Annotated in this window: 97 protein-coding genes and 3 pseudogenes (1 of these 100 running past the window's edge); 41 read left to right on the plus strand and 59 right to left on the minus strand. The window is 43.1% G+C overall.

The window, feature by feature from the left end; translation table 11 throughout:
* Positions 1-195: 195 nt before the first annotated feature.
* Positions 196-1,623, plus strand: coding sequence for a glycosyltransferase family 2 protein (locus ABWT76_RS25830; protein WP_054464873.1), 1,428 nt, complete (start codon positions 196-198; stop codon positions 1,621-1,623).
* 11 nt (positions 1,624-1,634) lie between these two features.
* Here ABWT76_RS25830 and ABWT76_RS25835 read toward each other — a convergent pair.
* From ABWT76_RS25835 to ABWT76_RS25865, 7 genes and pseudogenes are all read right to left on the minus strand, one after another.
* Positions 1,635-2,951, minus strand: a pseudogene (locus ABWT76_RS25835) (RNA-guided endonuclease InsQ/TnpB family protein).
* 244 nt (positions 2,952-3,195) lie between these two features.
* Positions 3,196-5,241, minus strand: coding sequence for an elongation factor G (locus ABWT76_RS25840; protein ID WP_354635179.1), 2,046 nt, complete (start codon positions 5,239-5,241; stop codon positions 3,196-3,198).
* A gap of 768 nt (positions 5,242-6,009) precedes the next feature.
* Complete coding sequence (locus ABWT76_RS25845) at positions 6,010-6,435, minus strand: hypothetical protein (RefSeq protein ID WP_054464875.1); 426 nt, start codon at positions 6,433-6,435, stop codon at positions 6,010-6,012.
* Positions 6,436-6,447: 12 nt separating this feature from the next.
* Positions 6,448-8,145, minus strand: a complete 1,698-nt coding sequence (locus ABWT76_RS25850) for a dynamin family protein (RefSeq protein ID WP_054464876.1) — start codon at positions 8,143-8,145, stop codon at positions 6,448-6,450.
* Between the two features lie 317 nt (positions 8,146-8,462).
* Complete coding sequence (locus ABWT76_RS25855) at positions 8,463-8,720, minus strand: hypothetical protein (protein WP_054464877.1); 258 nt, start codon at positions 8,718-8,720, stop codon at positions 8,463-8,465.
* A gap of 60 nt (positions 8,721-8,780) precedes the next feature.
* On the minus strand, positions 8,781-9,581 hold the full coding sequence (locus ABWT76_RS25860; RefSeq protein ID WP_054464878.1) for an Rpn family recombination-promoting nuclease/putative transposase: 801 nt from the start codon (positions 9,579-9,581) through the stop codon (positions 8,781-8,783).
* A gap of 267 nt (positions 9,582-9,848) precedes the next feature.
* The gene (locus ABWT76_RS25865; RefSeq protein ID WP_054464879.1) at positions 9,849-10,073 is read right to left on the minus strand and encodes a DUF433 domain-containing protein; all 225 of its coding nucleotides are present in this window, start codon (positions 10,071-10,073) and stop codon (positions 9,849-9,851) included.
* 95 nt (positions 10,074-10,168) lie between these two features.
* On the opposite strand from ABWT76_RS25865, the gene ABWT76_RS25870 reads away from it, so the two are divergent.
* On the plus strand, positions 10,169-10,345 hold the full coding sequence (locus ABWT76_RS25870) for a hypothetical protein (RefSeq protein ID WP_156331526.1): 177 nt from the start codon (positions 10,169-10,171) through the stop codon (positions 10,343-10,345).
* A 1,680-nt stretch (positions 10,346-12,025) separates the two neighbouring features.
* On the opposite strand, the gene ABWT76_RS25875 is transcribed toward ABWT76_RS25870, so the two are convergent.
* Together ABWT76_RS25875 and sufR are read right to left on the minus strand one after the other, a co-directional pair.
* Positions 12,026-12,283, minus strand: a complete 258-nt coding sequence (locus ABWT76_RS25875; RefSeq protein WP_054464880.1) for a hypothetical protein — start codon at positions 12,281-12,283, stop codon at positions 12,026-12,028.
* A 129-nt stretch (positions 12,284-12,412) separates the two neighbouring features.
* Positions 12,413-13,072 (minus strand): iron-sulfur cluster biosynthesis transcriptional regulator SufR, encoded by a 660-nt coding sequence (gene sufR / locus ABWT76_RS25880; protein ID WP_354635180.1) that lies wholly within the window; start codon positions 13,070-13,072, stop codon positions 12,413-12,415.
* Positions 13,073-13,271: 199 nt separating this feature from the next.
* Here sufR and ABWT76_RS25885 point away from each other — a divergent pair, with 199 nt between their 5' ends.
* The 4 genes from ABWT76_RS25885 to sufD all read left to right on the plus strand — a co-directional run bounded on the left by ABWT76_RS25885 (position 13,272) and on the right by sufD (position 17,494).
* Positions 13,272-13,634 carry a ferredoxin-thioredoxin reductase catalytic domain-containing protein gene (locus ABWT76_RS25885; protein ID WP_354636441.1) on the plus strand — a complete coding sequence of 121 codons (363 nt, stop codon included), beginning with the start codon at positions 13,272-13,274 and terminating at the stop codon, positions 13,632-13,634.
* A 138-nt stretch (positions 13,635-13,772) separates the two neighbouring features.
* Complete coding sequence (sufB, locus tag ABWT76_RS25890; protein ID WP_054464882.1) at positions 13,773-15,212, plus strand: Fe-S cluster assembly protein SufB; 1,440 nt, start codon at positions 13,773-13,775, stop codon at positions 15,210-15,212.
* A gap of 141 nt (positions 15,213-15,353) precedes the next feature.
* On the plus strand, positions 15,354-16,142 hold the full coding sequence (gene sufC / locus ABWT76_RS25895; protein ID WP_054464908.1) for a Fe-S cluster assembly ATPase SufC: 789 nt from the start codon (positions 15,354-15,356) through the stop codon (positions 16,140-16,142).
* A complete protein-coding gene (sufD, locus tag ABWT76_RS25900) occupies positions 16,142-17,494 on the plus strand; it encodes a Fe-S cluster assembly protein SufD (protein WP_354635181.1) in 1,353 nt (450 codons plus the stop codon). The genes sufC and sufD overlap by 1 nt, the downstream gene beginning before the upstream one ends.
* On the opposite strand, the gene ABWT76_RS25905 is transcribed toward sufD, so the two are convergent.
* Complete coding sequence (locus ABWT76_RS25905) at positions 17,491-17,640, minus strand: hypothetical protein (RefSeq protein WP_354635182.1); 150 nt, start codon at positions 17,638-17,640, stop codon at positions 17,491-17,493. The two genes, sufD and ABWT76_RS25905, sit on opposite strands and share 4 nt — an antisense overlap.
* Before the next feature lie 190 nt (positions 17,641-17,830).
* On the opposite strand from ABWT76_RS25905, the gene ABWT76_RS25910 reads away from it, so the two are divergent.
* Both ABWT76_RS25910 and ABWT76_RS25915 read left to right on the plus strand, forming a co-directional pair.
* Complete coding sequence (locus tag ABWT76_RS25910; protein ID WP_354635183.1) at positions 17,831-19,102, plus strand: SufS family cysteine desulfurase; 1,272 nt, start codon at positions 17,831-17,833, stop codon at positions 19,100-19,102.
* 160 nt (positions 19,103-19,262) lie between these two features.
* A complete protein-coding gene (locus ABWT76_RS25915; RefSeq protein WP_190877185.1) occupies positions 19,263-19,487 on the plus strand; it encodes a hypothetical protein in 225 nt (74 codons plus the stop codon).
* A 233-nt stretch (positions 19,488-19,720) separates the two neighbouring features.
* On the opposite strand, the gene ABWT76_RS25920 is transcribed toward ABWT76_RS25915, so the two are convergent.
* Positions 19,721-20,122 (minus strand): PIN domain-containing protein, encoded by a 402-nt coding sequence (locus tag ABWT76_RS25920; protein ID WP_190877187.1) that lies wholly within the window; start codon positions 20,120-20,122, stop codon positions 19,721-19,723.
* Positions 20,119-20,352, minus strand: coding sequence for an antitoxin (locus tag ABWT76_RS25925; protein WP_054464885.1), 234 nt, complete (start codon positions 20,350-20,352; stop codon positions 20,119-20,121). Before ABWT76_RS25925 ends, ABWT76_RS25920 begins: the two co-directional genes overlap by 4 nt.
* A gap of 394 nt (positions 20,353-20,746) precedes the next feature.
* Between ABWT76_RS25925 and ABWT76_RS25930 the strand changes: the two genes are divergently transcribed.
* Positions 20,747-24,229, plus strand: a complete 3,483-nt coding sequence (locus ABWT76_RS25930; RefSeq protein WP_354635184.1) for a DNA methyltransferase — start codon at positions 20,747-20,749, stop codon at positions 24,227-24,229.
* A gap of 191 nt (positions 24,230-24,420) precedes the next feature.
* A complete protein-coding gene (locus ABWT76_RS25935; RefSeq protein ID WP_190877191.1) occupies positions 24,421-25,077 on the plus strand; it encodes a hypothetical protein in 657 nt (218 codons plus the stop codon).
* Between the two features lie 10 nt (positions 25,078-25,087).
* On the opposite strand, the gene ABWT76_RS25940 is transcribed toward ABWT76_RS25935, so the two are convergent.
* Positions 25,088-26,041: a lysylphosphatidylglycerol synthase domain-containing protein gene (locus ABWT76_RS25940; RefSeq protein WP_242049688.1), complete on the minus strand. Its 954-nt coding sequence runs from the start codon at positions 26,039-26,041 to the stop codon at positions 25,088-25,090.
* 213 nt (positions 26,042-26,254) lie between these two features.
* On the opposite strand from ABWT76_RS25940, the gene ABWT76_RS25945 reads away from it, so the two are divergent.
* The 3 genes from ABWT76_RS25945 (at position 26,255) to ABWT76_RS25955 (ending at position 28,616) form a co-directional block, all read left to right on the plus strand.
* The gene (locus ABWT76_RS25945; protein ID WP_354636442.1) at positions 26,255-26,920 is read left to right on the plus strand and encodes a bifunctional 4-hydroxy-2-oxoglutarate aldolase/2-dehydro-3-deoxy-phosphogluconate aldolase; all 666 of its coding nucleotides are present in this window, start codon (positions 26,255-26,257) and stop codon (positions 26,918-26,920) included.
* A 58-nt stretch (positions 26,921-26,978) separates the two neighbouring features.
* Positions 26,979-27,518: a L,D-transpeptidase gene (locus tag ABWT76_RS25950; RefSeq protein WP_354635185.1), complete on the plus strand. Its 540-nt coding sequence runs from the start codon at positions 26,979-26,981 to the stop codon at positions 27,516-27,518.
* A gap of 123 nt (positions 27,519-27,641) precedes the next feature.
* Complete coding sequence (locus ABWT76_RS25955) at positions 27,642-28,616, plus strand: UPF0104 family protein (protein WP_354635186.1); 975 nt, start codon at positions 27,642-27,644, stop codon at positions 28,614-28,616.
* 23 nt (positions 28,617-28,639) lie between these two features.
* Here ABWT76_RS25955 and ABWT76_RS25960 read toward each other — a convergent pair whose 3' ends face one another.
* From ABWT76_RS25960 to ABWT76_RS25975, 4 genes are all read right to left on the minus strand, one after another.
* On the minus strand, positions 28,640-29,140 hold the full coding sequence (locus ABWT76_RS25960; RefSeq protein WP_054470323.1) for a family 10 glycosylhydrolase: 501 nt from the start codon (positions 29,138-29,140) through the stop codon (positions 28,640-28,642).
* A gap of 358 nt (positions 29,141-29,498) precedes the next feature.
* A complete protein-coding gene (locus ABWT76_RS25965; RefSeq protein WP_054470322.1) occupies positions 29,499-31,346 on the minus strand; it encodes an AAA family ATPase in 1,848 nt (615 codons plus the stop codon).
* An 83-nt stretch (positions 31,347-31,429) separates the two neighbouring features.
* The gene (locus ABWT76_RS25970) at positions 31,430-33,331 is read right to left on the minus strand and encodes an ArsA family ATPase (RefSeq protein ID WP_190880898.1); all 1,902 of its coding nucleotides are present in this window, start codon (positions 33,329-33,331) and stop codon (positions 31,430-31,432) included.
* A 12-nt stretch (positions 33,332-33,343) separates the two neighbouring features.
* Entirely contained in the window at positions 33,344-34,027 is a 684-nt protein-coding gene (locus ABWT76_RS25975; protein WP_354635187.1) for a GvpL/GvpF family gas vesicle protein, read from the minus strand.
* 132 nt (positions 34,028-34,159) lie between these two features.
* Between ABWT76_RS25975 and ABWT76_RS25980 the strand changes: the two genes are divergently transcribed.
* Positions 34,160-34,480 carry a gas vesicle protein gene (locus ABWT76_RS25980; RefSeq protein WP_354635188.1) on the plus strand — a complete coding sequence of 107 codons (321 nt, stop codon included), beginning with the start codon at positions 34,160-34,162 and terminating at the stop codon, positions 34,478-34,480.
* A gap of 167 nt (positions 34,481-34,647) precedes the next feature.
* On the opposite strand, the gene ABWT76_RS25985 is transcribed toward ABWT76_RS25980, so the two are convergent.
* The 7 genes from ABWT76_RS25985 to gvpA all read right to left on the minus strand — a co-directional run bounded on the left by ABWT76_RS25985 (position 34,648) and on the right by gvpA (position 39,069).
* Positions 34,648-34,908 (minus strand): gas vesicle protein GvpG, encoded by a 261-nt coding sequence (locus tag ABWT76_RS25985; protein WP_054470461.1) that lies wholly within the window; start codon positions 34,906-34,908, stop codon positions 34,648-34,650.
* A 14-nt stretch (positions 34,909-34,922) separates the two neighbouring features.
* Positions 34,923-35,657, minus strand: a complete 735-nt coding sequence (locus tag ABWT76_RS25990) for a GvpL/GvpF family gas vesicle protein (RefSeq protein ID WP_054470463.1) — start codon at positions 35,655-35,657, stop codon at positions 34,923-34,925.
* Positions 35,658-35,672: 15 nt separating this feature from the next.
* The gene (locus ABWT76_RS25995) at positions 35,673-36,146 is read right to left on the minus strand and encodes a gas vesicle protein K (protein ID WP_054470466.1); all 474 of its coding nucleotides are present in this window, start codon (positions 36,144-36,146) and stop codon (positions 35,673-35,675) included.
* A 109-nt stretch (positions 36,147-36,255) separates the two neighbouring features.
* On the minus strand, positions 36,256-36,687 hold the full coding sequence (locus ABWT76_RS26000; RefSeq protein ID WP_054470505.1) for a gas vesicle protein: 432 nt from the start codon (positions 36,685-36,687) through the stop codon (positions 36,256-36,258).
* A gap of 8 nt (positions 36,688-36,695) precedes the next feature.
* Positions 36,696-37,841 (minus strand): gas vesicle protein GvpN, encoded by a 1,146-nt coding sequence (gvpN, locus tag ABWT76_RS26005; protein WP_354635189.1) that lies wholly within the window; start codon positions 37,839-37,841, stop codon positions 36,696-36,698.
* 397 nt (positions 37,842-38,238) lie between these two features.
* Positions 38,239-38,625, minus strand: coding sequence for a gas vesicle protein GvpC (gene gvpC, locus ABWT76_RS26010; protein WP_054470494.1), 387 nt, complete (start codon positions 38,623-38,625; stop codon positions 38,239-38,241).
* Between the two features lie 228 nt (positions 38,626-38,853).
* Entirely contained in the window at positions 38,854-39,069 is a 216-nt protein-coding gene (gvpA, locus tag ABWT76_RS26015) for a gas vesicle structural protein GvpA (RefSeq protein WP_054470142.1), read from the minus strand.
* A gap of 153 nt (positions 39,070-39,222) precedes the next feature.
* Between gvpA and ABWT76_RS26020 the strand changes: the two genes are divergently transcribed.
* From ABWT76_RS26020 to ABWT76_RS26030, 3 genes are all read left to right on the plus strand, one after another.
* Positions 39,223-39,846 (plus strand): bifunctional 4-hydroxy-2-oxoglutarate aldolase/2-dehydro-3-deoxy-phosphogluconate aldolase, encoded by a 624-nt coding sequence (locus tag ABWT76_RS26020; protein WP_354635190.1) that lies wholly within the window; start codon positions 39,223-39,225, stop codon positions 39,844-39,846.
* A 58-nt stretch (positions 39,847-39,904) separates the two neighbouring features.
* Positions 39,905-40,444, plus strand: coding sequence for a L,D-transpeptidase (locus ABWT76_RS26025; RefSeq protein ID WP_354635185.1), 540 nt, complete (start codon positions 39,905-39,907; stop codon positions 40,442-40,444).
* Between the two features lie 291 nt (positions 40,445-40,735).
* Positions 40,736-40,924 (plus strand): hypothetical protein, encoded by a 189-nt coding sequence (locus tag ABWT76_RS26030; RefSeq protein ID WP_354635191.1) that lies wholly within the window; start codon positions 40,736-40,738, stop codon positions 40,922-40,924.
* Positions 40,925-41,046: 122 nt separating this feature from the next.
* Here ABWT76_RS26030 and ABWT76_RS26035 read toward each other — a convergent pair whose 3' ends face one another.
* The 3 genes from ABWT76_RS26035 to trmB all read right to left on the minus strand — a co-directional run bounded on the left by ABWT76_RS26035 (position 41,047) and on the right by trmB (position 45,231).
* Positions 41,047-43,029: a family 10 glycosylhydrolase gene (locus ABWT76_RS26035; RefSeq protein ID WP_082349167.1), complete on the minus strand. Its 1,983-nt coding sequence runs from the start codon at positions 43,027-43,029 to the stop codon at positions 41,047-41,049.
* Positions 43,030-43,401: 372 nt separating this feature from the next.
* Positions 43,402-43,851 carry a response regulator gene (locus ABWT76_RS26040; protein ID WP_354635192.1) on the minus strand — a complete coding sequence of 150 codons (450 nt, stop codon included), beginning with the start codon at positions 43,849-43,851 and terminating at the stop codon, positions 43,402-43,404.
* Between the two features lie 744 nt (positions 43,852-44,595).
* Positions 44,596-45,231, minus strand: a complete 636-nt coding sequence (gene trmB / locus ABWT76_RS26045; RefSeq protein ID WP_054470045.1) for a tRNA (guanosine(46)-N7)-methyltransferase TrmB — start codon at positions 45,229-45,231, stop codon at positions 44,596-44,598.
* Positions 45,232-45,401: 170 nt separating this feature from the next.
* Between trmB and ABWT76_RS26050 the strand changes: the two genes are divergently transcribed.
* The gene (locus ABWT76_RS26050) at positions 45,402-45,557 is read left to right on the plus strand and encodes a hypothetical protein (RefSeq protein WP_156332104.1); all 156 of its coding nucleotides are present in this window, start codon (positions 45,402-45,404) and stop codon (positions 45,555-45,557) included.
* Between the two features lie 700 nt (positions 45,558-46,257).
* Positions 46,258-46,608 (plus strand): transposase, encoded by a 351-nt coding sequence (locus tag ABWT76_RS26055; RefSeq protein WP_054470043.1) that lies wholly within the window; start codon positions 46,258-46,260, stop codon positions 46,606-46,608.
* A gap of 387 nt (positions 46,609-46,995) precedes the next feature.
* Here ABWT76_RS26055 and leuS read toward each other — a convergent pair whose 3' ends face one another.
* Positions 46,996-49,554 carry a leucine--tRNA ligase gene (leuS, locus tag ABWT76_RS26060; RefSeq protein WP_354635193.1) on the minus strand — a complete coding sequence of 853 codons (2,559 nt, stop codon included), beginning with the start codon at positions 49,552-49,554 and terminating at the stop codon, positions 46,996-46,998.
* 310 nt (positions 49,555-49,864) lie between these two features.
* Here leuS and ABWT76_RS26065 point away from each other — a divergent pair, with 310 nt between their 5' ends.
* The 3 genes from ABWT76_RS26065 (at position 49,865) to ABWT76_RS26075 (ending at position 51,633) form a co-directional block, all read left to right on the plus strand.
* Positions 49,865-50,026 carry a hypothetical protein gene (locus tag ABWT76_RS26065; protein ID WP_354635194.1) on the plus strand — a complete coding sequence of 54 codons (162 nt, stop codon included), beginning with the start codon at positions 49,865-49,867 and terminating at the stop codon, positions 50,024-50,026.
* Between the two features lie 119 nt (positions 50,027-50,145).
* Positions 50,146-50,412, plus strand: a complete 267-nt coding sequence (locus ABWT76_RS26070; protein ID WP_354635195.1) for a hypothetical protein — start codon at positions 50,146-50,148, stop codon at positions 50,410-50,412.
* Positions 50,413-50,415: 3 nt separating this feature from the next.
* On the plus strand, positions 50,416-51,633 hold the full coding sequence (locus tag ABWT76_RS26075) for a pentapeptide repeat-containing protein (RefSeq protein WP_354635196.1): 1,218 nt from the start codon (positions 50,416-50,418) through the stop codon (positions 51,631-51,633).
* A 103-nt stretch (positions 51,634-51,736) separates the two neighbouring features.
* Here the strand turns inward: ABWT76_RS26075 and ABWT76_RS26080 are convergent, their stop codons facing one another.
* Complete coding sequence (locus ABWT76_RS26080; protein ID WP_156332102.1) at positions 51,737-51,889, minus strand: hypothetical protein; 153 nt, start codon at positions 51,887-51,889, stop codon at positions 51,737-51,739.
* A gap of 409 nt (positions 51,890-52,298) precedes the next feature.
* On the opposite strand from ABWT76_RS26080, the gene ABWT76_RS26085 reads away from it, so the two are divergent.
* Positions 52,299-52,721, plus strand: coding sequence for a gamma-glutamylcyclotransferase (locus ABWT76_RS26085; protein ID WP_054470040.1), 423 nt, complete (start codon positions 52,299-52,301; stop codon positions 52,719-52,721).
* A 59-nt stretch (positions 52,722-52,780) separates the two neighbouring features.
* Here the strand turns inward: ABWT76_RS26085 and ABWT76_RS26090 are convergent, their stop codons facing one another.
* From ABWT76_RS26090 to ABWT76_RS26105, 4 genes are all read right to left on the minus strand, one after another.
* Entirely contained in the window at positions 52,781-53,377 is a 597-nt protein-coding gene (locus ABWT76_RS26090) for an anti-sigma factor (RefSeq protein WP_054470039.1), read from the minus strand.
* Between the two features lie 248 nt (positions 53,378-53,625).
* Entirely contained in the window at positions 53,626-54,282 is a 657-nt protein-coding gene (locus ABWT76_RS26095; protein WP_054470038.1) for a sigma-70 family RNA polymerase sigma factor, read from the minus strand.
* Positions 54,283-55,176: 894 nt separating this feature from the next.
* Positions 55,177-55,656, minus strand: a complete 480-nt coding sequence (locus tag ABWT76_RS26100) for a molybdenum cofactor biosynthesis protein MoaE (protein ID WP_054470037.1) — start codon at positions 55,654-55,656, stop codon at positions 55,177-55,179.
* A gap of 8 nt (positions 55,657-55,664) precedes the next feature.
* Complete coding sequence (locus ABWT76_RS26105) at positions 55,665-56,657, minus strand: aspartate carbamoyltransferase catalytic subunit (RefSeq protein WP_054470036.1); 993 nt, start codon at positions 56,655-56,657, stop codon at positions 55,665-55,667.
* Between ABWT76_RS26105 and ABWT76_RS26110 the strand changes: the two genes are divergently transcribed.
* Complete coding sequence (locus ABWT76_RS26110; RefSeq protein ID WP_054470035.1) at positions 56,656-57,384, plus strand: hypothetical protein; 729 nt, start codon at positions 56,656-56,658, stop codon at positions 57,382-57,384. The genes ABWT76_RS26105 and ABWT76_RS26110 overlap by 2 nt on opposite strands.
* An 818-nt stretch (positions 57,385-58,202) precedes the next feature.
* Complete coding sequence (locus ABWT76_RS26115) at positions 58,203-60,677, plus strand: ATP-dependent Clp protease ATP-binding subunit (protein ID WP_354635197.1); 2,475 nt, start codon at positions 58,203-58,205, stop codon at positions 60,675-60,677.
* A gap of 364 nt (positions 60,678-61,041) precedes the next feature.
* Here ABWT76_RS26115 and ABWT76_RS26120 read toward each other — a convergent pair whose 3' ends face one another.
* A complete protein-coding gene (locus ABWT76_RS26120) occupies positions 61,042-61,653 on the minus strand; it encodes a CPP1-like family protein (RefSeq protein WP_054470051.1) in 612 nt (203 codons plus the stop codon).
* Between the two features lie 331 nt (positions 61,654-61,984).
* Here ABWT76_RS26120 and ABWT76_RS26125 point away from each other — a divergent pair, with 331 nt between their 5' ends.
* From ABWT76_RS26125 to ABWT76_RS26135, 3 genes are all read left to right on the plus strand, one after another.
* Positions 61,985-62,266 (plus strand): hypothetical protein, encoded by a 282-nt coding sequence (locus ABWT76_RS26125; RefSeq protein ID WP_156332106.1) that lies wholly within the window; start codon positions 61,985-61,987, stop codon positions 62,264-62,266.
* A gap of 657 nt (positions 62,267-62,923) precedes the next feature.
* Positions 62,924-65,140: an iron uptake porin gene (locus tag ABWT76_RS26130; RefSeq protein ID WP_190880748.1), complete on the plus strand. Its 2,217-nt coding sequence runs from the start codon at positions 62,924-62,926 to the stop codon at positions 65,138-65,140.
* A gap of 1,102 nt (positions 65,141-66,242) precedes the next feature.
* Positions 66,243-68,147, plus strand: coding sequence for a hypothetical protein (locus ABWT76_RS26135; RefSeq protein ID WP_354635198.1), 1,905 nt, complete (start codon positions 66,243-66,245; stop codon positions 68,145-68,147).
* Positions 68,148-68,388: 241 nt separating this feature from the next.
* On the opposite strand, the gene pgeF is transcribed toward ABWT76_RS26135, so the two are convergent.
* A complete protein-coding gene (gene pgeF / locus ABWT76_RS26140) occupies positions 68,389-69,264 on the minus strand; it encodes a peptidoglycan editing factor PgeF (protein WP_054470053.1) in 876 nt (291 codons plus the stop codon).
* A 349-nt stretch (positions 69,265-69,613) separates the two neighbouring features.
* On the opposite strand from pgeF, the gene ABWT76_RS26145 reads away from it, so the two are divergent.
* The gene (locus tag ABWT76_RS26145; RefSeq protein ID WP_054470054.1) at positions 69,614-70,513 is read left to right on the plus strand and encodes a biotin--[acetyl-CoA-carboxylase] ligase; all 900 of its coding nucleotides are present in this window, start codon (positions 69,614-69,616) and stop codon (positions 70,511-70,513) included.
* Positions 70,514-70,791: 278 nt separating this feature from the next.
* Positions 70,792-72,561 carry a peptidoglycan DD-metalloendopeptidase family protein gene (locus ABWT76_RS26150; RefSeq protein WP_231636965.1) on the plus strand — a complete coding sequence of 590 codons (1,770 nt, stop codon included), beginning with the start codon at positions 70,792-70,794 and terminating at the stop codon, positions 72,559-72,561.
* Between the two features lie 404 nt (positions 72,562-72,965).
* Here the strand turns inward: ABWT76_RS26150 and ABWT76_RS26155 are convergent, their stop codons facing one another.
* Positions 72,966-73,424: a DNA-binding protein gene (locus tag ABWT76_RS26155; RefSeq protein ID WP_054470056.1), complete on the minus strand. Its 459-nt coding sequence runs from the start codon at positions 73,422-73,424 to the stop codon at positions 72,966-72,968.
* 743 nt (positions 73,425-74,167) lie between these two features.
* Between ABWT76_RS26155 and ABWT76_RS26160 the strand changes: the two genes are divergently transcribed.
* Both ABWT76_RS26160 and ABWT76_RS26165 read left to right on the plus strand, forming a co-directional pair.
* On the plus strand, positions 74,168-75,226 hold the full coding sequence (locus tag ABWT76_RS26160) for a calcium-binding protein (RefSeq protein WP_354635199.1): 1,059 nt from the start codon (positions 74,168-74,170) through the stop codon (positions 75,224-75,226).
* A gap of 154 nt (positions 75,227-75,380) precedes the next feature.
* Positions 75,381-77,645 (plus strand): glycosyltransferase 61 family protein, encoded by a 2,265-nt coding sequence (locus tag ABWT76_RS26165; RefSeq protein ID WP_054470058.1) that lies wholly within the window; start codon positions 75,381-75,383, stop codon positions 77,643-77,645.
* Positions 77,646-77,802: 157 nt separating this feature from the next.
* Here the strand turns inward: ABWT76_RS26165 and ABWT76_RS26170 are convergent, their stop codons facing one another.
* Positions 77,803-78,417, minus strand: coding sequence for a Uma2 family endonuclease (locus ABWT76_RS26170; RefSeq protein WP_354635201.1), 615 nt, complete (start codon positions 78,415-78,417; stop codon positions 77,803-77,805).
* Between the two features lie 70 nt (positions 78,418-78,487).
* Between ABWT76_RS26170 and ABWT76_RS26175 the strand changes: the two genes are divergently transcribed.
* Positions 78,488-78,634, plus strand: coding sequence for a hypothetical protein (locus ABWT76_RS26175; RefSeq protein WP_190883178.1), 147 nt, complete (start codon positions 78,488-78,490; stop codon positions 78,632-78,634).
* A 73-nt stretch (positions 78,635-78,707) separates the two neighbouring features.
* Here ABWT76_RS26175 and ABWT76_RS26180 read toward each other — a convergent pair.
* A pseudogene (locus ABWT76_RS26180) lies at positions 78,708-79,282 on the minus strand (Uma2 family endonuclease).
* A gap of 146 nt (positions 79,283-79,428) precedes the next feature.
* Positions 79,429-80,043 carry a Uma2 family endonuclease gene (locus ABWT76_RS26185; RefSeq protein WP_354635202.1) on the minus strand — a complete coding sequence of 205 codons (615 nt, stop codon included), beginning with the start codon at positions 80,041-80,043 and terminating at the stop codon, positions 79,429-79,431.
* 81 nt (positions 80,044-80,124) lie between these two features.
* On the opposite strand from ABWT76_RS26185, the gene ABWT76_RS26190 reads away from it, so the two are divergent.
* Positions 80,125-80,271, plus strand: coding sequence for a hypothetical protein (locus ABWT76_RS26190; protein ID WP_354635203.1), 147 nt, complete (start codon positions 80,125-80,127; stop codon positions 80,269-80,271).
* A gap of 73 nt (positions 80,272-80,344) precedes the next feature.
* On the opposite strand, the pseudogene ABWT76_RS26195 reads toward ABWT76_RS26190, so the two are convergent.
* Together ABWT76_RS26195 and ABWT76_RS26200 are read right to left on the minus strand one after the other, a co-directional pair.
* Positions 80,345-80,919 (minus strand): annotated as a pseudogene (locus ABWT76_RS26195) (Uma2 family endonuclease).
* Between the two features lie 146 nt (positions 80,920-81,065).
* The gene (locus tag ABWT76_RS26200) at positions 81,066-81,680 is read right to left on the minus strand and encodes a Uma2 family endonuclease (protein ID WP_354635204.1); all 615 of its coding nucleotides are present in this window, start codon (positions 81,678-81,680) and stop codon (positions 81,066-81,068) included.
* Between the two features lie 70 nt (positions 81,681-81,750).
* On the opposite strand from ABWT76_RS26200, the gene ABWT76_RS26205 reads away from it, so the two are divergent.
* The 4 genes from ABWT76_RS26205 (at position 81,751) to ABWT76_RS26220 (ending at position 87,534) form a co-directional block, all read left to right on the plus strand.
* Complete coding sequence (locus tag ABWT76_RS26205) at positions 81,751-81,897, plus strand: hypothetical protein (protein WP_190879430.1); 147 nt, start codon at positions 81,751-81,753, stop codon at positions 81,895-81,897.
* A gap of 119 nt (positions 81,898-82,016) precedes the next feature.
* Entirely contained in the window at positions 82,017-84,431 is a 2,415-nt protein-coding gene (locus ABWT76_RS26210; protein ID WP_354635205.1) for a tetratricopeptide repeat protein, read from the plus strand.
* Between the two features lie 20 nt (positions 84,432-84,451).
* Entirely contained in the window at positions 84,452-86,329 is a 1,878-nt protein-coding gene (locus tag ABWT76_RS26215; protein WP_354635206.1) for a glycoside hydrolase family 99-like domain-containing protein, read from the plus strand.
* A 95-nt stretch (positions 86,330-86,424) separates the two neighbouring features.
* Complete coding sequence (locus tag ABWT76_RS26220) at positions 86,425-87,534, plus strand: Stf0 family sulfotransferase (protein WP_354635207.1); 1,110 nt, start codon at positions 86,425-86,427, stop codon at positions 87,532-87,534.
* Between the two features lie 6 nt (positions 87,535-87,540).
* On the opposite strand, the gene ABWT76_RS26225 is transcribed toward ABWT76_RS26220, so the two are convergent.
* From ABWT76_RS26225 to ABWT76_RS26300, 16 genes are all read right to left on the minus strand, one after another.
* Entirely contained in the window at positions 87,541-89,127 is a 1,587-nt protein-coding gene (locus tag ABWT76_RS26225) for a methyltransferase domain-containing protein (RefSeq protein ID WP_354635208.1), read from the minus strand.
* Positions 89,128-89,280: 153 nt separating this feature from the next.
* Positions 89,281-91,452, minus strand: coding sequence for a chromosome partitioning protein ParA (locus ABWT76_RS26230; RefSeq protein ID WP_354635209.1), 2,172 nt, complete (start codon positions 91,450-91,452; stop codon positions 89,281-89,283).
* Positions 91,453-91,687: 235 nt separating this feature from the next.
* Positions 91,688-92,020, minus strand: a complete 333-nt coding sequence (locus ABWT76_RS26235; protein ID WP_054467257.1) for a type II toxin-antitoxin system PemK/MazF family toxin — start codon at positions 92,018-92,020, stop codon at positions 91,688-91,690.
* A complete protein-coding gene (locus tag ABWT76_RS26240; protein ID WP_054467259.1) occupies positions 91,998-92,201 on the minus strand; it encodes a hypothetical protein in 204 nt (67 codons plus the stop codon). Before ABWT76_RS26240 ends, ABWT76_RS26235 begins: the two co-directional genes overlap by 23 nt.
* Before the next feature lie 31 nt (positions 92,202-92,232).
* The gene (locus ABWT76_RS26245) at positions 92,233-93,207 is read right to left on the minus strand and encodes a glycosyltransferase family 2 protein (protein WP_375341514.1); all 975 of its coding nucleotides are present in this window, start codon (positions 93,205-93,207) and stop codon (positions 92,233-92,235) included.
* A 204-nt stretch (positions 93,208-93,411) separates the two neighbouring features.
* On the minus strand, positions 93,412-94,389 hold the full coding sequence (locus ABWT76_RS26250) for a hypothetical protein (RefSeq protein WP_354635211.1): 978 nt from the start codon (positions 94,387-94,389) through the stop codon (positions 93,412-93,414).
* Between the two features lie 166 nt (positions 94,390-94,555).
* Positions 94,556-96,256 carry a hypothetical protein gene (locus ABWT76_RS26255; protein ID WP_354635212.1) on the minus strand — a complete coding sequence of 567 codons (1,701 nt, stop codon included), beginning with the start codon at positions 96,254-96,256 and terminating at the stop codon, positions 94,556-94,558.
* Between the two features lie 25 nt (positions 96,257-96,281).
* Entirely contained in the window at positions 96,282-97,247 is a 966-nt protein-coding gene (locus ABWT76_RS26260; RefSeq protein ID WP_354635213.1) for a sulfotransferase, read from the minus strand.
* A complete protein-coding gene (locus ABWT76_RS26265; RefSeq protein WP_354635214.1) occupies positions 97,247-99,556 on the minus strand; it encodes a sulfatase-like hydrolase/transferase in 2,310 nt (769 codons plus the stop codon). The genes ABWT76_RS26260 and ABWT76_RS26265 overlap by 1 nt, the downstream gene beginning before the upstream one ends.
* 10 nt (positions 99,557-99,566) lie before the next feature.
* Entirely contained in the window at positions 99,567-100,364 is a 798-nt protein-coding gene (locus tag ABWT76_RS26270) for a glycosyltransferase family 92 protein (RefSeq protein WP_190879407.1), read from the minus strand.
* 226 nt (positions 100,365-100,590) lie between these two features.
* Entirely contained in the window at positions 100,591-101,406 is an 816-nt protein-coding gene (locus tag ABWT76_RS26275; RefSeq protein ID WP_054467272.1) for a class I SAM-dependent methyltransferase, read from the minus strand.
* Positions 101,342-101,581, minus strand: a complete 240-nt coding sequence (locus ABWT76_RS26280) for a hypothetical protein (protein WP_190879405.1) — start codon at positions 101,579-101,581, stop codon at positions 101,342-101,344. The genes ABWT76_RS26275 and ABWT76_RS26280 overlap by 65 nt, the downstream gene beginning before the upstream one ends.
* The gene (locus tag ABWT76_RS26285; protein WP_190879403.1) at positions 101,547-101,708 is read right to left on the minus strand and encodes a hypothetical protein; all 162 of its coding nucleotides are present in this window, start codon (positions 101,706-101,708) and stop codon (positions 101,547-101,549) included. Before ABWT76_RS26285 ends, ABWT76_RS26280 begins: the two co-directional genes overlap by 35 nt.
* 196 nt (positions 101,709-101,904) lie before the next feature.
* Positions 101,905-102,249, minus strand: a complete 345-nt coding sequence (locus tag ABWT76_RS26290) for a hypothetical protein (protein WP_054467276.1) — start codon at positions 102,247-102,249, stop codon at positions 101,905-101,907.
* Positions 102,250-102,509: 260 nt separating this feature from the next.
* A complete protein-coding gene (locus tag ABWT76_RS26295) occupies positions 102,510-104,141 on the minus strand; it encodes an FAD-binding oxidoreductase (RefSeq protein ID WP_190879436.1) in 1,632 nt (543 codons plus the stop codon).
* An 88-nt stretch (positions 104,142-104,229) separates the two neighbouring features.
* Entirely contained in the window at positions 104,230-105,414 is a 1,185-nt protein-coding gene (locus tag ABWT76_RS26300; protein ID WP_082348921.1) for an ATP-binding protein, read from the minus strand.
* Between the two features lie 1,218 nt (positions 105,415-106,632).
* On the opposite strand from ABWT76_RS26300, the gene ABWT76_RS26305 reads away from it, so the two are divergent.
* The 3 genes from ABWT76_RS26305 to ABWT76_RS26315 all read left to right on the plus strand — a co-directional run bounded on the left by ABWT76_RS26305 (position 106,633) and on the right by ABWT76_RS26315 (position 113,943).
* Positions 106,633-108,264, plus strand: coding sequence for an Hsp70 family protein (locus ABWT76_RS26305; RefSeq protein WP_054467283.1), 1,632 nt, complete (start codon positions 106,633-106,635; stop codon positions 108,262-108,264).
* A 751-nt stretch (positions 108,265-109,015) separates the two neighbouring features.
* A complete protein-coding gene (locus ABWT76_RS26310; RefSeq protein ID WP_054467284.1) occupies positions 109,016-112,807 on the plus strand; it encodes a response regulator in 3,792 nt (1,263 codons plus the stop codon).
* A 35-nt stretch (positions 112,808-112,842) separates the two neighbouring features.
* On the plus strand, positions 112,843-113,943 hold the full coding sequence (locus ABWT76_RS26315; RefSeq protein ID WP_054467285.1) for a response regulator: 1,101 nt from the start codon (positions 112,843-112,845) through the stop codon (positions 113,941-113,943).
* A 164-nt stretch (positions 113,944-114,107) separates the two neighbouring features.
* Here the strand turns inward: ABWT76_RS26315 and ABWT76_RS26320 are convergent, their stop codons facing one another.
* Complete coding sequence (locus ABWT76_RS26320) at positions 114,108-115,130, minus strand: PstS family phosphate ABC transporter substrate-binding protein (RefSeq protein WP_054467287.1); 1,023 nt, start codon at positions 115,128-115,130, stop codon at positions 114,108-114,110.
* A 34-nt stretch (positions 115,131-115,164) separates the two neighbouring features.
* Positions 115,165-115,343 carry the 3' end of a CDP-archaeol synthase gene (locus tag ABWT76_RS26325; RefSeq protein WP_054467289.1) on the minus strand. Its footprint extends 376 nt past the window's final position, so 179 of the gene's 555 nt are visible here — the last part of the coding sequence; the start codon falls outside the window, past its right edge; it ends in the stop codon at positions 115,165-115,167.

A 115,343-nucleotide genomic window follows, 5' to 3' on the forward strand; every position in this document is an offset into this window, starting at 1 on the left:
GGTTCAGTCCTGAACAAGACCCTAGGGGATCTGGGCAACAACCCTCAATTTTTCCACAAAACTGGCAGTTAATAAAGATATGGTATTTTTAGCTACAATAACTCATTTAGAGTTTTTATGGAAGCGAGAGGTGATAAAATTTATCTCTCATTGCCATCAAACACGATCGTTATTAGTATTTAACTGTGATTACCTATGCCAGCAAATTCCTGGCCAGAAAACCATTCTTACAGAAATTTTCCGCCCCTTAGAGCGATTTTGTATAATCTGTCCGATCCAGAGGCAGGAGAAATCGATCCGGCGATCGCCTATTCTTATTCAGGATATGAGGGTCGTCGGGCTAAAGCGGCCATCCTTTTGATCGTTGCCTGGACTGGCACCATCGCCCTCCATTTAGTTTCCTGGGGGTTCTGGTTGGTGGTGGGCTTTACTGGACTGCTTTGCTTTCAGGCATTGCGGATTTTGCTGGCACGTCCCCATCAGACTCCTGAACCTTTAGCCCAGGCGGATCAAGCCCACTGGCCGTCAGTGTCCCTGCTGGTGGCAGCGAAAAATGAGGAGGCGGTGATTGCCCGACTGGTGAAAATGCTTTGCCATCAAGATTATCCCACGGAAAAATATGAAGTGTGGGTGATTGATGATTGCAGTAGCGATCGCACCCCGGAAATCTTGCAAACCCTCAGCCAAGAATATGCCAACCTGAAGGTACTCCGCCGGTCGGCCAATGCTAAGGGAGGCAAATCCGGCGCCTTGAATGAAGTTTTGTTAAAAGCCCAGGGGGATTTCTTAGGGGTATTTGATGCGGATGCCCAGGTGCCCCCGGATATGTTGCGGCGGCTGTTGCCTATGTTTAACGAAGCACGAGTGGGCGCGGTGCAAATGCAAAAGGTGATTGCCAATGCGCCATTGAATTTCTGGACGCGGGGACAAGAAGCGGAAATGGCTTTAGACCTGTATTTCCAACAGCAACGGATTGCAGTCAACGGCATTGGGGAACTGCGGGGCAATGGTCAATTTGTGCGCCGCAGTGCTTTAGAAAGTTGTGGGGGCTGGAACGAGTTGACCATTACCGATGACCTGGATCTGACCATGCGCTTACATTTGGATGGTTGGAATATTGAGGCGATCGCCTTTCCTGCGGTGCTTGAAGAAGGAGTCACCAGTCTGAAAGCCCTGTGGCATCAGCGCAACCGTTGGGGAGAAGGGGGCTATCAACGCTATCTGGATTACTGGCGGCTGATTTTCAGCAACCGAATGGATATGCTCAAAACTTGGGATATGTTTGGGTTTTGGATTATGCAGTATTTCTTGCCCAATGCGGCAGTCCCAGATTTACTCATGGCGATTTATCTCAAACATTTGCCGGTAATGAGTCCCCTGACCACTTTGGCCATTTCCCTCTCTTTGGTGGGAATGTTTACAGGTCTGCGTCGGGGCAATCCACAGCAAGAAACCCGGTTTCGGACGTTCTTCGGCACCCTGGTCAAAACCTTACGCGGCACATTATATATGTTGCACTGGTTTGTGATAGTTGCCAGTGTGGGCATCCGAATTTCCGTGCGTCCCAAACGCTTGAAATGGGTGAAAACCGTTCATCAAGGTACTGGGGAATTGCAGTTTTGACACTCCCCGGCCTAAAGGCACGGGGATTCTTGCTTCACCGAGCAACCTTGCTTAAGCACCGTTTCCAGGTTTAAGTAGAAGGTCATCTCTCCACAAGCGTTGATTTCCGTATGCCCTACGGTATTTGAAATATATCCCATCAATTTTAATGCCTTCATCAGAATGTTAATTGCGGCATTTTCATCCCTGTCCAGTACAGCACCACATTTACAAATGTGAGTTCTTACTGACAGGGATTTTTTTACTTTATTACCGCAATTAGAACATTCCTGCGATGTGTATTGTGGCGCAACGAGAACCGCAACCTTGCCAAACTTAACGGCAAAATACTTCAACCATTCCCGAAACAAATACCATCCAGCATCATTAATTGACTTGGCTAGGCGATGATTCTTTACCATGTTCCGCACCTTTAAGTCTTCAAACGCCACGAAATCGTGTTTATTTCATCACGCACCTTGCTAATTTCACCGCAAAGTCTTTACGCTGACGAGATACTTTCAGGTGTTTTCTCCCCAAACGGTTAATAGCTTTGGTTCTATTTTTAGAGCCTTTAACCTTTTTGGCAACTCGACGCTGCAAGCGTTTTAGTGCTTTCTCCGATTTTCTGAGATGTCTGGGATTATCCACCTTTTCACCATTAGACATCTCCAAAAATCAGATATAAAGCTTTGGTATGGCTTTGTGACGGGCAATTATTGGAGATGTCTATTGCTGTCGGTGTAAAAATGATTTAATTCCACGTCAATGCCAATACATTTGCCAGTTGGCTTAACTTCTTCCTTGGCTAAATCACTAGAGATACAAAACTGGCAATAAAAGCCATCGGCACGCTTAACCAGCCTAATCTTCTGAATTTGCTCTAATTGATAAAAGTGCAAATCGCGAGTTCCGATTAGTTTAAGCGTGCCGATTTTATTCTTGTCGGTAAAAGTTATCTTCTTCCTGTCTTCAGAAAGCGCCCACCCAGACTTTTTATACTCTACTGAACGTTGGTTCTTCTTGAACTTAGGAAATCCTTTCTTGCCAGGAATCTTTTTCTTGCAGTTATCGAATAATTTGGCTATACCACTCCAGCAACGTATGCGCTTCGCGCAGGGTTCCCCAACGGCAGAAGCTTGTCTAGCTGTCGAGTTGAGTTGATTTGCAAATGGGAATTCCTTGGCTAACCTAGCAGTGTATTTGTTGAGATCGTAGCCGTTGACACTTTTGTTATCCATCCAATATCTCAGACATTTATTTCTGATGAATTGGGATGTGCGAATAGCCTCGTCTATTGCCGCGTATTGTTCGGGTTTTCCCAAGCATTTAAACTCAAAAACTAACATGGTTTATCGACCTACTTAACCATATATTTATGGTAGCTCTCGACCCATAAATATGGGCTTGTATGTAATAAATTATTAATATTCTGCGCGATGACAAGAAAGCCGTCCTAGAAGGACGGGGTTTTAAACCCAAATTTCTGATAAGGGACAGACCAAAAAGAAACGCCAGAAACCCCAGAAACCCCAGAAACCGGGTTTCTTGAAGAAACCCGGTTTCTCATTGAGGGATACTCAAAAGCGATCGCTAACCCTTGCCATTATAACTGCTTTGGGTAGCCAGAACTCGTTCGGCTAATTTATCCGGGACTTCTTGGAGGCGATCGAACTTCCAGTTAAAGAAGCCGACACCCATTGTGAGCGATCGCAACTCCACAATCAAATCCTGCATTTCCGATTGGGGCAAATACGCCGAAACCTTATCCCAGCCCTTCCAATCACTCATGGGTTCATAGCCGAGGATTTGGCCACGACGCCCACTAATAATCTGCATCATATTGGAAGTAAAATCACTGGGAGCACAAATCTCCACCGAGGCAATGGGTTCCAGCAACGTAGGACTGCATTTGGCCATCCCTTCCTGCATCGCTGCCCGGGCTGCCAACTTAAACGACTGTTCAGAACTATCCACCGAGTGATAAGACCCATCGGTTAAAGTCACCGCCACATCCACCACGGGGAAGCCCAACGGCCCTTTCACCAAAGACTCGCGCACCCCAATTTCCACCCCAGGGATATACTGCTTCGGCACCACACCGCCCACAATCTTCTCGCTAAATTCAAAGCCTTGCCCACGCTCTCGCGGCTGAATACTCAGATACACATCCCCAAACATCCCATGACCGCCACTTTGGTGCTTATAGCGTCCATGTACTTTCTCTGCTGCTTTGCGAATCGTTTCCTTATAAGGAACCTGGGGCACATGAGTGGTCATCGGCAAATTATACTTCCGCTGTAGGCGATCGAGCGCCACTTTCAGATGAACTTCCCCCTGACCCCAGAGAACAATCTCGTGGGTATCCGCATTTTGTTCCCAAGTTAAAGATGGGTCTTCTTCCAGGAGTTTACTCATCGCCGCACTGATTTTTACCTCATCACTGCGTTTTTCCGTCGTCACCGCCAAAGCAAACACTGGCGGAATCATTGGTGCTTTGGGTAAATCTACTTTTAACTTGGCATTACTCGCCGTCAAAATATCCCCGGTAGCAATTCCTTCCATCCGAGCCAACGCCACCAAATCCCCGGCTGAAGCGGTCTGCAAGCTTTGGGTTTGTTGACCCATCATCTGATACATCCCACCAACGCGCACGCCATTTAAGCTCGTGCCATCAGTGAGTTCCCCTTGCCAAACCCGCACCAGAGAGAGTTTACCGCCTTGAGGGGTGTAATAGGTTTTCACCACTTGTGCCACCGTCTCCTGGGCATTGGGCTTCAATCCTCGGCGTTCGGCGGTTAAGCTGGGTTCTGGGGCTTCCCGAACCAGGGCATCTAAAAGCGGTCGTACCCCATAGTCTTGCTCCGCAATGCCCATAAACACCGGCACAATCAAATCCGCCCCTAATTCCATTTTCAGGTCTTTAACAATTTCCTCTTGGGACGGTTCGATTTCCTCTAAGAGTTCTTCGAGGAGATGGTCGTCAAAATTGGCCAACTCTTCGAGCATTTCCTGACGAGCGGCGTGTTCTTCGTCTTTCAGGTCTTCCGGCATGGATACGGGATCCGCCGCCGCCCCGGCATGGTAATGATAGGCTTGCTCGCTTACCAAGTCGATAAAGCCAATTAGATCATCACCTTTGCGAATGGGATATTGATGCGGCACTAAAGGACGGCTGGAAACAGTTTTCAGGGCATGGAGTACATCCATGAAACTGTTTTTTGACCGATCCATTTTGTTGATAAAAACAATGTGGGGAATTTCCCAGTCATCTAAAAATTTAAAAATCGGTGAGAGGGTGAGAACGCGGCTGACTTCCGCTTCGCAAACCACGATCGCGGCTCCGGCACCCATCAGCGCATTGTAAGTTTCTTGGGCAAATTCTACTGAACCTGGACAGTCAAGAAAGTTGAAGCGAATGTCTTGATAAACTGTGCTGGCGGCGCATACTTCCACACTCATTTGACGGGCGCGAGCTTCAGCGGAACTGTCCCCAACGGTATTGCCATCTTTGATGCTCCCTTTGCGGCTAATGGCGTTGGTGACATACAGGACACTTTCCAAAAATGAAGTTTTACCACTTAAGTAAGGGCCAACAATTGCCACATTCCGCACGCCCGATGCAACTTTATCAGTCATAGCTTGCTTCTTCTCCTTCAAAACTTAAGAAAAATTGAAATTTCAGCCATTTAGGTAAAAATGAGGTTAAAATAGCCAACTGTCTAGCAGTAACGTAGATTTAAGTTAGTATTTTTTAGCTCAATTGGCTAAAATGAAATCTAGCATTATCTATTGTTCAACTAATTACGTTTAATCACATTATAAGGTCAAAAGTCAGGAAAAACTATTAATTTTTATTAAATAAAATGGAAAAATCTTAATAATAGTTGAGACTCTCTCCCGGTAGAGAATCTCTAAAATTTTTCCTGAACTTTTTTAGTAAATTTCCCTATAATTTACTAAAAAGGTTTTTTTGTTTTTTTTGCCCTAGATCGCTACAGAAATCGGCACATAAATAATCGCCATAGAAGATTGGCGATCGCCTCAAAATATTGCATCTCCTGCCGGTATATATGCCCCGGAGATCGATCCCCGGCTTGCCGTCCATACTTCCATGATTGATAAAATTCAGATATTGTTGCCCAAAGATATTTTCAACTAAACCCTAATGCAAAATTATAGAGCATATTCATCGCAGACTAAATCTTATTTATACATCTTATTTAGGCCATAAAAATACATGGTAATGGTTGGGAAATTACCAAAACACATTTTAACGATATTCGGCCTTTGATGCCTATTCCATTCACCGAGTATGGTGATAATTTGGCAATAGGCACATGGGATAGGGAAGAGGTGGTGGCGGCGTTGGGGAATAAGTGAGGAAATGAAGTCGAAATAAATATACTATGGCTTCCAATTATCGATATAACCCCGAATAGCGGCTAACTCTCTCCGATAATCATTAAGTTTGCTACTGTGAGAATCAAGACTTTCAATAATTAGCTTATTTTTAGCTTCTTTCTGCTGAAGTTCGTTCCACAAGTTATTCAACTTCACTTGAAATAGGCTCTTAAAATCATTAATTTTATCTAACCCGCAAATGAATTGGGAAAAATCTTGTTCTAGAGAACTATAAATAATTTGCTTCATCTGCTCTCTATGCTGGTTTATTTGACTATTAAATTGACTGAAGATTTTGTGAAAATCCATTTGATGTCCCATGTAGTAAAAGTCCACCCACTCACCATCACCAATACAGCCTTCCTGAATATAGTCGTATTCTTTAATGGGAATTTCAATTCCTGTTAATTGAAAATCATCTATTCCCATATCATATTTGTCTTATAACTTTAATTCTATTTTAGAGCCTATGTATATGAAAAAAAATTGTGATAATTCTTCAATTCTTATCGGCCAAAAAGCCAATAATTTTTTCCTAACGTTTTTCGCTTCTAAATTAAGCTGCTTTTGCAAAAAACTAATTTGGTTTTTATAAACAGAATTGCAACGACTATAAATCAGCGGTTCAGCTTCTTGTGCAATCTCTACCATTTTTGCTCTAGATGAGCTTGCTTCCTCAAATCCATACAATGAATTTCGTGTTCGTGGGGCAATATAAGAACTATACCAATCTGGGCTATAATATGATGTGTACCAACGACCACCTTTCTCTCTTTCCATTTCTTCAATTTCTGACTCTATACTTGATTTTGCTGAATCACAGAAACTATCTATCTGCTGATTAAGCGCATCAAATAAAGCCTCTTTATGGCTTTGTAAAATATCCCGAAGCTGTTTATATTGATTAGAAATAAATTCTATCTTTTCCATCCATTCAGTTATTTTGGCTTTCTGGGACTGGATATAGTTTTTTCTTATATTAGACTGGTTGATCAGGATTTTTTGAGTATCTTCTACCTTGATGTCTAGAATTAATAAAACTTTAACAAGAAGATTATAGCCAGAATTCTGAAGAATACTTTTAATCGCCGTTTCTTCAAGATTAGAAATACCACTATCTATTAAAGCTGATGGCGCAATCTCTGACAATGGCGGTGTGTAAGAGCCACCGGAGGCATCAACTCTACTGTAAGTCTGACCAATAATTTTTCTAAATTCTTTATGATGACTTTCAGTCGCTATCCCTTTTAAAATGAGTTTAGCCAGCAGTCCTTGTTTAGCACTAGCAGGATAAATAATTGGTTCAGAAAAGCGAAAATCATTCATCAATGTTTGTTTCAAGTCCATGATCACATCCTCGATTTTACGAGAATGCTCCTCTTTCATATCTACCTTATTCAGAATAAAGAAAACCTTATGCCAGCTTTTTAATAAGAAATCTTGACGGTTTTTTCCTATTTCCCTGAACAATTCAGCTACTTCATTCGTCTTGTAATTGTTGTAATCTAAGATAAACAAAATTACATCACTGTTGTGTAATGCTTCCAGAGAAGCTTGCTTGAGTGGAGTTGTGTCAAATTTTGAAGACTTCCACTCGTTAGAACCAGGCGTGTCAACTAAAGTAAAACCAGCCAGAAAGGGAATGGTACTAGCAACTTCGATAGGATGTTCTAGTTCAAAGCGAAGAGTGTGATAGGGGTTGTTTTTTTGTCGAATCTCGCGGGTATATTCTAAAAACTTATGTCGAATTTTCTGGGCATCCCCTTGTGCAATGACAATTGGTTGCTGTTGCCCCTGCCGATACTCCAAAAGTCGAGGAACTTGTCCGACTGGAATGTGTCGGATATCGGTACGGCAGACAGTACAAGATTCTGTGTCAGTTGCCAGTATATCCTCGCCAATAACAGCATTTAGAAAGGTACTTTTACCTACACGCTGAACCGAAATTGCTGCTGCTTGATACTTTTGAGCCTGTAAATCAGCTAAAGTTTGACTGATATCTGTCTCAACTTTCCTTAACTCACTGGCGGCATCGCCTTCGAGCCACCGACTTGCTCTAATCTCTCGCAAATACTGCAAAAGTTTTGTCGCCTTAGTGTAAAGGTCAGTATGTGTTTTAGCAAAGTCTTGAGAAGGCATACGGCGATTTTCTGGGTTAGAACTAAATCGTTAGTTGAATTTTAACACAAATTTGTCAAGTAAGCTGCCTCGAAACAAGATAAATACTAATTGAGGAATCAGTTTTTCTCCAGCCCCCTAATACCTGCCATCGCATTGTCGGAGGTTTGGACTAAGGGCCTGTGGGTGGCGGTTGTGAAACCATTTCTGCCTCGCAAACTTGCAGAAACTCCAAGTCCAGTAAATCCGAGTTTTACTCTAAAATATCTACTTCTTCACCCCTAGTAAAATTCAGCAGTTATTGAATCATATTTCGATTTATACCTCGATTAATTTTGTTAAGCTTCCGCTATATTTGCTTCTACTTCAGCTACAGACACATCTAAAAATGTAGCAATTTCTTCTGTAGCTAATCCCCGATTAAACATTCTGAGAATTGCAGCTTTTTCTCGCTGTTTAGCTTTTTGTAACTCAGCCTGTGCTTCAGCTTGTACCTCAGCCTGAATCTCTTGGTAAACTCTGGTTTTATTTAAGTCACTCAGGTTAAACATGGCGGCAATTTCCTCTCTGGATTTTTGGGGTAACTTGTAAACCATGACATTTTCTAGATATGTGTAGGTTGAGTTGATAAACCCAACCTACAATTTATCACTCGATTAATTTTGTTCAGATTCCGCGATAGTCGCTTCTACTTCAGCTACAGACAAATCTAAAAATGTAGCAATTTCTTCTGTAGCTAATCCCCGATTAAACATTCTGAGGATTGCAGCTTTTTCTCGCTGTTTAGCTTCAGCTTGTACCTCAGCCTGAATCTCTTGGTAAACTCTGGTTTTCTTTAAGTCACTCAGGTTAAACATAGCGGCAATTTCCTCTCTGGATTTTTGGGGTAACTTGTAAAAAACGATGGTTTCTAGTAATTCGATAAACCTCTCGCTGACCGCGATATTTGGTATTTCTGTGCGAACTTGTTCAGCTAAATTTATAGCTAAATCTGCGGCTGTATCTTCTGGTTCAACGATCAGTTTAAGTAATTTTATCGGTAGGGGTGCGGTTGCTGTCGTACTCAGTTCATCGATGTAAATACGGGTGATGTTAGGAAGTGCCAGGATTGACTGAAAGTGGATGTTATTTTCTCTTTCAGTTTGGCGATTTGGGTATATTATTACCAATTGCCAAGGATGCTGCGGTTGGTATTGTCTGAGATAAATAAATAGTTCGGCAAATAAACGATAGTACAAGTTTGGATCTGGTTGAAATTGCACCTCCACAATGTAGAATGGTAGTTGAGAATCTGGGATAATTGGCAGAAATAAACCATCTAGACGAAAGGCTAATTGTTTCACTTCTTGCGAAGTAAATTGGTATTGATTGGTAGCCTCGTCTGGTATGCCCAGGAGAGCGAAGAAAACAAAGGGAAATTGTTGGAATATATTGTAAAATAGGCTATCGGTTTTCATGGATTAGATTAAATTTTTCATAATGTTATGTCCGGTTGATTAATTTTTGTCTGCTACTCCCTCGCCCGCTTGCAGAAACGCTAAATCCAGCAATTCCGAGTTTGGCTGTAAAATCTCTGGTTGCTCACCGCTAGAACAATTCAGCAGTTATTGAAGTTGAAATTTTGCTGGAGCAATTTACTTTGTGGCTGACTCTTCTACAGAGGTGGTTTCCTAAATCTATGTCCATCTGGTTCTACCACTACAAATGCACCAGTAAGTTCTTAATTAAGCTGACACTAGGTGAATGTCCTCAGCCGCCACAAGTGCGATCGCATATCTTAGGCAAGCACGAATATCCTCAGTTTGCCAGTCAGGGTAGTAATCCTGAATAATCGCCTCAAAGGAAAGTCCTTCATTAAGCAATTCCAAAACACTTTGCACGGTAATGCGCGTACCAGAGATGCAAGGTTTGCCAAAGTGAATGTGAGGAGCCACTGAGATTCTGTCCATATCGCCACAAAAATCTAGAGTCTGTTTCCTCTATTCTAGGTTACGCAGGCGGAAAAGCTGGGGCTAAAGTTGCGGTTGGTGACGTAGGAAAAAATATGGCGCGGAAACTGAAAGCACGTTTAGCTGATTCGATCGCAGCCGCTAATGTGACAGAGCTTCAGGCAGGTCGCCCCCATCCTTTAAAGGGCGATCGCGCCATTCGATCCGATGAAGCGGAATCGCGCCGGACAATTTGCTCTGGATCTGGTGCATCCACAGCGTTTAGTATTTGAACTAGCCCATGAACCAATTCCTCATCTAGAGGATGGTGGCATCGACTGAAGTGCAAGGAAATCGTAGCGATCGCCCCTATTTATACCTCTTTCTATTCCGCTTCTTGGAAGCCAAAAAAACAGCACAAAAAAACAGCACCCAGCCTTTACTAGCTGAGTGACTGCCTCTTTTTAATGGATATAATCTGGAGTTGCTTTTGCCGCTTTGGGCTAATTTGCAGGGCTCCCTTTTTCCTAGAGGAGGAAGTATCAGACTTCAAGTTGGGCACTGTTTTTGGTTGACGAGACAGATGAAAAGTTAAACAGCGTGTTTTACCTCTTTTCTATTACAAACATGGACATCGCGCTGTGCTATCTGCCAGGGAAGCTCATCAATTAGCTTCAATATTTAATCTAGCACTTTTTTGATAAATTACCAGCAATTGCAAGTAAACTTTACACTCTAATGAGTGAACACTTTAATTTATCAGTTATTAGTTAAGGCAAAGGGGTGTGGGGCCGCCATCGGTGTGGGGCTGCCATCGGTGTAGGGTGTAGGGTGTAGGGTGTGGGGTGTTGGGAGCGGAGGGGCAGAGGAGCGGAGGGGCAGAGGAGCGGAGGGGCAGAGGGGAGAGTGAATAGTGAATAGTGAATAGTGAATAGTGATAATTCTTTTCACTTTTAACTTTTCACTTTTAACTTTTAACTTTTCACTTTCCCCAACCAACAACCAACAACCAACAATCAACAAACAACAAAACCCAGCATCCTTAGATGTCCTCACTTCCTTTTCCGTCGGAGCTACAGCGGATATACAGATACCTACCAGTTTTCTCTGCATAATTTCCGCGTTACCAATCTAGGAAGCATCAGACCAGATGCTGGGTTCTGTTTTCGGTGGACGAGACAGATTTGTAGTGAAACAGCGTGGTTTACCTCTCAACTAACATGGACATCGCGCTGAAGTATCTGTCAGGGAAGCTTACTTCATAGCTTCAATTTATAATGTAGCACCTTTTTTTTGAATGGCAAGAAATTGCAACTAAACTTTACATTTTGCCGAAATTATCTTTTGAGGGACTAATTAATTTCCGCAACCTTGAATCCATGAAAAAATCCCAAACAAAAACAGCACCCAGCCTTTACTCACTCAGTGACTTCCTACCATTTTTTGAGCATATCTGGAGTCGAATCTTGAGCATTCTCAAGCACGGTGCTCCCAGTTCACAAAAATAGGAAGTTTGAGACTTCAAGTTGGGTGCTGTTTGGACTTGACGAGACAGACGATAGTTTAAACAGCGTCGTTTTACCTCTTTGACGAAACTACTTGTAACTTGGCGCTGATGTATCTGCCAGGGAAGCTAAACTTGCTTCAATTTTTACTTTAAGCACTTTGGGATAAAATTACAAGCATTTGACACCAAAGTTAACTGTTTTGGTAGTATTGACTCCTATCATTATTAAGTTAAGTAAATAATTAAGTAAATCTTAAATATTTAATCCGTTTAACTGGGAGGATTTCTGGGGCGAATCAGCAATAATTCCTACTGATATAAATCAGTCGATCGCTGGGGAATTGTGCGATCGCCCCCAAAAAAACTGGCAAAAATTCGCCCGATCGCCCTTGGTCAAAAGAGAGCGATCGCGAATTCAAAGCATAAATACTAAATCCGATCGGGATTAACGGGTAAATTCAGCCCGTTACCACTTCAAAAACGCCGCCTCAACCCCTTGTTCCCGGCGAATCTTACCATCCTGTTCAAACCAAGCAATCACCTGCTGGGGGGTCAAATCCTCCATCGCCACCCCAGTATCTTGGGCAATATGTTTCAACAGCTTTAAAGAAGAAATCGTCAACCGGGTTAAAAACTTCTCATGGGATGCCAGCAAAGCCCCATCCACCGCGCTAGACTCTTCCGGGGTTAAAAATTGTGGGCTAGATTGTGATTCAGGTATCATAGTAATATTTCGTAATATTTCATATTTACAACATAAAATATAACCGTTTAAGCGGTTAATTATTCTAAAAATTATGCTTGATTATGCTTAAAAGATTCCCGCCCTTGGGATGCGGGGAAAATCCCATTCTTAATCCAACTCACGAGGCTTAACTAAATAGCCACAGCGATGCTCACCATTAATCATCCAAAAAGTCCGTTCTACCACACAGTCTGGCAAAACACTAGCAAACATTTCTAATTCATGATCGCAAACCCTAGGGAAAGACTCCGCTACATTAGAAATCGCGCAATTATGTTCCGTAATCAGAAAGCGATCGCCCTTGCTGGTCCCATTCTGTTCCACCGGATGCCACTCCGCCATATAGCCCTCGATTTTACGCAGTTCTACCAAAGCCGCCACCCGCTTTTCTAGGGTGCCCCCCCCCAGGCGATCGCGATAATCAATCGCTTTGCGTTCCCACTGCTTCTGCAAAATCAAGCTCACCTGTTCGGGACCCACAGTTTCCGCCAGAGCATCCAGCAGGGAAACCGCAAACTCATCATAACGATGGGGAAAGCGATCGCGCCCTTTCTCGGTCAACTGGTAAAGATACTGCGGGCGCCCCATTCGCTCCTGAATCAACTCATGGGAAATCAAGTGATTCGCCTCTAAATCCTTCAGATGGCGTCGAATCGCTTGGGGACTAATATTTAACTGCTCTGCCAACTCTTGCGCCGTTGCTTGACCCTGCTTTCTTAAAAATTGCAGGATATCATCTTTGGTGGATTGCTGCTGACTGGGTGTCATCCTCTTACCTGTTCTCGCTGACCAAAATGTGCAATAAAAAAAATCTCGCGGGAACTTTGACAACAGTAATGTTGCTAAAGTACCCTAAAATAAAAGTTAAGCAACAAGGCTGTTGTTTAATCTCATTATATATATACAGATGAACCACCGTGGACAACAACGTCCGCCAACCAAAAAAGCTCTTTATACCAGTCAGCGAATGAACCAAAGTACACAAAATTTACCAGCTACAGACAAAAACCTAGAAGCCATGCGGCAATTTGCCGAACAATACGCCAAACGCACCGGCACCTACTTCTGTGCCGATCTCGGCGTCACCGCTGTAGTCATCGAAGGCTTGGCCAAACACAAAGAAGACCTAGGGTCGCCCCTATGTCCTTGTCGCCATTACGAAGACAAAGCAGCGGAAGCGAAAGCCGCTTACTGGAACTGCCCTTGCGTCCCCATGAGGGAACGGAAAGAATGTCACTGTATGTTGTTTTTAACTCCCGACAATGATTTTGCCGGGGATCGACAACAAATTACCTTTGAGCAAATTCGGGCCACCACCAATCCAGCTTAAAATCACCTTAGATCAATCATCATGGTTTGATGATTTCATCATCATCAGCCCTTGGTCATCATAAATACCCAATTAAGCAGTAATCTTAAGCTGGTAAAGCCGATCTACCACCTTCTAGACAAAGAGAACACACACACAATGAGCGCCTCAGTAAAAACCCTAGTCAACCAACCCTACAAATATGGGTTCGTGACGAACATCGAATCTGACACTTTGCCACCGGGACTCAGCGAAGACGTAGTTCGCCTGATCTCCGCCAAAAAAAATGAGCCGGAGTTCATGCTGGAATTTCGCCTCAAAGCTTACCGGAAATGGCTGACCATGCAGGAACCAGCCTGGGCTCATGTCAACTATCCGCCCATCAACTATCAAGACATTATTTACTACTCTGCCCCCAAACAGAAAAAAGAAAAGCTCAACAGCTTAGATGACGTAGATCCAGCTTTACTAGAAACCTTTGAAAAACTGGGCATCCCCCTTTCCGAGCAAAAACGCCTCAGCAATGTGGCCGTCGATGCCGTATTTGACAGTGTTTCCATTGCCACCACCTTTCGGGAAAAACTGGCCAAAGAAGGGGTGATCTTCTGCTCAATTTCTGAAGCAGTCCACGAATACCCCGAACTGATCGAAAAATATCTCGGTAGCGTCGTCCCCGTAAGCGATAACTTCTACGCCGCCCTCAACTCCGCCGTATTCAGCGACGGGTCTTTTGTGTACATTCCCAAAGGGGTCAAATGCCCGATGGAATTGTCCACCTACTTCAGAATTAATAATGGTGATTCGGGGCAGTTTGAGCGCACCTTAATTATTGCCGATGAAGGCAGCCAAGTTTCCTACTTAGAAGGTTGCACCGCCCCCATGTTCGACACCAACCAACTCCACGCTGCCGTAGTGGAATTGGTCGCCCTGGACAATGCAGACATTAAATATTCCACCGTGCAAAACTGGTATGCCGGAGATGAAAACGGCAAAGGCGGAATTTACAATTTCGTCACCAAACGCGGACTTTGCCAAGGGGTAAATTCTAAGATTTCTTGGACTCAAGTCGAAACAGGTTCGGCAATTACTTGGAAATATCCCAGTTGCGTGCTCGTGGGCGATAATTCCGTGGGCGAATTTTACTCCGTAGCCCTGACCAATAACTGTCAGCAAGCGGACACCGGCACCAAAATGGTACATATCGGCAAAAACACTCGCAGCACCATTATTTCTAAAGGTATTTCGGCGGGTAAATCCAAAAATAGCTATCGCGGTTTGGTGAAAATTGGACCGGGGGCAGAAGGAGCACGAAATTATTCTCAGTGTGATTCTATGCTGATTGGGGATAATGCTCAAGCGAATACTTTCCCCTATATTCAAGTGCAAAATCCGGGGGCAAAAGTAGAACATGAAGCTTCTACTTCTAAGATTGGGGAAGACCAACTTTTCTACTTAGCCCAGCGGGGTATTTCCGCTGAGGATGCTGTCAGCATGATGATTAGCGGTTTCTGCAAAGATGTGTTTAATCAATTGCCGATGGAATTTGCCGTAGAAGCCGATCGCCTCTTAAGTCTGAAGTTAGAAGGATCGGTGGGTTAAGCTGGCTTAGACCGAGAAACCGGGTTTCTTCCCTTGCTTTCTGGGGAAATCTTTTTCTCAAAGAAACCCGGTTTCTGGTTAATTGTGCGGGTTCATCAAAGAACCAAAAAATATGTTCCAGGAAATCAAATCAAACAAATTATGATTATTGAAAATAGTGAAGTAATTCTGTCAATTAGAAATCTGACCGCTAATGTGGATGGGCAGAAAATTCTCAAAGGAGTCAATCTAGAAATTAAAGCCGGTGAAATCCACGCCATTATGGGTAAAAATGGCTCTGGTAAAAGTACCTTATCCAAGGTATTAGCCGGACATCCCGCTTATGAAGTCACCGGCGGTGAGGTGATTTTTCAAGGAAAAAATTTACTGGAATTAGACCCAGAAGAACGGGCTTGTTCTGGGCTATTTTTAGCTTTTCAATATCCCGTAGAAATTCCTGGAGTCAGTAATCTGGACTTTTTGAAAGCTTCTTGTAATGCCCGTCGGAAATATCAAGGATTGGCAGAATTAGATGCATTTGATTTTGAAGATGTGATTGCGGAAAAGCTGGAAGTTGTGCAAATGAATCCCGCTTTCCTCAAACGGAGCGTGAATCAAGGGTTTTCTGGTGGGGAGAAAAAGCGCAATGAAATTGTGCAAATGGCTATCTTAGAACCTAGTCTGGCAATTTTAGATGAAACCGATTCGGGTTTAGATATTGATGCTTTGAAAATTGTCGCTAATGGGGTAAATCAACTGGCTAATGCTGAGAACGCAATGTTAGTAATTACCCACTATCAGCGCTTATTAGATTATATTGTGCCGGATTATGTTCATGTGATGGAAGCAGGACGAATTATTACCAGTGGCGGTAAGGAATTAGCCCTGGAATTAGAAAGTCGCGGCTATGACTGGATCGGTGAAGAATTGACCGCTAAGGTAGGGGTGTAATGACTATGCAAATTGCGACTAAATCAGAAATTTCGGCGATCGCTCGCTTGCTTTCGGAAGCAATCAATGGCGCAACCCCAACCGATGCTTGGTTACAGCAATTGCGGGATAATGCAGCGGCTGTGGTGCGGGAGTTGGGAATGCCGACGACACGAGATGAGAATTGGCGGTTTACCAACCTGGCACCCTTGGCAGCAGTGCCGTTTCAAAGGGCGGCGGCTTTTGAGTTGCCCCTGGGAACCCTTGGCAATTTAATTGACAATATTAAGATATTGTCTAAAGTCGATCGGCGATTGGTGTTTGTCAATGGCCGCTATTCCCAAGAATTAAGTGCGGTTGCGGGTTTACCTCAAGGATTATTTATCGGCAATTTGGCACAATTACCGGCTGAGTTGCGCGATCGCCTACCGGAATATTTAGCCAACCAGGAAGGGACACAGGAAGTTTTCACCGCCCTGAACACTGCGGGATTAAATGATGCGGCTGTAATTTGGCTGGGTAAAAATGTGGCCGTAGAAACGCCCATTCATCTGCTATTTATTTCGGTGACAAGGGAAACTCCGGCTTTAATTCAACCCCGGACTTTGGTGGTTGCGGAACCGGGCAGTGCTGCCACCGTAATTGAAGAATATATAGTAGCCGATCGCGAATGGTGTGCCACGGCGGAAACTCAGCCCTATTTTACCAATACGGTCACGGAAATTTATCTGGGGCAAAATGCGGAAGTGAACCATACCCGCATCCAACGAGAAGCAGCGAATAGTTTCCATATTGGCAAGAGTGCGATCGCCCAAGCCAAAGATAGCCGCTATTCCTGCATTGAAGTCAACACCGGCAGTAAAATTTCTCGGCATAACCTAGAAATTTATCAAAAAGGCGAAGGCACCCAAACCACCCTCAACGGTTTAACCGTCATTGGTGGGGAACAACTAGCGGATACTCACAGCAACGTAGTCCTGAACCATCCTCATGGGATGGTTGCCCAACTACAAAAATGTATCGTAGAAGATCGCGCCCATAGCGTGTTTAACGGTCGGGTCTTTGTTGCCAAAGCTGCCCAACTGACTGATGCCAGCCAACTGAATCGGAACTTAATCCTATCGCGCAAAGGTCGGGTAGACACCAAACCGCAACTAGAAATTATTGCCGATGATGTCAAATGCACCCACGGCGCTACGGTCAGCCAGTTAGAAGCCGAAGAAATGTTCTATTTGCAAAGTCGCGGCTTAGATCCAGTCACCAGTCGCAACTTATTAATTGACGGTTTTGCCGGGGAAATCTTGGAAAAATTGCCCGTACCTTCTCTGGCAAACCGGCTATCTCGTTGTCTTGCCTGTCTAACCAGTCATTAATTGCCATTAGAGGCGAACCATGACCGCAGAAACCGGGTTTCTTTAAGAAACCCGGTTTCTTGGAAAAATCGACAACATTTAATCTCGAATGTTTCGCTATTAGGGTGGGCAATGCCCACCCTACTGTTAATTAAAGCGGTTTTCATATTAATCAACCACAAATATCCGTAAGATTGTCATAGTTATGAAGTCCAAAAAAAACCTGTCATTCCCGCGCAGGCGGGAATCCAGAAAACCTCTGTAATTCGGACAATAACCGCTATATTTGGTCTATTCTATAGAAAACCGCGCTCCGAAGCCCTGGTAATTAATTTTATTTCCTCTCCCCCAAATACCATGATTGCTATTCAAGAAAAAAGCCTAGCCGAAGAATTTCAAAAATTGCGTAGTGACTTCCCTATTTTGCTAGAAGAAGTTAACGGCAAACCCTTAGTTTATCTGGATAATGCCGCTACGTCCCAAAAGCCCGTTCAGGTGCTCAAAGCTTTGGAAGAATATTATTACCATAGTAATGCCAATGTTCACCGAGGCGTTCATACTTTAAGTTCGCGGGCAACGGATGCTTATGAAGGGGCTAGAGAAAAAGTGGCTAAATTTATTAATGCCGCTTCTTCTCAAGAAATTGTCTATACCCGTAATGCCAGTGAAGCGATTAATTTAGTGGCCTACAGTTGGGGATTAGGGACTTTACAGCCCGGAGATGAAATTATCCTCACGGTGATGGAACACCACAGTAATTTAGTGCCTTGGCAAATTATTGCCCAACGGACCGGGGCGGTGTTGAAATTTGTGGAACTCACGGAAACCCAAGAGTTCAATATGGAACAGTTTAAAACCCTGCTTTCCGAGAAAACTAAGTTAGTCGGGGTGGTTCATGTTTCTAATACTTTGGGTTGTATTAATCCGGTGAAAGAAATTGCCGCTTTAGCCCATGAATATGGGGCAAAAGTATTAGTAGATGGTTGCCAAAGTACGCCGCACATGGCGATTGATGTGCAGGATATTGATTGCGATTGGTTTGTGGCTTCTGGCCATAAGATGTGTGCGGCGACGGGGATTGGTTTTCTCTATGGTAAGTTAGCGGTTTTGCGGGCAATGCCACCATTTTTGGGCGGTGGGGAGATGATTGCCGATGTGTATTTAGACCATTCTACTTATGCGGATTTACCCCATAAGTTTGAGGCAGGAACTCCAGCGATCGCTGAGGCAGTTTCTCTGGGGGCAGCAGTGGATTATCTAAGTGCGATCGGTATGGATAAAATTGCCGATTATGAGCATGAATTGACCGCTTATTTGTTTGAGCAATTAAACCAAATTCCCGACCTTAAATTATATGGCCCACAACCAAAAGCAGACGGGTCTGGTCGTGCTAGTTTAGCCTCTTTTACCTGTGGGGCAGTTCATCCCCATGATTTATCTACTATTTTAGATCAAGCGGGGGTGGCGATTCGCGCCGGACACCATTGCACTCAACCTTTACACCGAGTAATTCATGCTCAGTCTACCGCACGGGCTAGTTTATATTTTTATAATACTCGTGCAGAAATTGATGTGTTTATTGCGGCTTTGAAAGAGGCGATCGAATTTTTTGGCAGTATTTTTGGTTAAAAGATACCCCCAACCCCCTGAAAAAGGGGGGCTTTTTTTATTGATATTATCTTTTCTCGGTGATTCTCTGTGTCTCTGTGGTTTATGGATTGTTTTTTTACCACAAAGACACAAAGATCCACAAAGGAATTATTCTTATTTCAGAAGCAGAACAATAAAAATGAAAATAATGGTAGGGACACGGCATTGCCTTGTCCTTTCACCCCAAGAAACAGAAACAGAAATTATGAGCGATCGCTCTCAAAAAATCAGCGATCGCGAATTGTGGCTATGGCAAAACCCGTCAGCCTTAAATTCAGTATTACGCGGAATTGAACAAGCGGCTGCTGGTGAAGTTCACGACTTGGGTTCTTTTGCAGAATATGCTGATTTGGAGATAGAATAATCGTGAATTTTCAGACGTAAATTTTGCGGTTTCTCAACTTTCAGAAGTGTTTTTCTGTGTTTCTGTGGTTTATTCATTATTTTTTTTTACCACAGAGACACAAAGATCCACAAAGAAATTATTCTTATTTTAGAAGCAGAACAATAAAAATGAAAATAATTGTAGGGACACGGCAATGCCGTGTCCTTTTCCCCCAAGAAACAGAAACAGAAACAGAAATTATGAGCGATCGATTATTCTGCCCAATTTTCTAAGCGCAAATTAGGAATCCGTGAAAATTCCTTAACATTATTCGTTACTAAAATTAGGTCTAGACTAATCGCATGGGCAGCAATCAGCATATCCATAGCGCCAATAACTAAGCCTTTTCGTTCAAGTTCCGCCCTGACATCTCCATAAATATTGGATGCTTTTTCATCAAATTTTACAATTTCCAAGGTAATGAGAAATTGATTAAGTGCTATTCGATTTTTATCGCTTTGTTGACTTTTCGCGATTCCATATTCTAATTCTGCCAGCGTAATCGATGAAATTCCTACATCAGAGGGATTTAATCTCTGAAATTTCTCCAGTACCTTAGCGGGTTTCTGTTTAATAATGTATATACAAATATTCGTATCTAATAAAAACTTCACTCAAAAATATCCTCTCTGGTTTCCAGCTTCGGTTGTTCTCTAGTTTCCATGAAATCTTCAGAAAATAGACTTAAACTGTCAAATAACGGCTGCCAAGGATTATTCTTGGGAATCACCACTAATGCGGTGCCAACTTTTTTAATATAAACTTCATCCCCTTCGAGATGAAATTCATCGGGCAATATGAGACTCTGGGTATTGCCATTTTGGACAATTTTAGCAAGATTCATCGTTGCCTCCTTGTTAAATATATAATCAGTTTAGCAGATTTATCATAAAAAGAAATCTCGCAATTGCACCAAGGTGGGATGATTCAGCTTGGCTAAAATCCTCCCTTTGCGGATAAATCGCTTTAACCAACGACAGAAATTATGGCCGATCGCTCTCAAAAAATCTGCGATCGCGAATTGTGGCTATGGCAAAACCTGTCAGCCTTAAATTCAGTATGAAGAGGAGTGGAGAAATTGCCTTGGTCAAGTCATTTCGGAATTGGCTTCGGCAACAAATCTAAAGATTGGCTGATAAATCTGATGCTGATGATTTGAGCGATCGCTATATGGTAAACTATAGAGTTATGATCCGAAATAGCAGATCACCCCAGCAAAAGATAACTGACCGATTAATATGAACGAAGCAGATAAACAACGAGTCCAAGCTTTTTTAAATAAGTGGCAAGGGTCAGAAGGGAACGAACGCGCCAATTATCAAAGTTTTTTTGGTGATTTATGTGTTGCCTTGGGTGTGGCAGGGCCACCCCCCAAGGGCAGCGTTTCTGGCGATCCTTATTGTTTTGATAAAGATATTAAGTTTTATAGCGAGAAAGGAGAATCAACCCGGTTTGCTGACTTCTATAAACAAGGTCATTTTTTAATTGAGGCAAAACAGGGCAGCAAAGAATCAACCAAAGGCCACGGCAAGCGGGGCACGAAAGCTTATCAAGATGCGATGCAAAAGGCATTTTATCAGGCTAAGTCTTATGCGAATAATCGGATGCTGGGAGAGTTGCCCCCATTTTTGATTACTTGCGATATTGGTTCTCACTTTGAAATTTGGCAAGGGTTCAGTGGAGAATATGGCAGTTATGGGGCAAGACAACAGGTAAATTTGGCTGACCTGATCCAGCCAGAAGTTTTTGACCGTTTTGTGAAAATTTTTACCGACCCCCAAGAGTTGAACCCAGAGAAATATCGGGCAAGGGTGACGCGGGAAGTGGCGGCAGAATTGGCCAAATTATCGAGATGGTTAGAGGAACAAGGACACGAACCCCAAGAAACGGCAAATTTCCTGATGCGCTGTATTTTTACTATGTTTGCGGAGGACGTGAAATTGCTGCCTGGGGAAGTGTTTACTAAGGCATTGCGCGATCGCTGGATTTCTAGTCCCAAACATTTTAAACCGGAAATTGAATCCCTCTGGCAAACCATGAATATTGGGGGCAAGTTTGGGTTTGAGAAGATTTTGCGGTTTAACGGGAGCTTTTTTCAGGATGCCACGGCGTTTGCGTTGCCCAAAGACCAGCTTGAGGTGTTGTATGCAGCAGCAGCAAAAGATTGGAGTCAGGTAGAACCAGCGATTTTTGGCACGTTGTTAGAGCGGGCTTTGGAGAAAAAAGAGCGCAGCCGTTTAGGTGCCCATTATACCCCCCGATCCTATGTAGAGCGGTTGGTGCGTCCGGTGGTGATGGAACCGTTGCGCCAAGAATGGGATGAAATTGAGTTAGAGGTGAAGCGGCTACTGGAACCAGAACCGGGGAAAGAAGAACCGACTAAAAATCAGCGGAATAAAGCAGAAAAAGAGATTCGGGGATTTTTGGCTAAGTTACGCACGATTAAAATTCTCGATCCGGCTTGTGGAACGGGTAATTTTTTATATGTCACTTTTGATTTAATGAAATCTCTAGAAGATGAGGTTTTTCAGCGTCTAGAAGATGTGACAAATCAAAGTCGCGATCAGTTAATGTTGGATATTCAACAAGTGCAGATTAATCCATCACAGTTTTTGGGCATTGAGATTAATCCCAGGGCAGCAGCGATCGCTGAATTAGTAATTTGGATTGGTTATTTACAGTGGCAGTTCCGACAACGGAAAGATACGGGATTTTTGGAGCCAGTTTTACAAGCATTTGGGAATATTGAATGCCGGGATGCGGTGTTGGCTTATGACGGCAAAAAGGAAGATATTGACCCGAAAACCGGAAAGGTGAGAACGCGCTGGGGTGGCAAGATGATGACGCATCCCGTGACCGGGGAAGAAGTGCCCGATCCCACGGATCAAATTCCCATTTATCGTTATATTAATCCTCGTCCTGCCGAATGGCCAGAGGCGGATTATGTGGTGTCAAATCCGCCTTTTGTGGGCGATAAAAGAATGAAAAATACTTTGGGCGATGACTATGTTAAGTCGTTGAGGCAAGCTCATCACACCGTCCCAGGAACCTGTGATTTAGTCATGTTTTGGTGGAATCAAGCAGGTGAGCTATTAAGTAAGAGCAAAATCAAAGCATTTGGATTGATTACCACAAATACAATTACCCAAGTATTTAACAGAAAAATCATAGAGAAGTATCTTGAAAAAATATCACTTAGTTTTGCCATTCCCGATCATCCGTGGGTTGACGGTTCAGATGTTGCCGCTGTTAGAATAGCAATGACTGTGGCGGTGCCCGGACAATCTAAAGGAGTGCTATGCCAGGTTGTCAGTGAATATGAAACGGAAGAAGGCTACAGCGTTCCGGTACTGAGTACGCTAAAAGGAATTATCCGCTCTAACTTAAGCATTGGTGCAGATATATTGGGAACACATCCTCTTTTATCTAACTTAGAGATGGGATACAAAGGAGTAACTGTTTTAGGTGAAGGCTTCTTTTTATCCGAGAAAGAATTTACCGAACTATTGCAAAAAGAAAACAAGGCCATACAAGTTATCAAAATTCTCTATAAAGGGAAAGATATTACTAACTATCCTAGAAATCTCAGAGTTATCGATCTTTACGACTTGTCAGAGGAACAAGTTCGATCGAGTTATCCAAATATTTACCAATGGATTAAAGAGCGCGTATTTGCAGTGAGAGCAGTTCAAAAGAGAAAATCTTATAGAGATTATTGGTGGATTTTTGCTGAACCCAGACCACAAATGCGTGTTGCTCTTAAAGGAATTGATAGATATATTGCCACCGTAGAGACAGCTAAACATAGAGTTTTTGTATTCTTAAGAACATCAGAAGTATTGCCCGATGTTAAACTCGTGCTTTTTGCATCTAATGACGCTTATCTCTTAGGAGTGTTATCGAGCAAAGTTCATATTACTTGGGCATTGCCGACTGGTGGGACTTTAGAAGACCGCCCTGTTTACTCAAAAACTCGTTGCTTCGATCCCTTCCCCTTCCCAGACCCAACTCCAGAACAAAAACAGAAAATCCGAGAATTGGGCGAAAGACTCGACGCACACCGCAAACAAGTCCAAGCCAACCATCCCGACATTACTATTACAGGAATGTACAACTTGCTGGAAAAACTTCGCGCTGGGGAACCCTTCACCGACCAAGACCGGGAATATAACAGTAAAGCCCTAGTTTCTACCCTGAAACAAATTCACGACGACCTCGATCGCGCCGTCTTTGCGGCTTACGGTTGGGATGATTTAATTCCCCTCTGGGAACAAAGCCAAAACCACAACCCCAAAGAAGAACTGGAAAACCAAATCCTCGATCGCCTGGTTGCCCTCAACGCGGAACGGGCAGAAGAAGAACGCAACGGCTTGATCCGTTGGCTGCGTCCCGAATACCAAGCCCCCGAAGCACAAGCCCACCAAACCACCCTGGAAGGAGTCACCCCGGAAGCCGAAACCGTGGTGGAACCCGTGGAACAACAAAAATGGCCGACCAAACCCAAAGAACAACTCGCCGCCATTCGCGATCTTTTGCGTACCAATTCCCACGAATGGACCGTTAACCAAATTGCCGCCCAATTCACCGGACGCAATACTCAGAAAAAACTCGATGCCATTACCGAAAACCTGGAACGTTTAGAATGGTTTGGCATGATTATTTCCCACACCAAAAACGGCATCACTTCCTGGCAATATACCGAATTACCACAAGCTGGTTAAGCCACCATAATTTCTCAAGTGCCGCGATCGCTTCTCCGGTTAAACTTAACCCGGTGGCGATGCCTATCCTCGGTTGTGGTATCAGTTAGCGCAATGCAGGAATTTTTAGATTTAAGTAAGTCCATTGGAGAAATTGCTCTGATTAAATCATTTCGAGATGGGATTCGGAAGCCAATTTAGAAGTAGCTTATGTGCTGGTCGATCGCGCTTGGGAAAAAGAACACGGCATCAAACGTCAGGTTAATATAGATGAATCATTAGTGATTGAATCCTTCCAGGGTTACAGAGACAGATCCATACTTTTTTTTACCACTTCAGACACAGAGATCCACAGAGTAATTATTCCTTCAAACCACCTTAAAGTGCATGAAAAAGGGTGGCTTTTAAGCGATATTATCTCCTCTCTGTGGTTCTCTGTGACTCTGTGGTTTATTGATGGTTTTTTTACCACTTCAGACACAGAGATCCACAGAGTAATTATTCCTTCAAACCACCTTAAAGTGCATGAAAAAGGGTGGCTTTTAAGCGATATTATCTCCTCTCTGTGGTTCTCTGTGACTCTGTGGTTTATTGATTGTTTTTTTACCACTTCAGACACAGAGATACATAGAATAATTATTCCTAAAAGAAAAAGCGGAAGCATTAAATTCTGTATCTTCCATAAGCTTGGTTATACCTTATTAAGATGTTATTTCCGCCCCACGCGGGTGTACTTCCTGCGGGAATCCAAATCTAGCTACCCGTGCAGGATGTGTGGAATGAACCCTCACCCCCAACCGACGCCTGCCCCCTCGCGGGGGGCGGCCCAAAAGGGGAGAGGGGAGCTAAAGAGTTCACAAATCATTTAAGATAGCTATATTAATCAAATTTTTGGGAAAATTTGTTGAAGATTAAGAGCGCGATCGCCACAATTAAGGGAACAAAATAGTAAATCCCTCGATAAGCTAAAAGTGCGCCCAGCAAGTCAGCAGAGGCGATCGATGGAGACAGCGAAAGTAACAAGACTGTTTCAACGACACCTAATCCTCCCGGAACATTACTAATAATCCCGGAAATTTGAGCTAACAGGTAAATACCAAAAAACCCCGGATAGGACAATAAAGTGGGTTTTGGCAGTAGCAAATAAAGCACTCCTGCTGCGAGTCCCCAATCAATCGAGGTGACAACAATTTGGGTTAGAGAAATTTGCCAGGAAAGATGAGGAATCGTCCATTTGCCAATCCGAATTGATTGCCGATGACTTAATAGGTTCCAGAAGAAATAAATCAAGACGATCGCCAAAAAAATTGCCCCGATGGGATGGACTGATTCAAAGGGCAAATGCAGCAAAGATGGAACCGCCAGGGGTTCAAGCAGAAATAAAACACCGCCTACGGCAAACAGTCCAATCCAGAAACTGAGATTACAAAAGGCAATAATCTTAGCAATTTCTGTGGCGGAAAGTCCCCAACGAGAATAAAAGTGATAACGAATGGCGCTGCCACTTAAGAGTGCGAAGCCAATGCTATTACTGACGGCATAACTAATGAACCCTGCCAAAATCGTCTTCTGGGGTGGCAGTGAACAGCGAATGTAGCGCATCGCCAGTAAGTCATATCCTGCCAAGATAATATAGTTAATCATCATTAGGGCGATCGCCAGGATTAAATATTGATCGGGAATTCTATTGAGACTTTGGATCACCTCACTGGGAGGATACTTTTTCAACTCCTGGCTGATTGTCCAAATCGCCAAGCCAAACAGCACAAATCCCACTATGGCAGAAATAACTTGAGAAACGGGGAATGGTGTCGAGGTACGAGTTTTCATCATCCAGGTTTAAACAGCACTTACGCCGAGGATCTATTTATTCTATTTTGTCGGGGCAATTCCTCAAGGCGATGCTTGCCCCGATTTGACTTCGGGAATCTATCTATTATATGATGATGACAATTTTGCCGGGACTTTGTTGGGGCAATTCGTCAAGGCGATGGTTGCCCCAGAGAACCTACGGATATCAAAGAGAAAAGAGAAATGATCCAGGCAATGATCTCGGAGAATTGGTTAAATAAATTGCGGCAACATCGAGCGATCGCCGTGATTCGGGCAGCAACTCTAGAACTCGGTCGGCATCAGGCGCAGGCTGTAGCCGAAGGCGGTTTGCGGATCATTGAAATTACCTGGAATACCGACGGCGCCGCTGAGTTAATTCAGCAATTACGCGGGGAATTGCCCCACTGTATGATTGGCACTGGCACCATTTTAGACCAAACCGCCCTATTTGAGGCGATCGCCGCCGGGGCAGAATTTGCCTTTTCTCCCCATATCAATGTCCCTTTAATTCAAGCCGCTGTTGCTGCCGGAATTCCCATCATTCCTGGCGCCCTCACCCCCACAGAAATTGTCACCGCGTGGCAAGCGGGGGCTACCTGTGTGAAAATCTTTCCCTGTCAAGCGGTGGGTTATGCCGCCTACATCAAAGGATTACAAGGCCCCTTGGGACAAATTCCCATGATTCCCACGGGCGGCGTCACCATTGACAATGCCCGGGAATTTATCCAAGCCGGGGCGATCGCCGTTGGGTTAGCGGGGGACTTATTTCCTTCATCTTTAATTGCCGCCAAAGATTGGTCGGCGATCGGCCAACGTAGTCAAACCTTAGTCGCCAGTCTTCGGTCTGTGAGCAATTCATCATCAAATGAGATTCGCTAAACTGGAAACAATAGAACTTTAAGTTCAGACAATTCTATTATCGAGCGGGTATCTTAAGATGAAACGCACAATTTTTGCTAAAAATTATAAAAATTCTAATAATTTGCCTCAGAATTTATGGGGGCGAGCGGCAATTTTACTAGCCGCTGCACTGCTGGGCATATCTGCTTGGACAGGCGGGGCTATTGCTGAGAGCGAATATCACAACACCATTGCCAGAAACATTCTCAATTTACAACAATCCCAAAAACGCTGGATTGAAATTGATTTAACCACCCAAAGATTAATCGCTTGGGAAGGAGCAAACCCTGTCTACGCGGTGATTATTTCTACGGGAAAAGATGGCACTCCCACGCCCACAGGCACCTTTGCCATTCAATCCAAACATGAAACCGCCCGAATGCAAGGAGAAGGTTACGATGTTCCTGATGTGCCATTCACCATGTATTACTATGGCGGTTATGCCATTCATGGGGCTTATTGGCATAATAACTTTGGCACCCCCGTCAGTCATGGTTGCACCAATGTAGCGGTCAATCATGCGGAATGGTTATTCAATTGGGCTGATATTGGTACACCTGTAGTTGTTCATTATTAATCGCCCCGGAAAATATTTCACCTGACCTAAAAAAACTAGGACACAGAGAGAGTAAATCTCTGGGTTTTTCCGGGAATTATTTTATCAATATGTTTGATTTTTATAAGATTATTAATATCGCCAATGCTCGGAAAAATTAAGATTTTCTCAAAATATGTTCGTTGGTTGATTTTCGGAGCCGGATTATTTTTTTTAATAATTACTTTTAAGCAACACGCTTTAGAAGTGGGTTCTCTGAAAATTACAGCCCTAGGTTGGGTTGATTTAGGATTATCTTTAATCGTCACATTATTGGCACATATTTGGTCAGGGTGGGTCTGGACTTGGATTTTGCGGGAATTTAATCAACCTGTCCCCGTGTTTTGGGCATTGCGAATCTATTTAACCACCAATATGGCCAAGTATATTCCGGGAAATGTCTGGCATTTTTATGGCCGCATTTTGACAATTAATCAAATCGGAGTTCCCGGAAATGTGGCCACCGTCAGCGTCTTATTAGAACCGCTGTTAATGGCTGCCGCCGCTTTAATCATGGCCTTACTGGGGAGTTTTGCCCCTTTACAAAATACCTCCGCCCACGGATTAGAAATTGGTGCCTATAAATTTTCTCAGACAGTGATACAAATTGGCAAAATATTGGGGTTAACTGGGGTACTTCTAGGCGTTCATCCGGTGATTTTAAATCCTTTGGTGAAATTTCTGGGTAAGGGGAAATTGAAAAATCAACGGAAAAAGCATCATCCAGCCCCAAAATTCACCAGAAAAATTACCGCAGAATCTGATAAAGATTCCCTAAATTCTCTGCGGTTAGAACCGGGACAACTCCAACGCTATCCCTTAGTTCCTTTAATCGGCGAACTGGGTTTTCTGTGGCTGCGAGGTAGTGGTTTTTTATTGGCAATGTTGGCCATGCTTCAACCCCTCGATTCATTCAATTTATCCACCCTGATTTCATCAGGATTTTTAGTATTGAGTGCTTTTAGTTTTGCCTGGTTACTCGGTTTAGTGCTTCCCGGCGCCCCGGGGGGAATTGGCATTTTTGAAGCTACGGCGATCGCCTTATTGCAAAATAATTTCCCCCCAGGCATTTTGCAATAAGGCGATCGCCTTTTATCGGCTGATTAGTTTGGCCGCCGAAGCCATTGGCGGGGCAAGCGCCTGGTTGATAGAAAAATATCCCAGAGATTAAAATTTTTTTCCCGACTATGGCGAATAATTTCCGCTAAAACATCGCGATCGCGCAACCCTGGATCTGGATCAATTTTACTGCCAACCACATTGTCAGCCCCTTGACTCGGATACAGAGTATAACCCCAATTCCAAACCGTCGGATCAACCGTATTAAAATTCAAATCCGCCAGACGAGCGATCGCCGCTGCCACATTTTCCGAAGCAAATAATACCTCACTATCAATATTAGTCAACCACACCCCACGAATTTCCCCATTTGTGATTGCCTGACTGGGACTTCTTGTCGGCGGCTGATTCTGTGAAGTTGGCGGATTATTTCCTACCGGAGTTTCGGTCTGATTACTTCCTGAATTTGGCGGATTATTCGCTACTGGAGTTTGGGGATTACCCGTTGCCAAGGGAATCAAGCCCGTTGGATATCCCAAATTCAAGCGTGCTTCCCGATCAGTTGAATATAAAACTCAGCGTGGTCAGTAAGTAATTGTACTTTGGATTTGGTTTCTTAGCTGTTTTATAAATAAATTTTTCTACTGCGGCACAAAAACTTTTCGCCTTCTATAGCTGTTGCCAGTTTCCCAAGACTATGTAACGTAAGACTTTACAGTAGGCAAAATATTCTTTAACCGTCGCTAGTAGGTGTCGTTTAACCTCGTCATCTGCTTGAAGAAGCCATTTGTTTCTGCGTACAATGGTTTTGATCATTTGAGATTCTCCCCCTTGCTAAAGCAAGGGGGAGAATCTCAAATCCTGTTATAGGTACTTCAGGGGTGAAGAGTACGTCAAAAAACATCAAGTTGCACGCTGTTCAACTAACCCTTGATAAGCATGATTAAAATCATCCGTTGTAATCCGAATCTCAGCCGGGTCAGTCATTCCCTGATGTCGATAACGACGAATTGCCACCAGTGCGGCTTGGTTACATAATAATGCTAAATCTGCCCCATTCCAGCCTTCCGTTGCTTCGGCCCAATAGCCTAAATCCACATCCTGTAAAGGACGTTCATCGTTATGGACTTGTAAAATCGCTAAACGACTTGAAGCATTCGGTAAATCCACTTTTAACTGTAAATCCAAGCGTCCAGCCCGGAGTAAAGCTGGGTCTAACGCATCTGGGCGGTTAGTGGCTCCAATCACTAAAATCGTTGCCCCCGTTTGCAACCCATCTAACTCCGTTAAGATTTGTCCCACAACCCGGTCACTCACCCCAGAATCCCCACTGTAACGGCCTCTTGCAGGAGCTAAGGTATCAATTTCATCAATAAACACCACACAAGGGGCGGCTTGACGAGCTTTGGCAAATAACTCCCGTACCGCTTGTTCACTGGCTCCCACCCATTTACTCAACAGTTCCGGGCCATTAATACTAATAAAATTGGCTCGCGCCTGAGATGCAACGGCTTTCGCCAATAAGGTTTTTCCCGTTCCCGGAGGCCCCCAAAGCAAAATGCCTTTGGGTGCTTGGGCTTTAGTTTGCAAATATAATTGAGGATGGAGTAATGCCCCTTCCACAGACTCCTGTAGGGTTTGTTTAATTTGTTCCAGTCCGCCAATATTATCCCAAGCCACATGGGGAGATTCCACTTCCACAGACCGTAACACGGCGGGTTTAACTTCTTTAAGGGCTTGCAAAAAGTCGGCTTGGATGACCGTCATGACTTCTGGAATTTGGGCATCCAGGGTGGGAACCTGACGGCGCAACGCACTATAGGCGGCTTTCTGACAAACGGCTTTTAAATCAGCCCCCACAAATCCCACCGCGTTATCTGCAATTAATTCTAAGGAAACTGATTTATCTAAAGGCATCGAACGGGTGAGAATTTGCAGGATTTCTAAACGTCCATTGCGGTCAGGAACCCGAAAGAGGACTTCTCGGTCAAACCGTCCGGGGCGACGTAAGGCGGGGTCAAGATGGTCGGGGCGGTTCGTCGCAGCTAGAACAATCACCCCTTGAGTTTGGGCAAAACCATCCATTAAACTCAGCAATTGGGCAACCAGTCGTTTTTCCACTTCCCCTTCAACTTTGCTGCGGTCGGGAGCCATGCTGTCAATTTCGTCAATAAAAACAATACAAGGGGCATTTTTACTGGCTTTCTCAAAAATTCCCCGCAGTCGTTGCTCGGCTTCCCCATAATATTTGCTCATCACTTCTGGCCCGACTAACGCAATATAGTTAACGCCGAGTTCTTCAGCCAGGGCGCGGGCGGTTAAGGTTTTACCTGTTCCTGGTGGGCCGACTAAGAGAACGCCGCGAGTGGGTTCAAGCCCTAATTTTGCTAACAAGTCCGGGCGTTTTAGAGGAATGGCAATCAGTTCTTTGAGTTCTTTTAGAACTTCTGTCAATCCACCAACATCTTTAAGGGAAGCGGTCGTTGGTTCTTCTGGCGGTGTCATAGAGTCTTCAAATCCTGAATCTGAGGGAGAAGATGAGCGATTACGATTAACCTCAAAATCACCCCCACCAGAATTGCTCGGACGGGAAATGCCCCCTGGACGGGGAATCCCACCAGCACGGGGAATACTACTCAAGGGACGAGAACTAAACTGCACTTCAGTTTTAATTTCTCCTTTTTCAAGTTTTTCTTCTAAGGTTTTAGCCAGTTCGACTAATTGCTCAAAACCTTTGAATAACTCTGTCATAAAATTTCTCCTGAATCAATTGAAGGATAGGGACTGGGGGATGGATGGGGTTGAGGAGTCTAACGTTTAAGACTAAGATACCTTTAAAACAACAGATCTGCCGCGCCTTTTACCCGTGCTAGAGGTTCTACTGACCGAGGTAAACTGGGTAAGCGGATCAGAGTTTGATCTGGGAATAAATCCCGATCAATTTCCTCATCAGCGTGATAACGGTTCTGCACGACATAACGCTGATAGACTCCCATTTTTTTCAAAGAGGCTGTTAATCGAAGTTGTTCGGCAATAATGGCATCTTGGGCTTGCAGAACCCCAATAAATTCGGTATGTTGGGGGTCTTTTAATTTTTTCTGGGCTTGCATCACTTGCTGCCTTAAGGTTCGCAATCGTCCCATTAAATCTAAACGCCCTAATACATTTTGATACTTCATCCACAGCTTAAAAATCCAAGTTAACCAATCCCCTAAAGCCGTTGGCATTTCTAAAAATCGCAGGAGATGACCTGTAGGTGCCGTATCTAAAATAATCAAATCTTGTTGTTTTTGGTCTAATAAATCCATCACCGTTACTAACGATAACATTTCATCAATTCCCGGTAAGGATTGAGCCACAATTTGTCGCCAAGCTTCAGGAGTATAAGCCAGTTTTATGCCTCCGTCTTCTTTGCCTTCGCCACTAATCATTTCTGCCAGTTCCCACAAATAATCATCCCGAAATTTTTCTAAAACGATATCTGCATCAACTTCTTGACCACTTAAGTTTCCTATTAAAGGACTCGGTTGATGTCCTAATTTCTCTCCAAAAGCGTCTCCTAAAGAATGGGCTGGATCAATAGAAATAATTCTAATGTTTTGGTCGGGATGACGATTCGCTAACGCCCAACCAATGGCAGCGGCAACGGTTGTTTTTCCGACACCTCCCTTGCCACCAATGATAATGAGTTGGCGTTTGTCGTCGATAAAATCACTAAAACTAGGAATAATTTTTTGCGGCCATTGAATGGGGGGTGGGGGAATAAATTCTACGGTTTCGAGGGTTTGAATTTGACTTATGATGCGATCTAATGCTTCACCTCCCAGGGGTTCTGTTGATTGTTGGGGAAGGGTAAAAATTGTGTCTTGACCTGGAATTTTCAGAAATTTATCGAGGATTTGCTGTTGCTCACTATAGCGATCTAAATTTTGATTGGGATTAGTTAAAATGCGATTAATAAATAAGTTGCCGCAGGGAATATTTAAGTGATGCAAGCTATTGAGTAATCGTTCGGTTTCTAATAAACTCATCGGTTCAGCAATTGCCACAACTAAACAAAGGGTGAAATCGCTATCTTGCAGGAGTTGTTTGCCTTCAGTTAACTCGGATTTCATTTTGACTAAGAAGTCATCCACATCATCGGCATTGTAGGTTTTTGAGAAGGTTTTGGAAATAACGCGATGTTTTTCTTGAAATAATTCTAAAGAATTTAAAATAATCTCTAAAAAGTCTTTAATTCCTAATAGATTTAAGGTATGACCGGAGGGAGCCATATCAACGACAATTCGATCTACAATATTTTCGTTGAGTAATCGTTGAATTTCTAATAGACCCATAATTTCATCTAAACCAGGCCAGTCTAAATCCCAAACAGGGGTTAAATCTTCCCCTTCAACAAAACTGCCTCGTTCTACTAAGAGTTCTAAAAATTTTCCGTATTTTGCTTTAAATTCTAAGAGTAATTTTCCTGCATCTAATGCCCTAACTTGTAAATTAGGTAAGTCGTCTAAGGGTAATGCTATATCGCTGACTTCTGTTTGTAATACATCCCCTAAAGAATGGGCAGGATCAGTTGAGATTAATAGGATGTGTTCATCGGGAAATAATTTAGCCCAACGGCGGGCAAATCCACAGGAAAGGGTAGTTTTTCCCACTCCTCCTTTGCCACTAAACATAACTAAATGTCGGGTGTCATAACGACTAAGAAAGTTGTTTACCAAGTTAAGGTTAGTCATAGAGAAATTAAGTTAAGTAAAGTGATAGGGTGGAGAAACTTGCCCTAATTGTAATTCCCACCTGGGGCAAGCTTTTTGCCAATGCAAGACTTGCTCGATTAGTAAAGGTTCTTCTTGAAAATTGACTAAAAGATAAATTCGTGATTCAGTCCCCGGAGAAGGAATAATAATCGTTGATGGATAGCTTTGGGTAACTAAATGAACGAAATTTTGCCATTCTGAACCTTGCAGAATATAAAAGTCTTGTTGGGCTTCATAGTGCTGTTTTTTAGCTAAAAAATATTGTCTTCCCCGGCTCTCAGAAGAGAGTACAGGCTCCTCTAGCTTACGCGGAATACATTTTAAAAGATATTCCCCTTTTCCCTCAAGTTGTTCAATTTTTTCTTGATATTCTTGGGCATTAGAACTAAGATGGTTCAGTAAATTGTCTGCCTCTAAAAAAGATGTGCCAAAACGTAAGGGTAAAATAGTCGTTTGCTGAAATAATTCGCAGATGACGCGATCGTGACATAAAACGGCTTGAATCAAGCATTCATCATCATTTTGTAAAGTGTCTAAACAAACTTCGGGTTCGACTACGGCTGAGAGGTCTCCACCAGTTATCAGTAACACTGGGTTAGCAATTCCCACCGGCAATGTTAAGCTCTCTATTGGGGGTTTTAAAAAAGCGTAAGTATATAAATTATACAATTTCATAGGGCTTACCAAAGGAAAATTTTAAATTTTTTACAAATCTTTGTATTGGGGCGTTGAATTGATGTTTTAGTCTTTTCAAGACTATAACACCAAATTCTCAGCTATAATATTATAAACTATTCAGGAATTGTTATGACAACCACTCGTGTACCCAGCCCAATTAAACCTAAAATTAGCACTATGCCTCGGAAGCAATCTGAAGCATCTCAGCAACTTGAGCTTTATAAGTTAATTACTGAAAAACAACGCATCCAAAAAGAATTAAAATTTATGGAGCAGCGCATTCAGCAATTAAAAAATCGTCTAACGGTTCTGGATCATCAAATTGAGAGTACAGAACAGAATATTCAAGATTTGCGTGAAGTCAATCCTAGTTTACCTAAAGGGATGCATTCCTCTAAAACTGTTGCTCAATCCTCTAATAATTTTCAAGCCTTTTACCTAGAATATTAAAGCTTAATCAAGGGCGGGTTTTGAGGAAGCCTCGAATTCTTGAGGTGGTAAAACCCGCCTTTACTAAGAAAAGTCATGCTAGAAAAAATCTTAGCTAGTATCAATTTTGAATTTGAAAACGCATAGGATAATAAATCCAACAACCCCTTTGATTTTTTCTAATCATTTTAGAGAGAATATTCAGACTGGTTTTCTACAGCTTCTTCTTCTAAGGCTTGAATTTTTAATAACAGTTCTTCTTCCTTAATTTCAAACTCTTCCTCAGAAATATCGCCCAGATCATAAGCCAGTTGCAAGGCTAATAAAAGTTTGTGTAAATTTTCTGTGTCATCATATTCCGTATTTGCACGCTCTTGAATTTTCTCCCCGATCCACATCAAACCACCAATCGGTCCAGTAACCGGAAAGCATAAAATATCAAGAAACATAATTGATTTTCTCCTTACATGAGTTGGGCAAAGGTATAGGGTGCGGTTAAATTGTTATAGCGAATTCGCAAGCGCTCGCCAAACTCTTGATCGATCGCTTCAACTTTCTGGCTAAATTCAGGCTCTTGATCCCAAGGAATTAAATAAGCTGCATTATAAATCATGTCATCGGTCATCGGCTCGCTTTCGACCATCTCTTGAGCACAATGACTTAATTGCTCTCTAAAGACTTGAATAATATCTTGTTTCCGTTGAAATAAAGTGCCTTCTATGAGTTGACCTATATGGATAATTTCTTCCATTGTTAAGTTTTTCCCCATCATCGCATCCCGTTGTTGCTTTAACTCAGGATTAGACTCCAAAGCCCTTTGTAATTCTGACTGGCTATCCCAAAAAATCTTAATGCTAACTTCTCGTTTGCCTGACAATTTAGCAAATAATTCTTTCAGTTGATTTTTATACGGGTTAATTAATTGTTCTGCCACCGTTTCCCAGGTTTTTACAACTAATCCAAACCGCAATGGAAGCAAAGTTCTAAATCCGGCTTCCATCACGCTTTCTAATACTTTTTCATGGCAAATTAAATACCGACGAGATGCCAAATATTTTTCTTTATGAGCAACGGAGTAGAGAAAACTAAAACCGTCAATCACCTCACAGTGAACGGGTTCATTATCAATCCCTGACAAAACTATTTTGTCAGGAATCTGATCAGCAAATATTCCATATAAATAAAGACCAACCGCCATAAGCATTCTCCAAAATTAAACGGGCTGAGAAGTTAAAACTAAACGCAGTTTTAGATGAATTAAATCAAGTTTTGCTAAACCTAAATCAACATTCCCTTCAACAACAACTCCTGTATTTAAAAGTCGATCAACCAATTCCAATACTGAAGGTTTGGTACTATCTTCTCCTGGGTAATAACTTCCTGGCTCTGGTAAAAGAGTACCAAATTCTCCTAGATTGATATTTAACTCTTTTGGATCAACTTCAAAAATTTCACACAAATGGAGAATTTGTTCTTGTAATTTTTGGATACTTTCTGCGGCTCTATCTAAATCAGACTCACTGATAATTCCGCCTTCCATCCGGCGAATGATTTGGGCTTCGAGCAATTGGCGTACCAATTCCACGACAGTTAACAGTAAAGGTGCTAAACCGGCTTTGCTATTACTTTCTGGACGGGTCAGCAAAGCCTCATTAGCAGAATCATAAGGTGTGCAAACAAGTGTCATGATCGCAGTTACGCAGTTAGTGAATCAGTTTTTGACGGCGAATCTCAAGTGTGGAAGCCAACTTGATATTTTATCTAAGGTGAAATGACGTAATCCCCCCTCTAATCTGTTAGGATTCAAGCTGGGAATTTTCTAGCGTTTCGGAATGTGCTTCATCGTTCGGACTGAGATCATGGCTTTCTACGGCGCTCGATTGGGTTAAGGATTTTAAGGCTTGAAGTTCCGCTTCTAAGGTTTGGAGTCGGTTTGAAAGTTCTTGATTTTCTGCTAATAAAGCTTGGGATTGGCTATGGAGATAGGGGTCTCCTTCCCACCAATTAATTCCCATCTCCCGTGCTTTATCAACAGAGGCAATTAACAGACGAATGCGGATATGCAGAAGTTCCGTAGAGGCGATCGAAACAGAAATATCGCCTGCAATCACAATTCCTTTATCTAAAACTCGTTCAAGGATATCCGCTAAACTCGAACCTTGAGTTGCCGTTGTCAGGGTGTTATTTGAGTGGGTTTTGAGCGGGTTGGCAAAAGTGGAGGAATTCACGGTTGGTTTCACTCAAAAAGAATATAAAACTGGTCTTGTTGTTTCAGCAAGTTCTTTTGCAGTAAAGAACGAATAGCTTTTTCTGCTTGATTTTGCTTGAGGTTTAAAGTTTTGTAAATTTCATGAAAGCTGGCTTTGTGGGTTTGCTCCAAATAATGATAAATTTTCTGTTCATGTTCCTTTAAAGTATCCGGAGGTAACGCACTGGCATCTGGACGCTCCGTTTCCTCTACAACGGGTAAGGATTCTGTCGGATTGTCGTTGAGAATTTCCCATAAAATGGTTGTCGATTTATCAATGGATAAATTCGTGCGCGATAAGAGAACATCTGCACAAATATCGCGGAAATCTGCGTGGTCTGGGGTAGCCACAATATCGTGTTCAGCGCAGACTTTGGCAATCATTAAACAAGAGCGCAAACCTGACGTTTTTTCCGCCGCAGTTTTTAGACGGAAGGTTTTGACGAGTTTGACAATAAATAAGGCATCTTCTCGACGAATTCCTGTTTTTTGGGCGATAATTTCAGTCTGAGTCAGTTCATCCGGTTCAGGCATATTAATTGTCACCAACCGATCCATTAAGGCGTCTTGGGTAGCATGAACCCCACAATATTCTTCCGGGTTGGAGGTAAAAATTGCCCGAAATTGAGAATGGACTTGCAGGTACTCGGGTTGATTACTACTCGGTGGCAGGGTCAGGATTTTTTCTTCTAAGGCAGAGAGTAAAACGTTGTTAACTTCGGGTCGAGAACGGTTAAATTCATCATAAACTAAGGTAAATCCTTCTCGACAGGCCATCGTCAATCGAGAATCCACCCAGTTGTGTTTGAGTTCGTCCTCAACTTTGAGAACGCTGTGGATATAGTTATCCATCAGTTTTTTGTGGGTATAACCAGACTGACTGCCAATTAAATCGGAACTGGTAAAGTCATCATCTCCGAAAATCAGCATTACAGGTCTGGCTAAACAATTGGCCAGGTGCATCGCCAGTGTGGTTTTCCCCGTTCCGGCAGGACCCCGCAGATGAATGGAAAAACCAGAGTGCAGGTAACGTAATGCCCGGACTGTAATTTGATGAATCGAAGGCGTAACGACAAATTGACCAGGGCGAACGCGGAGGACGGATCTTCTTGGTTGAGGTTCAGCAACTGTCATGGTTGAAATCTAGTAAACGTCAATAAATCTGAGAAGTTTGGTGAATAAATTTGACAAACTGCCAAAAAGTGTGCTAGTGTTAATACGTAGATATATAGTTACCTAACCTAACCTACAATTCTTGCAAATCTGTCGGCGGCAAGACTAACCGTTATTGCCTGCTAAGGGTAACAGGTAACTAGCCTTTTCAGGAATCCCGGCTCCGCCAGAACAAGAATTATACTTTTTAAAAGTTGAGTTCAGTCTTTCAAAAAAAAAGTAGGCTAGGATTAGTCATGTGTATGTACGACCTAAAACTCATTGTTGTATTTTAATAATAACCCTCTAGTTTAGCTAGGAAAAGCAACTAGAGGGTTTTTACTCTAGGCTTGAGTCGGGTTAGAATTAACCTGGAGAATTATTTTCCAAAAATATAGATAGACAACTCTTGGCGAAATTTACGCAAATCTTCTTTTTGCTGTTTCGCTTGAGCTAAACGTTGTTTTTGGGTAGCTGTTAAAAACAGACGGTTTTCTTGTTGCAATTTTTGGTGAAATTGGCGCAGGAAATTCGCTTGTTTTTTCGCTTGAGATAGGCGTTCTTTTTGGGTAGCTGTTAAGAACACGCGGTTTTCTTGTTGCAATTTTTGGTAAAATTCGCGCAAAAAAATCGCTTGCTCCTCAGCTTGCAGTTGCCTTTTAGTTTTGGCATCCGACAGAAAAGCTTGGGTCTCTTGGCAGAGTTCAGCTACTTGTTCAGCAATTGACAAACGCTCCTGTCGGAATTTTTCCATGAGAGCAGGCATGGGTTTTCCTCAATAACACTAGATCATGGATTAACCCCAATCACCAGTCGAAACATTACATTTACCGTGACTGGGGGTTAGACAGTAGAAATAGCTGCTTTTCTTTTTCCCCCGCGAGAGGAATTTTTCCCATTCCCAAAGTCAGGCAATTAAAGAAAAGCAGATACTGATTGAAAAGGTGAAGATTCTTCAGTCGCAAGACTGAAGAATCTATGATTATGTAAGTTCTTAGGCAGGAACCGCAGCCGATTGAGTCAGACCAACGGCTTCAGCATATTTCAGGTAGGTTTCAACAGAAGCGATCACGACTCGGGCTTCAACAGCCAATAATTCAATTCCGACCAAAGAGACGCGAGCCCAAGCATCAATAACGATCCCTTTGTCAAGAATCCGGTCAATAACTTCAGCCAAGCTAGAAGAGGAGTTAGTTTTTTCAACAGCCATGGTAATACACCTTTTTGTTTGTTTGTCTCATTGTTGATGCTGATTTCATGGAGGAGCTAGAAATGTATTAGTTTTTTTCTGGCTGCCTTCATTGTTTCAGCTTCCAAACAATAGCACCCGTTGTTCGATGTGTCAATACCTGATGCCTGTTTTTTGTTAAGAAATTGTAACAAGTGGGGGATAGAACTCGGTCGGCATCAGGCGCAGGCTGTAGCCGAAGGCGGTTTGCGGATCATTGAAATTACCTGGAATACCGACGGCGCCGCTGAGTTAATTCAGCAATTACGCGGGGAATTGCCCCACTGTATGATTGGCACTGGCACCATTTTAGACCAAACCGCCCTATTTGAGGCGATCGCCGCCGGGGCAGAATTTGCCTTTTCTCCCCATATCAATGTCCCTTTAATTCAAGCCGCTGTTGCCGCCGGAATTCCCATCATTCCTGGCGCCCTCACCCCCACAGAAATTGTCACCGCGTGGCAAGCGGGGGCTACCTGTGTGAAAATCTTTCCCTGTCAAGCGGTGGGTTATGCCGCCTACATCAAAGGATTACAAGGCCCCTTGGGACAAATTCCCATGATTCCCACGGGCGGCGTCACCATTGACAATGCCCGGGAATTTATCCAAGCCGGGGCGATCGCCGTTGGGTTAGCGGGGGACTTATTTCCTTCATCTTTAATTGCCGCCAAAGATTGGTCGGCGATCGGCCAACGTAGTCAAACCTTAGTCGCCAGTCTTCGGTCTGTGAGCAATTCATCATCAAATGAGATTCGCTAGACTGGAAACAATAGAACTTTAAGTTCAGACAATTCTATTATCGAGCGGGTATCTTAAGATGAAACGCACAATTTTTGCTAAAAATTATAAAAATTCTAATAATTTGCCTCAGAATTTATGGGGGCGAGCGGCAATTTTACTAGCCGCTGCACTGCTGGGCATATCTGCTTGGACAGGCGGGGCTATTGCTGAGAGCGAATATCACAACACCATTGCCAGAAACATTCTCAATTTACAACAATCCCAAAAACGCTGGATTGAAATTGATTTAACCACCCAAAGATTAATCGCTTGGGAAGGAGCAAACCCTGTCTACGCGGTGATTATTTCTACGGGAAAAGATGGCACTCCCACGCCCACAGGCACCTTTGCCATTCAATCCAAACATGAAACCGCCCGAATGCAAGGAGAAGGTTACGATGTTCCTGATGTGCCATTCACCATGTATTACTATGGCGGTTATGCCATTCATGGGGCTTATTGGCATAATAACTTTGGCACCCCCGTCAGTCATGGTTGCACCAATGTAGCGGTCAATCATGCGGAATGGTTATTCAATTGGGCTGATATTGGTACACCTGTAGTTGTTCATTATTAATCGCCCCAAAAAATATTTCACCTGACCTAAAAAACTAGGACACAGAGAGAGTAAATCTCTGGGTTTTTCCGAAAATTATTTTATCAATATGTTTGATTTTTATAAGATTATTAATATCGCCAATGCTCGGAAAAGTTAAGATTTTCTCAAAGTTCGTTATCTGATAAAGATTCCCTAAATTCTCTGCGGTTAGAACCGGGACAACTCCAACGCTATCCCTTATTTTCTTTAATCGGCGAACTGGGTTTTCTGTGGCTGCGAGGTAGTGGTTTTTTATTGGCAATGTTGGCCATGCTTCAACCCCTCGATTCATTCAATTTATCCACCCTGATTTCATCAGGATTTTTAGTATTGAGTGCTTTTAGTTTTGCCTGGTTACTCGGTTTAGTGCTTCCCGGCGCCCCGGGGGGAATTGGCATTTTTGAAGCTACGGCGATCGCCTTATTGCAAAATAATTTCCCCCCAGGCATTTTGCAATAAGGCGATCGCCTTTTATCGGCTGATTAGTTTGGCCGCCTAAGCCATTGGCGGGGCAAGCGCCTGGTTGATAGAAAAATATCTCAGAGACTAATCAACGAGAAAGCGCGATCGCCACACCAACCTTAATTTTTTTGCGGTTCCCACCCTTGTAAAATGTCTGGTGCCTCTATTTTTTGCGGAAAAATATTCTGCAAAGATTCTGCTCTTTCATTAGCCGGTGCTGGTGCCCAATTCCAGATACTTTCATAGAAAAAGAAAGAAACTCCCGCATATCCTTGATTTCGCACAATATTTACTTGGTCAGCAATATCAGCCATCGAAATCGGTCGCCCTTTTAAACCGGATAAAATCCCAATGCCGACGGGGATATGTTTACGGGCTTTTTGAATCGACTCATCCTGGAGTTCCACCATAAACGCATTGCGATCGCTCCGATAGATTTGCACAATCAATTCCTCGATAAAGCCTTTTTGTTCCCAAGTTGACCAATCCGCCAAAAACTCTCGATAAGAAAAATTTTGCGGATTAGGAGATACCCCTACAATCACATCTTCTTTTTCAGCTTTAATGGCTCTAAATAACTTTTCCATAAACTCGGTAATTTTATCCGCTCGCCACCGCAACCATTGAGGATCTTTGGGGTCACTGGGGGGTTCTTTCCCATTATTTTCTTTTTTATAAATTGCTATGGTAAATTCATCGTACCCAAACTCAGAGGGTAGCCCAAAGTGATCGTCTAATTGAATCCCATCGATATCATAGTTACGCACAGCTTCCACGATTAAATCAATCAGAAATTGTTGCACTTCTGGATGAAAAGGATTCAGCCAAACTCGCGGATGGGCTCCTTCCATTTTCACCTGAGTGCCATCACTACGTTTGGTAATCCAATTAGGACGACGACGGGCTAATTCTGAATCTGCTGGAGCCATAAAACCAAACTCAAACCAAGGAATTACTCGTAAATTTTTTGCCCGACTATGGCGAATAATTTCTGCTAAAACATCGCGATCGCGCAACCCTGGATCTGGATCAATTTTACTGCCGACCACATTGTCAGCCACTTGACTCGGATACAGAGTATAACCCCAATTCCAAACCGTCGGATAAACCGTATTAAAATTCAAATCCGCCAGACGAGCGATCGCCGCTGCCACATTTTCCGAAGCAAATAATACCTCACTATCAATATTAGTCAACCACACCCCACGAATTTCCCCATTTGTGATTGCCTGACTGGGACTTCTTGTCGGCGGCTGATTCTGTGAAGTTGGCGGATTATTTCCTACCGGAGTTTCGGTCTGATTACTTCCTGCATTTGGCGGGTTATTCGCTACCGGAGTTTGGGGATTACCCGTTGCCAATGGTTTGTCAGCCCCAGTAATTTCTGAACTTAATCCATTTGCCCTAGCAATATATTGAATCGGAATTGGCGAATAAACCCCCATTAAACTTTGACAGAAAAAAGCCGCCACTTCTGCGCGAGTTGCCGGTTGATTGGGATTAAATTCCCGCACATTAGGATAATTCACCAAAAGCTGTCTTTCAATAGCAGCCGCGATCGCACTTCTAGCGTACTCTGGAATCCCTTGGGCATCATTCAAAGCTAAATCTAATTGATCGGGTGTTAACTGATTAGCAGAATAGTTTAATCCCGCCGTAATTGCTACCAAAACTTGCACCTTGGGAATCTTTTGATTAGGATTAAAAATTCGTCCCGAATATCCCGATAAAAAAGCTCTTTTATAAGCTTCCCGAATCGCATTTTCAGCCCAAAAATCCGTAGGAATATCAATAAATTGAATCGGTTCTCTAACGGATTCTCGGTTGGAAAAAGCCGTCATTAATAGACTGGCAAATTCAGCGCGAGTAACGGGGGCATTGGGACGAAAACTGCCGTCCGGGTATCCATTAATAATCCGTCTATTTTTTAATTCACTAATACAAGCCCTAGCCCAATGATCTTCAGTATCCGTAAACTGGGTTTGGGCGATCGCGGGGAACATTGACTGAGCAGTCAACCCGAACGCCAAGAATGAAGCCATACCTAAACGTCGCGAAAAAAACTCCAACATCATAGACACGATTAACAACAGTGATGACATTTTAGCCCGGGTTGATGCCGGCCTGTTAGCCAAAAAGTAAATTATTAATTATTATTTATTATCTATTAATTATTGATTATTGGTTATTGGTTGCCCCCCTTTGAAGTTGGGGGAATTGGGGGGTTATTGGTTATTGGTTGCTAGTTGCTGGTTGTTAGTTGTTATTGTTTATTGTTTATTGTTTATTTGTTATTGATAAGTAAGTTAGCAGACATAAATTCAACACCCTATGGGCTAAAAAGCTGTCCCGAATTCAGCGGTGGGGCATCCCAGGATTTTTGAGACAGCCGATGTTATGTTTCTTTTAGACTTACAATAATTGCTACAACAATTGTTGAGAAAAGGGTGAATTATGGCTATTTAAGTGGCTATTTAATTAATTTGAGTTGGCCAAATCGGTAATGTTACTAAATTAAACCAAAACCGATCTATCAACTTGAGCACATGGGCAAATTCATCTAAAAGAATTGGTTTTTTTAAATAACAATTAGCTCCTAGTTGATAAGCAATTAAAATATCTTTATCTGAAGAAGAATTTGTTAAAACCAAGACAGGGATATGTTTTAAATTATCATCATTTTTCAATTCTTTTAAAACTTCCCGACCATCTTTTTTTGGCATATTCAAATCCAGCAAAATCACGTCCGGTCGCACCGCATTGGCATATTCACCTTTTTGGAGCAGATAGGCCATCGCTTCGATGCCATCTTCTACCGTATTTAATTTCACAGAAATACTCTGATCCTGCAAAGTTTCGCGAGTCAGGTCGGCTTCCGCTTCGTCATCTTCCACTAATAATACTTCAACTAATCTGGTATTCATCGTTTGCCTCATCTATGGTTTTGATTATAGAAGTAAATTTTAGAGCCAATGGTGACTGATTGATTCACCTTAATGCTCCCAGACTCATTCATCCGCATAATTAATTTATTTGGATAAATTTATATCTAGCATATTTTTCATAATTTTTAATTAGTCAGCCATTGTATTTTTGGTATTTTTGTATTTTTTGTTTTTTTGTGAGCAAATACAGCCATATCATATATTATATATTTACCTAACCTAATATTTTTGACATTTTTGATATTTATTATGTTGATTATGTTGATCTTATTTTAATTAATCTTGTTGATAATTTGGTTGGGTGCTTCAAGCCAATGATTCATCATTATTATGCTTAAATGCTGAAATTATGCTGCTGATGAATTTTTTTAATGATCAATAATTAATTATTCGATCATTAAAAAAATTTAAGGGCATGAGTTATTTTAGGAATTAAGAATTTTCCGTTAGCCAATCTCAATCTTGTTATAACTAAAAATCGCAGATTTTCAGTAATCATGCTATCAAATGCTTTCACCCCTAACCGGTTAATAGATGGGGTTGTGGCAATAATAGGCTATGACGAATATTATGAGATGTTTTAATCATTAGGCGCTTTTGTCTCAAATATCGATAGGTTGTTATTAGGGATATGTTTTTTTCATCAGATTGTTGGTTGGGCAAATATTTGTTGATTTCGTGCAAAGGACAAAGAGGAAATAATGCTCAATCGCTTAAGCAAAATTAATTTTTTTTGACTAATAAGCAACGATAAACCGGAGCTTTATTTTTCAGGGTAGAAAGCTCTCTTTCCGTAGAAACCGGAAGAGGATTGTCTGGCAACCAGTCTGAATAATTCAGAGAAAAGCTGGGATGTGCTAAAAAGCGATCGCGCATTTCTCTGGCGACTTCTTCCACATCTGACTGTAAAAAAACTTCTCCTTCAGTGGTTAAATAATGCGCCAGAGTTTCCACTATATTCGGTTGTACCATTCGACGTTTTTGATGTCGTTTTTTAAACCAAGGATCGGGAAATTGAATCGAAACTCTTTGCAAGGTTTCCACAGGCAAAGATGCCAATAATCCGGGTAAAGATTGATTTACATTACAAAAAATATAATGTAGATTGTCTAAGCCCGCTCGATCTCGATTGGCGATCGCTTCATTAACCACGGCTTCACGAATTTCTAGCCCCAAATAATTCCACTCAGGGACTACTTGTGCCATCAAGAGCAAAAAACCTCCCCAAGCGCAGCCAATATCTAAATGGAGTGGTTTAGTCAAGTCAGAATAAACTTGAGGCCAATCTGGGGGTGTCACTGGCTTTTCATACGCTTGACTCAGTGGATTTACATGTTGGCGAACTCGTACCCGTACCAAATGTTTAGACCTCCTTTGTGTAAAGTGGTGGGATTTTTACAGAAATTTTCGCAGAAAAATAGCCTCGCCGAGCAAATCCCTGAAAACACTTGACAGTTTTTTTGGGATTTTTGAGGGCATTTCTGTCTGCTTTAATCGGATCAAGTTGGCATCAGCCGTTAAAGTTACCGATGACTAATCTATATTATTCAATATATCAAATTTTTTTAAAAATAGATCGGCAAAAAAACCCAGAATGTCATCTGGGTTCAACCCGTGGTCAAGCGATCGCGCCTCTCTACCGTTTCTTGGCGGTTAACCAGGGCAATAGTAAAGATATGGTGTAAAGTTATATTACAATATTACAAACAACCAAACAACCCAGGATTTCCCCAGGGGTTCCAAAAGCATTGTGGGCGATCGGCAACAGAATCAATCGGAAAAAGAGAGAGCGACGGCAACTTACAGCTTATTCAGGAAATACATCTAACAGGCAAGGTGATAGACTAGAGGCACACTGAATCCAGACCAGATTCAGTTATGAGCCGTTACTCCCTTGACCTCAGAAAAAAAAGTTGTTGCTGCTTAAAAATTGGGCTTTGGTTCAATTCGACAGCTTGCCGATCGGTTTATGATTAGCCTTCATCCGGTTCACAGTTATATCAAACGACATCGGGAAACTCAAGACTTAACGCTTAAAAATACTGGTTCAACTCGCCCCGGAAAACTTGAAGCGCATCAAGATGAAAATTGTTTTTATGGTGCAAGAACACCCGGATTTGACTCGGCGACAGTATTGCCAGCATCTATTACAAGAGTAAAATACTTATGCCAGTTTAGGGGGTATGTGTGAGTTTCTAAAAAAGAAGGGCTGACGCTGAAAAGATGAGACGGCTTTTTCGGTAGGCATGAGTCGGGAGATACCCCGGAGTGAAAAAAACAAAAAGGCATTCTGTTTCAGACAGTTTTAACAGGGCAGGAAAATGACCTTGGTCGGGGCGATTTGAAGCACAAGGGTTTGTGGCGATAAAAGCGATGATTTGCTCCATGAAAGGGAAAGACTTTAGGGAGTTTGTCGAGAGCGAACTGATACCGAAACTCAAGCTAAAGGATGTAACGATTGTGGATAATCTCAATATTCATAAAATGGAAGGCATCGAAGAACCGTTCGCGGAGCGTTGCGGATGCAACATCGCCTCTGCCGGAGCAAGAGTAGAGTCCTTACCACCATACTCACCAGACTTTAACAAGATTGAGATGTTGTGGTCAACGATTAAGTCAATGGTTAGACTTTTGCCTACACAAGCGATCGAGGCAACAGTTGGTTCAACTTGCTTTGAGGCTGGTCGGACAAATTTTAAGAACTGGTTTACCAAATGCTCCTACTGCACTAGCTAATTAATGAACAAACTGTAACTGTAGCAATAATTTTTGAAACTGGCATGATTTTCAGATAGTGATTGGCAGCGCATAGGTACACTATTTTATTTTCAAATTTATTTTCAAATAGCGATCGCTTTCTTAAGACTCCGAACTAAGAAACCGAGTTTCTTTTTTGCCTCCCACAGAAAGCCGGTTTTTGGCTTCTATATATATGTCAGCACAGTTTTCCACTTTAACATTTTTTATATCTTAGCGGTGATATTGGGATTTGTCAATAGTTTTTGGAGAAAAAATTGGCGGTTTTACCAATTCAGACACAGAGAGGCACAGAGAGGGAAGAGAGAAACCCGGTTTATTGAAGAAACCCAAAAACCCGGTTTCTTCAATAAACCGGGTTTTCGTTTATTTCGCCACGACAAAGTTGACTAATTTATCGGGGACGACAATGACTTTTTTCACTTCAGCATCACCAATATAGCGTTGGTAAATTTCTGAGTCACGAGCACATTGTTCTAAGGCGGCTTTATCTAAGCCCGCAGGGGCTTGAATTGTGCCGCGAGTTTTGCCCATAATTTGAATCACGAGGGTGATTTCATCCAGGACTAAAGCTTCGGGGTCAACTTTTGGCCAAGGTTGAGTATGGACTGAGTTTTGATAGCCGCGAATTTGCCATAATTCCTCCGCAATATGGGGGGCAAATGGGGCAAGTAACATAATTAAGGTTTCGATACCTTCGCCATAAACCGGAGAGTTAGTGCATTTAGCTTCAGTTAAGGCGTTACTGAGTTTCATTAACTCAGAAATTGCCGTGTTAAATTGATATTCTCCATCTAAATCTTCGGTGATTTCTTTGATGGCGGTATGGACTGCCCGCCGTAAGTCTTTTTCGGCTTTATCTAATTTATCAGTCTTGATAGATTTGGGGGCGTTACCGTTATATTCAGTGACTAATCGCCACACCCGATTTAAGAACCGAGATTGTCCTTCTACGTCTGCATCATCCCATTCTAAATCTTTTTCTGGGGGGGCTTTAAACAGGATAAACATCCGCGCCGTATCTGCCCCATATTTGGCCATGACTTCTAATGGGTCAACGCCGTTATATTTAGATTTGGACATTTTTTCATAGAAGACTTCCAAGGGTTCCCCGGTGGTGGGATCTTTGGGGTCGTTGGGATTAACTTGGGCTGGGGGAATATATTTCCCAGTGGTACGATTTTTGTAGGTCATGGCTTGTACCATGCCTTGAGTTAATAGCCGTTGGAATGGTTCGTCAAAGTTACATAAGCCGCGATCGCGCAATACTTTGGTAAAGAAACGAGAATAAAGCAAATGTAGAATTGCGTGTTCAATTCCCCCCACATATTGATCCACGGGCAACCAGTCATTTACCTTAGCTTTTTCAAAGGCTACTTGCTCGTTTTTGGCATCGGCATAACGCAAGAAATACCAGGAAGAATCAATAAAAGTATCCATCGTATCGGTTTCCCGTTTAGCCGGTTCTCCACAGCTAGGACAAGGCACATTTACCCAGTTTTCTAACTTGGCCAAAGGACTCGCCCCACGACCAGAAAATTCCACATCTTCGGGTAATTTTACCGGCAAATCTGCATCAGGAACCGGGACAGTTCCACAACTGGGACAGTGAATCACGGGAATGGGCGCACCCCAATAACGTTGACGAGAAATCAACCAATCTCTCAGGCGATATTGGATTCGCGCTTTGCCCCAACCTTCTGTTTCCGCTTTGTCAATAATTGCCTGTTTTCCTTGAGTAGAATCCATGCCATCAAATTCCCCGGAATTAATCATTATTCCCGGTTCGGTATAGGCTTCTGTTAAAGCTTCGGCGGTTTCCGTATTATTGGGGACAATTACGGTTTTAATTCCCAGGTTATTTTCACGGGCAAATTTAAAATCACGAATATCATGGGCAGGAACTCCCATGACTGCCCCAGTGCCATATTCATAGAGTACATAATCCGCAATCCAAATGGGAATTTCTTCCCCAGTAAAAGGATTAATCGCTTTGCCTCCAGTGGGAATACCGCGCTTGGGTTTATCTTCGGCAGTTCGTTCTAATTCACTTTGGCTACCCACTTCTTTGATAAATGTTTCTACGGCAGCTTTTCTATCTGCGGTAGTGACGCGAGGGGTTAACGGATGTTCGGGGGCTAAAACCACATAAGTCACCCCATAAACCGTGTCGGGACGAGTGGTAAATACGCCGATTTTTTCATCCATGCCGATAATGGGAAATTCTAAATAAGCCCCGGTGGATTTGCCGATCCAATTTGCTTGCATCAATTTGACGCGATCGGGCCATCCGGTGAGTTTATCTAAGTCATTTAATAATTGTTCGGCATAGTCGGTAATTTTGAGGAACCATTGCCGCAATAGTTTGCGTTCAACGATCGCCCCCGATCGCCACGATCGCCCCTCATTATCTACTTGTTCATTGGCTAAAACTGTTTGGTCGATCGGGTCCCAATTCACCGCAGCTTCTTTCTGATAAGCCAAACCTGCTTGATAGAATTGCAGAAAAATCCACTGGGTCCATTTATAATAGTCCGGGGAACAGGTAGTAACTTCCCGACTCCAGTCAAAAGAAATACCCAATTTCTGCAATTGCCCTTTCATTTGGGCAATATTTTGATAAGTCCATTTTGCCGGATGAATTCCTCGCTCGATCGCCGCATTTTCTGCGGGCAAACCAAAAGCATCCCATCCCATTGGATTAAGTACCCGATAACCTTGCATTCGCTTCAATCGGGCAATCACATCAGTAATGGTGTAAACCCGCACATGACCCATGTGTAGATTGCCGGATGGGTAGGGAAACATCGACAGAGTATAGAATTTTGGCTTTTGGCTATTCTCCTCTGTGCGATCGGCGTTTTGCTCGATCCAAGTCTGCTGCCATTTTTCTTCAATGGACGCGGGGTTATATTTTGACTCCACGAAAATCACTCCTGCTGTCTTGCGGTCATGGATATGTCATGGATATTATATCCGGGGATATGCTTTGATTTGTTATTCGTTATTAGTTGTTGGTTGGTTGTTGGGGGTTGCTTGCCCCTTAAGCTGGATTAGACAGCACCAGTGATATTTCAACCAGTCAATATACTACAGTTGTAACATTATGGTCAGATATTAAATAAGCTAGATTAAAAGGGTTGGTGCAGTATGATTTTGTCTGGGGCAGGGTCAAACAATTAAATAATTAATTGTTAATTCGTAACTTACCAGCTAAGACAAGCGTTCATGGGTGATGACTCCAGATAAAAATCAAAACAAAGAAAAATTGCGCCGACTAGAGGTAATAGCAACAACGCCAGAAGCAAAGTTAATTGAAAATCCAGAAACACGCTTTCCACGGGAAGAGGCTAAAGCGATCGATCGAGATCAAGATAATAGACCTCTTGCAAAATAAATATTTCGACCCCCCCAACCCCCCTTTTTAAGGGGGGCTTTTAGGAATTTTGCAAGAGGTCTAATTTTAACCAATTATATCGGTCAGATTCTGAATATGGTGATGGTAGTTCTGCATTTATGGTAATAAAAGAACAGTTTGAAGGTGGTGTAGGAAATGAGCCAAAGTCACTGAAAAAAAATACGCTTCACGATCGCAAGTGTAGACAATATATTAAAGGACTAAAAAAACACCTGCCAAATTTACCTCCAGAAGCTAGGCAAAGAATCCAATATGAAATACAAAAGATAGAAGAAGCACTGCAATGGGCTGAAGATTACAAAAATGGTAAAGATCCAAAGATTCCCGCTTGGGCAAAACCTTGGAAAGAACAGTTAGGAGAATAACAAATGGATACTCTTAAAAAACTTAACGACTTGAAATCAACCTATACAGGCATAAATTGGCGGGGGATAAAAGTTCCTCCTGCTATCAAGCCAAAAGATTCTCTAAGTTTCTGCGATTTGCGAGATGCGATATTCGATGGAGTAGACCTGTCAAATGTCGAGTTTTTTGGCTGTCTTCTCAATGGGGCATCGTTTCGGGAAGCGATTTTGTACGAAACCAAATTTTCTTACTGTTTTTCTTCTCCTGATTATGCGCCTACAGATTTTAGAACTGCTAAATGGCAAAACGTAAAAATAAACGATTCTCATCTTATATCGTGTTTGTTCGATCCGGAAAATAAACCAACTTTTGCCAATAGTTTATGGGATGATGAATTTATCATAGGAGATCAACTTCCAGATTGTTTATCCTGGCCATCAGAAGTCGTTGCGGCGGCCACAAAAATGCTTTCGGAACGAAATGATATTAGGTACGATGCAGTCGAAGAATTAGGCAATTTAGGCAATTTTGTGGCAGCGCCAATTTTGGGCTGTATGCTGGCTGACTCAGAGTGGGATGTGCGATCTATCGCATTCCAAGCATTAGAAAAGCTCATTCCTCGGCATCTATTTAATCAAACAAATAAATTATTTGAATGGATGTTATTACGTTTAGTAGATGAGCATTCTATTGTTCGGCAGAATGCCAGCAAATTGATTGACAATTTATGCAGAAACAAGATAGACATGGGTTATGCGATCGCGAAAATGCTTGAGTCTCCCTTGTTTGAAGAACAACTCACCGCAGTGGTTATGGCGGTTAAACTTAGCCCCCTCGATAAAAAATACTTTACGTTGTTGAAACGGAATCATCTGAAAAATATTCTGTTCAAAAAAATTGAAGAGATTCCCAAGCAATTTCCCCACTTTTTGAGATTGATTCAGTACACGAACGGCGAACTGATTGAAACTGCATATAACAATAATGTCAATCTATTATTAGATTTGATGGAAGAAATGCTCCAGTCTCCATTATTGATGGAACAATTCACCGCAGTGGGAATTGCGATTTCACTCAGCGAAGTTGATGATGAATACTTGAGTTTGCTGGAACGGGATGACGTGAAAAAGATTCTATTTCAGGAATTAAGAGAGGTTCCAGAGCAATGTTCCCATCTTTTAAGATTAATTGAGGGTGCTAAAGAAAACCTATTGAGCGATCGCGATATAGTCATTCGCTAGGGTGCGTCTTTGCGGTGAAAAAAATTTATTCTCCTCTCCCAGAAACCGGGTTTCTTTTTTTACCCTTACCCAATAAATATAAAAGTTATCCCAGATATAAAAGTTATCCCAGAAACCCGGTTTCTTGCTTGCGGGTTTGGAAAAAGCGATCGCCTTCTCCCAGAAACCGGGTTTCTTTTTTTAGCTTTACCCAAGAAATATAAAAGTTATCCCAGAAACCCCGTTTCTTAGATCGTAACTTTGCGATTACCGGCATATTACAGAAAAATTTTATATTTTTACCCTGATCTTTGGGATATAAAGCTTATCCAAAAAAACATTTTTTTGTTTTACAGCTATTGACAAATAAAAATAAATTGCTTATGATAATTATTGATGATTCCGGTTAATAGGGGCTTTTCACATCAGCAAAAAAGCCCAAGCATAGCCAGGGTCGCCCGGCCCGGAGTTGCGCCTTAAGCGTCCGCCTTATCGGGTTAAAAACATCAGATTCTTAAAGTGTAATTCCGGGCCAGGCAAATCCCTTTATGCTCCACACTTCACCAGGGAAGCCCCTGTGAGGGGGCTTCCCTTTGCCGTTTTTTCGTGGGCGATCGTAAAACAATCATATTTAGGAACAAGGAAAACAACAAACAACAAACAACAAACAGCAAATAAATAACAATATGTTAACCAAAATATTCGTCTACGGTACACTCAAACCCGGTGAATGCAACTATTACCGCTATTGTGAAGGGAAGGTCATCAAAGCCGAAGAAGCGATCGCCTTTGGACAACTCTTTCACTTATCTGAACTGGGTTATCCCGGAATGACATTAGGTCAAGGGAAAGTTCACGGAGTCGTCCTATCTTTTACTGACCCGAATATTTTTCAAAGTATTGATGTATTAGAAGGCTATGATCCAAATCGACCCCCTGAAGCAAACGAATATAACCGGCAACAGATTGAAGTGTACACTGTCACCGGCATATCCCTGGGATTAGTTTGGACATATATTATGACACCGCAACGAGTCAGTTTGCGGGGCGGGGTTTTTTTACCAGAAGGAATATGGTGTGTCCCGACCAATGAGCAAACTATAGAGTGAAAGGAAACTGGGCAAGTTACTTTTGCTTAGTATTTGCTTAGTATTTGCTTAGTATTTGCTTAGTATCTTTGCTCAGTGGAATTATATTGATCGTTAGAGTAAGATTGTCTTTCGTAGTTCATCGGTACAGCCACCGCAGCTTTAGGAATCGGCACGATCGGTCGGTTTAAGGCGATCATTAATTGCTGGGATTCCACATTATTGTCAGAAGACTTCGCCAGTTGAGTGACTGAAGGTACTCCGGGAACCAGACCCAAAAGGGCGGCCACAAATAAAGCCGCGATCGCCCCCAAGCCCATCTTAGCCATGTTTCGCCGACGACGTTGATCCAACAGCCAGAAAAATCGCTCAACCGTCTCAGCAGTAGATGCCGATGATTGGGGAACGGGCATTTGCTGGAGATTTTGGCGAATCCGCAACAAGTGCAAATACAGGCTTTTCACTTCTGGATCGTTGTCCAGCCATTGATTTACCTGACGGCGTTCTTCCGGAGTTGCTTCACCGTCGATATAGGCACTCAGCAATGAGAACGCATCAATATTTAGCTTTGCAGCCAGACTATTGGCTTGGGCAAGAGGGTTTTTTGCTGGTAAGCTAGGGCTCCCAGGCAGGCGATCAATGGAATGATTGTTATATGACTCGGTTTTGGAGGTCATTTTCACATCACCACCAAGTTAAACTGGGGAAAGATACCCCGAATAAAAAATGCAAGGTATATCATTATTCATTATAACGAATTTTTTTCCCTCGATATTTTATCTATCTGAGGCCATTGGCACCACTTCCAGATATTTAGCCAATATTTAGCCAATATTTAACCAATATGAAAAATAATCTGGAAAATAATCTGGAAAATAATCTGGAAAATAATCTGGAAAATAATATGGAGTGGATCTCGGCATCTTTAGCTGTTCAAATAGTCTTGTAATTGAACTTGTAAGCGTTGGCGAGCTCTAGCAATGCGGGACTTTACGGTTCCCAGGGATACGCCGGTAATTTCGGCGATTTCCTCATAAGCCATGCCATCAATTTCGCGTAAGACAATAGTTGTTCTAAAGACTTCCGGCAAATCGGCGATCGCTTCTCGCAGTTGATCGTAAAACTCACGGGTACTCAGGTCTTCATCTGGTCCTGGGCGATCAGCAGCAATATCCCAATCCATTTCTCCGTCCTCGACAGTGCGAGGAGCATCAAGGGAGATCGGGGGACGGACTCGTTTGCGTTTACGCAATTCATCGTAAAACAGGTTAGTAGCAATCCGACTCAACCAACCCCGGAACTTCACGGGATCTTTTAAGCGATTGATATTCCGGTAAACCCGGATCCAAACTTCTTGGGCTAAGTCTGCTCGGTCTTGCCAGTCAGGAGCCAAATGATAGAGAATCTTTTCTACATGGGACTGGTGACGGCGCAGCAGTTCAGTAAAGGCGGCACGATCTGGATGCACCCCTTCCTGACAACGTAGTACCAAATCATTATTTGAAAGTTGTTCTGGAGTGGAAACCGCTTGGGTTTTAGCGGTTTGGGAATTGGACCAAGATGCAGAAGGAGAGTAACTCATGGAAGTGGAATTAGCTAAACAACAGATTCCTTGATGGTTGACAGTGCCATTGTGGCAGATGTTCCTGAATTCTTCCAGGGTTTAGTAGGCACTTTTAAGAATGGCTGTCACAAATCAAGATTTGAACACAATCTAGAATCGGCAATCGTCAGAAATCCTTAAAGTCAAGGATATGGACAAAGAAAATGGAGGTTGTCCCAAAACCAACCGCGATCACCAGTGATCAGCTTTTTGTTGATTTTTTCCTGGCCGGGGCAGTGCCTCCTGCCTTTACTTCGTATTTCAGGCACGATGCCTAGAATCAGCAAGATTAGGAGAGGAGATTTTTGGGAGATTTTTCTTAATTGTACACCCTACTCCTGGCTCTGAACTATTCTAGATAAATTATGGGACATTTTTTCTCAAAAACATTCAGTAATTATACTGATTTTGCCAGGGAGCAGTGTATCAACTATATCAGTTGAATTTTAGCTGAAAATTTCAACGTTAATCTTTATGATTGTTTTGGCGTCAACCCTAGAAATTATAGTTTTTTATGCTATTATATCTATATTTACCTAAATTTACCCTAGCTTTTATTTAGCACACAGAATATAAATAATTCTGTAAAACATAAAATTATCCGCAGATCATCCTAGGTATTACCGCGTTAAAACTACTGATAATTATTTTTTATCCAGAGAATATTATCGGAATAATAACTCAATTTCTCTGAGAAGACTCCACAGAGAAATTGATGAGATTTTTTTAAGATTTAACTGCCCTTTAACTCCCCTTTAGTTCCAAGCCCCAGGATTCCCGTCCTGAATGAAAGTTTCTGATTGAAAATGATTAGAAATGACTGAAAATGCCTGAAAATCACTGAGGTTAGTTAAAAGTAATTAGTTACGGGGTTTAAGGGACTGATTCGGCTTCGCAAGCGCCGATACTGACCCAATGGCTAGAACCATCAGCCCAATGCTCTTTTTTCCAAATCGGCGCATTATGTTTTAGGGTGTCGATCGCATAGCGGCAAGCGGCAAAGGCTTCTGCCCGATGGGGGCAACCTACTGCCACTAGGACGCTAGTGTCGCCGATTTTCAGGCTGCCAGTACGATGGTGAATCACCACCCGATTCACATCAGGCCATTGTTGTCTAATTTGGACAGCGATTTGACGAAAAATCGCGATCGCCATTGGTTCATAAGCCTGATATTCCAGAAACACCACAGGCTTACCATCGGTTTGATTTCTAACTGTGCCACTCATTACCACCACCGCACCATTGGCCGGATCGTCCGCCAGCCGATAAACCTCATCCAGGGATAAGGGAGCAAAAGTGATGGTAAAGCGATCGCGGGGATCTTGTTCTATCAGCGATGGAGCAGTTTTCATTACAGGATTCAAATTTTGCCACCCCCCATAAGGTATAACAAGGCCATACGGACTGCTACCCCACTGGTCACTTGTTGGGAAACTAGGCTGAATTCTGGGGAGTCCATCAGGTCAGAACTAAGTTCAACCCCTCGGTTGACCGGCCCTGGGTGCATCACTTTCACGGTAGGTTTACAGAGTTTGAGGCGATCGCGAGTAATGCCGAATTGTTGATGATATTCTCGACCACTGGGCAACAAATGCTGACTCATACGTTCTTTTTGCAATCGCAAGGTCATCACAAAATCAGCATTTTCTAAGGCTGGATCTAAGTTCCAATGTAAAAACATTTTTCCCGGTCGGTTTTGACCCATCGCCTCAAACAACCGAGGTAGCAGAGTCGGTGGGCCTGCTAAATGTAACTCTGCCCCTGCCGCAGCAGTTAAACTCCAGATATTCGATCGCGCCACTCGTGAATGCAGAACATCACCCACAATAGCAATTTTTTTGCCCGCTAACAGGTCAAGTCGGGGCTGTTCCGGATCTAAGACCAGGCAAATCGTAAACAGATCGAGGAGTGCTTGGGAGGGGTGTTCATGCTGACCGTCCCCGGCATTGAGAACCCCGACTCCTGATTGCAAACGATCCATTTCGTTGGCGATCGCCTGGGGAACTCCTGCCTGTTGATGGCGAATTACCATCAGGTCAGTTCCCATTGCCAGATAGGTTTTTGCCGTATCTAAAATGGTTTCTCCTTTAGTCAGGGAAGAAGAACCGGGGGCAAAATTCAGAGTATCTGCACTGAGACGTTTGGCGGCTAGTTCAAAGCTACTGCGAGTTCGGGTAGAGGGTTCAAAAAATAAGTTCGTGACTACTTGACCTTGGAGGGTGGGAACTTTCTTCACCCGACGGGAGAGCACTTCCCGAAAACTAGCAGCGGTTTGCAGTACGGTGTCATAGTCGGCAGGAGTAAAACTTTCTAAAGAAATAATGTGGCGGTGAGTCCAGGAGGTGGTAGACATGGTTGTAACCAACTTTAATTGCGTCCTCAAAAAATATATCGCCAGAGTGACCCTTACTGGCATAATTTTACTGAGTTTAACCGGGTGTCGCACTTCCACAGAGGTGCAGTCCACGGCAGTTGCCCTGCCCCAACCCAAGGCAATAACCCAAACAGAGGCGATGCCGCAAAGCGGATCCCTTACGGGAAACGCCCCGCCTAAATCTGTTGATGAAGCGAGGGGGAAGCATTCCGGGAATAGGTTGCCGGTTTTTAGCGATATCATATCTGCCGGAATGCTTCCCCCCTACAGGGTGGCACCATCGAAATCCACGACAGAAGGATCGTCTAAGATTGTCCCGCAAAACTTACCCCTTCAGATTAAGCCAGATCCGCTCAAAACCGTGAGGGTGAATTTATATCAGCCGGATATTGAATGCAAAAAGCTGATGCCCGAACCCGTAGCCGTCGATCGCGATCGAGCAATGGATGCAGCGGTGAGCAAAGTATTGCAAGAAAGAAATAGCGCTGATTTTACCGTTGCCGGGTATCGGATTAATATTGATGACGATGGAGTTGCCACTGTTGATTTACGCCTCAAACCTGACTCGCGTCGTCAGTTTATCTCTTTATCCTTATGCGAACAGTTTGCCCTCTTTGGTAGCCTCCGAGAAACCTTAATGAATCATCCTGACTGGAAAATTAAGGCGGTTCAGTTCACCGAACGGGGTGAGTTGATTCAGCTTTAGTTGGTTGTTAGTTGTTGTTTGTTGGTGGTTCTTCGTTCTTCGTTCTTAGTTCTTAGTCCAATAACAAATAACAAACAACAAATAACCAACAACAGCCAACAAAGAACAAACAACCAACAACCAACAACCAACAACAAAAAACCACCGTTGGCACCAAAACCGATAGATTTGCTATGCTAAAAGTCAACGTCCAATCATAATTGGTGATCTAGCGTACACATTCAGTGCAGAGTCGCAAATAGACTCTACTGATAGCTAGTCGCCCAGGGGTTGTCAATCAAAGGATCGACAAAACGTCTAAATTCTCCTTGACGGTTACTCGGTTACAGCCCAGGCAGCAAAACCACAGAATCGTCTGATTTGTTCCTGGTTGTTCCTGGAAAAGGTTGGTGACAATCAAATCAACCTGAACCAATGAGTTCAATGTTTTTCTGGGTGATTCGCGCAGCGATCCGCTCTCGCGGAATCGCGGCTCAAAAAACTTTAAGGGCTGGTCGAAAAAAATTCCAACGCATCTGGCGACACCGCTTTTGTCTTCAGCCGATCGCCTGACGGCTAAATAAAAGACAGCAACGGGGTGGCGATTCGTTGAAATTAGGTTAAAAAAAATAAAACAGGAAAACCGAGGAACGATTTGATTTCCGCTTCGGTAATATCAGTACCCAGAAAAGGGGGATGATTTAATCGGGGATGGTATTTCCTCGCCATACTTGTACGCCACTTGCTCTACTTGGGAAAACCCCAAGCCTGTCCCCGCGAGGGGAACCGCAGTGGCTTAGGATCTTCCGCGTCATAAGCATCAGTAATGGGGATATGCCATGTTTGAACGGTTTACAGAAAAAGCTATCAAGGTAATTATGCTGGCCCAGGAGGAAGCTCGTCGCTTGGGTCATAACTTCGTGGGAACTGAGCAGATCCTATTAGGTCTGATCGGCGAAGGCACGGGGGTAGCCGCCAAGGTTCTCAAGTCAATGGGGGTAAACCTCAAAGACGCCCGGATTGAAGTGGAAAAAATCATTGGTCGGGGTTCTGGCTTCGTGGCGGTGGAAATTCCGTTTACTCCTCGCGCTAAGAGAGTTTTAGAACTGTCTTTAGAAGAAGCCCGCCAGTTGGGTCACAACTATATCGGTACAGAACATTTGCTCCTAGGGTTAATCCGCGAAGGGGAAGGGGTGGCGGCCAGAGTTCTGGAAAATCTGGGGGTTGACCTCGGAAAAGTCCGCACCCAAGTGATTCGGATGTTAGGAGAAACCGCCGAAGTGACGGCGGGTGGTTCTAGTGGCTCCCGGAATAAAACTCCGACTTTGGATGAGTTTGGCTCTAATCTGACTCAAATGGCCACGGAAGGCAAGTTAGATCCAGTGGTGGGTCGGATGAAAGAAATTGAGCGGGTGATCCAGATTCTCGGTCGGCGGACTAAGAATAATCCCGTGTTGATTGGGGAACCCGGGGTCGGCAAAACCGCGATCGCCGAAGGTTTAGCCCAACGAATCGCCACCGGAGATGTTCCAGATATCCTGGAAGATAAGCGCGTTGTGACTCTGGATATTGGTTTGCTGGTGGCGGGAACCAAGTATCGGGGCGAGTTTGAAGAGCGCTTGAAAAAAATCATGGATGAAATCCGTTCCGCCCGGAATGTGATTCTGGTGATTGATGAAGTCCATACCCTGATTGGGGCTGGGGCAGCGGAAGGGGCGATCGATGCGGCGAATATTCTCAAGCCGGCTTTAGCCCGAGGCGAACTCCAATGCATTGGCGCTACTACTCTGGATGAGTATCGCAAGCATATCGAACGGGATGCCGCCCTGGAACGCCGGTTTCAGCCAGTGATGGTGGGTGAACCGACCGTTGAAGAAACCATTGAGATTCTCTTTGGTTTGCGCGATCGCTACGAGGAACACCATAAGTTGAAAATTTCCGACGAAGCCCTGGATGCAGCGGCGAAACTGTCCGATCGCTATATTTCTGACCGCTATTTACCAGATAAGGCCATTGACTTAATTGATGAAGCCGGTTCGCGGGTGCGATTGCTGAATTCCCAGTTGCCTCCAGCAGCGAAGGAGTTAGACAAAGAACTGCGTCAAGTCCTAAAAGAAAAAGATGATGCCGTCCGGCAACAGGATTTTGACAAAGCCGGAGAATTGCGCGATCGCGAATTGGAAATTAAAGAAGAAATTCGGGCGATCGCTCAAAGCAAAAAGAAAGAAGGAATACAAAAAACCGACGTTTCCCCAGTCGTCACCGAAGAAGACATTGCCCACATTGTCTCCTCCTGGACTGGCGTCCCGGTCAACAAGCTGACCGAATCCGAATCGGAAAAACTACTGCACATGGAAGACACCCTGCACCAGCGGATGATCGGACAAGACGATGCGGTCAAAGCCGTATCCCGCGCCATTCGTCGCGCCCGGGTCGGACTGAAAAACCCCAACCGTCCCATCGCCTCTTTTATCTTCTCTGGACCGACCGGGGTGGGCAAAACCGAACTGACCAAATCTCTTGCCGCTTACTTCTTCGGTTCTGAAGAAGCCATGATTCGGTTAGATATGTCCGAATATATGGAACGGCACACCGTCTCCAAACTCATCGGTTCTCCTCCGGGATATGTAGGCTACAACGAAGGCGGACAATTAACCGAAGCGGTCCGTCGTCGTCCTTACACCGTGGTGCTATTTGATGAAATCGAAAAAGCCCACCCGGACATCTTCAATATGCTATTGCAAATTCTCGAAGATGGCCGTTTAACCGATGCCAAAGGTCGCACCGTAGACTTCAAAAACACCTTAATTATTTTGACTTCTAACATCGGTTCCAAAGTCATCGAAAAAGGTGGCGGTGGCCTCGGATTTGAATTCAGTGAAAACCAAGCGGATGCCCAATATAATCGGATTCGCAACTTGGTGAATGAAGAACTGAAACAATACTTCCGTCCCGAATTTCTCAACCGTCTGGACGAGATTATTGTCTTCCGTCAATTAACCAAAGAAGAAGTCAAAGAAATCGCCGAAATTATGTTACGGGATGTCTTCAAACGGTTAACCGAAAAAGACATTACCTTAACAGTCAGCGATCGCTTCAAAGAACGGTTAGTCGAAGAAGGATATAACCCGGCTTATGGGGCGCGTCCCTTACGTCGGGCGATCATGCGCTTACTGGAAGATGTCCTCGCGGAAGAAATTCTCTCCGGTCGCGTCAGCGAAGGAGACACCGCTTTAGTGGATATCAACGAAGAAGGAAAAGTCACAGTTCAACCGGCCAAAAATCGGGAATTATTAGCCCAAGGTGCTGAATAATATTTCTGGTTTCATGGGATTGATCGACTGAATTTGTATTCTGGTTAAACCTGGGTTTTCCTAAAGTTACCCAAGTCATAAAAAAACCGGAATATAACCCGGATATAGCCCGGATATAGGGACAATAAAAAAAGGGGATAGATTTGAATCTATCCCCTTTTTTTATTCATCAATCTTTTGCCTTTAATCCGCTATTTTGGGTCTAATTCGTCTTGTTATTAATCCTTAATTAAGGCTTAACTACCAGATTTATCTCGCACCTATGAAGCATTTCTTTTATTGTTATTTGTCCTAAAGTTATTTGTCCTAATTTGTCCTAATTTGTCTATCTCCCGAACTTATCTACTCGGTAATTGTTTGTTTTTTACTTAAGAAAGCTACTGGATAACCAAAGAACAAAACAGGTGATAAAAGCGGCTAGACTTTCTGTGGTTAGAGAAATTACCCCGCTGGCGACTAACCAATTTCCCAAAATAGAGCTAATGGATAGTCCAACAATCAGCGCCAGGACTGTTAGTCCCACAGCGCGGAGAAATTTTTGCTCTTTACGATTGAGAAAATAAATCCCAAAGCCGATTCCTAATGCCAAGGCTAAAGATACAGAATTTGGTTGAAGAAGTCCTAGTAAACTCAAACCTAAGAAGATGCCCCCCGGCCATAGAATATCTGATTGTTCTGGGGTATCCAAAAAGTTCTGAAGCCAAGCCGGAGCTTCTTTTTTTGGCACAGCCGGTATTGCTGGCGGTGTTTCTGCTACTTTTTCGGCAAACCGAATCCGGTCGGGAACTTTGATTTTGCCTTCCTGCCGGAGTTTTAATCGTTGCATCAGAATCGCATCATACGCGGCTTCGATCGCCTCAATTTTCTGGCGATCGCCATTATACTCTTGCATCAGAAGGTTGCGGCTTTCTTGGATTTCCTCAAATGTCGCATTTTCGGAAACCCGAAGCTGTTGATAGGGAGTTTGTTCACTCATTAGATACATTCCACCTGTCGCTAAAGTTACTGAGAATTCCTAACAAATTTGTACTGACTATATGCTTTTATCTTGTTTGAATCGCCCAAAGCGCACTTTTACCATAAACTATGCTTCCACATTGTACTTCCAAGTTTTACTTCCATAAATCTAGCAATTTTTTACCCGATTTCGCAATACTTGGCAATTATCTGTGGATCTATCCTGACCCAGGCTTGTTTTCCTCCGCCTAAGAAAGACTGCCGAAGAAAGACTAAGGGATTGGTCAATTACCCCTTCAATTATATCTATAACCTAGATTTGTCGGTTCTTTCGTGTCATCAGTGACGTTTTGACTCGATTCCCTTCCAGGGTGGGGGCGATCGCGATTCTCTTAACCCGGAAGCGCGATCAAGTTAGTGATATGCTACTCTCTAGCTTGAAGATGTCAATGACTCTCCGGATCCAGAACTCACCCTCTTTAACCTTGAATTATTTAATTATTCAATTTTTGGTTGAGATTTGTCAGTCTACGGCTTTTGACTCTCATGGCTCTGCTGCAAGTCAATTTCTGGACACTTTTAGAAGCGATCGGGTAGCAGCCACGTGCATTCCGGTATTATATTTCTGCTAAAAATCAATAATTTATCTGCCGGAATGCGCGTAGCCCGCACAAGGATTATTTTCCCCATTACTCCAAAGCCTTGGATGTATGGCTTTCTTAATTCTTTTTTTCATAAGACATTGTCACTATAAACTTTGATTTTTTATGAAATTTTATGATTAATTTTTATTAAATTGTTTTCGGCCAAATTTAATTATTTTTTTGATTACTGGTAATTTTGCTGAATTTTATGATATGTTATAAAATAAATTCTGTTAAATTAATTATAGGTGATTTTCCCAGGTTAAAGCAAATTAAAAACCAGCTAAAAACCACCTCCACCTCAGTCCGATCAGGGGGGTTGGGCAAAACCCATCCAGGCAATGGCCAATATTAATCGCTCCACTGAGTGATTTTTGTCATTTTCATTCTGCGGTCTTAATCCGCCGAATAATCCCTAAACGCTAAAATTGTCAGACAATCAGATAAGTAGGGGATGAACCCATTCGGGCAATAATTTCTCTTGTTAACCCCCAAATTTAATATCCGAATGCGAAAGCCCGTACACAGGTTTGGTCTATTCACGAGAAATATTCTCCAAAGATTCCCAGAAAATTCCCAGAAAATTCCCAAAAAATTTTTATAAAATTCGCAAATTGGTAGTGGTCAGTAGGAGTTGTGGAAACTATGACATCCGCATTAAATCAGCAAACCCAAGACTTAACGGGACGGACAGAGTTAAACCCCATTTGGGAAACGGCGATCAGTAGTCTGTTGGGGCTGACTTTATTAAGTTGCTCAAGCCCCCCCGCCATAGGTCAGATTATAACCCCCCAGACTGGGCATCCGATGACAAGTACCTCGAAGTTGATGGACAAAACCCCAGTTTTCAGAGATCAACCCCGATCGCTGACTTCCGAGACAGTCAGAACCGTTGAGAACCCTAGGGAAACAAGACTTAGGTTAGATCGTTCAGTTCCAGAGTTCCCAGATAGCTCGATCGCAGGTGGCGATCACCATCCTTCTGCGGTTACCGGCTCTACGGTTAATGAGGATCTCAGTCATCGGCCATCAGAGGATCCCCAATCGGGCGATCGCCATTTTTCCACTGATATTTTTCAGGAACCAGGGCAGCAGCATCAAACAAGCGAACCTCTTAATTCTCAGCCTATTCACAAAAAGGTCGATCAAGATGTTCAGTTTTTAGATACCCAGGTTTTCTCTACAGAAAATGGGGGCGATCGCCATCAATCCCCAGATTTTACTCCAGAAAATTATCCAGAAAATTATCCAGAAAATTATCTCCTAGAAAATCCTCTGGGACAAATTACCTCCGTATCTCAGTTATCCGATATTAAACCCACAGATTGGGCATTCCAAGCACTACAGTCACTTGTTGAACGATATAACTGTATTTCTGGCTACCCAGATTTAACCTATCGCGGCAATCGGGCATTAACTCGTTATGAATTTGTCTCCGCCTTAAATGCTTGCTGGGAGCAAATTGAGCCAATAATTCAAGAAAATATTCAAGAAAATATTCAAGAAAATATTCAAGAAAATATTCAAGAAAATATTCAAGAAAATATTCAAGAAAATATTCAAGAAAATATTCAAGAAAATCAAAACATTCAACAAGCACAAGCAGATTTACTTACCCTACAACAATTGCAGCAAAATTTTGCCAAAGAATTGGCTATCTTTAACGATAAAATCGAAAACCTAAACACTCAAACAACTAAACTCGAAGAGCAGCAATTTTCCACCACCACGAAATTATTTGGTCAAGCAATTTTTGGTCTTCAGGGTCGAACAGCCAATGAAGCAGACTTTTTTCCCGTGGACGATCAAAAAGACACTGAAGACCCAGGCAGCGAAATTAATTTCCTCAATAATATGCAATTAACTTTGCTGACTCAACTAAATTCTCGGTCTTTAATTTTGGCCGGGATGCAAATGGGCAATGGTAGCACCGGGCCGCGCTTAAGCAATGATACAAGACTAGGATACGAGGGGAATACTGAGAGGCAAATTATTCTCAGCGATTTAAACTATCGACAACTTATTGGTAATCGTTTAGCAGTCATTGTCGGTCCTACGGGGGTGAATATGGCTAATGTTTTTCGCGGGGTGAATGAAGTTGAAAGTGCTGGAAGTGGACCGATTTCTGCCCTAGCGCAACGAAATCCGATTGTGAATATTGGCAATGGTCGTGGGGGGGTCGGTTTTGACTGGCAGGTAACCTCCAGAATGAGCGTTCAAGGTGTTTACTCCGCCAGCACCCCGGATGATGTCAGTAGTGGCGGACTCTTTGGTGGCACCGACGGCCAAACCAGCCTGGGATTGCAATTAACCCTGACGCCGATTAACCCCGTAAATGTGGCACTCAGCTATGTAAATGCCTATTCGCCACTAGGTGTCCTGGGGACTGGATCTGGTGATGACCAATTAACTATTGATTCGCCGATTAAAACCAATGGCTTTGGGGCTACGGTTTCTTGGCAGATGACTCCGAGTTTGACTCTTGGCAGTTGGGGAGGTTATACGAATTCGGGAATTCCTGGCCGGGATGGTGAGGTGGAGACGACCAACTGGATGGTATTTTTGAATTGGGAAAATCTGTTTGGTCGAGATAATTTGGCCGGGATCTATGTGGGTCAACCCCCCAAAATTGTTCATAGTGATTTGCCGATGGGCAAAAATATTCCCGATCTCCTGGCAGGAGGAGAAGGAGAAGCCGGAGGACAACCAGGGACGACTACTCATTTAGAGTTGTTTTATCGCTGGCAAGTTTCCGATCAGCTAAGTCTGACCCCTGGGGTATTAATGATTTTTGAGCCTGGTCATGCTCCAGCTAGTGACCCAATTACGGTGGGAGTGCTGCGAACGACGTTTAATTTTTAATCTTTTATTTGTTAGGCAAAACTTCTGTATTTTTACGCAGAGTACTAGGCATGAATCATGCCAGTATTTGCGGCCAGTATTTGCTGCTACTGATTTATTGGTAGTGGTTGAGCCTGAGAGTTGATATTTTGGTTGATTTTTTCAAATAAAAAATTTTCCTGTGACTTTTGAAGTGTCTGGGTTGCCAAGGATGTCCCCGATCGCCTTTAAGTCAAAAAAGCTGGCAGTTGTGACTCAATGTTGATTATGTTAGGAGATGAGGAGTTTGTTCTCTGCCCCGTAGCAATGCTTTGGCGGGAAATTAGGTAAATGGCCGTTGTAATATTTTCCCAAAAAACCGTTAACTGTTTTTTATGGTTTCTTTGGAACTTGTTGATTGGCGATCGCGTCTAATTATCTGCGAGGTCAAAATTTATCTGGGAATTACCTGGAGATTATATTGAAATTCAATATAAATAAAAATTTATCCAAAACCTTTGGGAGGGTATCGGGTTAAAAAACCCCGCTTGGGTACTCAATTATACTCGACAATCTTAGAAGTATATGGTAGATTCACTGAGAAATGAATTCCAGTGATCTGATTCGAGCATCAATCGGTAATTAATCGGTAATCAAATTGACAGCGATCGCTAAATAAATCCAGCTTATGCTCAAGCAAGATTAAGCAGCGAACAAAATCAATATAAATTATATTTATCACTGTTTTATTAGCATTTATATGTTATTTATAGGATTATTATATGGAGGTTATTTACTGATTTATATAGAAAAAATTATTTGTTTGATTATATTTTTGTCAGCCAAAGCCCTTAAAAACAAAGCTTTTTAGCCGAAATACTTATACCTATTTGAATAGGTTGACATAATTAATTTAAAATAAAATAATTGTTGTCAATCAATTCTTGAGTAAACATCAGCAAAAAATTATTCAGGCAATCAGGCAAGTTAACGGAGGCAGTCAATGTTATATGCTCAAGGGTGCAGTCTTATGTTGTCTAAGGGCATTCTCTATTTATACTCGTTATACCCCAGCAAAATTTAGGCATATTTCTGCATGATTTTGCTATGTATAGACAATTTTAATTAGCTGAGGAACCCGACCATGACAACTTCATATATTTCACGTACTAAATATTGGAAATACTGGCTCACATTAGGAATTATAGGATGTTTAGCTCTCCTGAACCCTTCTGCCGCTCAAGCCGAAATTTCAGTCACGGGTGGACGAACCGCTGGGGATGGGGCGTTTTTTGTGCCAAATCAAGGCAATACCTTGTTATTTGACATAAACACTCGGATAATTCGCCTGGAAACTCCTAATGGCATTACGGTGAATTCCCGGTTTAGGCCTGGAGGGGGTCGTTTAGATCCAATGACAGGTGTCCCCAAAGGTGGAGAAACGGGGTTTCTAGAAGGAACTCTTTCCGGTCGTGCTTTTACGGCGGAGGGAACTCCGTTCTTTTTCCAAGGAGTAACTACTACCCTGAGTTTTACTCTGACTTCTTTCGATCCGAATCGGGTGTTCGAGGGGACTTTAATCCGTTCTAGAAGCCAATCATCCACACCATTGGTATTTTTAGAAGCTACTGATACCTCTCTTGCCGATCAATCTCGTCAGAATTTTGAGGGAATATCCGGTAGTTTACATATTGGCGAATTTTCTGCCAGCTTATCCGGTGGTGCAATTAATCTGCCTGCGGATACTCAGTTTGCCGCCCCAGGAATTGAGTTGATTCAGTTTGATGGTAATACTCTGGCCGCTAACGCGAATATCAAGTTTGAGTTGGAAGGTGGTGGACAAGGAACGACGAATTTGGATGCGGGTCAAGGAAGTATTAGTTATGAAGGTCAGACGGGGACAACTAATTTTACGATTCAAGGAACAATTGATGGAATTCCCGATAATAGCGATCTTTTGACTAATCAAGTAAGTACGATTTCAGATGACAGTAGCAAGTCTGAATCGCAAATTACAGTAGATAATAATAGTTTTAAGATTTCAGGGACGATTTCAGGCCCGGTTAATTTTGCCGTGGGGGGTTTAACTAACAATGGTTCGGGTCAGAATCCGAATCAGAGTCAAAGTTATACCGGCGATACACAATATAAAGTCAGTGGTGTTGGTCAGGGTAGCACAGAGTTTAATGGTAGAGAAGGAAGTTTAAATTTCTACAGCCCTGAAAGTAGCACTAATGTGGAAATTACCGGAAATGGTTTTGTGGCCCAAGGTAGTGGGACTGGTGAAGTTTCTTTTAATGTGGGGGTCGGCTTGATCTCGACTTCTGGTTCTTCTGGCGTAAGCAATGGTGCGGTTTTTGGTTCAAGTCCGACGGCGACCTCTACCGATTTTGGTAAGGGTTTTCTAGGTCTGAGTCTTTTACCGAGCAGAACAGAAACTTCAGATGGTAGAGTTGTGATAAATATTCAGCCGAGTCCTAGTTCTCCTGAAGGTAGTACGAATATAAATGACGGAAATAATAATGGCATTAGTCAGCAAAGTCAAAACCTAATTAGAGTCCTGCCCACAAGTCCATTGCCGGATTCTCGGCCAGAGGTGACAATACCAACGCAGCCCCAGCCCCAGCCAGAGGTGACAATACCAACGCAGCCCCAGCCCCAGCCAGAGGTGACAATACCAACGCAGCCCCAGCCCCAGCCAGAGGTGACAATACCAACGCAGCCCCAGCCCCAGCCAGAGGTGACAATACCAACGCAGCCCCAGCCCCAGCCAGAGGTGACAATACCAACGCAGCCCCAGCCCCAGCCAGAGGTGACAATACCAACGCAGCCCCAGCCCCAGCCGCAGCCAGAGGCAGTGATTTCTCAACCTGAAGAAATCCCACGTCAGGATCCATTGGCTAAGTTGATTGAGCAAGTTCGCAATTTCCGATCGCAGTCGGATAATGAACCGTTGTCACCGAGCTTTTCTCAGTCGATTGAGTTGCAGTTGCGATCGGTGTCTGGGCCGCGCAGTCGAGTGTTTCCTGGGATGGAAGGCTTGAGATAGTGAATGCTTTTTGGAGAGCGGGGGTGCGGGGGTGCAGAGGTGCAGGGGAGAGAGAAGCGAAAAGTCGTAGGGGCGAATGGCCATTCGCCCGTACAAGTGAAAAGTTATGCATAAATATCACTATTCACTATTCACTATTCACTATTCACTATTCACGCTTGACTCTTCACTCTTCCCTACACCTCTTACCCTGAGTCCTGAGCGTTGTCGAAGGGCTAAAGAGCTACACCCTACACCCCAATCATTGGCTAATAATTCCAGACCACTGGACTTTTTTTAGTCCATCTCGGCGATAGGAAAAAAATTGTTCGGGGGTTTGGTAGGTGCAGTATTTTGCTGTCGCGATTTGTTCTGGATTAATGCCAATTTTCTCTAGTTGTAAGTTGATGGCTTGTCGCACGTCTAAGCGCACTTTGCCCGGTTCGCGATCGGGAAAAATAGGCGAACCGGGAATTTGTTGCAGCCACTCTAATATATATGTCAAAGTCTGTGGTTCCGTTAATGCTTCGGGGCTGATATTTTCTGAGTGAATGCTCATGCCGACTTCAGCGGCAACTGCTTCGGAAACCTGATAAACTTCCCCTGCGATCGCAGGACCAATGGCGATGCGGAGGTTTTTTAGCTGGTTTTGACTATCGTGAGTTTGGCTCTGGCGGATAAATTGAGCGATCGCCTCTGGCACAATTGCTTTTGCCGTTCCTCGCCAGCCGGAATGCACTGCCGCCACCTGTCCCGTCACGATATCGGCAATCAGTACCGGGGAACAATCTGCGCTGGCGACCCAGACTGCTTGGTCAGCTTTTTCCGTGCGTAAGCCATCCGCTTCTTCTAAGGAAAGGGAAACTGTAGTTTCTGTAGAACTAGACTCTAAGTCTTCTGATTGGTTTTGAGTAATCGGAGTTAGTTGGCTGGTGGGCAATACGGTATTGCCGTGAACCTGTTTGACACGAAATACTTCTGGGAAGAGAGGATTTACCTGGTGGCGCAAAACGTTCACCAGTTGTTCAGGTGATCGCGGCCAAAAGTCACGAGTAAAAAAGCCGTGAGACCAATCCGCCAGTAAGCTACAAGTTAAATAAGATAGTCCGTTCCAATCGTGCCACTGCCAATTAGACATGAGTTTAAGTTTACGCTTCTTTATGATTTAAGTGAATGAGATCGAGAGTCGGTTCTAGGAGGAATAAGGCATTGCGGTATGCTATAGCCATTACCTTGTCCGTTAAACAAATATTATTCAAATGCTAACAATTAATTAAAATTATGGCAATTATGGCAATTATGGCAATTATCGTAAAATCATGGCCTCGGTGAGTTGGTAAATTTTCATGGATTAAAGAATTTAGCCTCTTAATCTAGGGTAAAGGTGAAAATTGACCGTTTTATGATAAATTGGAAAACGATTGTCTCCGGGACTATCTGCGATCGCATAAATTCTATTGCTTATCGATACTTAACTTTTTTCTCTTGTGGTATTAAATCAAGAACGTTTAGAAGCTGCTTTAAAAGTTGTCAAATCCGATCTGAATCTACTAGGATTTACCAATAATTCAGACCGGGTTATAGACTTTTCTATATATATTTTTGAGCAACTAGAATCTACGAATAAAACCCTTTGGCAATTACTTAACAACGGTGCTCCGTCTGGTACAGTAGTAATTGCCAATCGACAAACTTCTGGCCGAGGTCAGTGGGGACGAGAATGGAACTCTCCCCTCGGTGGCTTGTATTTATCATTGGCTTTATTTCCTAATCTACCCGTGACAAAAAGTTTTCAATTAACCCTATCTAGTGCTTGGGGAATTGCCACGATTTTAAGAAGTTATCATCTACCAGTTTTGATTAAATGGCCGAATGATCTAATTTTAAGCCAAAGAAAATTAGGAGGAATTCTCACTGAAACCAAAATCCAATCCCAAATTATCACAAAAGCGGTGGTAGGTGTGGGGATTAATTGGGCTAACTCCGTGCCACCAACCGGGATCGCTCTACAATCTTACCAAGCTAATTGTCTAAAAAACCAAGTTTCTTTAGAAAAAACTGATTTCTGCGAGTCTCTGGAAATGTTAGCCGCGATTACTTTATGGGGAATAGCTTCCGGAATCGAATATATGCAGAACGAAAGTGTAGAAAAACTGTTGTCAAGCTACTTGGCAATTTTGGCTAATCTGGGTCAAGCAATTATGGTCGAAGGACAGTCAGGAGTGATTGCTGGGGTGACGGCAACGGGAGATTTGCGGATTGAGATTGATTCTCCGAACCAATCACCGCCAAATCAACCGGGTAGCAACCCAAGTCGTCCGGACGTCGCCGCCCGAGAAATTTTTGTAAAGCCTGGAACAATTCGCTTGGGATACGATACTCTCTGAATGACCGATCGCATCTCAGTCTTCAGCTATCAGCCTCCAGGATCGAACTATCAGCTTTCGGTTGATTTCACGATTAGCGGTCTTTAGTTATCTATTAATGATTTCGTTGAGAAATAAATAGTGATCAGTGATCGGCCTCGATCTAGCAGATATTCCAAAAAAAAGATTAAACTAGCCCAAGTGCCTAAGTAATTATTCCATCTGCCCATCACTGAATGGCTTGCAGAGGCTTCAGTCAATCCCTGTTTTCCTTATTTGCAGTTAACCGCGTTCTTAAAATGAGCCATCCAATTAAATACGCCCGCACACCTTTAAGTGTTATTTGTCAATTTTCGTTATTGTTGCAAGGACTGGGTTGGATTCCCAGTATGGGGGTGGTCAGTAGTCGCCTGGAAGCTCAAGCGCAGACCCCATCCAATGCGATCGATAATTTAGGTAGTGATTTAGGCAGCGCAAAACCAGCGCCCGCCGTTGTCGCCACCCCAGAACCTGAGTATATTCCCCCTCAATTAGAGTGGGAAACTCCTGCGAATAGCGTAGAGCAAGCTTATACAGCAGAAGAACAATGGCAGCCTGCCCCAACTCCCGAACCGGAATATTCCGCTCCCCAAGAGCAATGGGAACCCGCTGCTACTCCGGCTCCGACGCCGCAACCCGACTATACAGCAACAGAACAGTGGCAGCCTACCCCAACTCCCGAACCGGAATATTCCGCTCCCCAAGAGCAATGGGAACCCGCAACGGCGCCGGAGCCAGAACCACAGCCTGCGGCGGCGGAAGAACAGCGGCAACCCGCTCCAGCACCAATGGATTACACTAATGTTTACATCGATCCGAGTGACTATAGTATTGGAGTAACTAGGAGTAATGAGGCGATCGCCCAAGATCAGACCCCCGACAATACTTACCAAGAACCCTCAGCGGTAGTATTTTCTGAACGGTCAACGGGCTGTGAGGCGGCGCTTCAGCAAGGGCAAGTAGTAGGCGGCGATCTTTGTGGTGCAGTCGCTTCCCCGCAGCCTCTCCCAGATCCGGCGCCGAATAATGTTAGCCCGGGGATAGAACAGTATGTCTATGCTCAACCGCCCCAAAACCCTGGGTCTTCGGTTTCCGCACCGCAATATACTGCCCCCAAGCCAGTACAACAGTATGCAGCACCACCGTCCCCCGTCTCGTCGCAGTATTTGCCCCGAGTGTCAGTCCAACAGGAATATCTGCCCCCAGTGCCAGTTCAGGAGTATTACTCCGCTGCCCCAGAGTCAGAGTCTTACTCGCAGTCCTACTACAGCGATCCGGTTTCATCGAATACCGCGATGCAACCAGTCACCCTAGGCGCATTGAGTATTGGCGGTAATGGCATTAAGTACGATATGAGAAAGCACGCTGGTGAATTGGATCGCAAGCGTGCGGCTCGCCCTCAAGGTCGAATCGGTAATGGAAATACCCAGATGATTTTCCCTCTGGCAATCCCGGCGCCGATTACTTCTCTGTTTGGTTGGCGGACTCATCCGATTACCGGCGATCGCCGCTTCCATAATGGCATTGACTTTGGGGCGCCGATGGGAACTCCCGTGTTAGCGGCATATGCAGGACAAGTGGCGATCGCGGATTGGCTAGGGGGTTATGGCCTAACCGTAGTCTTAGATCACGCCCAAGGATCGGCGGAAACCCTCTACGGACACCTCTCAGAACTTTTTGTCAAAGAAGGAGAAGAAGTCAAGCAAGGAGACGTGATTGGACTGGTAGGCAGTACCGGCAACTCTACCGGGCCGCACTTGCACTTTGAACTCCGAGAGCTAACCCGTGAAGGTTGGGTCGCCCTAGATCCAGGAACTCAGTTGGAATATGCAATGGCTGAGTTAGCCGGAATGTTGGAAAAACCGCCGTCTAAATTAGAAGTGTCTTTATCTAAAGCCGCAAAACCTTTAGAAAAATACGCTAAAACTGAGTTTTTCCAATCCTTACAAATGGCCGGATTTAAGTTACCAAATCAGCAAATATCCCGTAACCAAACTCAGCCAGCGAATACCCCCAATTCAGGAAATTAGTGATATTTAAACCAGCAGATTAATCACCAAGGGCGCAAATCTACTTTGCGCCCTTTTTGCTTTCATAGTAATACCCTTTTCTTAATACGGTTTTCAATTAATAAATACCGCGCTGGGCGATCGCTCCCATATAATACCGTTTCCAATTAAAAATGCGTATGGGCGTGATGCTTGTACCCAAATTAACCTCAAAATTATAGGGGCGCAATACTGGCGCCCAAATTAAAATAATCTCTTCTAGTAATTATTGTAGTAATTATTTTAAAGCAGGTAAAAGGGGGACAAATTTATTGCTGGTTTTCCTATATAATTTTGCCACAAAATAGGATCTATTTTAGATTTTTTAGCTATTTTTATTTAACGCCGAAAGTTATTTCTTAATTACTTTTATGTCTCCAACACTTTTAGGCGGCATACATCATAGGAAATAGCTTTCTAATTACCGGCACGTCTGCCGCCGCCTCAATCCACAGGCGAGCGCCGCAAGGACCTTTTTCATGGGGAGTGTACACAATCCGGCAAGGACCTTTGATTTCTAATTCATGGCAGTTGTACTGATGTTTACCCTGTTTGACCACAATTGGCGGCTTGTTATCGTTTTTCTTGGTGTTATGTCTAATTTTTTCTCGATCTACCAGGATACAAGTTTCTACTTGGCGAGGGCGTTTGTACCAAGTACCCTTTGGTCCTCGGCGTCCGGCGGTGACTACGGGCATTCCGTTATATAAGGGAATTATCCAGGCTCGACCTGCTTTTTCCGCTCCTTGAATCCGCCCTTGATTAAGGAGGTGGCGGACTCTGGCGGTGGATAGACCAAGCATAAAGGCTGCTTCTGTAGTGCCGACGTGAGTTTTGTGGTTCATTTTTTTAGCTCATTTATATATCGTGTTAGTTTTAGCATAGCAAAGGGTGAAGAGGATGTCAAGATTTTGTTGGTTATTAGTTGCTGCCGTTGTTGCCGATGTAGCGAAAAAAACTCGCACGATATAGTTTTTTATTCAGCAGTTTAGTAGTAGTTTAGTAGGGTGTGTTAGGCAGGCGGTTACTTTTAGTGTCACAACTATTAATTCTGATGCCAGCCGTAACGCACCATTAGCTTGGCAGCGGATGGGATAACTGTTGGTAACGGATTGGCAGCGAGAATGTAGTAGGCTGTGTTAGGCACGCGGTTACTTTTGGTGTCACAACTATTAATCCTGATGCCAGCCGTAACGCACCATTAGCTTGGCAGCGGATGGGATAACTTTTGGGTAAAAAGTGAGGGATGAATTAGAGCGATCGCCCTAACGCATCTTTGCTGTTTCTGCCACCAGGGTCTTGGATGAAATCGCCGCTTGCTCTAGCAAGGTTTATATTGTTTTTTATGTTTTGGTGGCAACTGCCAACTTTGTAGTAAAATTAATTTGACATTTTTATCTAGTGAGTAGAAAATATCTATAGCTTTTAGAGCCATGACAGCTTTTAGAGCCATGACATCTAAAAATTAGTCTAAAAACAACTTGCACTGGCAACTTGCTGAGAGTATTTGCCAGATGTAAACAATTTTTCTAGATAGGGCGAGTACCAGGTTTTGTAAATTATCAATCCTTAAAAGGGTTTCTAATATATGTCTGATTTGCTTCCCGTAGCACCTTCACAGGGTGGGGCAGAGTTCGTATCTCCGATCGCCCTTGGCGAATCTAGCAGTAGCACAAGTGGCAGTAGCACAGGTGGCAGCAGCACAGGTGGCAGCAGCACAGGTGGCAGCACCCAAAGCGTTCAAAGCATTTTAAATATCTTGGCGACATTGGGTGTCACCGCATCCCCGAATACTGCGGGCGGTGTGAGTGTAGATGCTACCAATCAATCCACAGGACTTAATTTTTCCCAGGAATCTCCTAATGGGCTGAGTCTTACGGATACCACGGACGTATTAAATCTCGGTAGCGGCCCTGACTTCGTGCAATCTCAAGGCGGTGACGATCAGATCAAGACTGGCGATGGCAATGACCGAGCTGAGGCGAACCAAGGCGATGATCAGGTTGACTTGGGCGCTGGTGATGATACTGGATCCGGTGGCAAAGGAAACGATCAAGTTGACGGTGGTGAGGGCAACGATGTTTTATTTGGCAATTTAGGTAGTGATGTAGTTAAAGCTGGCATTAGAAGTGATAACGCTAATGGCAACCAAGACAGTGATACGGTCGATGGAGACGCAGGGAATGATGTGGTGCATGGAGGTCGAGGGAATGATAGCGTACTCGGTGGCGACGGTGATGATACGGTGTTCGGAGATGCCGGTGATGATACCCTGACCGGGGGTTCGGGGAAGGATATTTTCCGTTTCGAGTATTTTGCCTCACAAGGCCCGTTGCGAACAGCGGAAGAAGTTGGGGCAAATCCTTTGGGGGTGGATACGATTACGGACTTTAATCCCGCAGAAGATAAGATTCAGTTGGACAAAAGAATCTTTGCTTCTCTGGGAGACACAGTTCAACCCGGTGATGTGGAGGTTGTGACTAATTTTGACCCTGCTACTCAGGGAACGCAGACGGCAAAAATTATCTACGACCCAACCAGCGGTTTGGTATATTACAATCCCACTGCGGAACAAGGAGATGAGATGAAGCTGGTTCAACTCGAACCTAATCTGAATATTACTATAGATGATTTTGAGGTGTTCTAATTTAACATTGTTATTAAAGATGGGAATAACCACAAAGACACAAAGGACACAGAGAAATTTGTAAAATCTATTCTTTGTGTTCTTTGTGTCTTTGTGGTTTTGATTTCTCCCCTATTGATTTTCTCCCAAAGCGATGTGGCAATTCCTTGATAAAATGCTCTGCTGTCCGCAAGACCAAGAGGCAATTAACCAATTAGGTGAAATTCTGTTTGAACAACATCGGTGGCCGGAGGCGATCGCGCTCTATGAACAGGTGATCGCGCTCTACCCGAATTCCGCCAGTCTTTATAATTATTTGGGTTATGCTCAGTGGCAACAGAGAAATACTGCGGCGGCGATTTCCAGTTACTATCGCGCTATAGAATTAGACCAGAATTTGGCCTCAACTTACTATAATTTGGGCAAAATTTGGCAGTCGGAAAACGATTGTGCGGCAGCGGTGGCTTGTTTTATCCAAGTAATTAAATTGCAGCCGAATTATATTCCGATTTACAGCGATTTAGGCTATTCTTTGATGGCTGAGGGGAAACTGACGGAGGCAATGGCTTGTTTTCGAGAGGCGATCGCTCGTCAGCCTTTATTTGTGGAAAGTTTCTGTGATGGGGTGGAACAGGGTTTAATTAGGACAAAAACCGAATTAGATGAGTTCGATCGCGCTAAAATAGCCTGCGCTAAATTTCTCAGGGCTTTGCAACAGCAATTTGATGCCCCAGAAGTTTTAGACTATCTATTAGAAACTTATGTTCGTTTGGGCAATGCGGTTTTTGATGGGGGTGGGTATCGGCAAGGGGCTATTTACTATGAATATGCCTTACAAATTCAGCCAGATAATGCCACGGCTAATTGGCAATTAGGTCAAATTAGAGAAAAACAGCAGCTTTGGCAGGAAGCGATCGCTTGTTATCTTCAGGTTTTCACTTCTAATTCTGGCGCGGAACCATTATCGGAATTAATTAATTTTGGTAATTTAACATTGCCTAAAACTGAATCCACTATTCTCCCTCAAGGTATTTATCGGTTTACTCAAGACTGGTTGGACTGCCACCAGCAAACCCTGTCATTCCCCCGAAAGAGGGAACCGATATTTTCGTCTATTATGAGCGATAGGATTAGCGATCGAGAACCGCTATATATTCCGATTAATTGCCCATTAAAAGCATCAAATTATGATATAGCTTTTTTCAGTAGCGCGGGGTCTGTGGATTCCCGCGAAAGCGGGAATGACAATACCGAAACTGTTTTTAAGGTTTCTCAGGTTAAACCTAACGATAATAAAACCTGTGAAGGAATTCACTGCCAAAGCTGTTTAAACCAAATTAATTGCTGGTTTAATCCAGTAAATTTAGGTAATGGCTTATATCAAGTTTCTCTGCCCGGTTACTCAAATCCCTTAACTAATTACGCTACTTTTGTGGCGCATATTCCCGCAGGAAGAGTTTGGATTGCCCCGCAAAAAAGTTCCTGGCAAATTTGCAATGCGATCGCTGTCATTACCCCGGATAATTATCTCTTAGCTGATTTATCCCGGTCTTATCCGGGACAGTTGCCCGGTTGCGAAAACTATGACCATAGAAAACACCGTATTTTTCAGCTAGACACTTTGCCAAAATTAGAGCAAATTGATGGGACTGTAGCCATATTATCAGGACTATCGGGTCATGTCTATTTCCATTGGCTAGTGGATATTTTACCCCGCTGGCAGCTATTACGCTTAAGTGGAATTGATTTAACCAAGATTGATTGGTTTGTAGTGAATAGCCTCCGGCAACCTTTTCAAAGAGAAACTCTTGAATATCTAGGAATTTCTGGGAGGACAATTATCGAAAGCGATCGCTACCCTCATATTCAAGCCCAGCAATTAGTTGTCCCTTCTTTTCCGGGATTTTTGGGGTGGCTACCTCCTTGGGCATTAGAATTTCTGCGATCGCAGTTTCTCGGATTTTTTGGTAATGGACTAGAGTTTTCCGAGGCATCCTCGAACAATTATAATTATCCAGAACGCATCTATATTAGTAGAGAAAAAGCCCAATATCGCCGAGTGATAAATGAAACAGAAGTGGAGGAAACTTTAGAAAAATTTGGGTTTGTGAAGATTTTTCTAGAGTCTTATTCGGTGCGGGAGCAAATTCGCTTATTTGCCCATGCTAAAATGATTATAACCGCTCATGGCAGTGGGTTGACCAATATAATTTTCTGTCAGCCGAATACACAAATTATGGAATTAGTATCGCCTAATTATATCAAACATTATTTTTGGGTAATTAGTCAGCAACTAGGACTAAAACATTATTATTTGGTTGGGGAATCTTTTGCTTGCTATCCGCTAAGGTATATTATGGATCCGAATCCGCTAACCGAAAATATCTTGGTGAATATTGATGGGTTAAAAAATGCATTATCGGCGCTAGGTTTGCCGTAAACAAATAGGTATTGTAGGGGCGAAGCATAAAGCCCTACCCTTCAGGAAGGCGCTTGCCTACCCTATCCGCCTACGGGCATGGCTTCGCTTACCGGGCAGTTAACTCTCGGTTTTCGCAATTAAAATAATTACCCGAATGCTTCGCCCCTACATTTTGTTACCCCCAAACCCGCCGCAAATTCAACACAAAACCCGGTAATACTTCTTCCCCAGATAACTCGGTGGGATTTGCCAATACTTCTACTTCTAACCCTGGCCGATAAATTTCCACTTGACGATTTTGTGGATCGATTAACCAACCCAGTTTTGCCCCATTATCCATATATTCTTGCATTTTCTCTTGCAGGGGCTTAAGACTATCGGAACCCGATCGCAATTCCACGACAAAATCCGGGCAAATATTAGCAAAAGTGCCTGTTTGTTCTGGAGTCAATGCGTCCCAACGGGCTTGACTTACCCAAGAAGCATCCGGGGAACGAGTTGCACCATTGGGTAAAATAAAAGCAGTGGAAGAATCAAAGGCTTCTCCTGGTTCACCGGCATTTCGCCACCATAAATACAGTTCCCCAGAAATACTCCAATTGCGTTTTCCCGTTTCCCAGCCGGTTGGTGGATTCACGATTAATTCTCCTTGCGCGGTTCGTTCTAGTTGTAAATCTTGATTAGCTATTGCCAGGGCAGCAAATTGTTCTTGGGTGACATAAAGCCCAATGGTTTTTGGTAACTGAAGCGATAGAGTTTCGCTGTTTGGTTTTACGGGTGCTTGTACCATTTTGATCTCCTATATAATAGAGATGGAGAGGATGGATATTGCTGATTAATTAACCAATTATATCAAATTTTTGATTCTGATGAGAGCGATCGCGCAATTAATCGCTCAATTACCAGAATTTATCGGCAAAGGATTTTATCTAGAAGAAAGACCCAGAATTTCATGTTATAATCCAGAAAAGCGGTCTGCCCAAAAAACTCAGAAATCGGCTGTTTAGGCTTCTTTGTGTTCTTTGTGTCTTTGTGGTTATGCCAACCTGCAAAAAATTTTTACGCGATCGCCTTTTTATTCTAAGTAAGCATAACATCTTTCAGTCGCAATTTTAAATCAGGAAAAACGTGAGAAACAAGCTGATATACTCCATCCACTAATTTGCATATCGTAAAAGTCGGTTGTTTAGGATTCCCAATAAATTGCCAGCCCCCCAAACCCCGAAAATCAACAATCCAATATTCGGGAATCTTTAAAAAAGCGTATTCTTCGACTTTTATCGCATAATCATCTTGCCAATTGGTACTAACCACTTCAGCCACCAACTTGATAGTATTGCCGTTGCAAATTAGCGGTTCTTTTTGCCAAAGAGGTTCTTGACTAAGCTCATTTTTATCTAAAACAACTACGTCAGGACGCAATGCTGTCGCTGTCGCATATAGAGGTTTGATTAAACAATTTTTAGGAACCAACCAGTTAAAATTTGCCCGAAAAATTTCCAGATAAATTCTACCGGCAATAGTCTCAGCAATTCGTGAGGACTTGTGGGTTCCATGTCTCGAAGTTCTCCATCAATCAGTTCATAGCGTGTATTATCCCCATATTGGGCAATAAACTCCTCAAAACTCAGGAGTTTAGGTAGGATGTAAGTCATCGGGTATTTCTCCACAAGTTATTTGGTAAAGTTTCAGCTTTCAGCTTTTAGTAATCCGTCAAAAGCTGCAAGCTGAAATTTAACAGATAAATTTAGGGTGTGTTTTTTATTATAAGCCGATCAAGTGGCATAAACAAAAAATTTTGTTACCCCCAAACCCGCCGCAAATTCAACACAAAACCCGGTAATACTTCTTCCCCAGATAACTCGGTGGGATTTGCCAATACTTCTACTTCTAACCCTGGCCGATAAATTTCCACTTGACGATTTTGTGGATCGATTAACCAACCCAGTTTTGCCCCATTATCCATATATTCTTGCATTTTCTCTTGCAGGGGCTTAAGACTATCGGAACCCGATCGCAATTCCACGACAAAATCCGGGCAAATATTAGCAAAAGTGCTTGTTTGTTCTGGAGTCAATGCGTCCCAACGGGCTTGACTTACCCAAGAAGCATCCGGGGAACGAGTTGCACCATTGGGTAAAATAAAAGCAGTGGAAGAATCAAAAACCTGCCCCAAATTTTCATTCTCTTCATCCCAGCGATCGAGTTGTCCGGTAATGCTGCTATTTCGTTTTCCCGTTTCCCAGCCGGTTGGTGGATTCACGATTAATTCTCCTTGCGCGGTTCGTTCTAGTTGTAAATCTTGATTAGCTATTGCCAGGGCAGCAAATTGTTCTTGGGTGACATAAAGCCCAAGGGTTTTTGGTAACTGAAGCGATAGAGTTTCGCTGTTTGGTTTTACGGGTGCTTGTACCATTTTTGACCTCTTATATGCTCCTATATAATAGAGATGGAGAGGATGGATATTGCTGATTAATTAACCAATTATATCAAATTTTTGATTCTGATGAGAGCGATCGCGCAATTAATCGCTCAATTACCAGAATTTATCGGCAGCCGAATCGATCTAGAGGAAATATCCAGAATTTATGGTTATAATCCAGAAAAGTGGGCTGCCCAAAAAACTCAGAAATCGGCTGTTTAGGCTTCTTTGTGTTCTTTGTGTCTTTGTGGTTATGCCAACCTGCAAAAAATTTTTACGCGATCGCCTTTTTATTCTAAGTAAGCATAACATCTTTCAGTCGCAATTTTAAATCAGGAAAAACGTGAGAAACAAGCTGATATACTCCATCCACTAATTTGCATATCGTAAAAGTCGGTTGTTTAGGATTCCCAATAAATTGCCAGCCCCCCAAACCCCGAAAATCAACAATCCAATATTCGGGAATCTTTAAAAAAGCGTATTCTTCGACTTTTATCGCATAATCATCTTGCCAATTGGTACTAACCACTTCAGCCACCAACTTGATAGTATTGCCGTTGCAAATTAGCGGTTCTTTTTGCCAAAGAGGTTCTTGACTAAGCTCATTTTTATCTAAAACAACTACGTCAGGACGCAATGCTGTCGCTGTCGCATATAGAGGTTTGATTAAACAATTTTTAGGAACCAACCAGTTAAAATTTGCCCGAAAAATTTCCAGATAAATTCTACCGGCAATAGTCCCAGCAATTCGTGAGGACTTGTGGGTTCCATGTCTCGAAGTTCTCCATCAATCAGTTCATAGCGTGTATTATCCCCATATTGGGCAATAAACTCCTCAAAACTCAGGAGTTTAGGTAGGATGTAAGTCATCGGGTATTTCTCCACAAGTTATTTGGTAAAGTTTCAGCTTTCAGCTTTTAGTAATCCGTCAAAAGCTGCAAGCTGAAATTTGACAGATAAATTTAGGGTGTGTTTTTTATTATAAGCCGATCAAGTGGCATAAACAAAAAATTTTGTTACCCCCAAACCCGCCGCAAATTCAACACAAAACCCGGTAATACTTCTTCCCCAGATAACTCGGTGGGATTTGCCAATACTTCTACTTCTAACCCTGGCCGATAAATTTCCACTTGACGATTTTGTGGATCGATTAACCAACCCAGTTTTGCCCCATTATCCATATATTCTTGCATTTTCTCTTGCAGGGGCTTAAGACTATCGGAACCCGATCGCAATTCCACGACAAAATCCGGGCAAATATTAGCAAAAGTGCTTGTTTGTTCTGGAGTCAATGCGTCCCAACGGGCTTGACTTACCCAAGAAGCATCCGGGGAACGAGTTGCACCATTGGGTAAAATAAAAGCAGTAGAAGAATCAAAAATTTTCCCCGGTTCGCCGCAATTGCGCCACCATAGATACAACTCTCCAGAAATATTGCTATTACGTTCTCCGGTTTGCCAGCCAGTAGGTGGATTCACGATTAATTCTCCTTGCGCGGTTCGTTCTAGTTGTAAATCTTGATTAGCTATTGCCAGGGCAGCAAATTGTTCTTGGGTGACATAAAGCCCAATGGTTTTTGGTAACTGAAGCGATAGAGTTTCGCTGTTTGATTTTACGGGTGCTTGTACCATTTTGATCTCCTATATAATAGAGATGGAGAGGATGGATATTGCTGATTAATTAACCAATTATATCAAATTTTTGATTCTGATGAGAGCGATCGCGCAATTAATCGCTCAATTACCAGAATTTATCGGCAGCCGAATCGATCTAGAGGAAATATCCAGAATTTATGGTTATAATCCAGAAAAGTGGGCTGCCCAAAAAACTCAGAAATCGGTTGTTTAGGCTTTTTTGTGTTCTTTGTGTCTTTGTGGTTATGCCAACCTGCAAAAAATTTTTACGCGATCGCGCCAAAAATCAGCCTCTTTGTGATAAACTTTTCTTGGCTACTTGTTTAAATAACTATGGTAAACCTCAGCGAAACTCCAGCGACCAGCCCTGACAGCATAGCTTCCCGGATCGCCCAACTAAATCAACTGGCAGAACTCCATTTAAATGCCGGTCAATTAGACCAGGCACAAGCTTATTGTCAACAAGCGTTAAACCTTGACCCCAACTGCCCCAGCACTTGCAAAACGGCGGGGAATATTTGCCGAGTCCTGGGTCAGGTGGAAGTGGCAAAACGCTGGTATCATCGCGCTATAGAATTAGATCCAAAGATGGCGGAAGCATTAGCCAATTTAGGGACGATTTACGCTGAGGCGAAGCAGTGGAAGCAAGCGGTGAATTATTACCAACAAGCAATTAAAGTTAAACCAGATTTTGCCGGGGTTTATCGTAATTTAGCCAAAGTTTGGACGATCCTCAACCAAGCAGCATCAGCGGCTAACTGCTGGTATCGGGCTTATGAGTTAGAACCCACTGGTGTAACCGCAGCACAATATTTTGAGGTGGGAAATAATTTACTCAAAGCAGGGCAAGGGACTGAGGCGATCGCCTGTTACAAAAATGCAATTAAATTGAATCCCAATTGGGCAGAGGCTTATCAAAATTTAGCGGCGGCTTTGCAGCGATCGGGTGCTTTAGAGGAGGCGACAATTTGTTATCGTCAAGCCATTGCATTAAAGGCGAAAAAGACACAAACTACACCAACTCCAGAGGATACTTTAGCGGCGGCTAGTCAAGGTTTTTTTCAGGTCAATGGGTACGCCGATCCCCAGGATACTTTATCGGGTAGTTTATCAGTCCAAGGTGAAAAAAATACTGCTAATAATGCCGCTAACGACGCATCTTCTATGTTTGACGCCAATGACTATCTTGAACTAGCAAAAAGTTATGCCGATCGCCGACAATGGCAAAAAGTAATTTCTCTTTGCCAAAAATCCTTATCTGTAGCACCAAATAATGCTTATGCTTATAAATTACTAGGTAATGCTTTCCAGGGTTTAGGGAATATTCAGTCCGCGATGCAATCTTATGAGAAAGCTGTTGCCCTGCAACCACAATTTGCTGAGGCATTGGCGAATTTGGGCAGTATTTATGGACAGCAAAAGCAGTTTGAGAAGGCTATTTCTTGCTACCAAAAAGCGATTAATCTTAAACCCAAGGTGGCAGGGTTTTATCGCAACTTAGCCAAGATTTTTGCAGAACGTTCCGGCAAGTCCGACCCACAGATGAGTCCGCAAATTGCCGAATGTTGGTATCGCGCTTACGAGTTAGAACCGGCAAAGGCTAAACCGGAAGAACATTTTAATTTAGGCAATATTTTATTAAAACAAGGTCAGCGGGAAAAGGCGATCGCCTGTTATGGTCGAGCGATTCAACTGAACCCGAATTTAGCAGCAGCTTATCATAATTTAGGGGAAGTTTTGAGTGAAACAGGGCAGTCCCAAGAGGCGATTACTTGTTATCGTCGCGCTATTGAATTAAATCCAAAATTAATCGATTGTTGCTATAAATTAGGTCAAGAATTGGCCAAGCAAGGAGAATGGCAAGAAGCCCTGGCTTGCTATCGCACCCTGATTTCAGTTGAGCCGAAATTTGCGCCAGCTTATCAGAAGATTGCTGAAATATTAGTGAAACAAAATGAGTTGGATGCAGCAGCAGCAGTTTATACTAAGGTGCTGGAGTTGCAGCCGGATAACGGAGAAACTTGTCGCCAGTTAGGGGATATTTTTGCTAAACAACTGAAGTGGCAGGATGCGGTTAAGGTTTATGGGCGAGCTATTCAGTTAAATCCGCAAAATTCTGACGCTTATAATTATTTAGGATATGCTCTGATTCAATTACAACGGTGGGAAGAAGCGGTGGCGGTTTTGGAGAGAGCGATCGCCCTAAAACCAGATTTTCACTCATGCCATAATTTTGGCGGGGCTTTAGTCCAACTGAAACGCTGGGAGCAAGCATTACCCGCATACCGTCAGGCTTTGCAACTGAATCCTTCCTCTGCCCTAACCCACCAAAGTTTGGGGGATGTGCTGATGAAATTGCAACGGTGGGATGAAGCGGAAAAAGCTTATAGTCAAGCGGTGCAACTTCAGCCAGATTTAGCGGGGATTTCTACTAAAATAGCGGACGCTTTGCGAGAACGGGCTATGTCCGATTTAGCTAAGGCTTTGGGCTGGTATCATCGGGCAATTCAAGAGCAACCAGGGGATTTGCAAAATTATCACAAGGCGTTGGAGATTCAGCCTAATGATGCTGAACTTTATGTGCAGTTGGCGAATGCTTTGGAGAAGCGGGGAAACTCTAATGGGGCGATCGTCTTTTATCAGATGGCGTTGCAGTTGCAGCCGGATGATGCAGATGAGCTACAACGTAAAAAAAAAACATCCCACAGAAATATATTGAACCTTCTAAAACTCAGAATTCGACTCTAAGTCGTTTTTATGAAACTTTGATGGGCAATCCTCGATTAGAGGAAATTCCTACTATTGAAGTTTCCAAGATTGAAGAAGGTTTTATTGAATACGATCCTGATGGGGAAATGCAACCAAGCGCAGTCAAACTGATCGCCAACTATCTACCTCAGTTTCATCCCTTCCCCGAAAACGAGCAATGGTGGGGAAAAGGGTTCACAGAATGGACAAACGTGGGTAAGGCAAAGCCTTGCTATGAGGGGCATTATCAACCTCACTGTCCAATTCATTTTGGGTATTATGATTTGAGAGTTCCCAGTGTTTTAGAGGATCAAGCAAAGCTGGCAAGAGAATATGGAATTCACGGTTTTAATTTCTACTTTTATTGGTTTAAAGGCAAGACTCTTATGGAGATGCCTATCCGCCAATTTCTTGAAAATCAATCTATAGATATTAGATTTTGCCTAACATGGGCTAATGAAAATTGGACTCGTCGCTGGGATGGGTTGGAAAATGAGGTTTTAATATCCCAAGAACATTCTTTAGATGATTCGTTAAATTTGATACGATATCTAGTTCCTTATTTCAAAGACAGCCGATATTTAAAGGTCGAAGGGAAGCCTATCTTTATTGTATATCGGGTAAACACGATTCCCGATATCTCCATAACAATTAAGGCTTGGCGTCAGGAAATTATTAAAGAGGGCTTTCCTGGATTATATCTGGTTGCTGCACAAGCTTTTGGATTTTCTGACCCTAGACCTTATGGGTTTGACGCTGCTATGGAATTTCCTCCTCATGGTGTCAATGCGGTAGATGTAAGCGATCGAATACCAAACGTGTCTGTAGATTTTCAAGGTAAAATCTACTTCTATGATGACATTGTTAATGCAGAAGTAAAAAAAGGCGGCGAATTCAGCAATTTCAAACTGTTCAAGGGTGTAACACTATCTTGGGACAATACTGCACGCCGAGGTTTGAATTCATATATATTTCATGGCTTTTCACTACACAGGTATATGCAGTGGCTACAATCCATATCTATAAAAACAGCTTTAAGTCCAGAACTCAAGGATGATGAAAAACTTATATTTGTTAATGCGTGGAATGAATGGGCAGAAGGAGTACATTTGGAACCCGATCAGAAATATGGTTATGGGTATCTAGAAGCAACTCGTCGTGTTCTCAAAGATATTGATAAAACTACCGTTGAGTGGTTGCTCAACCAGCCTCTCAAAAAAAATCATAATGTGGCAGTAATTTTCCACTTGCATTTTGTTGAAGTATGGGAAGAAATAGAATCTATTCTTCGCCAGATTAACGGATACGATTTATATGTGACGACAACTTCGCTAGATGGGGTTAAAGCAGTCAAAAATTCTGGTATTGATGCTTTTGTGTTACTTGTAGAAAATCGAGGCCGCGATATTCTACCTTTTATTGATGTATTTAGAATGATAAAACCAATGAACTATAAGTTTTGTTGCAAAATTCATTCAAAAAGAAGTCTTCACAGAGTTGATGGGGATGATCTCAGAAGAAACATTCTGAAATCATTATTTCAAACAAAAGAAGAATGGATTGCAAATCTACAGAATCGCTTCGACGCAAATGCAAGCATGGGACTCCTTGTTCCATCTCAGCAATTGCTGGAGTTTGATGATGAAAATATGAAGAGCAATATCCATCTTTGTAAAGAGCTTTGTGAAGTTATGAATATAGATTTTTCTCACTCATTATTTCCTGCTGGCTCTATGTTCTGGTTTCGTCCTAAATGTCTTGAACCTTTACTCAAGATTGATAGCAGCTTCTTTGATATTGAATCTGGGTTATGTGATGGGACAGTTCCCCATGCAATTGAACGTTTGTTTTGTATTGTTGCACAGTCTGTGGGATACGAAACAGAACCTCTTTTGTAGTTTAAAGAGATGTGGGATCTTTTGGGGAAGATTGTGGAAATGAGAAACAGCGCTGTTCCAATATCTCGGCGATACGGCAAAGAGTTTTTCTCTTCTTGGGAAAATCTAATCCAGTAAACGGCTCTCTAGACAGCAGCATTATAGATCTTATAAAAATGAAAAACACAACTTACTTTAGCATCGCAAATAAACTGATGAGAGAAGGCAAATTGGAGGAAGCGATCGCCTGTTATCGCCGTGCGATCGCGCAAAATCCCAACTTTGCCTGGAGTCATCATAATTTAGCCGAAGCGCTAATCAAGCAAGGTCAAATTGATGAAGCGATCGCCTCTTACCGTCGCGCCATAGAGATTAACCCAAACTTTGCTTCATTTCATCATAATTTAAGAGAAGCGCTAGTCAAGCCTAGAATTATGGCAAACACGGATGAGGGAATGGTAGATATTTTTACGACTGTTTCAAGGGATAACTCTTCGGAAAAACTGGTGGCTCAAGCATTAGAAAAACCAAAGAGCAGCAAGAACTATGTTATATGCTTTACTGAACGATCCGGAAGCAGTATGCTGTGTTCTATTCTCAAGCAAACTAACTTGTTGGGAATGCCAAACGAGTATGTCAATCCTAGAGGCCCAATGCAACTCTATCTAAAAACTTGCCCAGCTACTACTCTGGAAGAATACTTCGAGCTTTTGCGGCGGACTCAAACTACACCTAACGGAATTTTTGGCTTGAAATCGTGTTTTTTTGATTTCAAACCTCTTATTGAAATGGGGGGAGTGGGGAAACTTTTAAATCCAGTCCAATTTATCTATCTGACACGACGAGATATTATTCTGCAAGCAATTTCAGGATATCTCGCCCGCAAATCGGGGATATGGCATATCTCAAGCCAAGCAGGGGGAGCAGAAAATTTAGACTATAGTAAAGTAGAGTATGACGAAGAACAAATTCTTAAGCTGATAGACATTCAAATCAAGGACCGGCTGGAATGGGAACGATTTTTTACGTTGTATTCTATTGAACCGTTAAGGATTGTTTATGAGGACATAGTAGAATCACCTATTACTTGCGTCAAGCAGATTTTAAGTTTCTTGGGAGAGAATACTGATATATCAACTGAAGACATCAAGTCAAAAACAGTAAAGACCGGAGGTGAAATAGCTCAGAACTATGCTAGACGCTTACGAGAAAGTTTTACTTTGTAAACACCGCTAGGATATTTTTTTAAAAACCATAATGGCGATAGGAAATGTAGATGAGAGAGAAAAACTGACTAACTCGAATAAATCTGAATAGGCTTGACGGGCATAAGCTTCAGGTATAAAAGTTTCTCCATAGAATTCACTATTTAGCTCAGCACTTCCAGTAACTTCATAAATATTAGTGTGAAGAAATTCGCCTCGGTTGTAAGCTGCTCTAGCTTCGCCAAAATCATCAAACAAAATACTTAGAACTTTAGAATGATGATCCGTAGGATTTAGCTGCTTTAAGCTTTCACAGTAATTCAAAAACGAACTGGCTCTGGTTGTTAAAATTAATACCCCATCATCCTGTAAAACTCGGTGAAATTCTTCCATCCATAAACGACAAGCTTTTTCTGATAAATGTGAAAATACAGAGTAGCCTACTATATGAGTAAATTGATTTGCTTTTAATTCTGTTGGAGGATAAGCATTACATTTAAAAAAGTTACTATTTTTAAATGATGATTTACAAATAGAAATGAAATGTTCAGAAATATCTAGACCAAAAAGATTGTGCGTATATACTTCGCGAAGAAAAAATCTAGCTATTCTGCCCCAACCTACCCCAAAATCAAGCAAGACACTTTCTGCCGATAAAGGTTTCCCAATAGTATTGCACTCAGAGATACAGAATTGATAAAATTTGAATGCTTCTTGCAGAGTTCTTTCTCCTGATGCACCTGTGGTTTGAGTTTGTAATTCTGCTGGCGGAAATTTAGGTAGCTTGATGCCGTTAAAATAAACTTCTGAATGTTGGCTTTCACAAATTAAGTTAAACCAATCTGAATCTGTTATTATTTTATGAAGGAATTGTGAACGCTGCTGAGATTCTTGTAAATAAACTTGATACTGTTGCAGAGAATTGGACAAGCCTTTCCGTTTGGCTCTGAGGTTGAGAGCATTTTGATAGAGTTCCATATCTGCACTATTGAGGGACACTATCTTCCCAATTAATCGTCGATCGCTCCAAATATTTCTGACCAGATCCTCATAATCAGGATAGGTATTTCGATTAGAAGGTGTCACCTTGACTTCTGGCCAGTTTAATAGTTGCTGTAGCTCCCGTAAATCTTCTCGAAAGAATTCTTGAATTCCTATGAATTGAAAATTCTCCAAATTTATTCCTTGAAAATAGTTTCTTGATATGCCATTTTGAGCATCCTGTAAATCTATAAATTCTTCAAAGCCAATCTGGTTGTTAACTACATATTTATGAAATTTACCAGAAGTCGGCTCGTTAGTAGGAAATGTCAGCCAAAAATAATACCAGGAAATTAAACGATTTATTGGATTTCTGAGCCAAACTATTATTTTAGCGTTGGGGTATGCCTTTTGATATTTCATGGCGGGAAAGTGTCCATGAATCACTTTAGTTTTGGAGGTAATTTTATCTTGTAAAACCTCTACAGGTAAAGATTCGTAATCATAAAAAATTTTTTCTAGACTATAAATTTGCGGTAAAATCATGTGACCAAAGGTTGCGCCAGCAGTTTTGGGCACATGAACGGAGATTATTTCTACACTGTCGGAAGCTGAAGCAGTAGAATTATCCATCTTGAAAACTCCTTAAATCATTGTTTCTTGTAAAATACTGGATCTATCCCCCCAACCCCCTTTGGCGGAGCCCCCCTTAATCCCCCTTAAAAAAGGGGGATTTTTAGCTTGGAAAAGCAAAAAGTCTATTGTTTCTCGTAAAAGCAGAATCTTCTATTTAATAGCAATCAGAGATTTAGCTGCGGTTAGGCGACGCACGAGTTGTTGCCATTCGGCTAAGTTGGTCAATTCCTGAATATCGAGTTGATAGCCATTCTCTGAAGAAAATCTAGAAAAATTTTCTAGCCAGTTGAGGATGGTTTCCGTTCGGGATAAAGACGTGAATTTTAACGACTGTTGCAAGCAATGAGCCATCTTGTTCATATCGCCATTTCTATATGCTTGCCAACCATCCCACAATAGGAGATTGTACTGCATCTGTTCGTCATTTTCAGCAGCACTGGCGAGAGTTTCTTCAAGGCGCGATCGCTCAAATTCAGTTTTATAGCGTTCTAACTCGCTACGAGTCTCTTGCAGTTGAGACAGCGATCGCTCTAAGGCACTTTCTGTTTGTTGGCGGTGAGATTGATATTCTGTCAGCATTGCCTCCGTTTGATAGAGTTGAGTTTGAACCTCTTCGAGTTTTGAGCGAGTTTGAGCAAGTTCAGATTTAGCCTGTTGTTCTTCTTGCTTTATTTGCTGCTGCTGAGACTGCGATCGCTCCAATTCCTCCTGAACTTGGTGTAGCTGAGACTGAGACTGCTGCAACTCCTGGGTTTTCTGCTGTAACTGAGTCACGGATTGTTCTAAAACTGCTTCAGTTTCATGCAACTGAGCCTGAGACTGTTCCAACACTTCCTCAGTTTGGTGCAGTTGAGACTGAGTTTGGCCTAGTTTCTCCTCAGTTTCATGCAATTGGGACTGGGTTTGCCCCAATTCCGCTTGAGTTTGGTGCAATTGGGACTGGGTTTGCCCCAATTCCGCTTGAGTTTGGTGCAATTGGGACTGGGTTTGCCCCAATTCCTCTTGAGTTTGGTGCAGTTGCCCTTGAGTTTTTTCTAACTCTTCGGTCTTTTGATGCAGTTGAGTTTGAGATTGTTCTAACAGAGTTTCTACTTGCTGGAGGTGAGATTGATATTGTGACAGCATTGCCTCCGTTTGATAGAGTTGAGTTTGACGTTCTTCAAGTTGGGACTGGGTTTGCCCTAATTCCTCTTGGGTTTGGTGCAGTTGGGACTGAGTTTGCCCCAATTCCTCTTGGGTTTGGTGCAGTTGGGACTGAGTTTGCCCCAATTCCTCTTGGGTTTGGTGCAGTTGAGACTGAGTTTGCCCCAATTCCTCTTGGGTTTGGTGCAGTTGGGACTGAGTTTGCCCTAATTCTGCCTGAGTTTGGTGCAGTTGGGACTGAGTTTGCCCTAATTCTGCCTGAGTTTGGTGCAGTTGGGACTTGGTTTGCCCCAATTCCTGCTGCAACTTTTGATTTTCTCCCTGGAGATTGCCAACCTTTACCCAATCTTGAAACGCCCAAATTCTATAAGGAGAAGACTTCAGCTTTTCTTGCCAGGAAGTATCGGGTGCATCGGTTAGTTGCCATGCACGGGCTTCGAGTTCTTGATAGAGGGCGATCGCTTCTGGGTAATAATGGTTAATCAGGCTGGCTCGATGCCCTTCTGAGTTTTGTCGATGTAATAAACTTGGCTGATAAATCGTTGGATTAGGAATCGATAAATTAATCCTAAACTTTTGATTTAAGGCATCAATAAATGGCTGAGTATGCTGCAAAAAATTGTTCAGACTGACTAAAAAGCAACGCTGGGGAAAAGAATTGGAAAAATTTAATATTTTCTGATTGTAATGGAGCCAAAACTTAATAGCCAGTTCTGGCTGTTCTTGAAAAATTGCATAGGGTTGCCCTTTTCGGTAGAGAGAACTAACCACTTCCCAAGGATAGCGAAACAGCAGCAAAAAATTCGCCTCTGGTAGCAGATTAGCCCAAAATTCTAAAAATAAGGTTGTGCGGGGGTCTTTCCATCCCCATAATCCGCTGATAGCATTTTTTGTAACGATATTCTTGGCTTCTTCTCTATAATAGTCGTCAACCTGAATCTGGTCTTGTAGCGTCCAGCCTTCCTCATTTGCCCCTTGAGATTTGAGAACTTTTTGATGTAAGCTCCAAAAGTCCAGATTTTCAAAATGACCTTTAATATTTGCTTCAGCCGCACCCATCAACCGCCGTCCAATATGCAGACCCGCGCTCTGTAGTAAAGAAGCAGTTAAGGAACTGCCAGAGCGGTGCATACTGGTAATAATTAATACTTGTGAATTTTGGATGTTGTGTTTTTCCATATTAGTAGGTTGGGTTGAGGTACAAAACCCAACATTATTATACAGGTTGGGTTTATTGCTACATAGCTTGATTCGTAGGTTGGGTTGAGGTACGAAACCCAACATTATTATTCACTCACTTAATATCAAGAGGCGATCGACCTAAATTGCGAATTTCATCAGGTAAACTGGAGCCAGCAAAAAGTCCATCTTAGCATACAACTTCGGTCATTACGACAACTCATTTACTGATTGATTAAATTAACCCCAGCCAGCCTCGCAATGACTGCTCTAATTGTTTTGCATCTGCATCAGATAACTTGCCGATCGCTTTAATCACCAAGTTCTCATGCACTGTGTATAAACCTCGCTTGACTGCCGTAGCTACATTTAATCCTGCTGCCGACCAATCAACCAGTGCAAATTCCCCATCAAGCAATGAGACTGTTTTACTTGTTAGAGGCACAATTAAGATATCTTGAGACGGGTGTGGCGAACTCACCACCACAGCAGGTCTGACCTTTGAACTGGACAAGTCTGAAAACGGATAGCGAACCAAAATTATCTCATTTTTTGAGTAACTCGCCATAAATATCATCCTCAGTATTGTCCCAAACTTCATTTAATGAAACCTGACTAGCCTGCCACCAAAACTCAGATTCATTATTTGGAATCAATGTCACCAGCACCTGAGTTCCTTCCTCTAGTTCGGCTGACTCAAGCAATTCTATTTTTCCTTGTTTCACCGTCCCAAAAATCGTTTTTAGCATATTGAATTATCAAATTTCCTTCTACGTCGATTTAAAATAGCATAGCCATCAATTCTTGCCATTCCTGAGAATGGATCAGGGAATCAGCCGCAAATTTATGGCCATATTCCCTAGAATACTTCTGGAAATACTCAACCCAGTTTAGCACAGTTTCCGTGCGAGAAAAAGAAGTCATGGATAAAGATTTTTCCAAATACTTGGCCATTTCTGCCAGATGACCTGTCCAATACAACCGCCACGCACTCCAGACTAAGTTATTATAACGAGCCCGATGTTCTAAAGCGCGAATTTCATCGGGTAAATTCGGTCGGGCAAGCATCCGCTCCAGCACCATCTGACATTCCTTAACTTGTAACGGCGTGTTGAGTGAAGCATTGCCCTGATGCTGACGATAGCATACCGTGGTTTGTCGTACCCAAGCGGCTTCGCATCCCATCAATGCCAACCGCAACACCAAATCTACGTCGGGTGCTTGATGATAGCGACAATTAAAACCCCCAGCAAACTCTAACCAATTGCGATCAAACAGCATCGCCCCCAAAAATACCGGCTTCCACAACAACCAATCAGCTAAACTTAAATCCGGTAAACTATGCCATAAGGCAATATCAGAAATTGCTCCTCCAGTCTCGTTGACAATTTGCCAACCACTATGGACAATCCCCAGAGAATGGTGTTGTTGAAAGCCAGCCACTTGTTGCGTCAATTTATCGGGCAAAAACCAGTCATCTTGATCCAAAAAAGCAATTAACTCGCCTTGGGCTTCCAGAATGCCGCGATTTCTAGCCGCTGCAACCCCTTGATTCTCTTGATAGAAATAGCGCAATTTTTGGCCATATTGTTGCACAACTTGCTGAGTGTTGTCGGTGGAGCCATCATCGACGATAATTAGCTCCCAATTCGGGTAAGTTTGGGTGAAAACGCTTTCTATGGCTTGCTGAATGTAGCGCGAACCGTTATAAGCTGGGATGATGACGCTGACTTCTGGGGTTTGGGTTGATGTCACTGGCATTGTCCTAAAATTTCTGTAATAAATTTTACTCTAAAAAGACTTTGATTTGGGAGAGTCGGGTGCGCGATCACGGCAAGTCTGCCTGAACTTGTTGCAGTGGAGATTGACTAGAGTTACTTTGGGTTGCCGCCCCATAGATATTATCTTATAATTTGGATAGTCGTCCTCCTATTTTTACCAAGACCAACGCATATTTCTTTAAGTTAGATTTTGCATCTCCAGATTGGAGGCATCATAATTAAGCATCAGTTTTTTCTGCTCTTCGGTATTTTGCCAATTACCTGTTAATACTTTACCTTTAAACTCCCCCGTCTTATCAGATACTCTAAAAACTTTAGCTCCCCTAAGCAATGCCAACTCAAATTTATATCGATCCTCAAAAAAATAAACTTTTTTAAGCCGGTTTGTCAATAAAGTAATTGCATCGCCAAATGTCCCTCTGGCTACGATTAAGTTCACTGAATTTTTCAGGCAAGCTATATCACTATAAACGTCAGAAGATTGACAAATAAAGGGAATAGCTTTTTGGGCTAGAAAAATTTCTACCTGTTCTATACAGACATTGCTTCTGTCTTCAAATACCAGAATGCACCTGTCAGGTTTTTCTTGCTCTATAACTTTCTGATAAAAGCTGAGGGGTGGTTGTCCATATTTGGGGTGGGGAGAACTATTGGCAAAAATATCTCCAGAGCGAAAGTGTATTACGAGGTCAGTGTCACTCACTGTAATAGGAGATACTGGTAATTTTATTCTTGGCAGAACATATTGATCAAAAATATTCACATATTCATCAGAACTATAAGTACAGTTAAGCTGCTTTGGAGAGAAGAAGCGTCCAGACAGTAAGACTTCTGCATTTCCAGGTTTCCTTTGAACTAAAAGCTCAATTTCTTCATTTTCACTGATTTTTACTTCTGAATTGATGTAAAGAAAATTTTCTCTGGTATAGATTTTACAAATGTTGTTTTTTAGACAAAAGTAAAAAACGTTGATTAATTGCTGAATTGAGTTCCCAAAGCTACTGGTTTTTGCAATCTCTATGGCATCAATTTTTATGGGTTGGGCTGGGGATTCTATTCGGTATGGGAAACCTGGTAAATTTTCGTGATTTTGATGCAGTTGGGACTGAGTTTGTTTATTGTTGACTTGAACGGGCGAAAGCTGTTCCCGCTGCAAATCAGCTTGGATTTGGGAGAGTCGGGAATGCGATCGCTCTAAATCAGCCTGAATTTGCTTGAGTCTGGATGACATGATTTTTTGAGTTGAAGATGGGTAAAACATTTCAAATGATCCGGAATTTTGCCAACAAACTTTTGAATGCTTCTCTCCCATTTTTTTTCATCTAAATGTTACTGATTTTGATGTCACCAGCGCCCGATCGAGGTAGGTGCAAATCAGCTTTGATTTGGGAGAGTCGGGAACGCGATCGCTCTAGATCTAATTTAATGAGTTGCAGTTGCTCTGGTCTTTTAGAGACTTCCTGGAGCTTTTTTTCTTCGCATTCGGCAATTTCGACCAGTTCTGAATACAGCTTTCTCGCTCTGGGGTCTTGAATTTCTTCCCCACAACGATGATGGCGTAGTTCTGGGTCGGAAAAGTCTTCTCGCTCGATATCGAGAGAGAGCGATCGTCCCAAATTTTGTACTGCCGCTCGGTAGCGATTTGGCTCCCAATCAAAATTGACAATTGGAAACGGACAGAGGCGGTACAAAGAAATTAACTGGCAATTGTAGCGAAACCATAAATCCTGCCAATCTCGCTCAGGTAAGACAATGTTTGCTCTATCTTTAAGAGAATAAATCACATCGTAGGGATGTCGAAAAGTCCCTACTAAAAGCGTGTCTGGCTGAAACCAAGCAGATAAACAAAACAGCATTCGCGGATCTTTTATTCCCCAAAGTTTTCCTACGCCGAGGTTCTGCTTAAATTGCTCGATCCGTTGCTTCAGGGGAGGCGGAACCCACTGCACCTCCTCCGGTTCGTACCAATAACTGCCGTTTGCCAATAACAGTTCGTTGTTAATTTGCATAACAACTTTACTTTCTCGGTTTCCTTTTTGATTAAATTCATTACTTCGGGAAACTTCCCCTAAATGCAAACCATATTGTTCGAGCATTCCCGTTAAACAAGAAGTTCCGCTTCTGTGCATTCCTAAAATAAACACGCCTTTCCCACAAGTAAACTCTGTTTTTTGTTGCCCAGTGTTTTCCAGAGATTGGCTGTATTTTTGCCAATCCCGATTGATTAAAGCTAAATTCATATTCTGCTGCTTGACCCTCACCGTGGGAATCGGTAGAGTCTCAATAGCATCGTATGGGCAGTCTATCAGCCCCGTGATTAGCTCATCTAAGTTTGTCAAAGCAGCTTCTCGTAAATCCTTCCAGACTGCTTCGTTCTGTGCTGGATCTTCAGATGTTCGGAAAACAGGAGGCCGACTGCCAGCACCATGATGGTAAATTAAATTGCCGTACACTCCGGCTATTAAAAAATGGCGATTATTGACATTGCTGCGGCGCAGACCGACCAAAGATGCTTTTCGTTTTAACCATTCACAATTTGCGTAATAGCTAAAATCCTGCCCTGGCTTGTAGCCGTCGGCAAACCGGATACCCAGGTTATAATAGTCCTGCTTTCTCATGCAAAGGCAGCTAACATGGACGAAGGGTTCAAATTGGCCTGCAAATTCGTCACGATACACCCCGACAGCGGTGACTCCGGTTGCGATAAAACTTGTCAATATTTCTATCCAACGATCGCGAATAGGAAAGGCATCCGAATCTAAAGTAATAAAATACTCAATTTCCTTGTCTAAGCGCTCGATGAGAAAATCCAAACCCGCTGAGTGTTGTTTGGCGTCCGTTTCCTCTGTCCGATAAGAAAATACTTTAACTTTTGGGTAGGTAGCAGCGGCGTATCGCCCCTCGGCTTCACTTTCTCCATTAGCAATATAGATTTGATAGTTAGACGAGCGAGAATGCCGCTCGATTTGCCGCAAGCAGCAATCGAGCCAGGGTATCTTGTTTCCGGGAGCGCTAGCATTCACAATCAAAATAGCAGTTTTGGACAAATCAGCCTCCTGACGATGAGTTTAAGTTGGTGCGAATAAGAGCGAGCCAATCGCGCGATTTTTTTAATTGAGAATGAATGTTTTGTAAGCGTTCTGGAAATTCTAGCAACTCTGGAACCGAGTTGGAGGGCAGGTAAAAACTCAATTTATTTTCCCTGTTGTCTTGTTGCTGAAACTCGGCAGTAATCCCGTAGCCAAACTTTCTGAGTGCTGTTCCTCCCACCTGATGCAAAAGTTCTAAAGTAGGCATATCTTCATTGCGCCACCGTCCGATACTATCAGGAGGAGAAACTTCATCCTTGGTAATTGCTTCAGCATTGCCTTGAAGACCGAAAAACTCAAAAATCTGAAAAATAGTTGCTACGGGAGCCGTACATAAATCCTCAAAGCGAATCCGCAGATATTGACCGGGCAGATTTTTCTCCCCATATTCTGCCACCAAAAAATTGATGCGACTCCACAAGGCGATCGATTGGACGGGACTAGACCATTGCTCCTGCTCCGTAGAAGACAAAAACAGGCTGCCATGTTTACGAAGCTGATTTTGATTTTTTGAATAAGCCATATCTCGCCCGTCCCGAATTATATGCAGGAACTTCATCCGGGGGAACAGGTGATGAAAAAAAGGAAACAAATACATACTACGACCATTTTTCCATCCCCACGGCTGGGGTTCTTCCGCCTGGAAGTCTTCTAAATATTTGCTCAAAGGGGCTTCCAAATTGTGAATCATTTCTCTTTCGATCTCCCTTGAGTCACTAAAGCAAGTTCGAGAGATAAAGGGGTTGATCCAATCGTCTAAGTAACTCTGAAAATACATCGCGTCTTCAGCCCTATTTAAATTCGTGCCAACATACATCCCGCCAGCACGCAAAATTCTCGTCACCACGCGAGTACCAGAACCGCCCGTAGCGCCCACCAAATTTGGCCCCAAGGGGGGAAGTTTTAGCTGCAATTGCTTTGTCATTAGATTTCGGATTGAACTTGGGATTGTTTAATTCGCTCTAAAATTCGGTAACGAAGTTCGGCAGAAATTTTCATCATATCCGAGCGACCAGCCAAGTTCGTCGTTTCTTGGGGGTCATTTTCGAGGTCAAACAGGAGATAGACCCTGCCTTGTTTGTTGAGGGCTACTTTCCAACGACTCTGGAGTAGCATTACCTCTTGTCTAATTTCCGAAAGCGCATCTTCCCGATGTAATTGATTCGTATCTCTCAAAACCGGCACGAGGGATTTGCCAAATTGCGGGTAGTCTAAGGTTCCCCCAGCCAATGCTACTAGGGTAGGCCCCACATCCAGCAATTCTACTGGGTGGGGATAAACAGAACCGGCAACGCTTTCCAAGGTTTCTGGGGTGCGAATCAACAGGGGAACTTGCACCGATCCCTTCATAAAGTTGCTCTTGTAGGTCAAACCGCAGTCCCCATTCATCTCCCCGTGGTCAGAAATATAAACAATAATTGTATTTTCCAACTCTCCCCGTCTTTGGATAACCCCGAGGATTTCACCAATTTGGTCGTCGATCAAAGTCACATTGCCTGCGTAATTCCCACGCATTTGAGGCGGATCGGACTTCTCCAAAACCACTCGAGGATTGGCAATTTGTTCGTCGAACCAACCAGTGGGCCGGTTTGGTTCCATAGTGGGAATCGGTGCGGGGACGGGCATATCAGCAGGATCGTACAGGGTGGCGTAAGGCTCCGGCGCGTCCCAAGGTTCGTGGGGACCGGGGAAACTCACCCAGCAAAACCAAGGCTCCTCGCCACTATAGCTTTCTAAATAGTGGCAGGCTTGGCGAGCGACCCACACATCGTAGTAGTAGTATAAGCCTAAAGGGGAGGGACGGACCATTTGCGGGCAGAAGCGAAAGCGTTCGGCAAAGTCATCTTTGTAGGCTTGCCACAGACCTGCCGCTTCCCATTCATCGGTCATCTGGCTGCGGATCGAAGTGTTACCCCAGGGGCCTGATACTTCGATCGCCTTGTCAAAACCGTAGGCGTCCAGGAGTGGAAGGCCATCGCGCAGGTCGCTTTTTTGCGAGTGCCAGTGAGTCTTGCCAAAGAGCGCCGTGCGATAGCCTTGGGCGCGAATGACCTGCATCCAGGTGCGGCTATCCGGCGATAAGGTGTGGTTGCAGTTAGCCCAGATGCCCGTATTGTGAGGATACCAGCCCGTCGCCAGACTGAGGCGGGTGGGGATGCAGACTGGGGAGGTGGTAATGCAGTTACTAAAGCGGATGCCTTCTGCCGCAAGGCGATCGAGGTTCGGCGTGCGAACCCAACCGCCGCTACAACCCATCGCATCCTCGCGATGTTGGTCGCTCATCAGCAGTAGGATGTTGGGTTTTTTGCGTTTGGGTTTAGGCGAGTTGGGAATTTCTAGCCTTTGCCAGGGGGCAATTTCCGTGCGAATTTGCTCTGGCGATACTTCGGATAGGGCAGCTAATTTCTGACAAAGTTCTTGTTTGGCTTGGATGGGGTCGGGGTTATTGACCGACTCGCTGCCAGAATCCCAATTATCAGTATCCCAATTAAATTCCCTACCTAGATATTGTTCTAACTGGCGGTTATGGGGTCGAAAATACTCTGAGAGGGCGGCTTTAATCCCTCGGTCTATTTGACCGTAGTTGCCAGCCATATATCGGCGGTATTCCGGTAGTTCATACTCGGGCAATTCCAAAAATTTAAAGACCTGACTAACAATGGCTGCTGGATGGGCAAATAAGTCTTCGCTCTTTAAAATTAAAAATTGCTTTTGAGGAAACCAATCGAACCAGCGTTGCAGTTGTTCTCGGTAGAGTCCGCGACTGAGATAGCTATACCTTCGATGAGCGATGCTGTAATAGCTGGGGTCGGATTCGAGTTTAGCCAGTTCCAGGTCAACGCGATCGCTTTCTTTGGCGATCGCCTCTGCCAAGGAAAGATATTCGTTCCCTCGACTCAGTTCCATGTAGTAGTGGGAAATCGCTCGCTCCACTGGATTTCTCAGCAAAACGATGAGTTTAGTTTCGGGAAAAAGGCGATAGAGTCGTTGGGGGACATGAGGATGAAAAATATAGTAAGGACTGGCTTCTCCTGTGATCAAATTTTTGTCGTAGTCAATGGAAGGAAATTGTTTTAAATACCAATCCACTTGTTTTTCAAAAGAATTATTAAAAAACTGAATCTCTTTTTGTTTCGCCGGGACAACTTGAGGATGGGCCGTCAAATAATTATAGAGTGAAGTGGTGCCACATTTTTGGGCGCCGATAATCATAAAATTGGGGATATTTTTCATCTGTATAAGCTCAAATATTTTGTAATTTATTTTGGAAAGGTTGCTTCAACTGGGGCAGAAATCTTTGAATGGTTAAATCTTCCTCAACTGCATTGCGATCGTGTCTTTCAAAAAAATCTCCTGTATATCGAGCGAAGTTAAAGAGAGCCGATCCTCTGCTCCTTTTAGCGATAAACTCTTCCCTGGAACGAATGATATAGTGATTTATCCTAATTTTTTGCCACGAACTCGTTAAGGTTTGGTGGTCTCTTGGTCCTACCTGTGTAAAGGCAATCTTGTTTTCGGTAACTGGTTTGAGTTTTCTGCCGGTAAAATATAAAAAATTATGAGGGGTTATACAGGCTTGGACGCAACTCGGTTTCACAATAGATTTGAAAGTTCGACTTGTTGCACAGCTAGAGTTGGCGCGGTGTGTATAGTTTTCGATTGTCAACCCTTTTGGTTTAGTTTGATGTCCAGAACTGCCAAAGCAACACCAGTTCACCAGCAAACCCGGGTATTCAAGATAATCATCCAGGATGGTTTTTAAGTTATCCTCATTAGTGGGAAATAAAAATTCATCGATATCGATAAAAGCAATCCATTCCGATTCAGATCCATAATATTCCAGACAGTGGTTATAGGCATTATTAACCTGTCTCATTGATGTAGGACAATGTTCCAGAACTACTTCACCCGAACGAATATAAGGCTGTAATAACTCTACTGTATTATCTGTACTTTCGTTGTTATATAGATAAAATCGTTCTACTCCGACAAGTTTATAAAATTCTATCCACTCTCTCAAATAGGGAGCTTCATTTTTCATAATCGCACCGATGCTCAGATAATGTTTTTTGCGATCGGACGATAGCAGAGTCTTGGTGGCTTCTTTAGTGGTTGAGATGGGTCCCAGTTTTGATTGGACTTGCGTCAACCAAGAGTGCGATCGCTCTAAATCTGATTTTACTTGTTCTAGGCTTTTGGATAGCATCGTGAGTCTTGTTCGTTACCCGTTGATTTATGTGCTAACTTCTTTATAAGAGCATTTTAGATTATGATATCCAATTTATTTTGGGCGGTGGAATTATCATTACAGGCGAGCCTAAAAACTCCTTTTGAATAAGGTTAGAAATAGATTCCCTTAATGCAGACATATATCCCTCAGCATGGGAAGAATGAGTTAACAGCATTTTATTCCATCCTATAAAAAAAGCTTTAAGGTCTGGATTATCTTTGAAGAGAAATCTATGAAAACCTTCTGAAACACCCGGTCTCCCTGCATGAAAATAGTCATCTAAAATAATCACACCTCCTTTTTCTAAGCAATTGTAGGCATTTCTTAGGTCAATTTCAGTTGCCTCACTGGTATGACAACCGTCAACGCTAAAAATCCGCATTTTTTTTCCCTTTACTTTATTGAGGTAATCTTGGGACGTACATTTTTCTGAGTTTACCTGCAATATTTTTATAGAATCTAATTGGCCGGGTAAATATTTTCTGATGTTGTCTAAAAAAATATTATAATCACCTATTACACCGTCGTAATCTGGTTTGGGAGACGCAAAAATATCAACAGCTAAAGCTAATTCACCAGGCTTACACAGAGAGCTAAGAGGTATAAAGCTTTTCCCACGAGATATTCCTATTTCCGCTAAGTTGCCTCTGATTCCGTGTTTTTCCTGATAATAATTTATGCAAAAATAGACCGGAACATAATTTCGATGAAACGATCCCTGAATTTTCTCAAAATCCTCCATATACTTGGAGATTTCCGATATCGGATCTATCGGTTGTAAATTTGCTCTAATTTCTGCTAATCGAAGCTGCGATCGCTCTAAGTCGGCCTGAATTTCTTCTATCTTTGCCACAGCGTAATTCTCCTTTGGGATTAGATTTTTGGTTTTTAATATACTCTAAAAAAGCTTTGATTTGGGAGAGTCGGGAATGCGATCGCTCTAATTCTACCTGAACTTCTTGCAGTCTTTTTTCTCCAGGGGAAATGCAAGATTTATTCCAGAGAGGCGATCGCTCTAGCTTTACCATCTAACTGTCGATATGTCAAGGTATTTTCTGGCGTTTCCCCATTTGCCAGAAAAGTATAGGCGATGCGATCGGGCTGACGAGATGCCCGCTCTCGGAGTAAACTAACTAATGTGGTGCGATCGCTCATATTATCCTCCTATTGTTCGGCAATTTTTTCTCTCACCCAAGGGCGAAATGCTTTCATAGTCTTATTGCGTCCTGAAATCTTACTCCGTTCTGGATACTCAGGAATCACCTCACCCACAGGCAACCCTTTAACGCCCGATCATAATTAAATCGGGTGCGGGAGGCAATAGGCGATCGCCCCTACTAATCCCTGACAGCTAAAAAGGGTTTTCGACCCCCGACGGGTGTAGTCTATTGAGAACTTCCAGTAAACCAACCGTTCCCACAAAAAAAGTGTACAACGCTGACTTCAGGGGATTTTTCCCTTGGGATTTCGCAGCAAATCCGGCAATTATGGCTTCAATAAAATGACTGATGAGAGCAAATTGGGCAAGGATAATCACCCATTTAAATGTGTCCATTTTCAATATATCAGGTGGAGATTGATCTATAAAATTGCTAGTTAAATTCCAGGCTTCTAAAATAATTGCCCCACTAATTAGCAGGGTGGAAATTATCTTTATTGTTGGCAGCAAAATGGGGGCGATCGCAGTCCATTTCATGTTAGCTATTCCTCCTGACAATTATTCATTATTCATTATTCATTATCCATTATCCATTAGGTGCGTTACGGCGGATACGATGTAGTTAAATAACAGATAATTAATTTGAACCACAGAGGCACAGAGGTTCACAGAGGTGAACACTGATAGGTGCGTTACGGCGGGAATCAAGGTTAGTTGTTTTTTGCTTAGGTTATTTGCCCGCCTAACGCACCCTCCTTACTTCCGCTTTCCGCGTGAACGAATCGCACAATCAATTATCAATTATCAATTGTGTCCAAGCCTGAACCATAAGTCCAAGCATCGATCCGTCTTCGCCATTCATACTGTTGGGAAAGGGGCAAACGGTTGACCCAGGAATTTATTGCTTGACCGACCGGACATAAAGCTGTATAAATTCCTAGGTTAATATAATGTTGCATCCAGTTGACTAAAGGCGGTAGTCCAACTTGGGGAATAATTTTGAATACTAATCCCGGTTGGGTAATAGACGTTTTCCATAAGGTTTTCGACAGTCCGCTAAATTGAACTACATCTTGTAAAAAAGGTTTGAGCACCGGATCTCCCAGGTCAGCCATTCCTTGAAATACTCCAGAAAGTAACTGGTTAATTTGATTCGGGGCAATTTTTTGTTCCACCGGCACCATCATCGCCCGTTGAAATAACCATGTTACGGAAAGATTGGGTTGGTAGGGCATTAATTCCCCTAGGGACTTTTGAGAAAGCAAATCGTTTTTTAGAGCATCATTGATTCCCTGGCTAAGACGTTTTAAGTGACGCAACATTGCGCCAAATCCGCCAAAACTCAACGGAGATTGTGCGCCACTACTATCCCCGACAAACAGTAACCGATCCCAGGGCGATCGCAGGGGACTTTGGCGATAGGAGGGGAAAAATCCAAACAAGGCGCGGACAAATTCCAGTTGATCTAAGGAAACATTTTGGTACTCTGGCAATAGGCGAAAATAGTCTTCAAATAAATCCGCCAAGGTGATTCGTTTGGGGTCAGCGTCGAGATAAGTAAATAAATAAGTGGTTCGCCCATCTTTGGCGGGGAATGCTTCCCAAAAATACTGGCATTGATGGGCGATCGGGGTAAACGATACCATTAAATCCCCGGTATCATTCCGACTAAACCCTTTGGCACAAGTGCCGACGACTAAACAAACGCCATCGGGTTTTTGCCCTTGGCGTACTTGCCGGACAATAGGGGAAAAATGTCCCATGACATCAAGGATTAAGCGGCTGGTAAAAGTTTTGCCGAGAGGATTTTCGGCTTTTTTCGCGAAGTACGCCGATCCCCCAGCCCCTCCAGCCCCTGACGGTTGCCCTGGGGAAACCGTTGCTTGGACGAGTACGCCATTAGGATGAATCACGGCACCGGAAAAAGCGGTTTGGGTAAAAAGTTGACCGCCCGCAGCCAGAAAGCGAGATTTAAGGGCTTCTAGGAGATAGACCGGATCTACCCCCAGGTTGAGGATATCTCTGACCCAAAATTCTGGGCTATCGGTAAATTTAATCCGGGCAGGGTTATATTCACTGGCGATCGCCTCTGCCAGTTCTTGATCGGTGAGCAGGCTGAGTTCTGACAACACTGTTAACTCTTGGCGAGAGATATTCCATTCTTGATCTCGTCCCCGCAACTCTCCCCGTTCCAGCAGGGCGACTCGCCAACCTTGTACCGCCAAAGCGGTGCCAATAAAAATCCCTAAAGTGCCTCCACAAATCACCACATCCCACTCTACAGAGTCTAGGGGTTCTGGGGCTTGATGGATCGCCCCCTGACTAGGGGAGGAATTTTCCCGAAGCGATCGCCACAAATTATCAGCCCGTTGCAGTCCGGCGAATACATTACCGGGGAGTTGACCGAGAATTTTTTCTGTGAGGGTCATAAATCTTGACATTTGTCTTATGTTAATTGCAAGTTACCAGAACGAATAAGCAATAACAAATCACCAAGGTTATATCAGGTTATATTTTTTAATGATTAACGGTTGATAGGGGATGATTTTCCTTGATGACAGTTGATGAATTAACTGAATTAACTGAATTAACTAAACTTTCTCTTTGGGTTTCTGATTGGGGCAACCGAATCAAAAAAGTTGTGCCGGCGGAATTAGATGTAAAGGAAATATCCCCACCATGAGCATTAATAATTGAACGGACGATCGCGGTTCCCAAGCCAGTCCCCCCGCGTTTACCATAAGTGACAAATGCATCAAATAAGCGATCTTGAATTTCCGGGGGAATTCCCGGCCCATTATCGGTAATTTTTAAACTAACCCATTGATTTTCTTCGCTGGCAGTAACTTCAATTATACCTCCTTTACCGTCAAAAGCATCTACCGCATTGACGATTAAATTTTGCAACACCCGGATTAATTTATTTTCATCTGCCCACAAAACAATTTCATCAACTCCAGCCACCACAAAATCCACCTTGGCATCTTTTAAATAAATCCGATTCAGCCTTTCAAACTTGGCTAATATTTCCGATAAATTTACGGGTTTTTTTTGTAAGGTGGAAGTTCCCCGCGTAAATTCTAATAATTCTTCTGCCATGCCCAACATTCGGGTAACTTGGGTTTCAATTAAATAGCACCATTCCTGGGTTTCTTCATCATCTTGATGAATATCTCTAATCATAGAACTGGATAACTGAATTCCCGTAAAAGGGCTTTTAAAATCATGGACAATGGCGTTGACCATTTCTCCAATTAACGCCATTTTTTGTTTGTGCATAATTTCATGCACATATTGATCGGTGGTAATCCGCAGATATTGAATAACGTGAGAAAATAATTTCATCACTACATTACCGGGGGTTCGCTCCAAAATATTCATGAGTTGATCGCAGGGTATTTTGGCCAATACAGTTTCACCTCTACAAATAGCCCTAGCACTCCGAGGTTGTCCATCTAGTACCCCAAATTCACCAAAAAAATCGTTGGGATGCGACCAAGCAATCGTTTGGTACTGATTTGGTCCAAGGGATTTGCTAAATTCGACTTCACCCGCTAATACCAGGTATAAGCTATCTGGGATTTCATTTTCTTCAAAAACTAGCATTCCATCTTGAAAGCTTCTTACCGTAGCGACCTGACAAAGTTCGGTAGCTTGTTCTTCTTGAAAATACAAAATAAATCTATGTGATTTTAAGTCCATGTCCCATATCCCCAATTGAACTTTTGATTTGACAGTGATTCGGCGATCGCCCGCCCCCAATTAGTTGGTCAAGTCAGCGGTTAAGGTTTGAATATTCAGAGATCGGTCACTTGCCGACAAAACCGATTAAACCTGAGAGAATAGGCAGAGAATAGGCGATGAAAAAAACCTTTTGCCTTACAAGTGACTAAAGCGGAGATAGCTGATCGCCTATCAATGTGACATCAGATCCCTAGATCTAAACTCTCTAAACTCTCTGAACTCTCTGAACTCTCTGAACTCTCTGAACTCTCTGAACTCTCTGAACTCTCTGAACTCTCTCAAATCTAAAGATATCTCGATTTTGACCTGATAGATCGTATTATTGCACCGTTCCCTAGAAGAGTGAAGTTAACGCTTCTGGGGATTTTTTTCTGAGGATTCTCCCTGGGGCTCCTCAATGTCTGGAGCGATCGCACCGATTACAGACTTGACCCCAAGCCGATCACTTCAGAATGATTAATAGACAATTCTGGACTGATAGACCGGGATTGTGGATCCCCAACCGATGGCGGTCGATCCCCCCAACCGATGGCGGATCCACCGCCATAGGCTTTGCACGAATTTTGCCAAAATTGTCTAATTTTTTCTCTTACAGCGGTTATCATAAATTTTTGATAAATTTTTGATAACTCTAATTTTATAGCCATCTAATTTTAGGATTCTCTGTCGCCTCAATTGTGTTGATTTGACAAAGTTCCTCAGTAAAAATACAGAAATGGCTCTAGTAGTAATTTGCGTATTTTTATCGATGACATTTATCTCTGAGTACGGAGATAATTAGAATATAAAATAGAATCTTTTTGCCATTTTTTATGCTGGTATCTAGCCCCACTGATAAATCTGCCATTAAGATCAATGCTGTTGGCTCAGTAGTGATCTATTCTGCGTTTATTTTGACAACCATTTGTCTCAGCGCGATCGCCCTGGGAGTGGATCTCCAAGAAGCCCTCTGTAACGCTCCCTTACTGCCGCCACCCACTGCTGATGTGCTGCCGCACCACCGCTGAGGATGAGCGTGGGGTGCTTCTGGGTACTTCTGGGTGCAAGGGACAAACAACAAATAACCACCAACCACCAACAAATAACAAATAGCTCCATGACCTATATTCGCGGATGTCCACAGGCGATTAAAATAGATTCGGCATAAATTCGGCGCATAAGCTAGTAAAAAGAATCATGGCAGAAAACAATGCAGGCTACAATGCAGGCTACAATATTGGCCTTGATTTTGGCACCACGAACTCGATTATTTCTTATCTCGGCACTACAGGGGAGCTAGAAGCGTTTCAGTATGGAGGTCCGAATGGGCATAAATATATTCCGTCTTTTATTACTTACGAAGATAATTTTATCGAGATTGGCACCGCCGCCCGGACGACTGCCGCGAATCATCCGACGGTGGAAAGTTATGGCAATTTTAAGATGCGGTTGCCCATCGTGGAGCCAGAGTTGTTGACATTGAGCGATCGCGCCGACTCAAATCGGACTGCGGTCAGCGTCACCTCAGATTATCTGCGGGAATTGTTGATTTCCCCAGAAAATCCCTACAGTTTTATGACCCAACAAGGGAGGATCGCCCGTTTAGTGGTGTCTGTCCCGGAAATTTGGCAACGGGATATTTACAACCGAGGTCGAGAATCTTTGCAAAAATTGATTCAAGATTTAGGATTGCCGTTAACTCAATTAGTCAGCGAACCTGTAGCGGCAGCGGCTTATTATACCTGGGAAATGCACCGACGGGCGATCGCTCAGAATCGCGATCTGTTCACCGGCAATTTACTGGTTTGTGACATGGGAGGCGGCACGTTTGATGTGAGTCTTTGTCGCATTTATGGCAACAATAAAGTGGAAGTGCTTTATTTCGATGGTCAAGGCGATCGCGGACTAGAATCGGCGGGGGTGGCTTTCGATCGCCGTTGCGTCCAACAAGCTTATAGGGAAAAACATGGGGTCACATTAGATGAAAATAGTCCCGAATTTATGCGCTTATTAGCGGAGTTTGAAGCGGTAAAAATTGGCTCTCATGGACGAGTTACCCGCAAACTGCTGAACTGCCTGAAAGCCCCGGATATTTACGACTCACAAGTGATTTATGTCTTTGGCGGCGGTTATTCCGTCACTTATGCTCAGGTGACGGAAGCATTTGCGGCGATCGCCCAGGGAATTGAAGCGGTAATTCACCGGCTGAACCATTGGTTTACCCAACAAAATCAAACCATTGACCGACTATTTTTAGTTGGGGGATTTTCTCAATTTTTATTAGTGGAAAAAACTATTCGCAATGCCCTGGGAATTTCTCAAGAAGACGAGCGCTTTGACCGCAATTTTAATATTACCAATAGTGCTTATGCTATTTCTTATGGTGCTTGTTTAATTGCCAATGGTTTAGTCGATCCCACGGAAAAATATGTGCATAGTCTGGGAATTGTCGTCGATACGATTAACTCGGAAGCAGAACGAGAGGAGCGATATATTACCCTAGTGCAAGGGGGCAGAAATTTAACGGAATTAGCTCAACCCCAGTTTGCCGATATTCCGCCGTTATTTACTTTCCATGATGAACCCTTGACCTTGACCCTTTGGGTCGATCCTCAGTCTAAAGGCACTCGGTTTAAAGATATGTTGCCGGATATTATCAAATTACCCAGTTCTAGCCCTAACGATCAATGGCGAGTGGGCATGAGGGTGGATCGATCGCAAATTTGTTATTTGGTGATTGCCGATATGTTAGGGAAAAAACGGGTGGAATATGAGCTAGGAAATGCGATCGCGAAAATGTTTCCCGGTTTTGTCTTAATTGAATCTTAGGCTCCCTGATAGATCCCCGATCGTTTAAGCGATCGCTGTTTAATTTGGCCGATTAATTTTACCGATTAATTTTGCCGATTAATTTTGCCGATTAATTTTACCGATTAATTTGGCCGATTTATTGTGCCAAGCATTTTTCATCTAATTTTTACGGAGAATAGCGGTAAGACAGAGATTAAAACCGTATAAATACTGATGTTATCGGCATAGTTAATCGTATATAATGATAGTAAATCACTATCTTGGAAAGGCTCTTTAAACCGGGTCATATTTGGAAATAAACCCGGAGAAAATTTGCCGTGAGTTATTGCCGTGAGTTATTGCCGTGAGTTATTGCCGTGAGTTATTGCCGTGAGTTATTGCCGTGAGTTATTGCCGTGAGTTATTGCCGTGAGTTATTGCCGTGAGTTATTGCCGTGAGTTATTGCCCTGAGTTATTGCCGTGAGTTATTGCCGTGAGTTATTGCCGTGAGTTATTGCCGTGAGTTATTGCCGTGAGTTATTGCCGTGAGTTATTGCCGTGAGTTATTGCCGTGAGTTATTGCCGTGAGTTATTGCCGTGAGTTATTGCCGTGAGTTATTGCCGTGAGTTATTGCCGTGAGTTATTGCCGTGAGCTATTGCCGTGAGTTATTGCCGTGAGTTATTGCCGTGAGTTATTGCCGTGAGTTATTGCCGTGAGTTATTGCCGTGAGTTGTCAGATCGGAATAGAGACTAATTTTCAGAAAATGATTCTGTGGGTAAACAATAAATGTTCAGGGATTATTTGCATTTCATTGGCCAGATAGGAGGAAACAACATTCTCCATCAAGGGGAATATCAGCCTTTTTTGGTCGTTCTTTCGATCTCGATCGCCATTTTTACGTCATATATGGCGTTTTTAATGGGTCAGTTTGCGGAGCAAGTTGCCAGTCAGCGGGTTCGCCAGACACTTCTTTCCCTGAGTGGATTAGCCTTGGGGGTGGGCATCTGGGCAATGCACTTCATTGGTATGGTGGGGTTTCATTTGTCCTGTAGCACCAGCTATAACCCTTGGATCACTATCCTGTCAATGGTGCCCAGCGTAGGGGCCAGCATCTACACCATGCATTTCATCGCCCATCCCCAACCCAGTTTGCCAGTAATACTGGCTGGAGGGGTCTTGGTGGGACTGGGGATTGGGACGATGCACTATTCAGGGATGGCAGCAATCCAGTTAGATGGCTGGATTCGCTATAATCCCGTGCTGTTTTCTGTCTCAATTCTCGTGGCCATCATTTTGGCGACGATCTCCCTCTGGTTTCGTTTCTACATCAACAAAATCTTTGGCGAAATTGGGGGCTATGCCTTAGCCAGTTCAGCAGTGGTCATGGGTTTGGCGACATCGGGGATGCACTATATCGCCATGACCGCCACCCAGTTCTTCTGTAATCCGTTCAGCACGATGCCTGATTCTGGGGTGGGACTGAATGCGATCGCCATTGGTGTCACCGTGGCAACCACCTTGCTGACGGGAATCATCATGCTGGTGGTATTGCGGGAAACCACTTGGCAAAAAAATCAGAACCAGATTCTGGCACAAACAGAAGCTTGGTATCGTGGGATCATTAAATATGCCCCGGATGGGATGCTGGTGATTAACTCGCGGGGGCAGATTATCCTGACTAACCCGGTACTCGATGTCATGTTTGGCTATCAGTCCAACGAACTGCTGGGGCAGTCGTGGGAAATCCTGAGTTTGACCGATAGTTCTGGCGGACTGCTTGACTTGGGGGATTACTTCCAAGCCAAAGGGCAGGTTTGTCCCCTCAACGATCGCAACTTAGAGTTACAGGGTCAGCGTCAAGATGGGACAAAGTTTCCCATCGAAGTCGCATTAGTCCGTTTGCCGGAACTAGGGGATCGTGGCATCAGTGTCTTTGCCTCGGTACGGGATGTCACCAGCCGCAAACAAACGGAATCGGCAATTATCCGCCAGCGCGAACAATTGCAGTGGATCTTGGATAAAGCCCCCACAGGAGTTGCCATCACGGTGGACAACATTACTCGCTTTGCTAACCCGTGCATAGGCACCCTAGTGGATCTCAAAGTTGGCGACAACCCAGAAAAAATCTATGCAGATAAATTCGATCGCCTTTATATGCTCCAACAACTAGGCCGTTATGGGGTATTTGAGGGGGGTACTTATAAAATGTATGGACCCGATGGCAAAATTCGGGACATTATGGCTACTTTTATCGCCACGGAATATGAAGGCAAGCCCGGAGTCTTAGGTTGGCTAACGGATATCAGTAAAATTAAAGCCGCCGAAGCAGAAATGCGACGGGCTAAAGAATTGGCCGAAGAAACCACCCGAATTAAATCGGACTTTCTCGCGAATATGAGCCATGAAATTCGTACTCCCATGAATGCCATTATCGGCATGACCCATCTGGCTTTGAAAACTGATTTAACTCCCCGCCAGCAAGAATATTTAAAAAAAATCCAAACCTCTAGTCAACATTTATTAGGAGTGATCAATGATATTCTCGATTTCTCCAAAATCGAAGCCGGGAAACTGAAGATTGAACAGATCGATTTTGATCTGGAAAAGGTCTTAGAAAATGTGGCGACCCTGATTACGGAAAAAGCAACAGCTAAGGGACTAGAACTGCTCTTTGATATTGAGCCAAATTTGCCCAGAAATTTTATCGGCGATCCCTTACGTATGGGGCAAATTCTGATTAACTATGCCAATAACGCCGTTAAGTTCACGGAAAAAGGAGAAATCACCATCACTGTCAAGCTGAAAGAATACCGAGATCGCGATGTGGTGCTGTACCTGGGAGTCAAAGACACCGGAATTGGCTTGACCGAAGAGCATCAGGGCACATTGTTCCAAAGTTTCCAACAGGCGGATACTTCCACCACCCGGAAGTTCGGTGGCACCGGGCTGGGACTGGCCATCTGTAAGCGGATTGCGGCACTGATGGGGGGTGAAGTGGGGGTGGAAAGCGAATATGGAAAAGGCAGCACTTTCTGGTGTACTGTTTGTTTGCAGAAAAGCACCTTACCGCCACGGCGAATGGTACTGAGTCGAGATATTCAAGGCAAACGGGTCTTAGTGGTTGATGACAACGAAAATGCCCGACTGATTATGAAGGATCTCCTGGAACAGATGAAATTTGATGTGGATCTGGTGAGTTCCGGTCAGGAAGCTTTGGATGCGGTCGCTGCGGCTGATACCTTCGATCGTCCTTATGAGATTGTTTTTCTGGACTGGCAAATGCCATTTATGGACGGGCTGGAAGTTGCCCGCCGAATCAAAAAAATTTCCTTGAAACATAAACCGCATCATTTGATTGTCACCGCTTACGGAAGAGAGGAAGTTTTCCAAGAAGCAGAATCAACGGGCATCGCCGATGTTTTGGTCAAGCCAGTCAATGCTTCTATTGTGTTTGACAGTCTAGCGAGATTACTCGGTGAAACGGGAGAAAATGTGGCCAATAGCAATTATGAACCGCCGAGTCTGCTGGCCGATCGCCTCAAAACCATCCAAGGGGCAAAGATTCTATTAGTAGAAGACAACGAGGTGAATCAGGAAGTGGCCATAGAGTTATTACAGGATGCCGGATTTGTGGTTGATTTGGCCGAAAACGGGCGGATTGCGCTGGCAAAAGTCAAAACTGATGATTACGATCTGGTGCTGATGGATATGCAGATGCCGGAAATGGATGGGATTTCCGCTACCATTCAGCTTCGCCAAGATCCTGATTACCAAACTTTGCCGATTGTGGCCATGACCGCGAATGTGATGCAAGGCGATCGCGATCGCTGTTTAAGCGCCGGGATGAACGATCATGTGGCCAAACCCATTGAACCGGAGGATCTCTGGAATACTTTGCTCAAATGGATTCCACCCCAGTCCTCCAAGAGGGAATCAGCAGAAACTCCTGTCCCGGCGATCGCCAAGCCCGAAAATCCGGTGACTATTCCTACAGATATTCCGGGTCTGAATATATGCGAAGGGCTGCGCCGGGTCTTGGGCAAAAAATCACTTTATCTGTCAATGTTACGCAAATTTGTATCGGGACAGAAAAACTTTGCCCAGCAATTTATCCAAGCTTGGGAAGTTGGTGACTACAAACTAGCAGAAAGATTAGCCCATACATTGCGTGGAGTAGCGGGCAACATTGGAGCCGCAGAAATCCAAGCCGCAGCCTCAACTTTAGAAACTGCGGTTAAAAACGAGGTTTCTCCTGGGGAAATCGAAGCATTTTTGCTGGCATTGCGTCAACCTCTGGAAACATTGATTGACCAATTAGAAATTAAACTGGCACCGGAAGTCGTGACTGCTACCGTCGATATAGATTTGGCTAAATTGACAGAAGTCTGCCATCAACTTTCTCACCTCTTGCTCGAAAATGATGCGGAGGCTGCCGAAGTTTTACAAGATAATACGGATTTACTTAAAAATGCTTTTCCCCAGGGTTATAGTGCGATTGCGGATGCGGTAAATTCATTTGATTTTGATGCAGCCCATGCCGCGTTATTGTTGGCTAGGGAAACTTTTAATATCTCTTAAGGTTAATAAATCAAATAACTAAACAGGGTATCTATATGGAAACTACTCAAAATACGCAAGAAAAAAAGACGATTCTGGTGGTGGATGATACCCCAGATAATCTGGCTTTTATTAGCGGATTACTCAAGGATACTTTTCGGGTTAAAGTTGCGAATAACGGCGAAAAAGGATTGGCGATCGCCCAGTCCGACAATCCCCCAGATTTAATCCTGCTGGATATTATGATGCCAGGGATGGATGGCTATGAAGTCTGTCGCCAACTCAAGGCGAATGTGCGATCGCGAGAAATTCCCGTGATTTTTCTCACCGCCAAATCAGAAATCGAAGACGAACGGAAAGGTCTGGAATTAGGATCCGCCGACTATATCACCAAACCCGTGAGTCCTCCCATCCTCCTAGCCCGGGTCAACACCCAACTCACCCTAAAAGCTTCTCTGGACAATTTGCGAGACTTACTTCAATTTCGCGAAGACATGGTAAACATGATCGTCCACGATTTGCGAAATCCCATTTCCATGATACTTCCCACCGTCGATTTACTACTGACATATCCTAACCTAGCCCCGGAAAAACGGCAGAAAAGTCTAGAAAGAATTTTCTATGGAGCACAACAACTGCGGCGTTTAGTAGATGATTTGCTCCTGAGAGCCAAGTTAGAGGCGAATAAGTTGGTTTTAGATTACCAAGATGTAGATATCTGTGAAATTTGTGCATCAGCAGTAGCCGATTTAGAAGTCAGCGCCGCTGACAAGCATTTACAACTGATTATAAAAACCCCTGAAGTGAATGATCGTACCGTCAAAGTCGATCCCATGCTATTTCGGCGAGCCATTGATAATTTATTATCCAATGCCATTAAGTTTTCCCCACAAAACAGCGAAATCACTCTCTTGGTAGATTATCCAAAAGAACGAGGTGCAAAAGTTCAGGTGGCGGATTTAGGCCCAGGAGTCAATGAGAATTTACGGCAAGGTATTTTTGAAAAATACGAGATTGGCACTTTGATGAAAGGCGTGAGCCAAATCGGTTTAGGTTTAGCTTTTTGTAAACTGGTGGTTGATGCCCACGGGGGAAATATTACCGTCACAGATAATACTCCTAATGGCTCAATATTTACCATCGAAATTAACAATTAATTATTAATTTGTTGATATTCTGATATTAGGAATTACGCAAATCTGGCGATTAACGGCGATTAAACAACATAGGTAGGGTGGGCTTTCGCCCATCCTACCCGTAATATATCCGTGTAGGATTTAGGGAATCTATGAGTCCCCATCCCCCCTAGATAAAACTCGGCTTATCTCAGACTGACAAATCCGGCATTTCTAATTATTTCTTGACCTTGATCCGTCAACATAAACTGGGCATAAGTTTCCCCAGCAATTTGATCCAATTGGCCATTTTCTTTCACCACCACAAATAAACGACGACTCCAGGGATATGCCCCACTTCTAAATACGTTCACATTCACTTCATTCCGTCGATTGGGACATTGGGAAAGAGGGATAAACGGTTCTTGATAGGGGGCAACAAATTCACCAGGGTTTTTACCAATTGGTACAGTTTTTACCGTACATTGAGGCACCAGTAATGTAGAGGAAGACCAGTAAATTCCCCCCATATCTCTCGCTACCATTCTGATAGCTTCAGTGGTAGTCTCTGTTAAGATAGCGTAATTGGGATCGTCTCTACCTATTTTACCATAAGGCTGGATTTTTAAATCTGGGCCCCCAACTTCGCTCCAGTTAGTAATTTTACCCGCATAAATATCATCATGTTGTTGAATGGTTAAACCGGGAATTTCTAAACTGGGGTGAACTGCTACGGCAATTCCATCAATCCCCACTGCGATTTCTTTTATTTTAAAGCCTCGTTTTTCGGCAGTTTCATATTCATTTTTAGAAATCGGTCGGGAAGATAAAGCAAAAGCCAGTTCATTATTTAATAGCATAGAGATTCCCGTACCCGTACTGGGGGCTTCTCGGACGGGATCCGTATAACGCAGTTGAAATTGTGGCCAAACGATTTGAATTGCTGGGTCAATTTCTGCTCTAATGGGCGCCCAAGTGGTACTGCCACCATGACTAAATAATCCTTTGGGAACATTTTTCACTTGAGCAAAGGTTTCAGGATATTCTATAACTGTTTGATTGGGGGAATTATCGGCAGAATTGTCACCATTTTCTGACGAATTGTTGCCTCCAGTAATCGATTGGATGCCACCCGATCGCTGAAAAAAGAAAAATCCTATCCCCAGCAGGGTTAAGGTGATGACTAGGGTTAGGAGGAGAACTTTAGTTTCTTTTGGAGTGTTAGACATTGCTGATTAACGGCTAATTTACTGATTGATGACTCTATTTTAAGCCCAATTTTTTTCTAATCCAAGTAGCGGTCATAAATAATAGGGGGGTGACAAGCAATCCCGTAAGAATCATATGTCCCGGAAATTGAAAGTAAAAATACCATAAAAGTAAGGTGCCATAAGGGGAATCCGTATGATCCACAAAATAAAATAGCAGACTACTTTCATCCC

It is taken from the genome of Planktothricoides raciborskii GIHE-MW2 (genome assembly GCF_040564635.1).
In the GTDB taxonomy this organism is placed as follows: domain Bacteria; phylum Cyanobacteriota; class Cyanobacteriia; order Cyanobacteriales; family Laspinemataceae; genus Planktothricoides; species Planktothricoides raciborskii.

What these genes read in the sequence shown, in the direction of transcription:
- ABWT76_RS25830 (WP_054464873.1), top strand. Translation starts at nt 196, where the DNA reads ATGCCAGCAAATTCCTGGCCAGAAAACCATTCTTACAGAAATTTTCCG.
- ABWT76_RS25840 (WP_354635179.1), bottom strand. Translation starts at nt 5,241, where the DNA reads ATGACTGATAAAGTTGCATCGGGCGTGCGGAATGTGGCAATTGTTGGC.
- ABWT76_RS25845 (WP_054464875.1), bottom strand. Translation starts at nt 6,435, where the DNA reads ATGGGAATAGATGATTTTCAATTAACAGGAATTGAAATTCCCATTAAA.
- ABWT76_RS25850 (WP_054464876.1), bottom strand. Translation starts at nt 8,145, where the DNA reads ATGCCTTCTCAAGACTTTGCTAAAACACATACTGACCTTTACACTAAG.
- ABWT76_RS25855 (WP_054464877.1), bottom strand. Translation starts at nt 8,720, where the DNA reads ATGGTTTACAAGTTACCCCAAAAATCCAGAGAGGAAATTGCCGCCATG.
- ABWT76_RS25860 (WP_054464878.1), bottom strand. Translation starts at nt 9,581, where the DNA reads ATGAAAACCGATAGCCTATTTTACAATATATTCCAACAATTTCCCTTT.
- ABWT76_RS25865 (WP_054464879.1), bottom strand. Translation starts at nt 10,073, where the DNA reads ATGGACAGAATCTCAGTGGCTCCTCACATTCACTTTGGCAAACCTTGC.
- ABWT76_RS25870 (WP_156331526.1), top strand. Translation starts at nt 10,169, where the DNA reads ATGGCGCGGAAACTGAAAGCACGTTTAGCTGATTCGATCGCAGCCGCT.
- ABWT76_RS25875 (WP_054464880.1), bottom strand. Translation starts at nt 12,283, where the DNA reads ATGATACCTGAATCACAATCTAGCCCACAATTTTTAACCCCGGAAGAG.
- sufR (WP_354635180.1), bottom strand. Translation starts at nt 13,072, where the DNA reads ATGACACCCAGTCAGCAGCAATCCACCAAAGATGATATCCTGCAATTT.
- ABWT76_RS25885 (WP_354636441.1), top strand. Translation starts at nt 13,272, where the DNA reads ATGAACCAAAGTACACAAAATTTACCAGCTACAGACAAAAACCTAGAA.
- sufB (WP_054464882.1), top strand. Translation starts at nt 13,773, where the DNA reads ATGAGCGCCTCAGTAAAAACCCTAGTCAACCAACCCTACAAATATGGG.
- sufC (WP_054464908.1), top strand. Translation starts at nt 15,354, where the DNA reads ATGATTATTGAAAATAGTGAAGTAATTCTGTCAATTAGAAATCTGACC.
- sufD (WP_354635181.1), top strand. Translation starts at nt 16,142, where the DNA reads ATGACTATGCAAATTGCGACTAAATCAGAAATTTCGGCGATCGCTCGC.
- ABWT76_RS25905 (WP_354635182.1), bottom strand. Translation starts at nt 17,640, where the DNA reads ATGAAAACCGCTTTAATTAACAGTAGGGTGGGCATTGCCCACCCTAAT.
- ABWT76_RS25910 (WP_354635183.1), top strand. Translation starts at nt 17,831, where the DNA reads ATGATTGCTATTCAAGAAAAAAGCCTAGCCGAAGAATTTCAAAAATTG.
- ABWT76_RS25915 (WP_190877185.1), top strand. Translation starts at nt 19,263, where the DNA reads ATGAAAATAATGGTAGGGACACGGCATTGCCTTGTCCTTTCACCCCAA.
- ABWT76_RS25925 (WP_054464885.1), bottom strand. Translation starts at nt 20,352, where the DNA reads ATGAATCTTGCTAAAATTGTCCAAAATGGCAATACCCAGAGTCTCATA.
- ABWT76_RS25930 (WP_354635184.1), top strand. Translation starts at nt 20,747, where the DNA reads ATGAACGAAGCAGATAAACAACGAGTCCAAGCTTTTTTAAATAAGTGG.
- ABWT76_RS25940 (WP_242049688.1), bottom strand. Translation starts at nt 26,041, where the DNA reads ATGATGAAAACTCGTACCTCGACACCATTCCCCGTTTCTCAAGTTATT.
- ABWT76_RS25945 (WP_354636442.1), top strand. Translation starts at nt 26,255, where the DNA reads ATGATCTCGGAGAATTGGTTAAATAAATTGCGGCAACATCGAGCGATC.
- ABWT76_RS25950 (WP_354635185.1), top strand. Translation starts at nt 26,979, where the DNA reads ATGAAACGCACAATTTTTGCTAAAAATTATAAAAATTCTAATAATTTG.
- ABWT76_RS25955 (WP_354635186.1), top strand. Translation starts at nt 27,642, where the DNA reads ATGCTCGGAAAAATTAAGATTTTCTCAAAATATGTTCGTTGGTTGATT.
- ABWT76_RS25965 (WP_054470322.1), bottom strand. Translation starts at nt 31,346, where the DNA reads ATGACAGAGTTATTCAAAGGTTTTGAGCAATTAGTCGAACTGGCTAAA.
- ABWT76_RS25970 (WP_190880898.1), bottom strand. Translation starts at nt 33,331, where the DNA reads ATGACTAACCTTAACTTGGTAAACAACTTTCTTAGTCGTTATGACACC.
- ABWT76_RS25975 (WP_354635187.1), bottom strand. Translation starts at nt 34,027, where the DNA reads ATGAAATTGTATAATTTATATACTTACGCTTTTTTAAAACCCCCAATA.
- ABWT76_RS25980 (WP_354635188.1), top strand. Translation starts at nt 34,160, where the DNA reads ATGACAACCACTCGTGTACCCAGCCCAATTAAACCTAAAATTAGCACT.
- ABWT76_RS25985 (WP_054470461.1), bottom strand. Translation starts at nt 34,908, where the DNA reads ATGTTTCTTGATATTTTATGCTTTCCGGTTACTGGACCGATTGGTGGT.
- ABWT76_RS25990 (WP_054470463.1), bottom strand. Translation starts at nt 35,657, where the DNA reads ATGGCGGTTGGTCTTTATTTATATGGAATATTTGCTGATCAGATTCCT.
- ABWT76_RS25995 (WP_054470466.1), bottom strand. Translation starts at nt 36,146, where the DNA reads ATGACACTTGTTTGCACACCTTATGATTCTGCTAATGAGGCTTTGCTG.
- gvpN (WP_354635189.1), bottom strand. Translation starts at nt 37,841, where the DNA reads ATGACAGTTGCTGAACCTCAACCAAGAAGATCCGTCCTCCGCGTTCGC.
- gvpC (WP_054470494.1), bottom strand. Translation starts at nt 38,625, where the DNA reads ATGCCTGCTCTCATGGAAAAATTCCGACAGGAGCGTTTGTCAATTGCT.
- gvpA (WP_054470142.1), bottom strand. Translation starts at nt 39,069, where the DNA reads ATGGCTGTTGAAAAAACTAACTCCTCTTCTAGCTTGGCTGAAGTTATT.
- ABWT76_RS26025 (WP_354635185.1), top strand. Translation starts at nt 39,905, where the DNA reads ATGAAACGCACAATTTTTGCTAAAAATTATAAAAATTCTAATAATTTG.
- ABWT76_RS26030 (WP_354635191.1), top strand. Translation starts at nt 40,736, where the DNA reads ATGCTTCAACCCCTCGATTCATTCAATTTATCCACCCTGATTTCATCA.
- ABWT76_RS26035 (WP_082349167.1), bottom strand. Translation starts at nt 43,029, where the DNA reads ATGTCATCACTGTTGTTAATCGTGTCTATGATGTTGGAGTTTTTTTCG.
- ABWT76_RS26040 (WP_354635192.1), bottom strand. Translation starts at nt 43,851, where the DNA reads ATGAATACCAGATTAGTTGAAGTATTATTAGTGGAAGATGACGAAGCG.
- ABWT76_RS26050 (WP_156332104.1), top strand. Translation starts at nt 45,402, where the DNA reads ATGACTAATCTATATTATTCAATATATCAAATTTTTTTAAAAATAGAT.
- ABWT76_RS26055 (WP_054470043.1), top strand. Translation starts at nt 46,258, where the DNA reads ATGAAAGGGAAAGACTTTAGGGAGTTTGTCGAGAGCGAACTGATACCG.
- ABWT76_RS26065 (WP_354635194.1), top strand. Translation starts at nt 49,865, where the DNA reads ATGACTCCAGATAAAAATCAAAACAAAGAAAAATTGCGCCGACTAGAG.
- ABWT76_RS26070 (WP_354635195.1), top strand. Translation starts at nt 50,146, where the DNA reads ATGGTAATAAAAGAACAGTTTGAAGGTGGTGTAGGAAATGAGCCAAAG.
- ABWT76_RS26075 (WP_354635196.1), top strand. Translation starts at nt 50,416, where the DNA reads ATGGATACTCTTAAAAAACTTAACGACTTGAAATCAACCTATACAGGC.
- ABWT76_RS26080 (WP_156332102.1), bottom strand. Translation starts at nt 51,889, where the DNA reads ATGCCGGTAATCGCAAAGTTACGATCTAAGAAACGGGGTTTCTGGGAT.
- ABWT76_RS26085 (WP_054470040.1), top strand. Translation starts at nt 52,299, where the DNA reads ATGTTAACCAAAATATTCGTCTACGGTACACTCAAACCCGGTGAATGC.
- ABWT76_RS26090 (WP_054470039.1), bottom strand. Translation starts at nt 53,377, where the DNA reads ATGACCTCCAAAACCGAGTCATATAACAATCATTCCATTGATCGCCTG.
- ABWT76_RS26095 (WP_054470038.1), bottom strand. Translation starts at nt 54,282, where the DNA reads ATGAGTTACTCTCCTTCTGCATCTTGGTCCAATTCCCAAACCGCTAAA.
- ABWT76_RS26100 (WP_054470037.1), bottom strand. Translation starts at nt 55,656, where the DNA reads ATGAAAACTGCTCCATCGCTGATAGAACAAGATCCCCGCGATCGCTTT.
- ABWT76_RS26110 (WP_054470035.1), top strand. Translation starts at nt 56,656, where the DNA reads ATGGTTGTAACCAACTTTAATTGCGTCCTCAAAAAATATATCGCCAGA.
- ABWT76_RS26105 (WP_054470036.1), bottom strand. Translation starts at nt 56,657, where the DNA reads ATGTCTACCACCTCCTGGACTCACCGCCACATTATTTCTTTAGAAAGT.
- ABWT76_RS26115 (WP_354635197.1), top strand. Translation starts at nt 58,203, where the DNA reads ATGTTTGAACGGTTTACAGAAAAAGCTATCAAGGTAATTATGCTGGCC.
- ABWT76_RS26120 (WP_054470051.1), bottom strand. Translation starts at nt 61,653, where the DNA reads ATGAGTGAACAAACTCCCTATCAACAGCTTCGGGTTTCCGAAAATGCG.
- ABWT76_RS26130 (WP_190880748.1), top strand. Translation starts at nt 62,924, where the DNA reads ATGACATCCGCATTAAATCAGCAAACCCAAGACTTAACGGGACGGACA.
- ABWT76_RS26135 (WP_354635198.1), top strand. Translation starts at nt 66,243, where the DNA reads ATGACAACTTCATATATTTCACGTACTAAATATTGGAAATACTGGCTC.
- pgeF (WP_054470053.1), bottom strand. Translation starts at nt 69,264, where the DNA reads ATGTCTAATTGGCAGTGGCACGATTGGAACGGACTATCTTATTTAACT.
- ABWT76_RS26150 (WP_231636965.1), top strand. Translation starts at nt 70,792, where the DNA reads ATGAGCCATCCAATTAAATACGCCCGCACACCTTTAAGTGTTATTTGT.
- ABWT76_RS26155 (WP_054470056.1), bottom strand. Translation starts at nt 73,424, where the DNA reads ATGAACCACAAAACTCACGTCGGCACTACAGAAGCAGCCTTTATGCTT.
- ABWT76_RS26160 (WP_354635199.1), top strand. Translation starts at nt 74,168, where the DNA reads ATGTCTGATTTGCTTCCCGTAGCACCTTCACAGGGTGGGGCAGAGTTC.
- ABWT76_RS26165 (WP_054470058.1), top strand. Translation starts at nt 75,381, where the DNA reads ATGCTCTGCTGTCCGCAAGACCAAGAGGCAATTAACCAATTAGGTGAA.
- ABWT76_RS26170 (WP_354635201.1), bottom strand. Translation starts at nt 78,417, where the DNA reads ATGGTACAAGCACCCGTAAAACCAAACAGCGAAACTCTATCGCTTCAG.
- ABWT76_RS26185 (WP_354635202.1), bottom strand. Translation starts at nt 80,043, where the DNA reads ATGGTACAAGCACCCGTAAAACCAAACAGCGAAACTCTATCGCTTCAG.
- ABWT76_RS26200 (WP_354635204.1), bottom strand. Translation starts at nt 81,680, where the DNA reads ATGGTACAAGCACCCGTAAAATCAAACAGCGAAACTCTATCGCTTCAG.
- ABWT76_RS26210 (WP_354635205.1), top strand. Translation starts at nt 82,017, where the DNA reads ATGGTAAACCTCAGCGAAACTCCAGCGACCAGCCCTGACAGCATAGCT.
- ABWT76_RS26215 (WP_354635206.1), top strand. Translation starts at nt 84,452, where the DNA reads ATGGGCAATCCTCGATTAGAGGAAATTCCTACTATTGAAGTTTCCAAG.
- ABWT76_RS26225 (WP_354635208.1), bottom strand. Translation starts at nt 89,127, where the DNA reads ATGGATAATTCTACTGCTTCAGCTTCCGACAGTGTAGAAATAATCTCC.
- ABWT76_RS26230 (WP_354635209.1), bottom strand. Translation starts at nt 91,452, where the DNA reads ATGGAAAAACACAACATCCAAAATTCACAAGTATTAATTATTACCAGT.
- ABWT76_RS26235 (WP_054467257.1), bottom strand. Translation starts at nt 92,020, where the DNA reads ATGGCGAGTTACTCAAAAAATGAGATAATTTTGGTTCGCTATCCGTTT.
- ABWT76_RS26240 (WP_054467259.1), bottom strand. Translation starts at nt 92,201, where the DNA reads ATGCTAAAAACGATTTTTGGGACGGTGAAACAAGGAAAAATAGAATTG.
- ABWT76_RS26260 (WP_354635213.1), bottom strand. Translation starts at nt 97,247, where the DNA reads ATGACAAAGCAATTGCAGCTAAAACTTCCCCCCTTGGGGCCAAATTTG.
- ABWT76_RS26265 (WP_354635214.1), bottom strand. Translation starts at nt 99,556, where the DNA reads ATGAAAAATATCCCCAATTTTATGATTATCGGCGCCCAAAAATGTGGC.
- ABWT76_RS26270 (WP_190879407.1), bottom strand. Translation starts at nt 100,364, where the DNA reads ATGAAAAATGAAGCTCCCTATTTGAGAGAGTGGATAGAATTTTATAAA.
- ABWT76_RS26280 (WP_190879405.1), bottom strand. Translation starts at nt 101,581, where the DNA reads ATGGTAAAGCTAGAGCGATCGCCTCTCTGGAATAAATCTTGCATTTCC.
- ABWT76_RS26285 (WP_190879403.1), bottom strand. Translation starts at nt 101,708, where the DNA reads ATGAGCGATCGCACCACATTAGTTAGTTTACTCCGAGAGCGGGCATCT.
- ABWT76_RS26290 (WP_054467276.1), bottom strand. Translation starts at nt 102,249, where the DNA reads ATGAAATGGACTGCGATCGCCCCCATTTTGCTGCCAACAATAAAGATA.
- ABWT76_RS26295 (WP_190879436.1), bottom strand. Translation starts at nt 104,141, where the DNA reads ATGACCCTCACAGAAAAAATTCTCGGTCAACTCCCCGGTAATGTATTC.
- ABWT76_RS26300 (WP_082348921.1), bottom strand. Translation starts at nt 105,414, where the DNA reads ATGGACTTAAAATCACATAGATTTATTTTGTATTTTCAAGAAGAACAA.
- ABWT76_RS26305 (WP_054467283.1), top strand. Translation starts at nt 106,633, where the DNA reads ATGGCAGAAAACAATGCAGGCTACAATGCAGGCTACAATATTGGCCTT.
- ABWT76_RS26310 (WP_054467284.1), top strand. Translation starts at nt 109,016, where the DNA reads ATGTTCAGGGATTATTTGCATTTCATTGGCCAGATAGGAGGAAACAAC.
- ABWT76_RS26315 (WP_054467285.1), top strand. Translation starts at nt 112,843, where the DNA reads ATGGAAACTACTCAAAATACGCAAGAAAAAAAGACGATTCTGGTGGTG.
- ABWT76_RS26320 (WP_054467287.1), bottom strand. Translation starts at nt 115,130, where the DNA reads ATGTCTAACACTCCAAAAGAAACTAAAGTTCTCCTCCTAACCCTAGTC.